Source organism: Dyella koreensis, assembly GCF_044904565.1.
Lineage (GTDB): Bacteria > Pseudomonadota > Gammaproteobacteria > Xanthomonadales > Rhodanobacteraceae > Dyella_D > Dyella_D koreensis.
This window is the reverse complement of sequence record NZ_JADIKD010000009.1, coordinates 167,538-281,375: the sequence shown is the minus strand read 5'-3', so window position 1 is coordinate 281,375 and position 113,838 is coordinate 167,538. Positions and strand designations below refer to the sequence as shown.

Genomic DNA, 113,838 nt, shown 5'->3' with positions numbered 1-113,838 from the left:
CTCGGAAGCGATGCGATCGATCTGGTTCGGCAGAAATTGTCTTTGCTGACCGCGGAGATCGACCGATGGGAGGCCGTCACGCGCTCGACGGATGGTTGACGAGGCAGGCCGAATTGCCGCCAAGCACCAGAGCAATGCCTGTCGCGGACCGCGATGCGCGCAGACTAGCGTGCGCCGGAGGGCGCCAGCCTTTTCAGTCCACTCGCCACGATGTCGCTGAAGACTTTGGGATCGCCATAGGCCCTTGCCGCCAACATGGCTCCATACACCATGGCCATGAACGACTCCGCCTCCTGGCGGGCGGATCCCTGCAATTGAAAGCGCCCCAGTTGCGCGCCTCGGGTCATCACGAGTTCCAGCCAATTGGACAAGTCGCGAAAGTGCGCGCGCACTTCGTGAGCAAGGTCCGCAGGCAGCGTTGGCAATTCGCTGGCGAGCATGCCCGCTACACAGAACGGCGCGGAGGCATCGGCAATGCACTTTTCCCAATATCCGGTGTACATGCGGAGCTGCTCATCGGGATCAAAGGCACTGCCGTCGAGCGCATGCGCCTGCTCCACGATAACCGCACGGGACTGTTCCACCACCGCCTTCGCCAGATCGGACTTGGCCGGGAAGTGGTGGTGGATGCTCGCCTTGCGTACCTGAACCTCTTCGGCGACATCGGCGTAGCTAAAGCCGTTGTATCCGCGGGTCTGGATGAGGTGGCGGGCCGAATCAATGAGTTTCTGTTGCGTTGTCATTGAGGCCATTCTACCACTAGGTAGACCACTCGAAGGCTCATGGCTTCCCATAAGACCTTCTTGACATAAGAATCTACCTACTAGTAGGTTGTCATCTCTTATCCACGGACACTCCCCATGAACTCGCTTCGTAACTTCTATTTCCTCCGCGCCGGCGCCGCCTTCGCCTGGGTTGCGCTCGCTTCCCTTTCAGCGTCGGCGCCGGCGCTCGTGGTGGGCGCGCTGCTCGTGATCTATCCCGCCTGGGATGCGCTCGCCAATGTGATCGACGCGCAGCGAAGCGGAGGGCTTCAGGTCAATCCCGGTCAGAAGTTCAACGCACTCACCAGCATCGTCACCGCGGCGTGCATGGCCGTCGCCTTTGCTCTGCGCGGCAACGCAGGCGGTGTGCTGGTGTTCGGCGTCTGGGCGCTCCTTGCAGGCCTGTTCCAGCTGGCAGTGGGCATTCGGCGCCGCAAGCTTGGCGGCCAGGCTTTCATGATGATCAGCGGTGCGCAGTCGGCCCTGGCGGGCGTTTTCTTCGCCGCCAAGTCTTTCGGAGCGGCGCCCACTATTGCCCAGCTAGCGCCCTACGCTGCGTTCGGCGGCCTGTACTTCCTGTTGTCCGCGCTCTGGCTGACTTTCAAGCGGAACCGCACGGATGTGGCTATCGGGTGATCGTGGCAATCCGGCGGCCATGTCCGTTCTTCGCTTGATGGCATGGGACGGGCTTGCCGGTTGATGGGCGATCTATGGAGAGGAGTCGCCCATGAGGTTCACGAGGCTGGCCTGTCCGCTTTGAATCGGAAGCAGACATTGGCGCCGTCGAACGCTGGCGCGCGAATGAGCGACTGCCTCCGCAAGACACTCTCAGGGCGAGTGTCTTCGGGGCTAAGGGGCCTGCTTACTTCGCGTTCCGCTTCTTTTCCTGCTTGGCTGCCTTCTTTTCCTTCATCGTTTTGGCCGGCTTTTTCTTTTCGCTTTTCTTTGAATCCATACCCTTGCTCATGTCACTTCCTCGGTCATGGTCATAGTCTGTCGAGTCGCGCCTTGGACGTCTCATTCCCAGGTTGCCGTGGCGGCATCTCGCGAGCGGTAGATCGCAGCCAAACTGCAAATCCGTAAAGCTCTACAGATAGGGATCTTCGCACCATCGCAAAGATCCCAGGTCAATCCTGACGAACTGTCAGGCTTTCACTGGCACTACGGCAGCCTGAACTTGCGAGTGGCGCGCAGCGGCCAGATGGATGTGAAGCGGGTGCCGCCTGCTACGCGGAAGGCGGCTGAAACGCCGTTCAGAACGCCCAATTCTTCCAGAACGTCTTTTGCGCGCCGAAAGGAATGTCGCGGGTCAGATGCGAGCATGAAAAGATTGATCTCCTTGGGGCTGACATCGTAGCCCTCCAGTTCGACGGCATTGCCCAATGCCGCCTTCAACTTGCCCTCCATCGCTGCGAGAAAGGCTTCATCGGCCAGAGACTTGCGCCAGAACTTGATGACAAGCTGATAATCCATCGGGTGATTGTAGGCCCAACTGCCCCATAGGGCGGCCCTAGCGGGTGCCATCCTCAGTTCGGATGGAACGTCAGATTCTCCATATGCGCATGTTGACCCCGCTACTGAGGTTACTGTGCACCACCAGTCCATTTTGGCCCGCTATAGGTCGACAGCAGTCGTCGCCAGATTGTCCGGCAGTCCAAAAGCAGCGCAAGACTTCGTCGATCAGCTTGACGCCCGCCTTGCAGTTACGCCACTTTCGCGGATCTGGATTGAGTCATGCGACTGCCACTATGCGACGCGAGATCGCCATCGTCGTTTTTCCGGGTTTTCAGCTGCTGGATGCCGCTGGCCCGGTCGCCGTATTCGAGATGGCGGAACGTTTCCGGCCGGACAGCTACGCGGTCAACATGCTCGCCCCTGGCGGCGGGGTTGTGCGCAGTTCGTCGGGTGTGTGCCTGACGGCTGCACCGATTGAGCAGAGGCGTTTCGATACGGTGATCGTATCGGGCGGCAACCTGGCGCAGGTCGAGGAGAATCAGGCGGACATTGTGGCCTGGCTCGGTGATGATGCGTGGCGCCGGGCGGCGGGCGTTTGCTCCGGGGCGTTCTTCCTGGCAGAAGCCGGGTTGCTCGATGGTCGGCGCGCTACCACCCATTGGGCCGCGGCCGAGCGCTTCCGGCTGCGCTATCCGGACGTGCGGCTCGATGCCGACCGAATGTTTGTCAGGGATGGCAATGTGTGGACCTCGGCAGGCATTTCGGCAGGGATCGATTTGGCGCTGGCGCTCGTCGAAGACGACCTTGGTCCCGGCATCGCGCGACGCACGGCTCAGCAGCTAGTCGTGCACCAACGACGGCACGGTGGTCAGTCGCAGTACTCCGCATTGGTGGAGCAGGGCGGCAAGACCGGGCGGTTCGGCGACCTGATCAACTGGATGCGCGCGCGCATTGCCGAACCGATGACGGTCGAGCGACTGGCTGAGCGCGCCGCGATGAGTCCCCGCAACTTTGCTCGTGCCTTTGTGGCCGAGATCGGTGCGACGCCGGCGAAGGTGGTGGAAGGCCTGCGGCTGGAGGCCGCCCGCATCGCGGTCGAGACCAGCCACCTCAACCTGGACCACATTGCCGCGTCGACGGGTTTTGGCGATTCGAGCCGCATGCGACGCGCCTTCGTCCGCGCCTTCGGCATGTCGCCCCAGTCGCTGCGCCGAAGCGTGGGCGCCTGATTGCAGTGAGTCGCACACAGGGGTGTGCGGCGCGAAGCACCGCATAGGCGCGGAGCCCCTTCGCGCTGGCCGTTTTTGTCCGGAAATTGTCCTTGCGGGTGCCGGCCGGACCGACCATAAAAGGGCGCCTTGGAGTACTTCGGCCGATCGGCATGTGCGTCGATTGGCTGGTTGATCCGGCATCGGCGAACCGTTGCAGCGAGCGTCATGGCATCCGCGGCTTGCCCAAGAGAACCATCACCGTCTTTCACATGAGGATTCGCATGCGCTCGATCCTGTTTGTTTCGGCATGGCTGCTGTGTCTGGGGGCCGCGCAGGGCGCGACATCGGCACCCACACTCGCACCCGCACCGGCCTCCACCACGCGACTCGACCACATCCTGCTCTGGGGACGCGGAATCGATCAGGTCACGTCGGTCATGGCGGTCAAGCTGGGCTTCCAGGTTCGGCCCGGGCGTGATCCCGGTGGCGTGGCCAACCGCTATATCCGGTTCTCGGACAGCAGCTTCATCGAACTGCTCGGCATCACCCGGCCCGACCCCACGTTCGATCCGGGTATGAAGGAAGACCAGCAGGCGCTGAAGGGCGGGCCAGGCGCGCGCGCCTTCGGTTTCCGTTCCTCATCGCTCGATGCGATCCATGGCTCGTTGCAGGCATTGCACTACGCGGTCACGCCGTTCTTCTCCGGCCCTGACAGCGCAAAGCCGGGCTGGCGCCTGTTCGCGTTCGACCATGCGCCGTTGTCGAGTAGCACTTTCTTCATCGACTACGCCGCCGACTACGCCCCCGACCAGTTCGACCCCGCCAATACCGGTGACTACCGCGCGACGCGCGAGCATCCCAACGGGGCGCGCGAGCTCTCGTCGATATGGCTGGTATCGGCCGATGCCGATGCCGATCGCCGGCAGCTCGAGAAGATGGGCTTCGGCCACGCGGTGCCGGTGAAGCTGCCCGCGGTCGGCGCGAAGGGATTCTGCGTGCCGGTCGGTCCGACCGCGCTGTTGGCGCTCCAGCCCGACGGCGCGGGCCTGGCCGAGCAGACCATGACGAGCGGCGGTCCGCGCATTCTGGGCGTGAGCTTCGGGGTCGCCGACATCGGGCGTGCGCAGCGCTGGGCCGAGCGCGGCTACGAGCGCAAGCTGGCGACTTACCGCGGCCCGTTTGGCGAATCCATTCTCGCGCCCACGCAGGATGATCTCGGCTTGTCTATCGAGTTCCACGCGATGCAGCGGAGCAGTTCGCCTTGTTCGGCGGCAAGTCTTTAGAGCACACCTGACCAAATCACCGGGTGTTTAGCCACCGACGGAGCGAATGAATCGCGCTGGATTTCCTCCGACCAGGCTATTCGGGGGAACATCTTTGGTGACTACCGAGCCTGCAGCAACAACCGAGTTCTCACCCACCGTCACGCCACCGATGATGGTTGCGCCGGCTGCTATCCAGACGTTTCGTTCAATCACGATGCGCTTTCCGATGGTGACGGACCGGCGCTGCGACGGGTCTAAAGGATGGCCCGTCGTGATGAGACTTACATTTGGCCCGACCATCACATCGTCCGCGATGTGGAGGCCACCAAGATCGTAGAAGGTGCAGTTCTGATTGATGAAAACATTTCGCCCTACGCGAATTTCGTCGCCGCCGGCGGTGTAGAAGGGCGGAATCAGCATGAAGCTCTTATCTACCGGCTGACCGATGAGCTCGCCGAACAAGGCGCGAATGTCGTCAGCATCGTTGAACGTCAAACGGTTGAGTGCGGCGGTGATCATTCCCGCTCGTTTGACATTGGCCACCATCTTCGCGGATTCCGGCGTTTTCCCTTGGACTATCTTGGTGCGATCGTCATTCGTCATTCGGTATTTCCGTATCCATGCCGACCACAGGTTTGGCTTGATTTCGCCATGTGTGCTTCGGGTCGGAAGCCTACATCGAACGCCTGGACTAAGCCGCGCCGCGAGCTGGCATCGTCTCTAAATAGGGCTCAATGTTCTTGAGCGCATTAGCAACAAAGGCCTCTTTCTCCCCAACGGGGGCGACGTAGTGAAGCGCGTCAGCTGCGGCTTCCAGTCCAACGCTCCGCGCAATGATCCAGCCGGCCAGGTAAGCAGACGCAAAACAGCCGCCCGCGGTAGCCACGTTGCCGCGGGCAAAGAACGGTTGATTGAGAACCTCTACACCGGCTTCTTCTACCCAGGGTTTGGTGGTGAGGTCCGTACACGCCGGGACATTACCCAATAGTCCAAGTTTGGCCAGGATCAGCGTACCCGAGCATTGAGATGCGATCAGTTGGCGATCTGGCTGCAGCTTGAGTCGACCCATCAATTCGGGATGACTGACGATCTGCCGTGTCTGGATTCCGCTGCCGACAATAACGGCGTCGGCTGAGGCGGCGTCCTCGAGGGTGGACTGAGCGCGTACTGTCACGCCATTCATGGACGTAACCTCGGGCTCCGGGCAGGAAATCGTGACTCGCCAGTCCGGCCTCTTGATCCGATTCAAGATGCCGTAGGCGATCAGTGAGTCGAGCTCGTTGAATCCCTGGAACGTAAGAATGGCGATGTGCATGGGCGACGATGTCCGTGAATGTGTTGCGACGTCTCGCGCATCTAGGCCGAGCACAAGAGGTTCAGAGTCATCTTGCGCACAGTGGCTTGCGTTGGAGTATCGAGGGTGCCGGAGGCGTCAACGTTGTACGCAGGACAGTCCGCGTTCTCTTCGCGATTGTCCTTGATGGCGCATTCGGCTCTGAGGTTGAAATCCACGTGGCCTTTGTCGCTTGACCTGACGACAGAGACATTCCGGCATGTCTCCAGCGCCCGTGCCAACACCATGTCGTTGTGCAGTACGAACGCAAGCAATCCATCGTCGGTTCTCAAGTCTTCGCTGGCGAAGCTGGCGGAAAAGGGCCAGAGGGCAGCGAGGAGAAACACCGGAACAATGGATGCCGTACGAACCCTTCCCTTCATTGTCATCTCCCGGAGCAAGCTTTTTTGGGGTCGCTGGCGAATAGCCAGCCGTGGATCTGGTTGATCGAACTTAGACCAAGCTTCTGCTGCGTGAGTGGCTTAACCAGGGCGAGAAAGTGTTCGTTTTGGTCCAGAAGCGGACATCCGTAATCCTTTCTCATTGCCAAGCTGAGTAGAGCAAGAATCCTGCAAGTGGAATGTAGAAAGCCAGCATCACACGTGCGACATAGAGGCCGATTCGCACGAACTGTCCGAAGTCGCGCCCTGGAAGATCGCCGTCAAAAAGCATTTCCAAGATCGCCATGGAAGTCTCCATGCCTATAGGCAGATTTCCGTTCTCGTCACCAGCCTCGAAGTAACGGGGTATCTGCCGACTAATCTTGGCCAACACGGCTCTAGCAAGGAAGTGGAAAATGAATACGTAGAGCACCATGACGAAGATGGCGCCTCTCATGCTAAATGGCCAAGAAAAGTCGGGCATTGATTACCTTTCAGTTAGCCGCGCAGCAAATATCCGCTACGGGTCGAAAGCAGGCGTAACCACGCTTGTGTTGCCAACGGAAAACCCCAAGTCCGCATACGCCGGTCCATCTACTGACGCTTTCTCAGCGGATCGAGCAGCGGCTTCAAGCCGTTGTGATCCAGCTCGAGGGCCAAGGCGAGCAGGTTGCCGAGATTGCCGGGCGGGAAGCCTTTGCGCGCATACCATGCCAGATAGGCGCCGGGCAGGTCGGCGATAAGGCGGCCCTGATACTTGCCATAGGGCATGGTCATGGTGACCAGCCATTGCAGGTCTTCAGGTTTCAAAGATCGCGCCTCCAGATTTGCCCCACCAGATCATGCCCAAAACTGTGGTGGCGTTCTTCTTTGACCAGCGCAAAGCCTGCGGCTTCGTAGATGCGGCGGGCTGAGGTGAGGATGTCGTTGGTCCATAGCAGCATGCTGGTGTAGCCGGCGGCTTTGGCGAAGGCCAGGCATTCATCGACGAGGCGTTTGCCGACACCGAGGCCGCGTGCTTTCGGATCGACGAGCAGGCAGCGCAGTTGTGCGGTGTTCGGGTGTTCCTCGTTGCGGACGACGAAGACGCAGCCGACGCGCTCGCCATCGACTTCGGCGATCCAGCAGCGCTCCGTGGCGGGATCGTGCTGGGTGGCGAACCGTGCGAACAGGGTGGCCACCAGGGCTTCGAAGTCCTGGTTCCAGCCGAATTCGTCGGTGTAGATTCGGGCGTGGCGTTCGATGGCCCAGCCAATGTCGCCGGCACGGTAGGTGCGAATGGTCAGCGTGCCGTCGCCTGCTTCGGGCGACAGCGTACGCTGGAGGTCCTGCATCAAGGCCAGGACGCGCGCGCGGCGCGGTGTCGACAGGCCCGAAAGATGTGCCGCGGCGACCGCGTGAGATTTCCGATCGAGGTCGCGGAAGGTCTTGCGTCCCTCGGCGGTGAGGGAGAGCACGATCTGGCGGCCGTCTTCGGGCGATGACTCGCGGCGGATGAGTCCCTGCGAAGCGAAGTTCTGCACGATGCGGCTCAGATAGCCGGCATCCAGACCCAGCACATCGCCGATCTCGCGCGCTGTCACCGTCTTGCGGGTACCCAGCTCGAACAGCACCCGCGCCTGCGTCAATGTAAACGGACTGGCGAGAAGCCCCTCGTCGAGAACCCCGATCTGGCGGGTGTAGAACCGGTTGAAGCCGCGAACGGTTTCGGCCTGAGCAGTCAGCAGATCATCGGTCATGGCGCACCTCGTGACGGCGAGGCGCCAGTTCACCCCATATAGTTGACCGAGTCAACTATATGGGGTGGCGAAAACAGAGGCTTGTCAGCCCTTCGCGGCGACGCGGAGTGCGGGCGGTGCGACGTGCGCGGCGAAGCCGACTTCGCCCGGCGTGATGTCGGCGCGCAGGGTGCATTCCGGGATGTCGTAGGCACCGGCGTTCTGCGGGTGAAACGGAATCGGCAGTGTCTTCCATAGGTCATCGAGGCGATGGCCCAGCGCATCGCAAATCGTCGAGAAGCGCGTCTCGTCGGTGCGGCCGGTGCGATAGACCACGTACGGCGGCAGCACATCGAAGCCAGGGTAGTAGAGGATGCCGTGCTGGATGGGAAACAGCAGGTCGTCGATGGGGCCGTTGATGCCGCGCGGGCTGTAGTGCGATTCCCAGCCGCCGGCGGTGACGATCAGCATGGCGCGTTTGCCGGCCAGCGTGCCTTCGCCGTAGCGATTGCCCCAGCGCGTGTCGGAGTGTTCGCCCACGCCATAGCCGAAGCCGTAGGCGTAAACGCGCTCCACCCAGCCTTTCAGGATCGCCGGCATCGAGAACCACCACATCGGAAACTGCAGGATGACGGCATCGGCCCAGCGCAGCTTGTCCTGTTCGCGCGCGATATCCGGGGTTTGCAGGCCGTTCTCGAAGGCGTGCTTGGAGTCGCGCTCCGGGTGGAAGGGTTCGCCGTCCTTTCGTTCCAGCGTGTCGTCGGCGTCGAGCGTGGCTTTCCACTGCATCGCGTACAGGTCGGAAACCTGCACGGTGTGACCGGCCGCTTCGAGGCGCTTGACGGTGAAATCCTTGAGCGCGCCGTTCAACGACTGGGGCTCGGGGTGGGCGTAGACGAGAAGTACATGCATGGCGGAACCCTCAGGCTTGGACGAGGGCAAACTAGGGTGCCGACAGGTATATTGGAAATGAATTTCCAATATTTCAGGTATAGCGATGAATAATCTTCGCCGGCTGGATCTGAATCTGCTGGTCACGCTGGATGTGCTGCTGTCGGAGCACAACGTGACCCGCGCAGCGCAGCGTCTGAACTTCTCGCAGCCTTCAGTAAGCGTCCATCTGGCCAAGCTGCGGGATATCTTCGGCGACCCGCTGTTGCTGCCGGGGCCGCGCGGCATGCGGCCGACGGCACGGGCCGAAGCATTGCGTGAACCTTTGCGGCTGGCGCTCGATGCGCTGGAAAGCGCAGTGTCGCCTGCAAGCCCTTTCGATCCCGCCAAGGCCAGCGATACCTGGCGCGTTGCCGCATCGGACTACGGTGAATCGACCATCGTGTTGCCTGTCTTGCGCGGGTTGCGTTCGGTGGCGCCCGACACCCGGCTGGCGGTGCTGGAACTCGCGCCACAGCGCATCGCACGACAGGCGGAGCAGGGCGAGATCGATCTCGCGTTTCACACCACCGATGGGGCGCCCTCCGGTATGCGGCGCCGACCCCTGTTTACGGAGCGGTATGTGCTGGTGGGACGCGCGGGCCATCCGCGCCTGAAAAGGCGGCCGACGCTCGCGCAGTTCTGCAAACTCGATCATGTGATCGTGTCGCCGGATGGCGGGGGCTTCGGAGGTGTCACTGACGAGGTACTCGCCCAGACGGGTCTGAAGCGGCGGGTGGTGCTTTCAGTGCCGCACTTCCTGTTTGTGAGGTCGGTGCTGGCGAATACCGATCTGGTGGCGATGCTGCCGGCGCGACTGGTCCGCGATGTCAGCGCGCTGCAGGTGGTGGAGCCCCCGGTGGAGGTGCCGGGTTACCAGATGGCGATGCTGTGGCATGAACGCTCCCATCGCGACCCGGCGCATCAGTGGCTGCGCGAGTACATTGCCGGCGCGGTGTGATTCGCGTGGTGTTGCCCAAGAGTGGCCTAGCGCCGGGCGCGTAAATGGCTCTTCCCGTCCCCGTCGAGGGGGCGCACTTTTTGCGCTGGCTTCCGATGGAAGGTGGGCGCATGGCTTTCTCCCGTTCGCTGGCGCGCCGTGGCGCGTTGATCGTTGTCTTCGCCGGCATCGGTGCCGGGTGTTTGCTGGCGGCGCCAACGCCCGCCATGCCGGCGGCCGATGCGGTGGCCAAGCCGGCGCCGGCCGTCGACCACGTGCATGACTTCGATGGTTTTTTCGGTGCCTGGCATTCGAAGCAGCGCCGTTTGAAGGAGCGGCTGGCGGGCAGCAAGGAGTGGGTGGAGTTCGAGGGGACACAGGTGGTCCGCCCGTTGCTCGATGGGCGCGGCAACATGACCGAGAACGTGTTCACCATGCCGGACGGCACCGTGCATCGCGGTGTCACGCTGCGTGCTTTTGATCCGGTATCGAAGCAATGGTCGATCTGGTGGCTGGATGGAAACGATCCCACCAAGATCGATGTGCCGGTGGTGGGCCGTTTCGAGAACGGCATAGGCACCTTCTATTCGGATGACAGCTTCAACGGAAAGCCGATCAAGGTCCGCTTCCAGTGGTCGCATATCACGCCCACCACGCTGCAGTGGGAACAGGCCTATTCGGCCGATGGCGGCAAGACCTGGGAGACGAACTGGATCGCTTATTTCTCCCGCACGAGTTGAGTCTGGCGGCGCTGCCTGGTGCCGATGCTCCCCCTCCTTATCCCCAAGGTGAAACCATGCAGACCGACAATCCCGATCGTCGCCGCGTCATCCAGTGGTCGCTCTCGGCGCTTCCGGCACTCATAACGCTGGGCAGTGTGGATCTGGCCTTTGCGGAAAGCGCGACCAAGTCATCGGCAGGCGGGCAGGGCCCGCAACATGACTTCGATTTCTTTCTCGGCGACTGGCATGTCAAACATCGCCGGCTGAAGCATTGGCTGGTGGGCAGCGACGAGTGGGAGGAGTTCGACGGCAGCACGAAGTGCCAGTCGCTGCTCGGCGGTATCGTCAATTTGAACGAGAGCGTGGTGAACCGCGCGGGCGGCACCTATCGCGGCATGGGGCTGCGCGCCTTCGATGCAAAGACCAACACCTGGGCCGATTGGTATCTCGACGGGCGCAATCCCACGAGCATCGATGCGCCGGGTCTGGGCCGCTTCATCGACGGTGTTGGCACGTTCCTCTCCGATGACACCTTCGACGGCAAGCCGGTCAAGCTGCGCGGCCTGTTCAAGCCGATCGACCATGCGACCTGCCAATGGGAGCAGGCGTACTCCGCCGACGGGGGCAAGACCTGGGAAACCAACTGGGTGATGCGCTACACGCGCATGGCTTGATCGGATCGGCTTCGACGACTCATGGCGGGAGCGACAGATGGCGGCTGACATGAAAATCCGTTGGCTCGGCGTGCTATGCGCGGCGAGCCTGATCCTGGGTGCCGGTGATGTCTTCGCGCAGACCGGTGCGGGCAAAGCAACCGCTCCCGCCCAACGCGACGGGCAACACGATTTCGATTTCCACATCGGCACCTGGAAGACCCACGTCAAACGGCTGCTTCATCCTTTGAGTGGCTCGCAGGCATGGGCCGAGTACGACGGTACCACCGTGGTGAGCAAAGTGTGGGATGGCCGCGCCAATCTGGTGGAGCTGGAGGCCGATGGCTCAGCCGGGCATCTCGAGCTGCTGTCGCTACGCCTGTACAACCCGCAGGCGCATCAGTGGAGCCTCAATGTTGCCAGCAGCAAGGGCGGCACTTTGGGCACGCCCACGATTGGCGAGTTCAAGAACGGGCGTGGCGAGTTTATCGATCAGGAAACTTTCAATGATCGCGCGATTCTCGTGCGCTTCGTGATTTCAGACATCACGGCGGACTCGTGCCATTTTGAGCAGGCGTTTTCCGATGACGGCGGCAAGACGTGGGAAGTGAACTGGGTCGCAACGGATGTGCGGGTAGGAGTGAAGTAAGCAAGGCTGGGGATCAGCGTATGTCCTTTAGCCTCTCCGCCAGCCAGTCGATGAATACACGCAAGCGCAATGGTTGCTGGCGCTGGCGAAGGTACAGCACGTTCAGCGGCAGCACGGGAGGCGGAAACGCCGGCAACAGCTCACGCAGATCGCCGCGGGCCAGCGCGGGGCCGATGCGATAGCGCGGGAACTGCGCAATGCCAAGGCCCGCCTCACAGCAGGCGAGGTAGGCGTCAGCGCCGTTGACCGTGACCTGCGACGGCATGATCACCTCGCGCAGCTTGCGCCCGACCCGGAATTCCAGCGGTGTGGAACGACGGGTGTTGGGTGAGGCCCAGTTCACCGCGACGTGTCCTTCCTGCAGTGCGGCCAGGGTTTCGGGCATGCCGTGCTTTTTTACATAGGCGGCGCTGGCCACGGTGATCTGTTCCAGCGTCGCGACGCGGCGCGCGACCATGCTCGAATCGCCTAGTTCGCCGGAGCGCAGCACGCAGTCCACGCCCTCCTGCACCAGATCCACAAAACGGTCGCTGGTGCCGATGTCCAGCTCGATCTGCGGGTAGCGCGCAAAGAAGGCGGGTAGCGCCGGCACCAGCAGATGCCGCGCCAGCGTGCCCGGTACATCTACACGAATGCGTCCTTTCGGCTGGATGGCCGCTTCGCGGAAATCCGCTTCGACCTCATCCAGGTCCGCCAGCAGGCGCACGCAATGGCCGTAATACATCTCGCCGTCGCGGGTGGGGCGGACGCTGCGGGTGGTCCGTTGCAGCAGGTGCGCGCCCAGCCGCGCCTCCAGCCGCTTGATGGTGTGGGTGAGGGTGGCGCGCGGCAGGCTGAGGTCGTCGGCGGCGCGGGTGAAGCTGCCGAGTTCAACGATGCGCGTGAACACCCGCATGGCTTGGAGCTGGTCCATGGATTGTTGGCCATTATGAAACAGATATGTCGATTATTGAGCATTTATCGACAGGCTGTGCAAGCGCAGCATAAGCGCACTTTCCCACCACCGGAGTCCATCTGATGCAAACGCGACTGCTCGGCAAACACGGTCCCAAGGTTTCCGCCCTCGGCCTGGGCTGCATGGGGATGAGCGAGTTCTACGGCGTGCGCGACGACGCCGAATCCATCGCCACCATCCACCACGCACTGGAACGCGGCTTCAATCTGCTGGATACGGCCGACGTCTACGGCCCGCACACCAATGAGGTCCTGGTCGGCAAAGCGATCCGCGATCGCCGCGACCAGGCTTTTGTCGCCACCAAGTTCGGCATCGTGCGCCGACAGGACGACCCGCAATTTCGTGGCGTCAACGGTAGCCCCGACTACGTGCGCACCTCCGTCGAAGGCAGCCTCCAGCGGCTGGGGATCGACCATATCGATCTGTATTACCAGCACCGCACGGATATCAAAGTGCCGATCGAGGAGACCGTCGGCGCCATGGCCGAACTGGTGGCCGCTGGCAAAGTGCGTTATCTCGGCCTGAGCGAAGTCTCCGCTGCCAACCTCGAACGCGCACATGCAGTGCATCCCATTGCCGCGGTGCAGAGCGAATTCTCGCTGTGGACACGCGATCCGGAAGAGAACGATGTGCTGGCAACCTGCCGTCGCCTAGGCATCGCCTTCGTCGCCTATTCCCCACTGGGACGCGGTTTCCTCACTGGTGCCATCACCACACCCGATGATTTCGAAGCCGACGACTACCGCCGCAGCAGCCCGCGCTTCCAGGGCGAAAACTTCGCCCGCAACCTGGTCCTGGTCGAGAAGGTCAAACAACTCGCCAACGACAAAGGCTGCACCGCTGCACAACTGGCGCTGGCCTGGGTGCTGGCACAAGGCGACGACATCATCGGCATTCCGGGCACCAAGCGCCGGGACCGTCTCGATGAAAACCTCGGCGCGCTGGATGTGAAGCTCAGTGCAGACGAACTCGCCGCCATCGACGCGATCTTCCCGGCAGATGCTGTAGCGGGGCCTCGTTATACGGAGGCGATGATGAAGTTTCTCAATAACGCTTGAGGTTGAGAGGGCGTCGCAAGGGCTTACCCCACCCCAACCCTCCCCTGCGAGCAGGGGAGGGGGCAGAAGAAAAAAAGGCGATGCGTAAGCGAGCCCGTAACGGGTCCCCTGTGGAGCGGTGAGGGTTGGACGAAAAGGCCCCGAAGGGGGCGTCGGCATGGATGCCGACGCCTTTTCGACAGGACATGGATGTCCTGTCGAAAAGCCCGGCCAACCCTCACGAACTCGGAGGGCGAAGCCCGGAGGGCGCGCAAGAGGGGTGCCTTTTCTTTTGGTTACTTTTCTTTGGGCAAGCAAAGAAAAGTAACTCGGCCTCCGGCAGGAGGACGAAACCCCGCCGCAGGCGGACCCGTGCGGGGCAACGCGACAACCGAGCGACAACGCCACTGGATCCCTGCCTACGCAGGGATGACGAAGTAGGAGAGTGTGTCGCCAGAACACGTTCCCCGCCGCGCATTCCACTAAAATGCCCGCATGACAACCCCCGAACACTCCCCCCTCGGCAAAACCACCATTTACGCCGACCGCTACGACCCCAGCCTCCTGTTCCCCATCCCCCGCAGCCTCAAGCGCGAGGAAATTGGCGTAAGCGAGCCGCTGCCATTCCATGGCGTCGATATCTGGAACGCCTATGAGCTGTCCTGGCTGGATGCGCGCGGCAAGCCGATAGTGGCACTGGCTGAGTTCCGCGTGCCGGCGACGTCGCCGAACATCATCGAGTCGAAGTCGTTCAAGCTCTACCTCAATGGTTTTGCGCAGGAACGCATCGCGAATGCGACGGCGTTGATCGATACGCTGAGCCGCGATCTCTCCGCCGCGGCGGGCGCCACCGTGGATGTGCTGCTCAGCGCGGCGAGCGCGCAGGGTCACAGCATCGCCGATCTGGATGGCGAGCTGATCGATATGCTGGAGATCGATATCGACGACTACGGCCCACCCAAGGCGGACTATCTGCGTACGGGCGCGCCGGGCGATGTGGTGGAGGAGACGCTCGTGTCGAATGTGCTGCGCTCCAACTGTCCGGTGACCGGGCAGCCGGACTGGGGCAGTGTGCAGATCCGCTATCGCGGCGCGCGCATCGATGCAGCGGGTTTGTTGCGTTATCTGGTGTCGTTCCGCAATCACAATGAGTTCCACGAGCAATGCGTGGAGCGCATCTATGTGGATGTGATGGCGCGCTGTGCGCCGCAGCAGTTGAGCGTCTACGCGCGCTACACGCGGCGTGGTGGATTGGATATCAATCCATTCCGCAGCAGCGTGGATGCGGTGCCGGACAATCCGCGCGGCGCGCGCCAGTAAGCTGAATTGATACGAACGCATTCGTAAAGGCGATGTCGTCGCCGGATATCTGGCTAACCATAACTTCATGCCAGGAGTCCTAGTTTCTGTGACTTGGGGGCGGCCGGTTTCCAGTTCCGGTCGCTAATGACTCATCGACCTAAAGGATGCCGCCATGAAATCTTCCATCCCCCACGTCGCCCTGTACGCCACCACGCTTGCCGGTCTGCTAATGCTCAGCGGCTGCGGCAAGCACGAAGAGACGCCGCCGGCCGCGAGTGCGCCTGCCGCACCGGCAAGCACCCCGGCCACCACACCGCCAGCGAATCCGGCACCGAGTAGTACCGCGCCCGCGCCGAGCAGCACGACCAATTCACCAGCGACGAAGCCGGCTACCAGCGGCACGTCGCCGACGACGGCGGTGCCCGCCAGCACGGAATTCCGTATCGCGGCGGTGACGATCGGCAACCAGGTTGCCGACGATCATCGCGTCAGCGAAGCCAGGAACCGATTCGCGCCGAGCGACAAGGCCATCTATGCCAGCGTAGCTACTCAGGGCAATACGAACGGTGTCACGCTCAACGCCACCTGGACGTATCTGGATGGCCAGGCGCGGCCGATCACCAGCACCAGCCAGTCGATCGCGACCGATGGTCCGGCGGTGACGACGTTCGAGGTGCGCAACCCGAGCCTGTGGCCGACCGGTAAATATCAGGTAGTGATTTCGCTTGACGGCAAGGCGGTGAGTACGCAGGGCTTCGAAGTGTCGAAGAGCTGAGCGGGGCGATAGAAACGCCGCGGGCCGGATCCGGCTTGCGGCGTTTTTTATGCGCGGAGTTTCAGGTTGGCGCGCGCCTGCCTTGTAGGAGCGCACCCTGTGCGCGAAAGCTCGGCGAGACGAGTTCTGGCGAGGTCAGGTCGCCCACAGGGTGGGCTCCTACGGTGCCAGTGCGGGTACGTGAGTAGGTGAGCCGTTGGAGTCGAGCGCGACCATCACGAAGCGGCCGGTGGTGCAGACGCGGCGGTCGCCGGTAAGCGGATCTTCGGCGGTCATTTCCACTTCGACGTGCATGGAGCTGCGGCCGACGCTGACAATGCGCGCCACCAGTTCCACCAGCTGACCTTTGCGCACGGGCACACGGAAATTCACTTCCTCCGAGCGCGCGGTGACGACGGTGCGACGGGCGTAGCGCGAAGCGACGATGAAGGCGGCCTTGTCCATCCACGCCAGCGCCTGGCCACCGAACAGCGTGCCGAGGTGGTTGGTATGGTCGGGGAAGACCATCTCCAGCAGGCGGGCTTCGGGCAAGGGGCTGGTGGGCTCGGTCATGGCGGGTCCTGGGGGTGTGAGCGGTTACGATGGCCGAAAACGCAAAAGGAGGATGCGATGCGTTATTGGCTTTTCATGGCGGCCGCCATTCTGACCGAAGTCGCCGGCACCTTGGCGATGAAATACGGCGCCCATCACGACACCCGCACCGCAGGGCTGGCGGTGATGTACGCGATGCTCGTGCTCTCCTACACCACACTTGCGCTGGCGGTGAAACGCATTCCGCTGGCGGTGGCCTATGGCGCGTGGGAGAGCCTGGGGCTGGTGCTGATCACGCTGTGCAGCGCGTGGTTGTTCGCCGAGTCGCTCAACCTGACCAAGGTGGTGGCGATCGCGGTGATCATCGCCGGCATCGTGCTGCTGGAGCACGGTACGGAGGAGGCGCCGCGCCGGCCGAGCGAGGGTGGGCATCATGCTGCCTGAGTTCGTGCCCATCCATTTGCTGTATCTCGCCATCGCCATTGCGCTGGAAGTAGTGGCGAATGTGTTGATGAAGTTGTCGCATGGGTTTGAGCGCAAGGGGCCGGCTGTTGCTGCGATCGCCTGTGCATTGGCGGCGTTTACGGCGTTGAGCTATGCGATCGAGGGTATTCAGTTGTCGGTGGCTTATGGGGTTTGGGGTGGGGTGGGGCTGATGGCTACGGCGGTGCTGGGAATGGTGATGTTTGGGGAGAGGTTGCGGGGGAGTGGGTGGTTGGGGTTGGGGTTGATCATGCTGGGTGTGATGTTGATGAAGTTTGCTTGACGCCTATCGTTCGTCATCACCCTCCCGGCCGTCATCCCTGCGTAGGCAGGGATCCAGTAGTGGTGTGCTTCGGTTGTCGCGTTATCGCGACCGGGCTCGCCTGCGGCGGGCTTCCGCCTCGCTGCCGCGAGTCGGGTCACTTTTCTTTGTTTGCCCAAAGAAAAGTAACCAAAAGAAAAGGCACCCCTCTTGCGCGCTCTCCGGGCTTCGCCCTCCGAGTTCGTGAGGGTTGGCCGGGCTTTTCGACAGGACATCCATGTCCTGTCGAAAAGGCGTCGGCATCCATGCCGCCGCCCCCTTCGGGGCCTGATCGTCCAACCCTCACCGCTCCACAGGGGACCCGTTACGGGCTCGCTTACGCATCGCCTAGTAAAGCTTCTGCCCCCTCCCCTGTTTACAGGGGAGGGTTGGGGAGGGGTGAGTACTTGCGATCGCCTTCCCCCTTCCCACCAGGGACTTCTGGCAGGGGTCGGCCCATGACCTCCGGACTACGATCCATGGGTTTGGATGTGTCGGCCACGGCGGGCCATCGCGGTAACGCCTTTCCTTGGGGAGTAGAAGCATGGGTTTGAAGATGGACGGGTCGCGCCTGTTGGGCGCGCTGGTGCTGAGTGCGTTGTCGGCTGGCGCGGTGGCGCAGACGACGACGCTTACGGCGGATGATTACGCCAAGGCCGAGCGCCTGATGGGTTACAACACGGTGCCGCTGGTCGATCATGCGGTACAGGGGGTGGCGTGGCTGGATGATGGCCATTTCGGCTATCGCGAGCATGACGCCGCCGGCGATCACTATCTGCGCATGGATGCTGCGGGCAAGGCTTCGCCGGCGTTTGACCAAGCCAAGTTCGCCGCGGCGTTGAGCAAGGTGTCGGGCAAGACGGTGGATGCGAAGAAGTTGGGTATTACTGACTTCAGCGATACCGCCGATGGTCGCCTCGATGTGAACCTGCGTGGCAAGCATTACCTGTGCGATCTGAAGGCGGAGGGTGTGTGTGTCGCCGGCAAGGGCGCCAAGGAGTCGTCGGCGAAGGGTGGCAACGAGCCGGGTGTGCTGTCGCCCGACAAGAAGACCGAAGCTTTTATCCGCAACTGGAATTTGTGGCTGCGCGATGCCGGTACGGGTGCGGAAACGCAGCTCACCACCGATGGTGTGGAAGATTTCGGTTACGCCACCGACAACGCCGGCTGGAAACATAGCGATGAGGCGATCCTGGTGTGGTCGCCGGATTCGAAGCAGATCGCTACCTTCCAGCAGGATCAGCGCAAGACGGGCGAGATGTATCTGGTCACGACGAATGTCGGCCATCCCAAGCTGGAGAAGTGGAAGTACCCGCTGGTGGGCGATGAGCATGTGACGATGATCGAGCGCGTGATCATCGATGTGCCGGCCAAGAAAGTGGTGCGCCTGAAGATGGCGCCCGACCAGCACCGCTCCACGCTGTGCGACGACGTGAGCTGTGGCCGCGATGGCGGCTGGGACGATGTGCAGTGGGCAGCCGATGGCAAGACGCTGGCTTTCGTGTCGTCCTCGCGCGATCACAAGCAGGCCTGGTTCCATATCGCCGACGCGGCGACCGGTACCGTGCGCACGGTGTTCGACGAGAAAGTGCCGACCTACTACGAGAGCGGCAACGGCAAGGTCAACTGGAGCTATCTGCCGGAGACCAACGAGGCGATCTGGTTCAGTGAGCGCAATAACTGGGGCAACCTCTACCTGTACGACCTGAAGACCGGCAAGCTCAAGCGCGCGATCACCACTGGCGAAGGCAATGTCACCGAAGTGCTGAAGGTCGACGCCAAGACGCGCACGCTGTGGTTCCGTGGCGTGGGACGCACCGATGGTGTGAACCCGTATTACCAGCAGTTCTGGAAGGTGAGCCTGGACGGCGGCAAGCCGACGCTGCTGACGCCGGAGGCTTCGGACCATGCCGTCGTGCTGTCGCCGGACGGACGTCTGTTTGTGGATACCTATTCGACGCCGATCGTGCCGCCGGTGACGGTGCTGCGCTCAGCGCTCGATGGCAGCAACGTGGCCGAGGTCGCCAAGGCGGACATCAGCCGCCTGCTCGCTTCCGGCTGGAAGGCGCCAGAGCCGTTCACGGTGAAGGGGCGCGATGGCAAGACCGATCTGTACGGCCTGATGTTCAAGCCGACGAACTTCGATCCGAGCAAGAAGTACCCGATCGTCGATTACGTGTATCCGGGTCCGCAGACCGGATCCGTCGGCACGCGCAGCTTTACGCCGGCGCGCGGCGATCATCAGGCACTGGCCGAGCTGGGTTTCATCGTGGTCGCCATCGATGGCATGGGTACGCCGTGGCGCTCCAAGGCGTTCCACGATGCGTATTTCGGCAACATCATCGACAACACGCTGCCTGACCAGGTCGCTGGCCTGAAGGAACTGGGCAAGCGTTACGCGTGGATCGATCTCGACCGCGTAGGCATGTGGGGTCATTCCGGTGGTGGCAACGCCACGGTGGGTGCGATGTTCATGTACCCGGACTTCTTCAAGGTCGGCATCGCCGAGAGCGGCAACCACGACAACCGCAACTACGAGGACGACTGGGCCGAGAAGTGGCAGGGCCTGCTGGTGAAGGACAAGGACGGCAACAGCAATTACGACAAGCAGGCCAACCAGGTCTATGCCGACAAGCTCAAGGGCCACTTGCTGCTCGCGCACGGCACCATGGACGACAACGTGCCGCCGTATCAGACCCTGCTGGTGGTGGATGCGCTGATCAAGGCCAACAAGGACTTCGATCTTTTGCTGATTCCCAATGCGCACCATGGCTACGCCACGGCCGGTTATTACATGACGCGCAAGCGCTGGGATTACTTCGTGCGCAACCTGATGGGCGCGACGCCGCCGAAGGAATATGCGTTGAAGCCGCCGAAGATGGATTGATGGGCGGACGGTAAAAGAAAACGGCGGCCATCATGGCCGCCGTTTTTGTTGGTGTCTGCGTAGCGTGTCAGTTCGCGCTGGCCGCTTGCGCCACGCCCTTGGCCAGGGCTTCGTCCATCAGCTTCCGCAGTTGTTCGTTGGCTTGCGTGGTGGCGCGTTCCTGGCGCTTGCTCAGCGCTTCCTGCTCGGCGCCCAGGGATGCCTGTTGTTTGCCGAGCACGGTTTGCTGGCGGCCCAGCGCTTCCTGCTGGTCGCCCAGCATTTTCTGTTGGGCTTCGAGCTCTGCCTGGGCGGAGGCCAGTTGCTTGCGTCCCTCCGCGATCTCGCTGGCCGGCTTGCCCTGGGCTTCGAGGGAGGCGAGCTCGGCTTCGCGGCTGGCAAGCATGGCCTGCTTGCTGGCCAACGAGCCCTGGCGCGCACCCAGCGCGCCCTGTTCGGCGCCGAGCTTGCCCTGCTGTCCACCGAGCTTGCCTTGCTCGCCGCCAAGTTTGCCTTGCTCGTGGCCGATGGCTTCCACTTCGGCGTAGGCGGCCTTGGCTCGCGCGACGTAAGCGGGATCGCGGACCACCCATGCTTTGTCGCCGCGGCGGAACCACAGAAAAGTGGATCGTTTGTCCTGCAGTTGCTGGATGGTGTGCAGGTCCTGCTCGGAGCCATTGATGGTGACCGAGTCGCCGTCGATCAACGCGAAGCCCTCGTTGGCGCCATGGGTATGGATGGAGATATGGCGGCCGGTAAGTCCCGCCGTATAGGCAGGCGGCGCCGGTGGCGCTGGCGGCGGAGAGGGTGGCGCAGGCGGTGCCGGCGGCGTAGGTGGCGTTGGCGGCACGTAGGTGCTCTGCCAGCCAGACGCGCTGGCGCTACCGAGAGGCATCAGGCAGAGCAGGGTGACGAGCGCCGCCGATATCCAGCGTGTGCGGGATGGCGAACGAAGAGGCTGGTAGCGCTGCGGCATGGCGAGGAATCTCCTGGGAAGAGTGGGTGGATCGCTTAGCGGCTGCCCGCGGGTTGTGCGACGCCTTGAGCCAGCGCTTCATTGAGCAACTTGTCCATTTGTTCGTCCACGCGAAGCGTCATCTCGCGCTGGCGCTTGGACATCTCCAGCTGTTGGCGTGACAGATCGGCTTGCTGCCGGTTGAGTTCGGCTTGTTCGCGATTGAGGTCGGCCTGCTGACTGGCGATATCCCTGAGCTGGCTGTCGATGCCGCTGAGGCGTCCATCGATCGCGGCGTTCTGCGCGTCGGTACTTGCTTCACCACTGACTTGCCGCGCGAGGCTCAGGCTTTGGCGCTCTTGGTTAATGGCCATGCGGCGCGATTCGAGTTCCACGTGCCGCGCGGCAAGCGCACCCAGCCGTGCGCCCAGTCCGCCCTGGCGACCCGCCAGTTCGCCTTGCCGGCCGGCCAGCTCACCCTGCTGGCGTGCCATATCTTTGGTCGGGGCGTAGGCGGCCTTGGCGCGCTGAATGAAGTCGCGATCGTGCACGACATAGGCGGCGTTTCCGCGTCGGAACCAGAGCATCGAATCCGATGACGAGCTACGAAGGCGTTTTGCGATCTTCAGATCCTCGGTATCGCCGTTCATGGTGATGCTGTCGTGATCGAACAGAGCGAAGCCGCGTTCGGCGCCGGTATACACATCGATGTCCATGTGGCGCGCGTCGCCGAGGTCCGCTGCATACGGTGCGGGCGGCATTGGCGGTGTGGGAGGCGTCGGCGGCGTGGGCGGTGTCGCAGGCGTAGCGGGCGTCGCCGGTGTGGCTGGCGTCGCGGGCACGGGCGGTACCGCGGGTATCGGATAGGGCTGCGGTGTCGGCGAGGCCGCGACCATCTCGCGTGGTGCGGGTGCCGGCTTGGGCGTGGCGACCGGAGAGGGGGTGGGCATGGGATGCGCCGCCACACCCATAGGTTTCGCACTGCGCGGCGGCGGGATATCCGGCATCGGCGGGGGCGGTGGCACTTCGTCAGTCGTCGACACGGTGCTGTCGGAGGTGCGCTTGGCTGGCGTCGCGTCCTGCGAGGTTTCACTCATGCCGGGATTGACGTTGCTGTTGTTGATCTCCATGCCGCGCGCGGTGACGCGATAGGGCAGCACGCCGGCCGCCGCCACCAGCGCCACCAGCAGCCAGCCGCGCACGCGCGGCGTGGTGTCGTTGACGGATTGCTGCAACATGAGCAGTCGCCTTTTCAGGTTCTGAAACGTGGGAGATGCACCGGCCAGGCCGGAAGGCACAGGGAAGGCCACACCGAGACGCAGCAACAGACGGCCGTAGTCCTGTGGTTCGGCGCGCGACTGCCGCAGTACCTGCGCATCGCAGGCGGCTTCGCGATGGAATGCGTATTCGCGCATCGCCCAGCCCACCAGCGGATGGAAGAAGAACACGCGCTGCGCGATCGCCGGCACCCAGCCGAGCCACAGATCGCCGCGACGCAGATGAGCCAGCTCGTGTGCAAGCGCCATCGCCGCTTCCGCCGGTGCCAGCGTGTGTTCGGCGGGCAGCAACACCAGCGGACGCCATAGTCCAGTCACCTGCGGCGAGACGATGGCATCCGATTGGCGCAGTTCCGGACAGCGGCGCAGGCCGAGCGCGTGTGCTTGCTGGGCGCAGAGGTCGTGCATCGTGTCGTCGTGGAGCGGCATCGAGCCGCGGATCACGGCGCGCGTCTCGCGCCATTGACGCAGGGCCAGCAGCAGTTGCGCCGCCATGCCGAGCAGCCACAGTGCCACCAGCGTTTCGCGCCAGGGCCACGGTGTGGATGCGGGCGCGATGGTATGCGTCTCGGTCACGATTGGCGCCGCGACCACCGGGGTCTCGATGGCCTGGATGATTTCGGTGCGGTCACGATGCGCTACGGCGACGTTGGCGACATCGGGCAAGGCCGATGGCGGCGCCAGCAATGGGAGTTCCAGCGGCTTGGCCAGCAACAAGCCAAGCAGCAGTTGCAATGCCACCAGCCACCACATCATGCAGCGCATGGCGGGCGACAGGCGCGGCACGCGGCGGCCGATCCACCACAGCGCCGCGATCAGAACGGCGGCCTGGATGGACGTCCAAACGAGGCGGGGGAAAACGGCGTCGGCAAAAGCGCTGAAGCTGTCCATGTCAGCCCTCCTTGCGTCGCGATTGAAGCTGGTTCACCAGTGCTTGCAGCTCGGCCAGCTCGTGGTCGCTGACTTCGGCCTTCTCCGACATCCATGCGACGAAGGGCGAGACCGAGCCGGACAAGGTGTTCTCCACGAATTGCCCCACCGCCTGCCGCATCGCTTCGCCCGGGCCGGTGGCGGTGCTGTAGCGATACATGCCGCTGGCCTGCCGGCGGCGCAGATAACCCTTGCTGCGCAGACGCTCCATCATGGTGAGCACGGTGGAGCGCGCCAGGCCGCGCGGTTCGCCGAAACCGCTGGCGACTTCGCCCACGGAGACGGGTTCGTGTTCGGCCAGGTAGTGGAGCAGGGCGAGTTCCTGGTCGCCAATGGAAGGCTTGGACATGATCGTGACGCCGGGTGACTACAGGTGTAGGCACGCTACGCCTTGACTACAGGTGTAGTCAATAGGTCGGGCGGCAGGGAGGCGATGTCACAAGGGCGTTACCCCTCCCCAACCCTCCCCTGCGAGCAGGGGAGGGAGCAAGTGTCGCAAGTCCTTAGCTCTTTGCCCCTCCCCCTGCTTGCGACGCGAAGCTAGTCCCGTGGGACAGGGGGAGGTTGGGAGGGGGTGAGTACTTGAGCCAACCTCTCAGCTTCTCGCATTACACCCAACGTAATGATGTAGCGAAATCGCGCCACTCCAAATTTTCGAGAGTAGAATCCGCCGCCGTCGTCACCTGCCTCGCGCACTGGAGTGCGCATATGAAGACTTTCGACGTTCGTCGTTCGCTTCTTTCCTCGCGCTGCGTGTCGCAGCCGATCTACGCGCCGCAGCGCCGGGCCATGCCCATCTAGCCAACGCCCTCCGGCGTAACGCCCATCGATTCCTTGAGTGCTTCGGCGTCAGCCGAACGCATCATCACGCCGTGCATTCGCGGCGATGTGGCGCACGCCGATAACCCTTCCCCGTCACCGCACTGGAGTGCCGTCATGAAGACGCTGTTTTCGCGCGCAGCCGACAGCCCATGGCTGTTGCTGCTCTGTCTGCTGTTCTACATCGGTTTTATCGGTCCGCTACTGATCTCCGCGACGAACACGCTTGCCGTGGTCGTCGGCCTGGTCCTGTTCGGCCTGCTTGCGGCGTGGAGCTATCGCTTCATGCGCCGCTTTCTCAGTCACAAGGAATGATCGAACCATGAAACGCCCGTTGATGATGTGTCTCGCGCTTTCGACCCTGATGCTCGCCGCCTGCGACAAGGTGCCGGCGGGCAATGTCGGCGTGAAGTTCCAGATGTACGGCGATGGCAAGGGCTCGCTGCAGGAACTGCCGCCCGGACGCTACTGGGTAGGCTGGGGCTATGAGATGTACACCTTCCCCACGTTCACCCAGACCTATACGTTCACGCGCTCGTCGAACGAAGGACGGCCGGTGGATGAGTCGTTGAGCTTTCAGACAGCGCAGGGTCTGATCGTGAATGCCGACGTCGGCATCACGTATCACATCGATCCGTCCAAGGTGACGCTGATCTTCCAGAAGTACCGCAAGGGCATCGACGAGATCACCGACATCTACCTGCGCAACATGATCCGCGACGCGCTGGTGAAGGAGGCCTCCGGCCTGGATATCGAATCGGTCTACGGCAAGGGCAAGGCTCGCCTGATCGACGCGGTGCAGAAAGACGTCGCCGATGAAGTGGCGCCGGTCGGCATTGTGTTGGAGAAGATTTATTGGGTGGGTGAGCTGCGTCTGCCTGACAACGTCGTGCAATCCATCAACGCGAAGATCCAGGCGACGCAGATGGCCGAGCAACGCCAGAACGAAGTCGCCCAGGCGCAGGCCGAGGCGCAGAAAGTGGAGGCTGAAGCGCAAGGCAAGGCGCAGGCACAACTGACCATCGCGCAGGCGGAAGCCAAGGCAATCTCGCTCAAAGGCGAGGCGTTGCGGCAAAACCCGAACGTGGTGCAGATGTCGGCGATCGAGAAATGGGACGGCCACCTGCCGACCTACAACGGCGGTGGCGCCCTGCCATTCGTGAACCTCACGGCGCACGAAGCGTCGAAGTAAAACCCGCGGCGGGGCGTACGCGCCCCGCCGTCATCAGAAGCTGATTCGCATGCATCGCAACTTCTTGTCGAACTGAACCGACGATCCCAACGAATGGCAGGGTGACCTTGATGTCATCCGCCGCAGGCATACATCCGACTTTGACGTGTCCAGGCCTGGCCGCCGGATATCGAATCCCACATCCCCACGAGGACGCACCCCATGAATCCCCAGGAACAACAACTGCTCGAAGATTTCCTGCAACGCCTCGCCGCCGTGCGCGGCGTTGCCAAAGACCCGCAGGCCGACGCACTGATTCAGCAGCGCCTCGCCAGCCAACCCGACGCGTTATATCTGCTGGTCCAGCGCAGCCTGTTGCAGCAACAGGCGCTGGATAACGCCAAGGCACAGATCGCCCAACTGCAGGCGCAGCTTGGCGGGCAGGGTGGTGGCAGTTTCCTCGGTGGCCAGGCAGGTGCGTGGAACCAACCGCAGTCAGCAACACCGCCACCCGCACAGGCACCGGGTTGGCGCGAGCGCTTGTTCGGTGGCGGCGCGCCAGCGCCGCAAGCACAACCGGCCGCCGCCCCGAGCTTTCTCGCCAGCGCCGCCACCACCGCCGCCGGCGTAGCCGGCGGCATGTTCTTGTTCAACGGCATTGAAAGCCTGATGGGTGGCCACCACGGCGGCGGCTTCTTCGGCGACAACCAGCCGAACGTGGTGGAAAACATCACCCAGAACAACTTCTACGACGACAGCGCGTCGCAGAACGACAGCGATCAGGATTTCGCGCAGACGGATAGCGATTTCAACGACGACATCGGCTTCGACGACAACAGCTGGGCGTGATGGACTGCGCGGCTTAGTTGTTGATCGATAGCCACGTTATCTCGAGCACCCAGACCCCACCCCAACCCTCCCCTGCGTGCAGGGGAGGGGGCAGAAGCTTTACTAGGCGATGCGTCAGCGAGCCCGTAACCGAGGCCCCTGTGGAGCGGTGAGGGTTGGACGATCAGGCCCCGAAGGGGGCGCAGGCAGGACGCCTGCGCCTTTTCGACACGACAGGGACGTCGTGTCGAAAAGCCCGGCCAACCCTCACGAACCCGCAGGCGAAGCCGGAGGGCGCGCAAGAGGGGTGCCTTTTCTTTTGGTTACTTTTCTTTGGGCAAGCAAAGAAAAGTGACCCGGCTCGCGGCAGCGAGACGGAAGCCCGCCGCAGGCGGACCAGTGCAAAACAACGCGACAACCGAGCGACAACACCACTGGATTCCGGCCTACGCCGGAATGACGAAATCGACACGCCGGTAAGACGAAGTAAGAAGGCGCAACTAGAACGACATATCAAAGGCGACCTCGCCCTCAACCCCCACCTGATACGCCGACACCCGCCTCTCAAAGAAGTTAGTCACTTCCTGCACATCCTGCAGATCCATAAAGTCGAACGGATTCTTCGCCCCATACTTCTTCGGCAGATCGAGCTGAGTCAGCCGCTGATCGGCGCAATACTCCAGATACTGGCGCATATCCTTCACCGACAGACCCGCCACGCCACCGGAAAGTACATCCTCCGCGAACTGCGTCTCGCAGGCGATGGCATCTTCCAGCATCTGCTCGATCTGCACGCGCATGGCGTCATCGAACAGCTCAGGCTCCTCCGCGCGCACGGTGTGCACCACTTCGAACGCAAAGCCCATGTGGCCGGACTCATCGCGAAACACCCAGTTGGTGCCCGAGGCCAAGCCATGCAGCAGGCCGCGCGAACGCAGGAAGTACACGTAGGCGAACGCCGCAAAAAAGAACAGGCCTTCAATGCATGCTGCGAAGCAGATCAGATTGAGCAGGAACTGCCGACGTTGCTCGCGCGTTTCCAATCGATGCAGATTCTGGATGGAGTCGATCCACTTGAAGCAGAACTCACCCTTCTGACGGATCGAGGGGATGTTCTGAATCGCGTCGAACGCTTTATGGCGCTCGGCGGGATCGGGAATGTAGGTGTCCAGCAGCGTCAGGTAGAACTGCACATGCAGCGCTTCCTCATACAACTGGCGCGACAGATACATGCGCGCTTCCGGCGAATTGATGTGCTGGTAAAGATTCAGCACCAGGTTGTTCGACACGATGGTGTCGCCGGTAGCGAAGAACGCCACCAGGCGGTGGATCAGATGGCGATCCGCATCCGACATCTTCGACTTGAGGTCGGTGACATCCAGCGAGAAGTCCACTTCCTCCACCGTCCAGGTGTTCTTGATGGCGTTGCGGTACATCTCGTAGAACTCGGGGTAGCGCATGGGGCGCAGGGTGAGTTCGAAGCCGGGGTCGAGGATGCGTTGGTTGCGTTCGGACTGAGTGGACACGGTGGTTCCCGATAGATGTTCTAGTAGGTATATCGACGGCTGGCGCCAGGGGCGCGCTAGGCCGCCGACCGGGAGGTCAGCCACTCGACCGCCTCAGCCGTCGAGTGGACGAAACGGACGGAAGCGTGCGTGGCATGCTCCCGGGCCAGCTCCGCAAAGCGTTCGCCGTAGGACGAGAAATCCTTGATCACCACGGCGACGGGGATGCGGTAGTTGGTGAACTTCTGAAACAGCTCGCCGGCCAGTCCGGTGCTGAGCAAGAAGAAATCCTTCGACACGTCGTCTTCCGTCACCACCAGTCCGTCCGAGCCAAAGCTGGCGCCCACGGCGTCGGCGATATCGCCGCGCGAGTGGATGGACAGCGCTTGTTCGGCAGCGATGATGATCGATCGCTCCAGTGTCATGAAGGGTTCTCCCGGATCCGGCCGGCGATGGGTTACTGGCAGGCTTCGCAGTACTCGGGGTTCTCGAGTGAGCAGAACACCGCAGCGTTGGCCTGATCCTGGTCGACCACGGGTGCTTCGACCTTCGCCGCCGGAGCGGACACCGTCGTCTTGGTGATCTTGGTGGCGGGACGCGAGCGCAAGTAATAGGTGGTCTTCACCCCCGACTTCCATGCATACATGTACATGGAGCTGAGTTGGCCGATGTTCGGGTTCTCCATGAACAGGTTCAGCGACTGGCTCTGGTCGATGTACGCACCGCGCGATGCGGCCAGATCGATCAAGGCCTTCTGCGGCAGCTCCCAGACGGTGCGATAGATCAGGCGCAGGCGCTCCGGAATCGCGACGATGCCCTGGATGGAGCCTTCGGCCAGCTTGATCTGGTCGCGGACTTCCGGTGTCCACAGGCCGAGTGTCTTCAGCTCGTCGACCAGATGGCGGTTCACTACCAGGAAGTCGCCCGACAGCGTTTCGCGTTTGAACAGGTTGCTGACCTGCGGCTCGATGCACTCATAGCAGCCGGCGATGGAGGCGATGGTCGCGGTCGGAGCGATGGCGATCAGCAGCGAGTTGCGCAGGCCGTGCTGCTTGATGCGCGCACGCAGGGCATCCCAGCGCGCGGTGTCGTGCGGCGCGGCTTGCTGCCAGTAATCGAACTGCAGTTCGCCATTGGCTGCGCGGCTCTCGTCGAAGCCCGGATGCGCGCCGGCCTGTTCGGCAAGTTCGTTCGACATCGACAGCGCGTTGAAATAGATCTCTTCGGCGATGCGCGTCGACAGCGCCAGTGCTTCGGCGGAGTCGAACGGCAGGCGCAGCTTGAAGAACACATCCTGCAGGCCCATCACGCCCAGGCCCACCGGGCGCCACTTGCGGTTGGCGGTGGCGGCGGTGTCGATCGGGTAGAAGTTGAGATCGATCACGCGGTCCAGCTGACGCACCGCGGTGCGCGCGGTGGCAGCGAGCTTCTCGAAATCGAACACGCCGTCGACGACATGGCGCGCAAGATTGATCGAGCCGAGGTTGCACACCGCCGTCTCACCCGCGTTGGTCACCTCGAGGATCTCGGTGCACAGGTTGGACAGGTGGATGACGTTCTCGGCCTTGGCCGTCTGGTTGCTGGTGGCGTTGCTGCGATCCTTGAAGGTCATCCAGCCGTTGCCGGTCTGCGCCAAGGTGCGCAGCATGCGGGCGTACAGCTCGCGGGCCTTGACCTTCTTCGCGGCGAGGCCACTGGTTTCGGCTTCGCGATAGGCGCGCTCGAAGGTCTCGCCCCAGCTGTCGACGAAGTGCGGCACGATCTTGGGATCGAACAGCGACCAGTCGCCATCGCTCTCCACGCGGCGCATGAATTCGTCGGGAATCCAGTTGGCCAGGTTGAGGTTGTGCGTGCGGCGCGCTTCGTCGCCGGTGTTGTCGCGCAGTTCGAGGAATTCCTCGATGTCGGCGTGCCACGGCTCCAGGTACACGCAGGCCGCGCCCTTGCGCTTGCCGCCCTGGTTCACCGCGGCGACCGAGGCGTCCAGCGTCTTCAGCCACGGCACCAGGCCGTTGGAATGGCCGTTGGTGCCCTTGATCAGCGAGCCGCGCGAACGCACGCGCGAATAGGCCAGGCCGATGCCGCCGGCGAACTTGCTGAGCTTGGCGACGTCGCCGTACTTCTCGTAGATCGACTCCAGCGAATCGGTGGGCGAGTCGAGCAGGAAGCAGGAGCTGAGCTGTTCGTGCGCGGTGCCGGCGTTGAACAGCGTGGGCGAGCTGGCGATGTATTCCAGCGACGACAGCAAACGGTACAGCTCCAGCGTCTCGCCGATCTCGTTGCCGCCCAGCGCGCAGGCGATGCGCATGAAGAAGTACTGCGGCGTCTCGATGACCTTGCGCTGCTGCGGATGGCGCAGCAGGTAGCGGTCGTACACGGTGCGCAGGCCGAAGTACTCGAAGCGGCGCGTAGCGTGGACGTCGATGGCGTCGTTGAGCTTGCGCGCGTTGGCGGCAACGAAATCGCGCAGGCGACCGTTGAGGATGCCCAGTTCCGAGCCGCGTGCGATCGACTGCGAGAAGCTCTGGATTTCCTGGCCGCTCACTTCCTTGTCGACGTACGCGCCAAGTAGGCGCGCGGCGAGCTGGCCGTATTCGGGTTCTTCGGCAGTGAGCGCGGCGGCAGTGCGGATGGACAGTTCGTCCAGCTCGCGCGTGGTGGCGCCGTCGTACAGGCCGCCGATGGTCTTCAGGGCCACGCGCAGCGGGTCGACCGCGTGCAGGCCTTCGCCGGCGCGGGTCACCGCGCGCACGATCTTGTTGACGTCGACCACTTCCTGGCCGCCATTGCGCTTGGTGACGCGCATCTGGCCGGGGTTGTGCGGGGGAGTGAGGGCAAACGGGGTTTCCGCGATCGCTTCCATCGCCGCGGGCGTGTGGGTGGCAGGGGCCGCCTCGGCGGCGGGGAAAGCGGATGCGTCCGCGCGGTCGTCAGTGCGCTCGCGCGAGTCGGTATCGATAGGTTGCATGGCGGCATCGCTCCAGGCCAGGGAAAACATTCATCAACTACCTGCTCCCGCGCGCAGGGGCTGAGACGATGGCGATTTGCGCGGACGGTCGATCGGCAGGGCAACGCGCCCTGCGCCACGACGCGCTTCCCCGCGGAAGCCGCCATCACTCACCGCGAAGCTCAGTTCGCGATGTGCCGGCAGGTCTTCGGACTCGCAGACATGGGCCTTGCGACCCGGCCTACTCGCTCCCGCTTCCCAGCCACAGTGGGCCAGTGCGATGGGGGCTTTCGTTTCTGCTTACCGCTGCGGGGCAGTTCCGGATTCGCACCGGATTCCCTATTAAGCCAATCCGACCGTGGGTCTGAGAGTGGCACCGACGGGGCACAACATATCGGGTGGGATGGGGTGGGTCAACCCAATAAGTTGTGCATAAGGCGGTGGATAAGTGGGGTGGGGCGGGATGGGGTGCGGGGTTGGCGGGGATTGGAAATTTTTTAGTGGGGGTTCGGAAGTGTGGGGGTGGCTTCCTCTTCCTCGTGGGGGGCGGGAGCGGCCCTTGAGCCATTCCCGCCTACTTCGTCATTCCAGCGAAGGCTGGAATCCAGTAGTGAAGTGCTTCGATTGTCGCGTCTGCGTGCCCTGGCTCGCCTGCCGCGGGCTTCCGACTCGCTGCCGCGAGCCGGGTCACTTTCTCTTTGCTGGCCCAACCCCCCGAGGGGGCCTAGAGAGAAAGTAACCAAAGAGAAATGGCCTGAGAGCAGGCGGCGCGCTCTGTAGCTACGTCTTTACCAGTGTCAGACGTTGGGGTGGTTTTCTACGGGGCCTGTCCTCCAGCCCGGAAGCTCGATCATGGGTTCGCTTCGCATCTAGTGCGTGATCGTGAAATCCACTTCGATCGAATACGGCGCGGGGCTGCTCGGTGGTGCTGGCAGTTTCCAGGTGGCGAAGCGGCTGAGGAGGCAGGTGGCGACGTCGGTGGTGGGGCGGACTTCGACGCGGGTGAGGTTGCCGTCGGGTTGTACGTCGGCGACGAGGGTGAAGGGGGCTTTGTTGGCTTTCGGCAGGGAGCTGATGCAGCCCTTGAGTGCGTCGGTGGTCGGGTTGCCGATTTGGTCCCACAGCTGCTTTTGGTAGGCCGGGCCGGTGGCGCTGGCTTCGGTCAACTTGGCTTGCGTGACGCGCGTTGTGAAGTCGTCGCTGGGGGTATCCGCCGCGGCGGCGGTTAGCAGGGCCAGGATCAGCAGGCTGGACATGGCGGGCTCCGGTCACGGGGAAGGGCGCCACGTTACCAGCATGTGGTGGGTTGACGTGATGCTTCTTGAGGAGGCGGACGTATGTCGCTACGCGTAGGTATATGGATGGCCGCGCTGTTGCTGATCGGTGCCTGGGCGGCGCATGCCTCGGAGCGGCTGACGGTGCCGCGTGCCGACGGCGCGCAGACACCGCTGCAGGTGTATGAGCCGGTCAGCGCAAACGGTTGTCCGCCATTGCTGCTGGTTTCTCACGGCGCGGGTGGTAGCGAAAGCGGCCTGCGTTATGTGGGCGAAGCGATGAGCAAGGACGGCTGGCGTGTGCTGGTGATGGGGCATCGCGAGAGTGGCCTGCCGGTGTTGAAGCAGGACATGCGCAGTGACGGATTCAAGGGTGGTCTCACCGCACTGGTTACCGACGCGCCGGCGTACAAGGCGCGCTTTATGGATGTCGATGCCGCGCTGGCGTGGTCGGAGCAGCGTTGCCATGCATCGTTCAAGGCACTGCTGGGGCACTCGATGGGCGCCATCACGGTGATGCTGGAAGCTGGGGCGCGCAACAAACTGGGGTTGCAGCCGAAAGGCGGTTTCGATGCCTACGTGGCGTTGTCGCAGGAAGGGCCGGGGCCGGTGTTTCCCGATGGCGCATGGGCGCCGATCCGCGCGCCGATGTTGTTGGTCACGGGCACGCGCGATCAAGGGCTGGGCGGCGACTATCGCTGGCGCATGCAGGCGTTTGATGGATTAAGTCCGGGGTGTCGCTGGCTCGCCGTGGTTGATGGCGCGAACCATATGAACTTCGGCGGCGGGCAGTTTGCGGCGGGTGTGCAGCAGAGCACGACGACGCTGGTGGCGGCGTATCTGGATGCCTTGCGGGGTGGTCATTGCGGCACGCCGCCTGTCTTGAGCGGCGTCACCGTGAAGCAGAAATAGTCGCTCCGTAACGAGCTGCTGCGGAATTCTCAATCGGCGCGGTGTTCCGACGCCAGGTATTCCTCGCTCTGCATTTCGATCAGGCGCGATTCGGTGCGGCCGAATTCCGCGCGCAGGCGCTCGCCGTCGTACAGATCGGTAATCGGTGCGGCGGCGGAGAGGATCAGCTTGACGTGACGGTCGTAGAACTCGTCCACCAGCAGCACGAAGCGGCGAGCAGCGTCGTCGGTGTAGATGCTGAATTGCGGCACATTGGAGACGATCACGGCCGGACCGGCCTTGGCGATGGCGATGTAGTCCGCCACCGCGCGCGGGCCTTCGCAGAGTGCATCGAATTCAAACCACAGAATATTGCCGGCCTGCTTGCGCACCGGGATCGGGCGATCGTTGACGATGATTTCGCCGTTCTCGATCACGTCGCCCTGCGCTTGCGTGGTGAAGATGCGCGACAGTGAACGCTCGGCCTCGGCGCTGGGCGGGGTGAAATACACCGGTGCCTGGGTCAGTGCGCGCAGGCGCCAGTCGCGCGAGGAGATCATTTCCACCACGCGGCAGTGCTTTTCGATCAGTGCGATGGCGGGCAGGAAGCGCGCGCGCTGCAGGCCGTCTTTATAGAGATTCGCCGGCTGTGTATTGGAGGTAGTGACCAGGCTCACGCCGCGCGCGAACAGCGCTTCAAGCAGGGTGCCGAGGATCATCGCGTCGCCGATGTCGTTGACCAGGAATTCGTCCAGGCACAGCACGCGGCAGCGCGCGGCGAGGCCATCAGCGACCTCGAGCAGGGGATCCTGTCGTTCGCCGAGCTCGCGCAGGCGCTCGTGCACCTCACCCATGAAGCGGTGGTAGTGCCGGCGCAGTGCGACGCCATGCGGGAGGCTGGCGACGAAGAGGTCCATCAGGAAGGTTTTGCCGCGGCCGACGCTGCCCCACAGATACAGGCCGGGCACGGCTTCACGCGCCTCGTTGCCGAGCAGGGATTTCAGCCGTCCAAACAGACCACCGCCGTTCGAGGCCGGTGTTGCGCACAGGGCGGCGTGCATGCGGTCGAACTCGGGCAGCACGGCGAGCTGGGCCGGGTCGGATTCCCAGCGGTGCGCGGCGACGCCTTCGTGATAGCGCGCGCTGGGCGCGATCGAAAGATCTTCACTCATGAGGGGTAATCGAAGTAATGGCTCAGCTGCGCGGCGGCGGCAGCCAGTCGCGCACGTCGTGCTTGATCGCGCCGCGCAGGTCCATCAGACGGCGATGGAAGAAATGGCCGGTCTCGGGCATGCGCACGAGCTTGGGCGGCTGCGCCAGGCTGTCGATCCAGTCGAACACGGTCTGCGGGTCCACGACTTCATCTTCCTCGCCCATCACCACCAGCCACGGGCAGGTGGGAATGGCGATGGCTTCGAACGACCAGCGGCCGGCGGGCGGCGCGATGCTGATCAGTACATCCGCTTTCAGCGCCACGGCGTTGCGCAGGGTGACGTAGCTGCCGAAGGAGAAACCGGCCAGCCACACCGCGTCGCCGGGGCGCACTTTGCGCACCCATGCGACCACGGCGGCGAGATCGTCGCTCTCACCGATACCGTTGTCGTAGCTGCCTGCCGACTCGCCGGTACCGCGGAAGTTGAAGCGCACCGTGTCCAGCCCGGATTCGCGCAGGCTGCGCTCGACCATGGTCACCACCTTGTTGTGCATGGTGCCGCCCTGCACGGGGTTGGGGTGGCAGATGACAGCCACGCCGCGACGCGCTTCGGCGCGTTCGGCCACGTCAGTCATCGCTTCGAGCTTGCCGGCGGGGCCGCTCAGCGCGAAGCTGGCCTCCTGCTCGGGAAAGGCGCTCGGGTCGTTGGGAAGCTCAGTGGGATTCATGCATAAGATGATAACCGCCGGAACGCATTGCCGCCCGCCAGTGGACTCGGAGGCGCTGTGAACCATCTTGCGCACGCCTTGTTGTCGGGCGATGACGACTGGCTGCGGCTAGGCGGGATGATGGGCGACTTCGTGCATGGGCAGCCGGATCCGGCACAACTGCCGGCGCGGGTGATCGATGGCATCCGCTTGCACCGGGCCATCGACGTGTTCACCGACAGCCATCCTGAAGTGCTCGCGGCCAAGGCGCTATTGCCGGTGCCGTATCGCCGCTACGGCGGCATCCTGATTGATATGTGGTTCGACCATGCGCTGGCGCGCGATTTCGAGCGCTGGGGCGGGCAATCGCTGGAGCGGTTCTCCAGCGAACTGCGCGGCATGTTGCATCGGCATGACGCAATGCTGCCGCCCTTGCTGAGGCGCTTCCGCGGCTACATGGATGCGCACGACCTGCCAGCTGGCTATGCGCAGATAGAAGAAATGGATCTTGCCTTCCAGGGCCTGTCCAGCCGGCTCAAGCGCGAAAATCCCGTGGATAGCGCTGTGCCGGTATTGCTGGCGCACGACGCGCCACTGCAGGCGCATTTCGACGCATTCTTTCCGCAGTTGCAGGATTTTGCGGCGGACTGGGTGGCTCAGCACAGAGCCGGCCCTGTAGCGTCGTAACGGTTTGGGCGAGTGTCGTGCTAGCATGTATAGCAATCGCTACACATGGTGCCGCCATGAAGACCGCCATCATTCCACCGCTACGCGTCGCTCCCGAATTCCGTGAGGAAGTGACGAGCGTGCTTAACGAAGGCGAGAGCTTGTCGGCTTTCACCGAGGCTTCGATCCGGGCCGAAGTTCGCCGCCGCACGCTGCATCGTGAGTTCATCGCGCGCGGTCTGGCTTCCTCCGAGAAGGCGCGCCGCACCGGTCGTTACGCCGATGCCAACGAGGTGATCGATAAGCTCGCCGCCAAGTTGAAGGCCAGCCGCCCACGGAAAGGCCGCGAATGAGTTATCGGGTCCGCTTCACGGAAGAAGCAGAAGACGACCTGGCTCGTTGCTTCGATGCGCTGCTGCTCAAGGACTGGTACGCCGCCGAGCGTGCTTTGGCGGCGATCACTAAAGCCATGGATGTACTGAGGGAATTTCCGTTTGCCTGTCGCAAGGCAGATGCCGCCAATCCCTTCCTGCGCGAGCTGGTGATCAGTTTCGGCGACTCAGGGTATGTCGCGTTGTTCGAGATTGCCGACGACACCACCATCAACATCGTGGCGGTACGTCATCAGCGCGAAGACGATTACCACTGAAACACGATCAGGCGGTGTCCCAGGTGTCCGCGCTTCATTCCAGCCCCCCAGGCGGGGAGAAGGGGCGAACGAAAAACGCCGCCCTATAGGCGGCGTTTTGCTCTAACTGAATTGAAGCGGTGCTTACTTGGCCTGATCGACGATCCAGTGCACCGCGTTCTTCACCTGCTCGTCGGTCAGCGACGGATTGCCGCCCTTGGCCGGCATGAAGTTGCCGTCCGGGCCCTTGTAGCCGTCGGTAGCGTGCTTGACCAGCGTGTCCAGGCCCTGCGCGATGCGCGTGGACCAGGCGCCCTTGTCACCCAGCTTCGGCGCACCGGCGACGCCGGCGGTGTGGCAGCTGTGGCACAGGTTGTCGTAGATGGTCTTACCGTCGGTGGAGCCACCGTAGGCGACCTGCGCGGCAGCGGCCTTGGCGGCGGCTTCGGCGGCGGCCTGCATGGCGGCGCGGCCGGTGTCGCCGGCGTAGACGGCGCTGGCCGGCGCGATGCGCTCGGCTACTTTCTGTGCCGCTTCCGGGTTCACTTCTTTGGGTTCGGCGTCGTAGATCATCCAGGCGCCGCCGATCAGCAGCAGCGTCAGCACACCCAGGCCAGCGATCAGCAACGAGAAGCTGCGCATGAAGCTCTGGTCGGATTTGGTCATGGAACCGCTCACGCAAGTACTCCAGTTCGGTGGATGAACCCGGGGCCTGGACGGGCCGGGTTCAGGCAATAAGCGGCGGATTATAGACGAAGCAGACGACAAGTATCAGGCGTCCGGCGACTCCGCACAGTGGCGTGGAGGGAACCGGCCCGCGGACCAGCGGTCCTTTGCTGCGAATGGCTGTAGAGGCGGTTTTTGCCCGATCGCGCGATAGTGGGCGGCCTCCCTGCCATCGGTCATGCGTTACCCCTGTCAACTGGCATTGTCTAATTTCGTTGATCTGCCCCTATCCTTTCATCCGTCGTACAAGTCTGGCGCGCATGCTGCGCCCGGTGGGGTCGGGTGGCCCGCCTTTGAATCCAGGAGTTTTTCATGTCGCGTTTTTGGAAGATCGCGCTGATCGTTATCGCCGTGATCGTGGTGGGAGCGGTCGGGTTTCGCCTGATGCACAAGCCGGGGGGCAATGCCGACGCGGCGGCCCAGGCCGGTGGCAAGGGGCAGGGCAAGGGTGGCGACGACAAGGACACCCCGCCGGTTCCAGTCACGGTCGAACCTGTGGTCAAGAAGGATGTGCCGGTCTATCTGACCGCACTTGGCACAGTGCAGGCACTTAATACGGTGACGGTGAACCCGCAGGTGTCCGGCCAGCTCATGACCCTGAATTTCACCGAAGGCCAGGAAGTGAAGAAGGGCGATGTGCTGGCGCAGATCGATCCGCGCACCTTCCAGGCCAACTATGAGCAGGCCGTGGCCAAGCGGCAGCAGGATCAGGCGCTGCTGGCCACCGCGCGCGCCAATCTCGAGCGCAGCCAGAATCTGGCGCCGCAGGGTTATATCTCCAAGCAGGACCTGGACACGCTGCGCAATACCGTGGCGCAGTACCAGGCCACAGTGGCGGCCGATGCCGCCGCAATCGATAGCTCCAAGGTGCAGCTGGGCTTCACCAAGGTGGTGTCGCCGGTCGACGGCGTCACCGGTATCCGAGGTGTGGATCCGGGCAACCTGGTCAGCACGACCAGCAGCATCGTCACGATCACCCAGATCCATCCGATCAATGTGATGTTCACCTTGCCGGAGCAGAACCTGGAGATGGTGCGCGGCGCAGCGCGCGGCGGCGATCCGCTGGAGGTCACTGCGCTCGACCGCGTTGACGCGCACCCCATCGCCAGTGGTGGTGTGCTGAGGGTGATCGACAACCAGATCGACACCACCACGGGCACGTTCCGTCTGCGCTCCGAGTTCAGCAACGACAAGAACGATCTGTGGCCGGGCCAGTTCGTCAACGTGCGGCTGAAGGTGCACACGGTCAGCGGCGGCCTGGTGATTCCGTCGCAGGCGGTGCAGCGCGGTCCGGACGGCGATTACGTCTATCAGGTGCAGGCCGACAGCACGGTCAAGATGCAGCCCGTGAAAGTGGCCGGCGAAGTCGGCGACAGCCACGTGATGATCGGCACAGGTCTCAATGTGAACGACCAGGTCGTCACCGAAGGCCAGTTCCGCCTGAAGCCGGGCAGCAAGGTCAAGGCGCTCAAGCCGGGTGAAGTGCCCGCCGCGCCCACGGCCGAGGAATTGCAGAAGGCCGGCAAGAAAGGCGGCCAGGGTGGCGGTCGCCGCGGTGGCAGTAACTAAGTCGAACGCCCGGGCAGCAGGCGCCTAACTGCGTCGCTGCCCGGTATCACGCGCAACGCATAGACGTGTCTGCGCTCTAGTACTCAACGGACGGCTTTGGAGCCTGTTTAGTGTCTTTGAATGGCCCGCGCCGGAATCTGTTTGCCCGCAGGGCAAGGAAGAACGAGTGAATGTATGTCGATACATGATCGAGTGATGACGCAGCCATGGGGGCAAACAGATCCGGCCCGGAGGGTTGCCATCGAATGGCCGCCAGGCGGCAGCGCGCGGCTTGGCCTGGCAGCCAGCCAGGCGCTGCGCCACACACTACCGCCTGCCAGCCATTCGATGGCAACGCGGGCTATTCAAAGACACTAAACAGGCTCCTAAGTACCCATGGGATTCTCGACGCTATTCATTCGCCGGCCGATCGCCACTTCGTTGTTGATGGTGGCGGTGCTGTTGCTCGGCATCCTGGGCTACCGCCAGCTGCCGGTGTCGGCGCTGCCGGAAATCGATGCGCCCAGCCTGGTGGTCACCACCCAGTATCCGGGTGCCAGCGCCTCGACCATGGCGGCGCTGATCACCACGCCGCTGGAGCGCAACTTCGGCCAGATCTCCGGCCTGTCGATGATGACCTCGGACTCGTCCGCAGGCCTTTCCACCATCGTGCTGCAGTTCGCGATGGACCGCGACATCGACATTGCCGCGCAGGATGTGCAAGCCGCGATCAGCCAGGCCAAGGGCACGCTGCCGAACAACCTGCCGTATCCGCCGGTGTACAACCGCGTGAATCCGGCCGACGCGCCGATCCTCACGCTCAAGCTCACCTCCGACACGCTGCCGCTGCGCGACATCAACAACATCGCCGACTCGATCCTGGCGCAGAAGCTGTCGCAGGTGCAGGGCGTGGGCCTGGTGTCGATCGCCGGCAACGTGCGCCCGGCCGTGCGCATCCAGGTGAATCCGGCGCAGCTGTCCAACCTCGGCCTGACCATGGAGGACGTGCGCAGCGCGCTCACCCAGGCCAACGTGAACGCGCCCAAGGGCACGCTCAACGGCAAGACCCAGAGTTACAGCATCGGCACCAACGATCAGCTGGTCGATGCGGCTGAGTACAAGAACACCATCATCAGCTACAAGAACGGCGCGCCGGTGCGTCTCTCTGACGTGTCGCGCGTGATCGACGGGGTCGAGAACGACCAGCTCGCCGCGTGGGCCAACGGCAAGCCGGCGGTGCTGCTCGACGTGCGCCGCCAGCCGGGCGCCAACATCGTGCAGACGGTGGAGCACATCCGCGGCATCCTGCCGGAGTTGCGCAGCGTGCTGCCGGCCGACGTGCATCTGGATGTGTTCGCCGACCGCACCATTACCATCCGCGCCTCGGTCGAGGACGTGCAGTTCACCCTGATCCTCACCATCTTCCTGGTGGTGGCGGTGATCTTCGTATTCCTGCGCCGCCTGTGGGCCACCATCATTCCGTCGGTGGCGGTGCCGCTGTCGCTGATGGGCACCTTCGGCGTGATGGCCTTCACCGGCATGTCGCTGGACAACCTTTCGCTGATGGCGCTCACCGTCGCCACCGGCTTCGTGGTGGACGATGCGATCGTGATGATCGAAAACATCGTGCGCTACATCGAGCAAGGCAAGGACGGCAAGGAAGCGGCCGAGATCGGCGCCAAGGAAATCGGCTTCACCGTGCTGTCGTTGACGGTGTCGCTGATCGCGGTGTTCCTGCCGCTGCTGCTGATGCCCGGCGTCACCGGCCGCCTGTTCCATGAGTTCGCGTGGGTGCTGACCATCGCCGTCGCGATCTCGATGCTGGTCTCGCTGACCCTGACGCCGATGATGTGCGCCTACCTGCTCAAGGCCGACGCCTTGCCGGAAGGCGACGACGCGCACGAGCGCCACGCCGCCGCCGGCAAGCGCACGGTGTGGTCGCGCACGGTGGATCTGTACGACCGCACGCTGGGCTGGGTGCTGAATCATCAGCGCATCACCATGATGGTCGCGGCGATCACCGTGGTGGTCACCATCTTCCTGTACATCGTGATTCCGAAGGGCCTGCTGCCCGAGCAGGACACCGGCCTGATCACCGGCGTGGTGCAGGCGGACCAGAACGTCGCCTTCCCGCAGATGGAACAGCGCACCCAGGCCGTTGCCGAGGCGCTGCGCAAGGACAAGGCGGTGACCGGTGTGGCGGCCTTCATCGGCGCCGGCTCGATCAACCCGACGTTGAACCAGGGCCAGCTCAGTATCGTGCTGAAGGATCGCGGCGAGCGCGGCGGCCTGGATGAAATTCTGCCGCGCCTGCAGCACGCGGTCGCCGATATTCCGGGCGTGGCGCTGTACCTCAAGCCGGTGCAGGACGTGACCCTGGACAGCCGTGTCGCCGCCACCGAATACCAGTACTCGCTGTCCACGGTGAGTTCCACCGAGCTCGCCGGCTACGCCACCCAGATGACTCAGGCGATGCGCCAGCGGCCCGAACTGGCCGACGTGGACAACAACCTCGCCGATAGCGGCAATGCGCTGAAGCTCACCATCGATCGCGAGAAGGCCAGCCGTTTCGGCGTGCCGGTGCAGACCATCGATGACACGTTGTACGACGCCTTCGGCCAGCGCCAGATCTCCACTATCTTCACCCAGCTCAACCAGTACCGCGTGGTGCTGGAAGTGGCGCCGGAATTCCGCACCAGCCAGGATCTGCTCAACAAGCTCACCGTGCGCGGCAACGGCAACGGCGCGCTGACCGGCAGCAATGCGACCAGCTTCGGCCAGCTCACCTCGAGCAACTCGGCGACACCGGCGGGTATCGGCAATACCGGCAACGTCGGCTTCCAGGTCGGCGGCGGTGGCACGATTCCGATCGCCTCGCTCGCCAGTGCGGAAATGACCAACGCGCCGCTGGTGGTCAGCCATCAGCAGCAGCTGCCGGCGGTGACGCTGTCGTTCAACGTGGCGCAGGGCTACTCGCTGTCGGATGCGGTCAGTGCCATCCACGAAGTCGAGAAACAGCTCAATTTCCCGGCGCAGGTGCGTGGCCAGTTCATCGGCAAGGCGGCGGAGTTCTCCTCCTCGCTGGGCGATGAAGTGCTGTTGCTGCTCGCCGCCATCGTGGTGATCTACATCGTGCTGGGCGTGCTGTACGAGAGCTACATCCACCCGCTCACGATCATCTCCACCCTGCCGCCGGCCGGTGTGGGTGCGTTGCTGGCGCTGATCCTGTGCGGCATGAGCCTGTCGGTGGACGGCATCGTGGGCATCGTGCTGCTGATCGGTATCGTGAAGAAGAACGCGATCATGATGATCGACTTCGCCATCGAGGCGCAGCGCACCGGCATGAACGCGGCCGACGCGATCCGCCGTGCCTGCCTGTTGCGCTTCCGCCCGATCATGATGACCACCGCGGCCGCCATGCTGGGTGCGTTGCCGCTGGCGCTGGGCAACGGCATTGGCGCCGAGCTGCGCCGTCCGCTGGGTGTCTCCATCGTGGGCGGCCTGCTGCTGTCGCAGCTGGTCACGCTGTACACCACGCCAGTGATCTATCTGTACATGGAGCGCTTCTCCGAATGGCTACGGGTGCGCCGCGAACGGCGTGCGCTGGAGCGCGCCGCTACCGGTAACGGCGCCGCGGCGTAATGCGACGACGACCGGGCAGCGCGCCGGGCGTGCGATATCCAGGGGGCGGGGCCGCAAGGTCCCGCCCCTTTCGGCGTCCTGAGATGGCCATTTGCGGGGCCATCGCCGGTATCGATCTGAATCAACCTCATCCCCTCTGGTGCGTTGAAGCAGTGATTCCCTGCTTCACGCTCCCTGCGCGCAGCCCAGGTTGCCAACGGACTACGCTTAGCTCATGAACATCTCCGGCCCGTTCATCCGCCGCCCGATCGGCACCTCGCTACTCGCCATGGGCGTGTTCGTGCTGGGCCTGATCTGCTACTCGCTGCTCGGCGTGGCGGCACTGCCGAACATGCAGTTCCCGGTGATCTTCGTGCAGGCCAGCCAGTCCGGCGCCAGCGCGCAGACCATGGCCTCCACCGTGGCCGCGCCGCTGGAGCGCCACCTTGGCCAGGTGCCGGGCATCGACACGCTGCGCTCGTCCAGCTCGCTGGGCCAGACCCAGGTGTTCATGATGTTCAACACCGGCCGCGACCTGGATGCCGCCGCGCGTGACGTGCAGGCCGCGATCAACGCGGCGCAGACCGATCTGCCCTCGGGCCTCAACAGTCCGCCGAGCTATCAGAAGGCCAACCCCAACGACGATCCGATCATCGCTTTCGCGCTTACTTCGGACACGCAGTCCAAGCGCGATCTGTTCGATGTCGCCGACTCCATCCTGGCGCAACGGTTGCGCCAGCTTGAAGGCGTGTCGTCGGTGGATATCCAGGGTGCCGCTACGCCGGCGATCCGCGTGGACGTGAACCTGCGTTCGCTCAGCGCGATGGGCCTGTCGCCCGATCAGCTGCGCAATGCGCTCACCGCGGCCAACGTCACCTCGCCGCAGGGTTTCCTCTCCGACGGCAAGACCACCACCACCGTCACCGCCAACGACTCGCTGCACACCGCCGAGGATTTCGCGCAACTGGTGATCGCCTCGCGTAATGGCACGCCGGTGCGCCTGTCCGATGTGGCCAAGGTGTACGACGGTACGCAGGACGCCTATCAGGCCGCCTGGTTCGACGGTAAGCCTGCGATCCTGATGTATGTGTACCGGCAGTCCAACGCCAACATCATCGCCACCGTCGACCGGGTGAAAGCCGAAGTGCCGGTGCTGCGCGGATACCTGCAGCCGGGTACCACGCTCACGCCTTACTTCGACGGCACGCCGACCATCCGCGCCTCGCTGCATGAAGTGCAGGCGACCTTGCTGATCAGTCTGCTGATGGTGATGCTCACCATGGCGCTGTTCCTGCGCCGCCTGGCGCCCACGCTGATCGCCACCGCCGCGGTGCCGCTGTCGCTGGCCGGTGCGGCGGTCGCCATGTACGTGCTCGGCTTCACCCTCAACAACCTCACCTTGCTGGCGCTGGTGATTTCGATCGGCTTCGTGGTGGACGACGCCATTGTGGTGATCGAAAACATCGTGCGCCATATCGATCAAGGCATGACGCGCATGGATGCCGCGCTGGCCGGCGCGCGCGAGATCGGTTTCACCATCGTCTCGATCACCGCCTCGCTGGTGGCGGTGTTCCTGCCGCTGCTATTCATGGGCGGTATCACCGGCATGTTCTTCAAGGAGTTCACGCTGACCCTGGTGGCGGCCATCGTGGTGTCGGCCCTGGTCTCGCTCACGCTTACCTCGTCGCTGTGCGGACATTTCCTGCAAGGGCACGAGAATGACAAACCGACCACACGCCTGGGGCATGCGCTTGAAGCCTTCCAGGCCGGCATGTTGAAGGTCTACACCAAGGCGCTGGATTTCTCGCTGCGCCACGTACTGGTCTTCGCGTTGTCGCCGCTCGCTTTGATCGTGGCCACGGTGTTCCTGTTTGGCACGGTGAAAACCAGCCTGTTCCCGCAGCAGGACACCGGTCTGATCCGCGGTCGTGCCACCTCCGGCGCCACCGTCTCTTTCCAGGATTCGGTGGCGCGCCAGCAGCGTCTGATCGACATGCTGCTGAAGGATCCGGATGTGGCGACCGTCGGTTCGCGCCTGGGCAGCAGCCGCCAGGGTGCGGCCGGCTCTTTCGACATCGAGCTGCGGACCCACGCGCAGGGTCGCAAAGGTGACACCTTCGCCGTGTTGTCGCGCCTGAGCGCCAAGGCGGCGCGCTATCCCGATCTCAACGTGCGCCTGCGCCCCATCCAGGATCTGCCCAGTTTCGGCGGCGGCGGTACCAGCCAGGGTGCGCAGTACCAGGTGTCATTGCAGGGCGACAGTTCGGACGAGCTGCAGGAATGGTTGCCCAAGCTGGTGACCGAGCTGAAGAAGAATCCCAAGCTTCGCGACGTCGGCAGCGATATCGACGATGCCGGCCTGCAACAGAACATCGTGATCGACCGCGACAAGGCGGCGCGCCTGGGCGTATCCATCGGCACGATTGACGGTGCCTTGTACGACTCGTTCGGGCAGCGCTCGGTGGGCGTGATCTATTCCGATCTCAACCAGTACCGCGTGGTGATCAACGCGCTGCCCAACCAGACCGCCACGCCCGAATCGATCAACCAGATCTACGTGCGCAACAACAGCGGGCAGATGGTGCCGCTGTCGTCCTTCGCGCGGCAGGAACCCGGGCTGGCACCCACTCAGGTGCAGCACCAGGATCAGTACACCACGATGAGCCTGAGCTTCAATCTCGCACCGGGCGTGACCATGGGCGAGGCGTTGCCGATCATCCAGAACACCGCGAGCAGTATGCGTCTGCCGGGCGACATCCGCATCAACCTGGGCGGCGATTTCCGGCGCTTCCAGCAGTCGCAGAGCGGCATGCTGTGGCTGCTGCTGGGTGCCATCGTCACTGTCTACATCGTGCTCGGCATGCTGTATGAAAGCCTGATCCACCCGGTCACCATTCTGTCCACCTTGCCGGCGGCGGGTGTGGGCGCGTTGCTGGCGCTGTGGCTGAGCGGCACCGAGCTTTCGATCATTGCGCAGATCGCGCTGGTGCTGCTGATCGGCATCGTCAAGAAGAACGCGATCATGATGATCGACTTCGCCCTGGTGGCGCAGCGCGAACATGGCAAGCCGCCGCTTGAAGCCGCGCGCGAGGCGTGCATCGTGCGCTTCCGCCCGATCATGATGACCACCATGGTGGCGATCCTCGCCGCGCTGCCCATCGCCATCGGCCTGGGCGAAGGCTCCGAGCTGCGCCGTCCGCTGGGTATTGCCATGATTGGTGGCCTGATCTTCTCGCAGAGCCTGACCCTGCTCAGCACGCCTGCTTTGTACGTGATCTTCTCCTGCCTCTCGGCGCGCTGGAGCAGCTGGCGCGCCCGTCATCGCACAGCGCGCCGCGTGCAGCCGGCGTTGCCCCGGGCCTGAACCCGCACCCTGGCGGCATCACAACTCGTTAACCATCGAGCCGGAACACTGATTATCCCTTTCGGGACGGAGGAGTGTTCGATGGGCAATGAAACGGGCAAGCCCGATTTCTCAAACGTACAGAGCGATGTCAAATCCACGGCGCCCGACGCGCCCAAGGCTGACTTCAGCAACGTGGAGAGCAAGGTCGTTTCGACCGCGCCAGATGCGCCAGAGCAGACCTACACGGTCCAGTCCGGCGACAACCTTTCCAAGATCGCCAAACAGTTCTACGGCAATGCCAACGACTGGCACCAGATTTTCGATGCCAATCGCGATCAGCTGGACAACCCCGACCGGATCAAGCCCGGTCAGGTGCTGAAAATTCCCGCCAAGGCCTGAGGAGGGCGACGCATGAAGCTCAACCGTATTCCGTACGTGATGGCATTCTCTTTGGTCGCGGCCCTGGCGCTCAGCGCCTGCGGCAAGAAGGAAGAAGCGGCCGCACCGCCTGCCGCCGCCACACCACCGGCAGCCCAGCCGGCTCCCGCCGCACCGGCGCCGGCCGCGGTCAGCGTGGCCTCGATCGACCTCGGCAGTGCGGTCGGCGCGGACCAGAAGGTCACCACGGCCACCACCAGCTTCGCCACCAAGGACACCATCCATGCGGCGGTCAGCACCACGGGCAGTGGCACTGCAACCATCGCGGTGAAATGGACCTACCAGGACGGCCAGACGGTGAAGGAGGACAGCAAGTCCATCGCACCGACCGGTCCGGCCACCACCGAGTTCGAGATCAGCAAGCCGGACGGCTGGCCGGTGGGCAATTACAAGGTGGACGTCTCCTTGAACGGACAGCCGGCGGGAAGCAAAGACTTCTCGGTGAAGTAAAGCCACGTGTTGGCGATGACAAAGGGCGCGGCAATGCCGCGCCCTTTGTCTATGTCCCCCGGCCCCGCCATTCACTGCATGGTGGTGCCCACCGCGTAGGCACCGGGCCCACGGGAAAGACATCCGGTACCGTGATCTGGCTGCCGGCACGGCCGGCGTAGAACACGATCAAGGTCGCGGCTTCATCGCCGGTATAGCCGCGATGCACCTGATCGACGAGCTCGGGCAGGACATCCCCGGCGATCAGTGAGCAAGTGGTCGGTCCATCCGCGGTGTGGTCGTGCTTCTCGACCATGAGCCGACCTTGCTGCACATAAGCCGCATTGATCACCGGGTGGTGATGCCATGCGAGCGTGCTATGCGGCGGTATCACGATACGCAGCACGGTGATCTCGGGCTGTCCCTGCGGGTAGGCCGGAAAGGCGGTGCCATCCCAGGACCTCGTGGTCTTGAGCAGAACTGTGCTTTCTGCGGCGCCAGCGGGCGCGACGCCAAGCGCGATCAAAAGAACGAGAGCGACGAATAAACAGGAGTGGTGGCGTACGGACATCATGACCTCCTTGCGTCGCGTCAGTGGGGTGCTGCTTGCCTGCGGATGATCGCGTATCGCGATTGCCCCCAAGTCGTTGGCGCAGCGTAGCGCGTAGAGGCGCGTTCTTGGCAGCGCTGGCGCGTCGTTCTTTGTGCGGCCGGCGATCTTCTTCTGGGGAAAGAGGCAGGCCGGAAGCACCGGCTTTCGTAGAAATCTGATTGAACGCACTGCGCCCTGACGACCAGGATCGCAGGGCCAAGGTGTGCTCTCCATGCGTAATCGAAGCCTTGGACCCGCACCTTTCTTATAGCCTCGTCCAAGGATTCGACGACATGGATCGTTTATTACGTGCACACATCGCCGCTTTTGCCGCACTTGCTACGCTCGCATTCAGTGCCGGAGCGCAGGCCGACGAACTGCAGGCCCGAGCCAATGCCCTGTTCAAGCCCATCCCGGCGCAGGCGCCGGCCTTGCCGGGAAATCAGGCGACAGCCGCACGTGTCGCGCTGGGCAAGGCGCTCTATTTCGACAGGCGGCTGTCGAAGAGCCAGCAGATCAGCTGCAACTCCTGCCACAGCATCGGCGCCGGCGGTGCGGACCAGCAACGCACATCTATTGGGCATCATTGGCAGCGTGGCGTGCGCAACTCGCCAACCACATTCAACTCGGCATTCAACTTCGTGCAGTTCTGGGACGGCCGTGCCAAGGATCTCACCGAACAGGCCGGCGGCCCGATGCAGAACCCGGTCGAAATGGCCAATACCCCGGCAGCGGTGGTAGCGACCCTGAAAAGCATCCCCGGCTATCTGCCACGCTTCAAGGCCGCGTTTCCGGGCGAGGCGGATCCGATTACTTTCGACAACACGACCAAGGCGATCGCCGTATTCGAAGCGACACTGACTACGCCGAACGCACCGTTCGACAAGTTCCTTCGCGGCGACGCGAACGCGCTCACCGCAGCGCAGAAGGAGGGGTTGCGCACGTTCATGGACAAGGGCTGCATCGCCTGCCATCGCGGCGTGAATGCCGGCGGCGAAATGTACGCCAAGTTCGGGCTGGTGAAGGCGCCGGGCAAGGAGATTCGCCCCGACGCGGACAAAGGCCGCCAGGCCGTCAGCAAGTCGCCCGACGATGCGTTCGTCTACAAGGTTCCGACCCTGCGCAACATCGTGTTGACCGCGCCGTACTTCCACAGCGGCAAAGTGCGCGATCTTGGCGAGGCAGTGCGGATCATGGGCGAGACCCAGCTCGGCCAGGCACTCAGCGATGCGGACGTGAGCAGCATCGTGATGTTCCTGGGTTCGTTGACCGGCGATCAGCCGAAGGTCAGTTACCCGGAACTGCCGCCTTCCGGCCCAGCGACGCCAGCTCCGGACTATCCGTAACAACGACTTGGCTGGCAATCACGAAGGGAGTGGCTCTGCCGCTCCTTTTTTTGTGCGTGTGCGGAACCCAGGCGGTACGGCAGGGTGGTGTCCGTACCATTCCGTACGTGTCGGCGGCCGGAGAATCAGGCAAGCGCTGCACGCTGGGCGGCCTTCTGCGCCGGCCCGCGCTTTCCCCTGTCACCCGAAAACGCGACAATGCATGGCTTTCGCGGACTCCGGCCACCCTTCCGGGCCAGCGAATCGGACGATCCGCGCATCACGAAGCCCCGTGGGCGCCGCATGGCTCCGGTCCCGGCCGAGTCGCCAGCGCCCCGCCCCGTTACCTGTCGTTGCAAGAGAGAGGTCACCGAACACCATGTCGAACGCTCCGAAGATCATCTACACCCTCACGGACGAAGCTCCCTTCCTCGCCACGCATTCGCTGCTGCCGATCGTGCAGGCTTTCACCAAGCCCGCGGGCATTGCGGTGGAGACGCGTGATATCTCTCTTGCCGGCCGCATCATCTCGCAGTTTTCGGACGTGATGAAAGACGAGCAGAAAATGGCCGACGATCTGGCCGAGCTCGGTCAGCTGGCGACCACGCCAGAAGCGAACATCATCAAGCTGCCCAACATCAGCGCCTCGATGCCGCAGCTCAAGGCCGCGATCAAGGAGCTGCAAGGGCAGGGTTATGCGCTGCCGGAGTATCCCGAGGCGCCGAGCGACGTGAGCGACTGGAACGTCCAGGCGCGCTACGACAAGGTCAAGGGCAGCGCGGTGAACCCGGTGCTGCGCGAAGGCAATTCCGACCGCCGCGCACCGCTTTCGGTGAAGAACTACGCGCGCAAGCACCCGCACAAGATGGGTGCATGGAGCGCCGATTCCAAAACGCACGTGGCACACATGGATGGCGGCGATTTCTATGGCAGCGAGAAGTCCGCGCTGGTGGAAAAAGCCACCGACGTGAAGATCGAGTGGTTCGGCAAGGACGGAAGCACCTTCGTGCTGAAGGAAAAGACCTCGATCTCGGCCGGTGAATTGATCGACGCCGCCGTGATGAGCAAGAAGGCGCTGGCCAGCTTCGTCGACGCGCAGATCGAGGACGCGAAGAAGCAGGGCGTGCTGTTCTCGCTGCATCTGAAGGCCACCATGATGAAGGTCTCCGACCCGATCATGTTCGGTGAGGTGGTCACCGAGTTCTACAAGGACGTGCTGGCCAAGCACGCCGACACGCTCAAGACCATCGGCTTCAATCCCAACAACGGTATCGGTGATCTGTACGCGCGCATCGCCGCGTTGCCGGCCGACAAGCAGGCCGAGATGGCCGCCGATGTGCAAGCCGAATACGCCAAGCGCCCCGCGCTGGCCATGGTGAACTCCGACAAGGGCATCACCAATCTGCATGTGCCCAGCGACGTGATCGTCGATGCGTCGATGCCGGCGATGATCCGCGACTCCGGCAAGATGTGGAACGCCGAAGGCAAGTTGCAGGACACCAAGGCGCTGATTCCGGATCGCAGCTATGCCGGCGTCTATCAAGTGGTGATCGAGGACTGCAAGGCGCATGGCGCCTTCGATCCCGCCACCATGGGCAGCGTGCCGAACGTCGGCCTGATGGCGCAGGCGGCCGAGGAATACGGCTCGCACAACAAGACCTTTCAGATCGCCGCCGACGGCGTGGTGCGCGTCACCGACAGCAACGGCACCATGCTGCTGGAGCACAACGTGGAAGCCGGCGACATCTGGCGCATGTGCCAGACCAAGGACGCGCCGATCCAGGATTGGGTGAAGCTGGCCGTGAGCCGCGCGCGCCTCAGCAACACGCCCGCCGTGTTCTGGCTGGACCCGGCCCGCGCCCACGACACGCAGGTCATCAAGAAGGTCGAGCGCTACCTGAAAGATCACGACACCAGCGGCCTGGATATCCGCATCCTGTCGCCGGTGGAAGCCACGCGTTTCTCGCTGGAGCGCATCCGCAAGGGCCAGGACACTATCTCGGTCACCGGCAATGTGCTGCGCGACTACCTCACCGACCTGTTCCCGATCATGGAACTCGGCACCAGCGCCAAGATGCTTTCCATCGTGCCGCTGATGGCCGGTGGCGGTCTGTTCGAGACGGGCGCCGGCGGTTCCGCGCCCAAGCATGTGCAGCAGTTCCTGGAAGAGGATTGCCTGCGCTGGGATTCGCTGGGTGAATTCCTGGCACTGGCCGCCTCACTCGAACACCTCAGCAATCGCTACAACAATGCTGCGGCCGGAGTGCTGGCCAAGACCCTGGATCAGGCCACTGGCAAATTCCTCGACAACAACAAGTCACCGGCACGCAAGGTCGGCGAACTCGACAACCGCGGCAGCCATTTCTACCTAGCCCTGTACTGGGCGCAGGCACTGGCCGCACAGGACGAGGACGCCGCGCTGAAGGCCAAGTTCGCACCGCTCGCCAAGTCGCTGACCGAGAACGAGGCGAAGATCGTCGCCGAGTTGAACGGTGCGCAGGGCAAGCCGGTGGATATCAAGGGCTACTACCGCCCGGATACCGCGCTGGTCACCAAAGCGATGCGGCCGAGTGCGACGTTCAATGCGGCGCTGGATGCGCTGGTGGCCGGATAAGAAGCCACTGTGGAAAGCACGAGAGAACGGGGCGCTTAAGCGCCCCGTTTCTTTTCAGCGCCTGATCACACCTCGGCCTTGAACGTCCTGCCGAGCGCCGAACCACGACCCATGTAGTGCCGGAACAGATAGAACAGCGGCCGGTAAGCTTGTGGGTCGATGTGCTGAGTACCCGGCACCACCACATCGGCATGTGCATGGACGCGAAGCACTTCTAGCTCGAATATTGCGTAGCCTTCAGCGCTGTCGCACCAGGCGTCCAGTGGGCGAAAGAACTCCAGGCGAACGCGCGCCTCCAGTTGCAGCGGACATTCGGCGATGCGTGGCGCGTTTACCGAAAGCGCAGGCGCCGTATGCAGGCCGCTCAATGCAAATTTGTCCGCTTCGTGCCGATAGCCGCGTTTCCAGGACGGCGGAGGATCGCGTCCGGTGGTCGGTGCAAGGCGTTCTACCGCTTCATGCATATCCTCGCCGGCAAGGTTGAGTACGCATGCTCTTTCGCGCCTTAGATTGGCGAGCCCCTGGCCGCCGCCGCTGAGACCGATCACCACGCGGTCCGCCAGTGCCCAGGCTGAGGACATCGGGGTGATGTTGGCGGAGCCGTCGGGGTTGCGTGTGGTGATAAGCACCACCGGTGTGCCGAAGTAGAGAATGGAAGGGTTAATGACGAGCGTGTCGGGTGCGCGATACATGTCCATGTCGACAGTGTCGTCCGCTGCATTGTCTTGATGTTTCGACCTGGAGCGAAACGTTCCTGCAGCGCGAGGATTAGACTGCGCCCATGAGAGACGCGACCTCATTGAATCGCTATCAGCTCGCCGAAGTCGGTGCCTTGCTGGCCGAGCCCGCGCGCGCTGCGATGCTGTTGGCGTTGTCGGATGGCACCTCACGCCCAGCCGGCGAATTGGCGCGGGCTGCAGGAGTCGGCGCGGCAACGGCGAGCGCGCATCTCAAGCGATTGCTGGAGGGTGGTTTGCTCGCGCTGCATGTGCAGGGGCGACATCGTTACTATCGGCTGGCTGACGATGATGTCGCGGCCATGCTCGAAGCCATGGCGATGCCGCGTATCAGTGGCGCAGCACTGCGTCCGGCAGGTGGCGACCCTGCGGTGCGACGCGCGCGTACTTGCTATCGCCATCTGGCCGGCCAACTGGGTGTGGCCTTCTGCGATGCCATGCTCGCGCGTGGGTATCTGCATGCGGCAAGCGAAGGTCTGCAATTGCTGCCTGCGGGAACCGAGGTTCTGGTGGAAGCGGGACTGGAGGTCGAGGGCGTCCATCAGCTGTCGCAGTTGCATGGCCGCGGTTGCCTGGACTGGACCGAGCGTCGCCTGCATGTCGGAGGCCCGCTTGGGGTGGCGATGACGGCGGCGATGCTGGATGCGGGCTGGCTGCGCCGCGCTTCGCAGGGCCGCGCTCTGGTGCCCAGCGCAGATGGGTTGCGCCGCCTTGCCGGGCTGGGTGTGCGGCTGGACGAAACCCCACCGCGCTGACGGCCCCGCCAACTCCCCCTCTCCGATCTGGAGAAGGGGAGTGCGCAGGTCATTGAGTTTTCTTGCGACCGAACAGCTTGGAGATTGCCGCGCCAATCGCGGCGATACCGATGATCACGAACTTCTTCAACGCGAACAGCAGCGCGCCAAGCTTGGCGAACAGGCCTGCCTTGGCAGCGATACCGCCGGCGACGAGCGCGCCAATACCGTAAGCAGCGAGCTTGTCGGTGCTGGCGTTGTAGTCGGTGTAGCGCTGGCCGGCATCGAACTCGGTCATCTCCAGCACCTTGGGCATGTCCGCACGCACCTGGGCCAGCTGGTCCATGGGCGCTACCGCATTCAACGACAGATAACCGCGGCGGCCAAGCACGCGGATGTCGTAGTTCAGCGAACCGGCTTCGCCGCCGCCGTCAGCCTTCTTGAAGCGGAGATTACGCGCCCAATACAGCTTGTGGCTGGCCGAGTCGTAGTGCGGCGGCTCGGCCCAGCCTGCCAGTTCGATGGCGGGATAACCTTGTTTGATGCGATCGGCGTTCTCGTCCTTGGTCGCCGCCTGCATGTCCTTGAGCATGTCGTCGTAATTGATCTTCGCGGCATCGGCATCGGAAACGTAGCCTTCGTCGACGAAGGTCACTACGACCGCCCAGACCTTGTCGTCCAGCAGCACGTGCATGTCGGTGCTGGGCAGGATCATGCCGAGGACGCTTTTGTCCGGCGGGTTGTTCCACAGTCCGGAGAGCACGCGTTGCGCGTCATCCGCGGGGAGAAAGCTGTAGCCCGGTTCGAGTTTGAGCGTGGCCTGCGCACCGGGAATGGTGACGGTGCCGGTCGCCGGATGCAGCGCGCTGAGAAAGGATTCCGCGCTGTTGGCCGTTTCGGTGGCCGCGGGTTCGTCGGCGGGTGCGGCGAAGGCCGGCGTGTTCCATGCGAAGGCCGCCAGCAGGCCGAGTGCTGGCCATAACTTGCTTGTCATAGTGAGTCCCTGAGTGTCGTCCGTGGATACGCGCCCTGTTGGACGGGGCGCGGACCGCCGTTCCCCCATTGGTGCGGCGGGTCAGGGGGCGTTTTAGCAGGAGGGATGGGGTTGCGCCAGTCCTGCACCGGCCGTTTCCATCACGCCACGGCGAGCAAGGGTTTTACGTCGCCGCTTGGCGCGCCGCGCTGCGCATCGGCCAGTATGCGCGGCAGGTGCTCCGCCACGTAGTCGATAAAGCTGCGCATGGCCGGCGTGTGTCCGTGCCGCGAGGGGTAGACGGCGTGCACATTGCCTGGCGGCAGGCTCCACGCGGGAAGCAGCGGCACCAGCTGGCCGCGCGCGATCGGTTCGCGGCAGAGGAAGCGCGGCATCTGTGCCACGCCCAGGCCGCCGGTCACCGCCTGATACAGCACCTGCAGATCGTCGCTGACAAGCGTGGGGTGATACTCGACGCGCTGCGCGTGGCCACTGGCATCGATCAGTGTCCAGAAGTGGCGGCCCTCGGCGGAGATCACGCCGACGCTTGGGATCTCGCGCAGGTCGATAGGCTGTTGCGGCGGGGCGATCCGGCGCAACAGCTCGGGGCTTGCGACCAGCATCTGCGGGTCCATGCCGAAACTGCGCAACACCAGGCTGGAATCCTGCACCGAAGCGCGCACGCGAAAAGCGATGTCGTAGCCATGCGCTACCACGTCGACCTGGTGGTGGCAGATATCCAGGTCGACCTGCACATCCGGATGCTGGCGCAGGAAACCCACCAGCACCGGTGCCAGCAGCAGTTGCGCGAACATCACCGGGCAGGCTACGTGGATGCGTCCGCGCGGGATCGCCTGCGCGTCGTCGATCACCCGCTGCGCGCGATCGGCGGCCGCAAGCATCAACCGGCATTGGTCGTAATAGCGGCGCCCGATTTCGGTGACGTGCGAACGCCGCGTGGTGCGCTGGATCAGGCGTACGCCGAGATTTTCTTCCAATCGCGCAATGCGAAAGCTCAACTGGGATTTGGCTACTCCCAGTGCGCGACTGGCCGCGGTGAAGCTGCCGTGCTCCACCACTTGGACGAAATAGTGAATGTCGTTGAGGTCCTGCATGCCCTGGGTCCCCATGGCGATACGCCGCTTTTTTCAGGCTACTCCAAGCTTTGAGCGGCTGAATGACGCGCCGCGACATATCGCGATTGTTCTCTGATCCTGGACATTCATTTTCAAAGACAGGGCTTATTCCGCTTCCGGCAAGGGTGAATACTCCGACGAGGTGCTGTGTCGATATCGGTTGCATGGTGAGTCGCCGGTGAGGGGCGACAGGGTCGATACGGACGCCGCTTCACGCTAGCCAAGGGGTTTCAAGCCATGCGTGCGAAGTCAATCTGGCTCAGTCCGCTCTCGTCGGCGGTCTTGCTGCTTGTTGCCCTATGCCTGGCGTGCTGGTCGCCGGTGATGTGGGCGCAGCAGACGGCGTCGAGCAGTTCGAGCGGCCTGAGCCAGAGCGATATCGCACGCATGCTGCCGGCTACCGACATGGGAGCGAACGACGCGCGCAATCGCGACCCGCATCTGCGGCCGGTAAGCGACAACCCGGCCACACCATTCGATGCGGCGGCGGTGCCGAAAAGCCCGCTGGCGCCAAACGCCGACGCCGTAGGCGCCAAGACCTGTATCGCCTGCCACGCGCTGGAGAATGTGCAGGCCTCGCATTCCCTGCACGTCGCTTCGTTCCGCGCCGGCGCGGCCCATACCGGACCGCAAGCGGCCTGCGAAAGCTGCCATGGCCCGGGCTCCGATCACGCCAAGAACCCCACCGCACCGGGTTCGATCATCGCTTTCACCCATGACGCCAAGACTTCCGCACAGACGCAGACCGCCGTTTGCCTGGGCTGCCATGCCGGCGGTGCGCGGCAGCACTGGCTGGGCTCGGTGCATGAGAACCGCGGTTTGTCCTGCACCGATTGCCACAACCCGATGGCGCGCCAATCGCCGGAGGGTGTGCTGGCCAAGCCTTCCATCAATGAAGTCTGCGCAAGCTGCCATCAGGACATCCGCGCCAAGTTCAACCGCCGCTCACATATGCCGCTGCCGGAAGGGCAGATGGCCTGCACTGATTGCCACAACCCGCACGGCACCATCACCAAGCCGCTGCTGAAGACCGACACGGTCAACGAGACTTGCTACACCTGCCACGCCGAGAAGCGCGGACCGTTCCTGTTCGAGCACGCGCCGGTGCGGCAGAACTGCCTCAACTGCCACGACGTGCACGGTTCCAATCAGCAGACCTTGCTGGTCGCGCCGATTCCCATGCTGTGCCAGCAGTGCCACACCATGACGCGGCACCCGAACGATCTGCAGACCACCAACGGACTGGGCACCGGGCTGGCGCCGGACGAACGGATCATGGGGCGCGGCTGCCTGACCTGCCACACCAATATCCATGGCTCCAACAACCCCTCCGGTCCCAAGTTCCACAAATGAGGGAGAGGGAACATGCGCAAGCTCCAGCTCCGACTGCTCTCCCTGATGCTGCTGGCCGCGATGCTCTCCAGTGTGGCGGCCGCACAGGTCGCCGATGGCAGCGACACCATGCGCGTGGGCGACATGCAGTACGGCAACGCACTCGATCCGCGCGGTTGGACACCGGTGATGGCGCCGGGGCAGGAGGGTTTCTCCTGGTTGCACAACGGCATGCTGCGGACGCCGACGGGCTCGCTCTATCCCTATCCGCGAGACGCCAGTGAAACACCGCTATCGGCAGGTAGCGACTGGACCTATTGGGGGCTGCTGCAACTGGGTTACATCCATATCAATGGCGACAAGAACGCCGAGTTCTTCCGCCAGTACAGCGACTGGAAGAATGGCTTCGCGCTCGGCTATTTCACGCTGAACTTTGACAACCGGCGCACCGGGCAATACGTGGAATTCCGCGGAAGCCGCATCAGCAGCGACGACCAGTACTATCGCCTGCGCGCCGGCAAGTACGGCAGCTACAAGCTGGAAGCGTTCTATCGCGACATGCCGCACACGGTGTCGACCAATGCCTATCCGGTCTGGAATGGTATCGGCAGCACCCATCTCACCTTGCCGGCTGCGTTGACGCCGGGTGGCAGTACGCCAGCGCAGATTGCGGCGGTTTCCGCGGCGGCGCCTCGCCGCACCATCGGGCTTACCCGCACGCGCACGGGTCTGTCGCTGGAAGGCGAGTTGTATCGCGGCTGGGTGGGCTCGGCCGCCATCACCAATGAGGAGCGCAACGGCACCCGTTTATGGGGCGGCCCGATGTTCTTCAATCTGGGTGGCCTGCCGGGTGGCATCAATGAAACGGTGCGCCCGATCGATTTCTCCACCACCGACATCAATCTCGGCCTGCGTAAGGTGGGCAAGGTCTGGCGTTTCGTCGGCACCTACAACGGCTCGTTCTTCCGCAGTCACAAGGATTATCTGGACTACCAGAGTCCGTTCCAGTTGCAGAACGTGCTTGGCCTGCCGCAGGTCGCCAACATCTATCAAGGCGAGTACTCGCTGGAACCGAACAACGACTATCACAACCTGCGCCTGGATCTGTCGCGGGAGTTGAAGTGGAACGGCCAATTCAACGTCGCCGCGGCCTGGGGCACCATGCGCCAGAACGATGCGTTGCGCGCGCCGGTGACCTGCACGGGCGTGGTCGGTATCGACATGCGACCGATCGGCGGACCCAACTACACCGTGCCCTGCGCCAACTGGAACACCACCGCGGCGCTATCGCAGAGGAACGCCAATGCGCGCATCGACACCGGCCTGTTCGACGCGCGGGTGAACTTTCACCCCAGTGCCAATTTCGGCTGGCATGCTGGCCTGCGTTGGTACAAGGAAGACAACAAGACCCGTTACCTCGCCTACAACCCGCTCACCGGCCAGTACGGCTACATCTCCGAAAACGGTTCGCAAGGCAGTGTGGTGCCGGGTGAGACGGGCATCTTCGATCCACGCAATCCGCTGTACTGGTCGTCCAACGTCACGGTGCGCAACGTGCCATATGGCTATACGGATACGCTGTTCGAACTGGGCGGCGACTGGCAGTTCGGCCGTCGCAACAGTCTTGGCGTTACCTACACTTTCGACCATAACGAGCCGAAATACCGCGAACGCAAGCGGGTGGACGAGCACCGCATCAAGATCGACTGGGTGATGCGCTCCATCGGCGACGCCACCATCCGCGCCAGCTACGAGTACGCGCAGCGTCGCGGCGGTCATTACAACTACGACCCTTACACGCAGTTCTTCTCCGAATCGCTACCGGGCTTCGTCGATCCCGCGACCGGCCTGCCGGCGCATACCGTGGCCGACATGCGCAAATACGACCTGTCGGACCGCAACGAGAGCAAGGCGCGTGTGATCGTGACCTATCCCTTCGGCGACGCCACCACGGTGTCCGCCACCTTCTACGGCAATCGCGACAACTACAGCACCCTGATCGGGCGGCAGAGCACGCAAAGTACCGGTACCACCTTGCAGTGGGACTGGCAGCCGGGTCCACGCACGACCGCCAGCGCGTATCTTGGCGTGGAAACCTCGCGCATGGGTATTTCCAACGTGGGTGACTCCGACGGCGCGGACAACGGCGCCGGACTCGGCACGCCGGGCCAGACCAACCCGAATCTCGGCGGGCCGCTGTATCCGTATGCCAACCAGTGGTGGGAGTTCGACCGCGAGCGCAACACCAACGCGGGCTTCACGCTGACCCACGACTTCGGCCGCGTGCGTGCGGACTTCAGCTACAACTACAGCGGATCGCTGGGCCATGTCGGCTACAACTACGCCACGCTAGGCGCGCTGGCCTATCGCGGACCCGGTGCGGCGGCTGCGGCCGGCGATGGTTTTCCCGACAACAAATACCGCAGCAACACGCTGGAGCTCGGCTTCAACGTCGACTTCACCCGCCGCTTCGGCATGCGCCTATTTGGCCGCCACGAAACCGGCAGCTTCAACGACTGGCATTACCTTGGTCTCGACCAGACCTTGGGCTATGACCACAAGATCTACACCGATAAAGGGCCGCAGCGGAATTACCGCGTGACCCTGCTCGGTGTCATGTTCAACGTGAAGCTATGAGGAGGGCGCCGGCATGAATCTCTCTCGTCCGTTCGCCCTGCTCGCTGCCGGTTGGTTGCTTGCAGGCTTCGTCACGGTCGACGTGCGTGCGCAGGATGCACCAGCCTCAGCGGCAACCACAGCGGCACATCCCGCGCCGATGCTCGATGTGCGTAAGCAGGCACCTGTGCGAGGCAATCCACAGGCCGGCGCCGGCAAGGCGGCGGTCTGCGGCGCATGTCATGGGCCGCAGGGTATCGCCATTGCGCCGAACTTCCCCCATCTCGCCGGTCAATCCACCACCTATCTCTATGTGCAGTTGAAGATGTTCAAGGAAGGGCAACGCAGCGATCCGGTCATGACCGGTCAGGCGGCACCGCTGAGCGAGGAGGACATGCGCGATCTCGCGGCCTACTACGCATCGCTTCCCGCCAAGCCCGCCGGCAAGGCCGATGCGGGTTCGCGCGGCGGCCAGCTCTATCTTGCCGGCGATACGGCGAAGGGGATTCCGCCATGCCAGGGCTGTCACGGACCGGTTGGGCAGGGGCCACGGCCGATCATGAGCAGCGCGCCGCAGCCCGCATGGCATACCTTTCCGCGCCTCGAAGGACAGTCCTCGATCTACGTCGGCAAAGTGCTGGGTGACTACAAAGGCGGCACGCGTGGCGGAAGCACCAACGGCAAGGTGATGCAAGGTGTCGTCGAAAACCTCGACGACGCGGATATCCAGGCGCTGTCCACCTACATCAATACCTTGTAGGAGCGCACCCTGTGCGCGAAACGGCCCGATAGGGCCGTGCTATCTGGCGCATGTTGAAGAGCGCAGCCCTATCGGGTCGTTTCGCGCACAGGGTGCGCTCCTACAGCGGACGCACGCGGAAGTTGCGTCCCTTGATCTTGCCCGCACGCAGACGTTCCAGCGCCTTGTTCGCCAGATCGCGCTTGATCGCTACATAGGCGCGTGTGGCAAACACGTCGATCTTGCCGATGGCATCGGCGTTCAAGCCCGCGTCGCCGGTGAGTGCGCCAAGAATATCGCCCGGACGCAGTTTGTCCTGCCGTCCGGCATCGATCACCAGCGTCTTCATCGGTGCCAGATGCAAGGTCTTGCCGCGCGGTGCGCCGACCTTGAGCGGATGCCAGGGCAGCGGCTTGCCGGTCATCGCTTCGATGTTCGCGGCCTTGGGCCGTTCGCGCGGTGTGCACAACGTGATCGCCAGGCCGGTTTGGCCAGCGCGCCCGGTGCGCCCGATGCGGTGCGTATGCGTATCCGGATCATGCGCGATGTCGTAGCTGATCACCTGCGGCAGTGCGGTGATGTCGAGGCCGCGCGCAGCCACATCAGTGGCGACCAGAATCGAGCAACTACGGTTGGCGAAACGCACCAGTACTTCATCGCGGTCGCGCTGCTCCATGTCGCCGTGCAGGGCGAGGGCGGAGAAGCCACGCTTGTCCAACTCTTCCGCCACGGCATCGACGTCGCGGCGCATATTGCAGAACACCAGTGCATGATCGGCGTGTTCTTTCACCAGCAACTGCGCGAGTGCATCGATCTTTTGCGCGGGATCGACTTCGTGGAAGCGCTGCTCGATCGTCACCTCGTCGTGCGGTGTCTCCACCGTCACTTCGACCGGATCCTTCTGCATGCGTTGGCTGATCGCGCGGATCTCGTCCGGATACGTCGCCGAAAACAGCAGCGTTTGATGATGCTTGGCGATGCGCCCGACGATGTCGTCGATGGCCTCGGAGAAACCCATGTCGAGCATGCGATCCGCTTCGTCCAGCACCAGCGTCTTGATGCCGCCGCCATGCAGGCTGCCGCGCTTCAGATGCTCCTGCACCCGGCCAGGCGTGCCCACCACGATATGCGGGTCATGCGTCAGCGACGCGAGCTGCGGCCCCAGCGGCATGCCGCCGCACAGCGTCAGTAACTTCACGTTCGGGATATTCGCGGCCAGCTTGCGGATTGCCTTGCTCACTTGATCCGCCAGCTCGCGCGTGGGGCAAAGCACCAGCGTCTGCAAACGGATGGTGTCGACATCCAGCGAATGCAACAGGCCCAGGCCAAACGCCGCCGTCTTGCCACTGCCCGTGCGCGCCTGTGCGATGACGTCGCGCCCTTCCAGGATCGGCGGCAGGCTCTCCGCCTGCACGGGCGTCATCTCGCTATAGCCCAGGGTTTCCAGGCTGGCGAGCAGGGCGGGTTTGAGGGGGAGGGTGGTGAAGGCGGTCATACGACATGATCGCATCTGCAGGGCGGGAAGTCTTGACGGGTGGGTATCTTCACGTTGCCAGAATCCGCGAATCCAGGTCTTGCTGTGCAGGGGCACGTGCAAAGGCATGCTCGGCAGCCATGCGCAGCATCGCCGGGCTGACGTGATGCCGATGCACGCGCTCGATCAGCGCGATGTACACATGGCCGAACAGGTTGGTGCAATGCACCCGCGTGCCGAGGGTGAGTTCGACATGTCGCCCGTCGACGATGCGCACACCAATGCAGGAACGGAAACGCAGATGCTTGTCGTCTGCCCCCAGGATCACCTGCGCATAACGGTCGCTCTCGTCGATCGTTTGCGCCAGCACAGGGAAGCGTTGGTCGAAGCGCTCGCAAGCGCGTGACGACAGCAGCGAGGACACGGGGCAGCCCAGCGGCGATGTGCGTAGTCCGAGAGGCTTGACCAGCGCGTTGCGCAGCGCCATCAGCCGGGACACGCTCGAAGGCGGATTGAGCAGGAAGCCGTCGAGCAGGGCGCTCAGCAGGCGAGTTGCCCCTTTTCCTGTCAGTGCAGGGTCGCTGAGTTCGAGCAGGAACATGTCTTCGTGGTGGTGGGCGCCGACGAGCTGATGGCGCAGCAGCGAATCGTCAGGTAGCTCCGCAAGCTGTTGCACGGGGAGCCCGGTGCCTGTCTTGGTGAGAAAGCCGCTCATCGGTCGCCACTGGCTCATGATGCTGCGCAGGCGGCCAAGCCCGCCGCGTATCCGTTTGCAAAGTGCGCTCTGCAAGGAATCGGGGCGCACGTCGAGCGCGAGCGAAACAGTGGGAACATCCGACGGTCGCGGTGCGGCTTTCGCCAGCCATGCCACGACGTGTTCGGGCAAGAGTTCGGTCAGCAGGGGGATGGAGGCCTCACCGGCCAGCACTTGTTGCCGGGTGGCCTCGGCCAGTTCGCCACCGAGTTCATTAGTGTGGCAGGAAAGAGCAAACAGCGCGGGATGGCGGCCTGTGGGATCGCACGGGACGAACTGGTGCCATGTCTTGCCGTTAAAGCGCACGGTGAAAAGGCAGTCGGGCGGAATGTTCACATGATGAAGCGCGCGGACGAATTGTGCCGGGTCATCGGCGAGTTCATCCGGTGTCGCGGTCGAGAAGCGCAGTTGCGCACCGCTGCTGCCCGAAACAGCTGTGAAAACGCGATGGCCGGCATGACGGTGGAAGGGATGCCCGTGTGGACCCACGGAGAACGTATAGAGCGCCGTCGCATCGCCTTTCGCAAAATCGGTACCGCCCAACTGAGTGGATGGTTCGTGGAGAGCATCGATGAACGCGGGATGTGCGCGTTGCCGTGCACAGGCACTGGCATACATCTGGTCGCCGACGCCGTGGCCGAGCTGGGCGATCAGGGTCACCTCAACCGGGATGCCACCCGACGCGGGCACGATGCGCGTGCTGGGAAATGTTGCGACGATCCTTGCCTTGCCCATGGCGCACCTCCCCTGCGGCGGCGCTATGGCATCGCCGGTTGGACTAACGATGATGTGTTCCCCTCAGCCCGGCTTGCGTGTAGCGAGCCGGCGGGATTCGCGTTTCAGCGGACCGGCCGTGGGGCAGATCTCGAAGGCGAAGCCGGTGAGCGTATTCACCAGGTTGTCCTTGTTGATCCGGTACACCACGTATTGTCCGCGCCGTTCGCTGCTCACCAGCCCCGCGCCTTCCAGCAACGACAAATGGCGCGAGATGGCCGGTGCGCTCATTTTGAAACGGCTGGCGATCTCGCCGGCGGTCAGCTCCTGGGCCGAGAGATAGGCCAGGATTTCGCGTCGTGGGCGGGAGGCAAGCGCTTCGAAGATCAGATCGACGGCCATCAGCTTTTAAGCAATTAAGATATTAGTTAAATATATAGACTTTGGTGTCCGCCAAGTCAAGCGGTCAACAAGGTTTCGCTCAATGAAGCGCCGTCACCACTGCGTGCGGTTCGGCAGCAGCCCCTTCAACTCGGCATCGGTCAGGTTGCGCCACTGCCCCGGTTTCAGATGGCCGAGCTTGACGTTGATGATGCGCACGCGGCGCAGCTGGGTGACGCGGTAGCCGAAGGCGGCGGCCATCAGGCGGATCTGGCGGTTGAGACCCTGGGTCAGCACGATGGCGAAGCCGAACTTGGCGATCTTGCGGGTGCGGCAGGGCTTGGTCATCTGGCCGTGGATACGTACGCCCTTGGCCATACCGGCGAGGAATTCGTCAGTGACGGGCTTGTTCACCGCCACCAGGTATTCCTTCTCGTGGTTGTTCTCGGCGCGCAGGATTTCGTTGACGATGTCGCCGTTGCTGGTGAGCAGGATCAGGCCTTCCGAATCCTTGTCCAGGCGGCCGATCGGAAACACGCGCTGCTGATGGTCGACGAAGTCGACGATGTTGCCGGAGACGGTCTGGTCAGTAGTGCAGGTGATGCCCACCGGCTTGTTCAGCGCGATATACACAGCGCGCTTCGCCGCCGGCGTCGCGGCGAGAACGCGCGCCTTGACGATCTCGCCGTCCACGCGCACTTCGTCGCCCTCCAGCGCCTTGGCGCCGGTGGTGACGACTTCGCCGTTAATGGTGACGCGCCCGGCGAGCAGCAGCTCGTCCGCCTCGCGGCGGGAGCAGATACCGGCTTCGCTGATGTATTTGTTGACGCGCATGGTTCAAGGTTTTTGTAGGAGCGCACCCTGTGCGCGAAAACGGGTAGTGCAGGGTCGCGCACAGGGTGCGCTCCTACAGGGGTTACGAGCGCAGTCCAACGCCGCGCTTGAGCAACTGCAACGCAACCGCGGACAACACGACAACGAACAGAAGCATCACCCCAAAGGCCACGCCGATCTGCACGTCGCTCACACCCAGCACGCCAAAGCGGAACGCATTGACCATGTACAGAATGGGATTGACCCGCGAAATGCTTTGCCATGGCTCCGACAGCATGTTCACCGAATAGAACACGCCACCTAGATAAGTGAGTGGAGTGAGCACGAAGGTGGGCACTAGTGCGATGTCGTCGAACTTCTTCGCGTACACCGCGTTGACGAAGCCTGCCAGCGAGAAAATCGTGGCGCCCAGCAGCACCGAGGCAAAGGTGATCAGCGGATGCACCACATTCAGATGGGTGAAGAACAGCGCGATGACCAACACCAGCGCGCCGACAGCCACGCCGCGCGCCACGGCGCCCGTCACGTAGCCCAGCAAGATCACCCAGTTCGGCATCGGCGACACCAGCATCTCCTCCACCGCGCGGCTGAACTTAGCGCCGAAGAACGAGCTGGAGATGTTGCCGTAGCTGTTGGTGATGATGCTCATCATCACCAGGCCCGGCACGATGTACTGCATGTAGGTGAAGCCGCCCTCGATGGTGCCGATGCGGCTGCCGATGAGCTTGCCGAAGATCACGAAGTACAAGGTCATCGTGATCGCGGGCGGAATCAGCGTCTGCGTCCAGATACGCGTGATGCGTGCGATCTCGCGGCGGACGATGGTCTGGAGTGCGACAAGGTTGGCGGAGGCGTTCATGCCGCTTTCTCCACGGCTTTCCCGTTGCGGCCCTGCTCGTTTCGGCCATTCTCCACGAGACGGACGAACAGCTCTTCCAGTCGGTTGGTCTTGTTGCGCATCGAAGTAACCGTAATGCCGTGCGCGGACAACGCCGTGAACAGCGAGTTGAGATCGTGGGCGCGGGACATTTCTGCTTCCAGCGTGTGATCGTCGACGCAACGCAAGGTGATGCCCGGCAGGCTGGGCAGTTCACCCGGTACGTTGCTCACATCGAACACGAAGGTTTCCACGTCCAGCGTGGAAAGCAGGCGCTTCATCGTGGTGTTCTCCACAATGGTGCCGCGATCGATGATCGCAATGTTGCGGCACAGCTGCTCGGCTTCTTCCAGGTAATGCGTGGTGAGGATCACCGTGGTGCCGGCGGCGTTGATGCCGCTGACGAACTGCCACATGGAGCGGCGGATCTCGATGTCCACGCCGGCGGTGGGCTCGTCGAGGATCAGCAGCTTCGGCTCGTTCATCATCGCGCGGGCGATCATCAGGCGGCGCTTCATGCCGCCGGAGAGCATGCGGGCCTGGTCCTGCGCCTTGTCCCACAGGCGTAGCTCCTTCAGGTACTTCTCGGCGCGCTCCACCGCAATCTTGCGCGGGATGCCGTAAAAGCCCGCCTCGTTCACGCAGATATCGAACGGCTTCTCGAACTGGTTGAAGTTGATCTCCTGCGGCACCAGGCCGATCAGCTGCATGGCCTTGCCACGCTGCTTGTTCACGGAGACACCGAACACCTGCGCGTCGCCGCTGGTGGCGTTGACCAGCGAGGAGAGGATGCCGATCAGGGTGGATTTGCCGGCGCCATTGGGGCCGAGCAAGGCAAAGAAGTCGCCGGGCTGCACGGTCAGGCTGATGCCCTTGAGGGCTTCAACGCCGTTTCCGTAGGTTTTGCGCAGGTTGTCGACGACCAGGGCGGGGGCGGAAGAAGAAGGCTGGGTGGGCATGGGCTGCACCGAGGGGGCTAGCCTCTTATTATAGCGGGCTAGCTCCTGCCGGCCGGTTCAGCCGGGCGCACTCACTGTTTCCCGGAATTTCCATGGCCGACCATTTCACGCTCCGTCTCGTTGACAGCCACATGCTGGCGCCCGCCGTACGCCATCTTGTATTCGAGCGTGCCGACGGCCAGCCGCTGGCCTTTGTGCCCGGGCAGTTTCTGCAGGTGCATTTCCATTACGACGATGGCACCGCCACCAAGCGCAGCTATTCGGTGGCGACGGTGGGCGATGGCAGTTCGCCGGTGCAGCGCATCGAAATCGCGGTGAGCTATGTGGAAGGCGGCGCCGCTACCAAGTTGCTGGGCAACCTGCAGCATGGCGAAACCATCGAAGCCAGCGGCCCATATGGCCGCTTCTGCCTGCAGGCGGGCGACACGCATCCGCGCTATCTGCTGCTGGCCACCGGCACCGGCGTTACGCCGTACCGCGCCATGCTGCCGCTGATCCGCGAACTGTTGGCGAAGGGCGATCGCGAAGTGGTGCTGCTGTACGGTGCGCGCAATGAAGGCGAGCTGCTCTATGGCGAGGAGTTTGAGGCCTTTGCTCAGGCGCATCCCGGTTTCACTTTCCACGGCTGCCTCAGCCGCGAAGCCCGCGCGATGCCGCGTCCCAGCGATCGCAGTGGCCATGTGCAGAACGCGCTGGCCGAGCTGGCACCGAGTGCCGAGCGCGATATCGCCTATCTCTGCGGCAACCCCAACATGGTCGATGCGGCCTTCACCGCGCTGAAGGAATACGGCCTGCCGGTGCCGCAAATCCGCCGCGAGAAGTACATCTCCTCACGCTGAACTCAGGGCTTTCCCCTAAGTTGCTGATCGGCCAAAGGATATAGGCCGTTTTTCATGTGATGCGCGTCACATTTTTATGTGATGCCAATCACATTTCGACCACATCCGCGGGAATTCGATTAAAGCCCGGCAAATCACTGCCGACAGAACCTGAAAGCGCCCATCCGTTGTGTGGGCGCAGGAGGGCGGTATGCGGGGCTTGATTCGCAAGACGCTGGCAGGATGCGCAGTCGCTTTGGCGATGGCGTCGTTTCCCGTGTGGGCCGATGGCGGCCTCATCACGTTTTCCGGTGCGATCGTGGAGCCGACGTGTTCCGTAGGTCTGCAACGCATCGATGCTGCCGAAGCTTCGGCCCATCCGTCACTACGCTACAGCTGCTCGGAGTCGGTCGGCGCTACCTCCAGACGGGCCACTCAGTCTTATGCCTTGTCCGTGAGCGCGACGAGTGAAACGCCACTAGCCTCAGATCCCTTAATCGTCTACTTCGCGAATTACTTGAATGCGCAGCCCAAGCTGGTGACGCAGACCTACGAGTGAGTGCTTATTGATAGGTAAGGGTGAAGGTCGCCGTGGCGCTGACGGTGCCTGCGGCGACTGGCGTGGCGGTCTGGTAATAGCGCGCGTAGTAGGTGAGGTTGTATGGACCATTCGGCGTGGTGCCGACCAAGGCCGGCGTACCGAAGGTCACGGGATTGAAAGTCTGGTCCGTCAACTGGACACCGATGTTATTGGCGCGGCCCGTACCGGTTGCCGGCGCAATGACACCTGTGGCGCCGCTTACCGATGTCGCTGTGTCGAACTGAATGTATAGCTGGCTTCCGGCCGAGCAGTTCAACGAAATGGGGACCACCGTGGCCCCGGCGACAGTACCCACACCGTTAAAGGCTGTATTGGACACCGTCGGCAGGGTGACATTGATCGTGCTGGTATTCACCGAGCACGCGGGATACATGAAGGTCACCGAGCTGGCGAGATTGAAATTCTCTACGCGCTTATTGTTGTCGTATTTCCAGTAGCCAAGCGTACCGGAGCTCAGCACAGCGCCGTTGGCGATCGTGCCGGTCTTCACCAACTCAAAGCCGGAAGTCACAGACATGTTGTAGGTGCCCGACGCGATGGAGCCACCGCCAAAGGCTGGCAAATAGCTCGATGAATCGGGATGAGTAACGCGATAGCCGAGCCCCGCCACACCGGTGGGAAAGATCGTCGACGACGTCGAAGGCTGGCTGCCTACGACATTGATGACGCCGGTGCGAGTGGTGCCGCTACAAGTGATCTGCGAAATGGTCGAAGGGGCGAATTGCGAAGAACTGGCCAGGGTGGCGCCAACGGGCAAATTGGGATCAATGGTGATCGTGCTGTTGGAGAAGGAGATATTCACGTCCGATGTACCGCCGCTGCTGAAGCTGCAGCTGGCGTTGGCCGAGAAGGGCAGCAAGCCGAGAGCAAGCAGCAACAGCAGGGCGATGACATGACAGATACGCATTAAGACGGGTTCCCCGTGGCAGCCGTGCAAGTGGCCTCGAGCTGTTGATAAGTGTCAGTCTTGCCCTCCGCGGGCGCCGACAAGCGGTACGGGAAAGAACACATCATCGGCTTGTCGTCCTCGGTCTTCCATTGCACGGTGAGTTGACCGCTGTCCTTGGCGCCACGCACCAGAATACGCCCGGCTTGTCCGACCACACCCAGGGCCTGGTTGTGTTCGTCGACCACTTCGGCGCCGAACGGCACGGCCTTGCCATCGCTCTGGTGCACGCGCACGATCACCGAGCGGCCGCTGCTGGTCTTGAACTTCACCAGCACGACCGCGCCGGCGTGCGGCGCCACCTGGGCGCTGGTGGTATCCAGTTGCACGGCCAGCGGCAGGCCCTTGGGATCGATCTGCACGGTGTTGAGGTTATAGGGCGTGAGGTAAGGCACCAGCGCGTAGCCCGAATGCCCAATGCGCACACCCGATGCATTGATGACGCGTGCACCCGCTGCATCGGGTGCTGCCACGATCGCCACGGTGTCGCCCATAGGCTGGCCGAAAGTGATGCCGCCTGCGTGCGCCACGACCGAGCCGGCTACGCTCAGCGAACCCTGCGAGTAGCCGTTGCCGCCGCCAAAGCTCGCATTGAGCTGTGCGTATGGGCTGCGGTAACCGCCATAAATCGTGCCGGCGTTGCCGTCGCTGCTGCTGTTGCCGCCACTGTCATGCGAAGCCGTGGCGCCGTAGCTGAACTGGTTGTCCACACCGGCCGTGCCGCTCAACGTAGCCTGTTCCAGCGTGTGGCCCGAGCCGTCGCGATTGATATTGGCGCCGAACATCGGCGCATGCAGGCTGTCGCCCAGCGGCAAGGTGAAGCTGGCGAAGAACTGGTTGGTGTAGCGACCGTAGCTGTCGCGCACGCGCGTCGCCGACAGGTTGTAGCTGAGGCGGCGGAACGTATTGTTGTAGCCGAGCTGGAACTGCACGTCGGTGCCGTTGCGGTTCCAGTACTCCACCGCCGAGCCGGTGGCGTAGATCGAACCGCCGTGCTCGCCCAGGCGCTGGCTCACGTTGATATCGAAGCGGCTGCGCTGGCGGTCGAGCTGGCTGGTGTAGGCGGTGAAGTTGTTGGAGTTGCCGCTTGTCAGTGCCTTGCGCTGATCCGGCGTCAATACGTTGTTCACGGTCACGCCATCGATAGTGCTGACCGTGGTGGGATCGACATAGCGATAACCGCGTGCCAGGTCGCGCGCCAACATCGCGTCGCGCAGACCCAGATAGCCGCTGGTGGAGTAGCGATACGTGGCCAGCGTGAACGAGGTATCGCTGCTCGGCAGAATCTTGCTGTAGCTCAAGCGCACGCTCTGCCCGTTCTGGGTGGACTGCCCCGGGATCTCGGTGCGTGCCGCAGTGATGTCCATGGCGAACGCGCCGTAGCGCGTATTAAGCGCGCTGCCCAGCAGCACCGCACCGTAACCCGACGAAGCTACCAGGCCGGCGTAACCGGTGACCAGATTGTTGAAGCCACGCTGGATCGTGGCCTGCGCCAGCGCCGGGTGGGAGTGCAGCGAGGCATCGTGCAGCTCGCCGGCGACCACCGAGAAACGCGTGACGCTCGGGCGCAGCAGCTGCGGCACCGAAGCGTAGGGCACGGAGAACATACGCACGCGACCATCGGCCTCGGTCACGCTGACATTGAGGTCGCCACCGTAACCGGTGGAATAGAGGTCGGAGATGGTGAATGGACCCGGCGCTACCGTGGTTTCGTACAGCACCACGCCGTTCTGGCGGATGGTGACCTTGGCATTGGTTTCGGCCACGCCGCGCACCGTCGGCGCATAGCCGCGCAGCGAGTCGGGCAGCATGCGGTCGTCGGTGGCGATCTGCACACCGCGCACCTTGACGCTGTCGAACATCTCGCCGCCGGTGTAGGAGTCGCCGATGGTCATCTGCGCGCGCAGCGAGGGCAGGTCGCGACGCAGATAGGTATCCAGGTTCTGCCAATGCCGGCGCGAAGGGCTGCCGGCCACACCGGACTGCATCAGCAGGGTGGAGTTATGGCGCAGCTGCCAGCCGCCAAGGTTCAGGCCCGCATTGAGGCCCAGGAACGACGAGGTCTGGCTGACGCCATGGCTGCTGCTGCGATAGCTGTTGAAGTTGTAATTCAGCAGGCCGGCATTGACGCCTCGGTCCCAGTTCTCCGGGCTGACGTAGCCGCGTGCGCGGGTGCCGAGCCAGGCCTGCGGAATGCTCACGTCGAGGCGCAGGTTGGGCTGGTCGAACGTCATCGTCGCCGCCGGAATCAGGTTGCCGATATCCAGGCAACCTTGTCCGTCGGCCAGCTTGGCCTGCTGCTCGGCAGAAAGTTTCTGCAGCGGCAGGCCAAGCTGGTCGAACATCGACTTGGTCAGGCAGGGAATGGCGTTGGCGTCCGGCGTGGGCGAAGCGAAGCGCACGTCGGTATGGCCCACCCACGAGCCGTTGAGAAAAATGTCGGTGCGGTAGACGCCCGGCACGATGACTGCGCCGCGCTCAAAGCGCGACAGGTCACCGGTATTGCGGCCCGCACCCGAAAGCAGGTTGCGGTCGAAGCTGGCATCCAGTGCGGCGGACGCATCGGCACCCGAGGGCGCAGAAGCACCAGGGGCGGCGGCATCAGCTGCAAACGAAGTTGCATTCCAGCCAGCGAGTGCGCCAGCGATCGCCATGCATAGCAACACCCGGCGACAAACGGCATGGCCGTTGACGCGAGCGCTGCCATGGCTGGCGCGCACGGCCTTCACGGCGCGATGGTGCCCGTGAAGGCGGCGGCCGCGCCGTAATCGTTGATGGCGGTGAAGTTGACCGTACTGCCCGTGGCCGGCTTCTGCGCGGCGTCATGCAACGCCAAGTGCAGATCAGACAGCGGCGCGGCCATGCCGAGCTCCGTAGTCACCGGCTTGCCGCCGATATTCACCGCGATCTCGGAGATGGTGACGTGGAACGGCGTGGGGTTATGCGCGACCAGCGCGTAACCCTTGCCTTCGGACACGACTTTCCAGGTCAGTGCAGCCGGTGCCTTGAGCGGGTCACCCTGCAGGCCGGCGGGGCGGTAGAACAGCTTCAGCCGCGAGCGCAGCGCGAGCTGCAGCAGGTTCTGGCCTTCGGCCTGCGGGCCGGTGGGCTTCGGCGGCACTTCCAGCACGTTGAGCCAGAACAGCGACTCGCGGTCGGCCGGCAATTGCTCGTGCGTGTAGACGATGCGCAGGCTCTGTTCCTTCTTCGCTTCCATGCGGAACAGCGGAGGCGTGATCAGAAACGGCACATCGACGGATTCGGGGGTGGAATGCACGTCGCCGCGATCGATCCAGGATTCGACCAGGACCGGGCGATCGTTGTCATTGGTGAGGCGAACGGTGACTTCACCGTCCTTCGCGGGAAACACCACACGGGTACCGCCGATCAGCACATTGGCCTGCGCCTGTGGAGCGCCAAGGCATAAGGCCAACAGGCCCGCGCCAAAAGCGCAGACAAACTTCCTCATGGGATTTCCTCGCTATGACCAGGGTCGCTGCAGATTGCAGCGGTGCGCCGGAACCAGTGCGGTTCCGGCGCTGACTTGCCACTTACTACTTCTTACGACTTGCCAAAAACTTCTCGTCTTACTGGTACAGCATCGTGAACTGCACGCTGGTCGACACGGTGCCGGCGCCAGCGGCGGCGGTCGCGAAGTACTGCGCGTAGTAGTTCAGGTTGCCAGCGCCGGTGGTCAGCGTGGTCTGCTGCGAAGCCTGGGTGGTGGAGGTGCCAGCCAGGTTGATGGTGCTGAAGTCGCTGTTGAGCAGCTGCACTTCGACGCCCGTGGCGGTGCCCGAAGCGTTCTTCAGGTTGCCATCGGCCATGATCGTCGGGCCCGGCTCGAAGAAAGTCTGGGCCTTGGTCAGCGAACCGCAGTTGGTCAGGTTCAGCGCGAAAGCGGTGCGGCCGGCAACGGCGCCAGCGGCGCTCAGCGAGGTGGTGGACACGGTCGGCAGCGCCACGTTGACGGTGGCGGGGCTGTTGGTGCCGTTGATTTTGCAGGTGGAGCTGTTGACGGTACCGGTGATGTTGATGGTGCCGTCAGCGGCGAAAGCCGAGTTCGGGGCCAGAGCGGCGAAACCGAGGGCGGCGATCAGGGCGGTGGCGGTAAGGGTCTTGGTCATGTGCCTTTGTCCTTCAAACGTCTTTGTTATGGATGGTTACAACGGGTGCGAAGCAGTCATCTGGACGCGGGCTCGTACTCTCTCCCCCTGCGTCTGGTCGGCTCTTTGAGGGCTGTGAATACTGTGGATGACGCCCCTCAGATCGCTTGGAGGGGGCCTAAGCAGAACTCGTGCCAAGCCGAAACAAACTGTGATAACCCTCACAGTTTGGTATGAGAACTATCTCACAGAATAATTTGACGATTTGTTAACGAGCGTCAAAATGTCGCCGCTGCCGCAACCGGGTCAGTAAGTGACTCTTTGGGTCCAAGCCCTTGCAAATGCTTAGGAAAAGTCCGACCCAAGTCATGCATGACGTCATGTTTTGTCAAGCATGCTTGACAACATGCCGCAGCACGCCTAGCCTGAGTGTCAAGCAAGCTTGACATGCGCTGATCACGGGCGCGTTTGGGGGAGATCTGGATGGAAAAGGTCATGGAAGGGCTGATCAGGCGGATGGAGGGCCGTCCGTCGTGGCAGCGCTGGGTGCTGGTGCTGGCGGTGCAATGCCTGTTCCTCGGTGGGTTCGTGTTGGCGGTCAGCAAGGTCGGCGTCGTGGTCCGGCTGCTGGCGGTTGCCCTGACTGTCGCAACCTTGCCCGTCATGGCCTACCTGGGGCGCACCTTGACCTGCGAGGGCGGTCCGATGCGCGGTGTGGATCGCCGCTATCTGCGCGAGTTCATCCCGGCCATGGTGGCCTACGTCGCGATCATGATTTTTGTATGGCCGCTGCTGCGACAGGTGGAGCAATCCTGGCTGCGCGCGCTGATTGCCGTGTCGCCATCCCTGCCGATCGCCCTGCTGATCCGGGCGATGGTGCGCTACGTGCTGGGCAGCGACGAGTTCATGCAGCGATTGCATCTGGAGGCGCTGGCGATTGCCGCCGGCGTGGTGGGCTTCGTCAGCATCGCCGTGGGATTCCTGGTCGCCGCGAAGGTGGTCGCACTGGACGGCAGCATGTTGCTGCTGGTTTATCCCGCGCTATGCGTGGTGTACGGCGTGGCCCTGGCCTGGTCCAAGCGCCGCTACCGCGCCTGATGGAAAGCTGCGCCTGATGGAAAACCGGGTTCGCGAATTGCGTGGCGAGCGTAGTTGGTCGCAGGCCGACCTGGCCGAGCGGCTGGACGTGTCGCGACAAACCATCAACGCCATCGAAACGGGCAAGTACGACCCGAGCCTGCCGCTGGCCTTCAAGATCGCGCGGCTGTTCGAGCTGCCGATCGAAGCGATCTTTAAACCGGGCGAAACCGAGTGAGGCGAACCCAAATGAGAGCGAGCGAAACATGAGCATCAAGGGACGAACCGCCGTGCGCATCGGAGCCGTTGTCATCGGGCTCGGCGCATTGGCATGGAATCACTTTCATGCGCGGCCGAATGCGGATGACGCCACCAAGGAAACGGTGGCCGAAAGCACGCCCGCCACCGCACCCAGGACACCAGTCAAGCTGGAAACCTGGAAGCTCGGCTCGCTCACGCTGACGCCGTGCGAACTGGGCCAGCCCAACAGCGGCCTCACCACCGCCGCGTGGTGCGCACCGTTCGAGGTGCCGGAGCATCGCGACGATCCGCAAAGCCGCAAGATCAAGCTCAAGTTCGGCGTGATCCGCAGCAGCGCGCAGTTGGCGAGCAAGGACATGGTGGTGTTGCTGGCCGGCGGCCCTGGTCAGGCAGCCACGGAAAATTGGCCGGCCGTGGCGGGCGCCTTGCAGCCGCTGCTGGCGCACCGGCATGTACTGCTGCTCGACCAGCGCGGCACGGGCGGTTCGAACCCGCTGACCTGCAAGTCGGAGGAAGCGCCAGCCGGCGGGCACGACGATGAAAGCCATTTCGACGCGAACAAGGTGCGCGACGAAGCGTCACACTGTCTGAAGCAGCTCGAGGGCAAGGCCGATCCGCGTTACTACACCACCACCGTGGCGGCGCAGGATCTGGAGGATCTGCGTCAGGCACTCGGTGCGCCGAGTTTCGACCTGGTGGGCATCTCCTACGGTACGCGCATGGCGCAGCAGTACCTGATGCGCCATGCGGACGCGGTGCGCAGCGTGATTCTCGACGGCGTGGTGCCGAATGGGCTGGTGCTGGGCGAGGACTTCGCGCAGAACCTGGATGCCGCGCTGAAGGCGCAATTCGCGCGTTGCACATCGGATGACGCGTGCAAGCAGCGTTTCGGCGATCCGTACCAGACCTTGTATCAACTGCGCGATGCGCTGCGTGCCAATCCGCACAAGGTCAGCTTCCGCGATCCGCAGAACTATCAGACCGTGCAGCGTGTGTTGAGTGAATACTCGCTGGCCAGCGTGGTGCGCATGTTCGCCTATTCGCCGATCACCGCCGCGTTGCTGCCAGTGTCGATCGACGCGGCGGCGCACGGCGATGTCGGTCCGCTGCTGGGGCAGGCGAAGCTGCTGTCGGGCGATCTCTCCGACACCATGAATGGTGGCATGCAGTCCTCGGTGATCTGCAGTGAGGATGCCGACCTGCTGTCACCGCGCCCGCAGGATGCCCACACCATTCTCGGTACACGCATGATCGACGCCTTGCAGGCGGTGTGTGCGGTATGGCCCAAGGGTACGCGTCCGGCGGATTTCCACGAGCCGCTCAAGAGCGACAAGCCGATCCTGCTGCTGTCCGGCGAGTACGACCCGGTCACACCGCCGCGCTATGGCGACGAGGTGCTCAAAGGCCTCGGCAATGCGCGGCATTTCGTGCTCAGGGGGCAGGGGCACAACGTGATCAATGCCGGCTGCGCGCCTGAACTGGTCAAGCATTTCGTGGAGGATCTCGCCCCCGCGAAGCTCGATGCGAAATGCCTGGATCGCCTGCACGCCACACCGCAGTTCATCGATTTCAACGGAGCCGCGCCATGATCGAGGTAAGGGGTTTGCACAAGGCGTTCGGTACGGTGAAGGCCGTGGATGGCGTCAGCTTCACGGCGCGCGACGGCGAAATCACCGGCCTGCTCGGTCCCAATGGCGCCGGCAAGACCACCACGCTGCGCATGCTCTACACGCTGATGGCGCCGGATCGCGGGCAAGTGCTGGTGGACGGTATCGACGCTGCCGCCGATGCGCTCGCCGTGCGACGCCAGCTTGGGGTGCTGCCGGATGCACGCGGCCTGTACAAGCGGCTGACCGCGCGCGAAAACATCGACTACTTCGCGCGTCTGCATGGCCTGCCGGAGAAGGAGTTGGCTGCGCGCCGCGAAGCGCTGATCAAGGCGCTGGAAATGGAAGACATCGGCGACCGTCGCACGGAAGGCTTCTCGCAGGGCCAGCGGGTGAAGACCGCCATTGCGCGCGCACTGATCCACGATCCGCGCAATGTGATTCTCGATGAGCCGACCAACGGACTCGACGTGATGGCGACGCGCGCCTTGCGCCAGTTCATGCAGAAGCTCAAGGCGGAGGGCCGTTGCGTGCTGTTCTCCAGCCACATCATGCAAGAGGTGGCCGCGTTGTGCGATCGCATCGTGGTGATCGCGCATGGCCGCGTGGTCGCCGACGAATCGCCGCAGGCGCTGCGTGAGCAGACCGGTGAGCACAATCTGGAGGATGCGTTTGTGAAAATCATCGGTAGCGAGGAGGGCCTGGCCGCATGAATGCCGTGACCGCCAAGGCCAGGCGCGCCAGCGCCTTTCTCACCGTGTTCCTCAAGGAAGTGAAAGAGAATCTGCGTGACCGTCGCACGCTGACCAGCGCACTGCTGACCGGCCCGCTGCTCGGCCCGCTGCTGTTCGTGATGCTGATCAACGTCGCGCTCAACCGTGAGTTCGAGAAGGCGGAGCAGCCGCTCAAGGTGCCAGTGATCGGTGCCGAGTACGCACCCAACCTGATCGACGCACTGAAAGCCGGTGGCGTGGTGCCGCAGCCGGCCATTGCCAATCCGGAACAGGCTGTGCGCAAGCAGGATGCCGACGTAGTGGTGCGCATCAGCGCGGACTACCCGAAGGCCTGGCGCAAAGGCGAGCCGGTGCAGGTGGAGGTGATCCACGATTCCTCGCAACGCGATACCGCAACGGCAGTGGAGCGCGTCAGCAAACTGGTGGAAGGCTATGCCCGCCAACAGGGCGCGATGCGGCTGGTGGCGCGTGGGCTGTCGCCCAGCACCGCGTGGCCTATCGCGGTGGCGCGGCGCGACCAGGCCACCGCGCAGGCGCGCGGCGTGCTGATGTTCGGCATGCTGCCGTATTTCTTCGTGATCACCATTTTCATGGGTGGCATGTATCTGGCGATCGACCTTACCGCGGGCGAGCGCGAGCGGCAGTCGCTGGAGCCACTGTTCGCCAACCCGGTGCCGCGCTGGAAAATCCTGGCTGGCAAGCTGGCGGCGATCTGCGCGTTCTCCTGCGTGAGTCTGATCATCACGCTCGCCGCATTCGCTGTGATCGGCCCCTTTCTGCCGACCGAGAAGCTCGGCATGGAATTGAACCTCGGTCTGCACTTTGGCGCGCATGTGTTCCTGCTGATGCTTCCGCTGGTGCTTCTGCTGGCTGGCCTGCAATCGTTGGTGGCGGCTTTTGCCAAGAGCTATCGCGAGGCGCAGACCTATCTGTCGCTGCTGCTGATCGTGCCGGCGTTGCCGAGCCTGTTGTTGTCGGTGCTGCCCATCAAGGCGCAAGGCTGGATGTATGCGGTGCCGCTGCTGGGCCAGAACCTCGGCGTGATGCGCCTGCTGCGCGGCGACGGCATTGAGTCGCAGCAGTTGTTGTTCTGCCTGGCTGGCACCCTGGCAGCCGCCATCGTCACCATGCTGATCACGGCGCAGTTGTACCGTTCCGAGCGGCTGGCCATCTCAACCTGACCGCGCTGCGCGATACCATGGGGTCTTCCGTTTGCGAGGAAGACCCCATGCGTCGCCATCTGCTTGCCTTGAGTCTCGTTGCCACCCTGGCCGGTTGCAGTTCGTCCCATCAGGAAACCGCCGCACCGGCTGGTGAGGCCAAGCCCGCTCCGGCCAGCACCGCCGCCGCGGAACCGCCGGCGGCCTCGACCGACGCCGAGTTGGCCAGGACGCGCATGGCCGATTACGCCTCCGTGAAACTCACGGCCGATCTGTCGGCCTTCGACGCGCAGCAGAAGCAGATGATCGCGGTGCTGATCCAGGCGGCCGATGTCACCAACAGTCTCTATTGGCAGCAGGCGTGGGGCGACAAGGCCGCGCTGATGCAGCGCATCCCCGACGAGGACACCCGCCGCTTCGCTGAGATCAACTACGGCCCCTGGGATCGCCTCGACAACGACAAACCCTTCGTCGCCGGCATCGGCGCGCGCCCGTCGGGCGTGCAGTTCTATCCGGCCGACATGAGCAAGGACGAATTCGAGAAGGCCGACCTCAAGGACAAGGCATCGCTCTACACCGTGCTGCGACGCGACGCGCAAGGCAAGCTGGTGACTGTGCCTTTCCACGAAGCGTACAAGGCCGATCTGGAAAAGGCTGCGGGCCTGCTGCGCGATGCCGCCAATCTCTCCGCCGACAAAGACTTTGCGCGCTACCTGAAGTTGCGCGCCGATGCGTTGTTGAGCGACGACTACCGTCCCAGCGATTTCGCCTGGATGGCCATGAAGAACAACCCGGTCGACATTGTGATCGGTCCGATCGAGACCTACGAAGATCAATTGTTCGGTTACAAGGCCAGCTACGAGAGCTACGTGCTGGTAAAGGATCAGGCGTGGAGCGCCAAGCTGGCGCGCTTCGTGAAGTATCTGCCGGAACTGCAGCGTGAGCTGCCGGTAGACGCCAAGTACAAGGCGGAGAAGCCGGGCTCGGATGCCGATCTCAACGCGTACTTCGCCGTGTACTACGCCGGCGATGCCAACGTCGGTGCGAAGACCATCGCCATCAATCTGCCCAATGACGAAGAAGTGCAGCTGAAGAAAGGCACGCGTCGCCTGCAGCTGGAAAACGTCATGCAGGCCAAGTTCGACAAGATCATGCTGCCGATCGCCAAAGAGCTGATCGCCGACGACCAGCAATCGCACCTCACCTTCGATGCGTTCTTCGAGAACACCATGTTCCATGAGGTGGCGCACGGCCTCGGCATCAAGCAGACGCTGACAGGCAAGGGCATGGTGCGTGGCGCGCTGAAGGATCAGGCGTCGAGCTTCGAGGAAGGCAAGGCCGACATCCTTGGCCTGTACATGGTCAGCAAGCTTGCGGAGAAGGGCGAGCTGGACAAAGCCAAGTTGATGGACAACTACGTCACCTTCCTCGCCGGCATCCTGCGCTCGGTGCGCTTCGGCGCCAGCGATGCGCATGCGAAGGCGAACATGGTGCGCTTCAATTTCTTCAAGCAGCAGGGCGCGTTTTCGCGCGATGCCACCACGGGGCGCTATCGCGTCGACTTCGACAAGATGACGGCGGCGATGAACGCGCTATCGGCGAAGTTGCTCACCGTCCAGGGCGACGGCGATTACGCTGCCGCCAAGCAGCTCACCGACAGTATGGGCAATGTCGATACCGAACTGGCCGGCGATCTGAAGCGGCTGCAGAGCGCGAAGATTCCGGTCGATATTACGTTCGAGCAAGGGCTCGACTCCCTGGGCTTAGCGAACCCGTAGGAGCGCACCCTGTGCGCGAAACGGCCCGACAGGGCCGCGCTTTCCAAAAGCCCTGCTAACGCAGGGCTTTCACTCGAGCCCTCCTGGCCCTCGCCCTTCGGGCGGCTTCGCCGTGCAAATCGGCAATCCTGCCGGTTTGTAGCCCACAAGGAGGGCTCCTACAGCGAGACGCTGTTCCAGTACGGGTAGTCGAGTATGTTGTCGACTAAGCCGGCTCGCAGGGGGTTGGCTATGATGTAACTGCGCCGCAGTGATGACACCTTCGTCGCGGCGCAGCGCATGGTCATGGAAGCCACGGGCCCATACTTGCCTGGGGAAGTCCGCACGAAGTCGCTTTGTTGTGACAGCCTTGAAGCGATTCATGACGAGCGAGATGTCATCGTTGGCGCCAAGCTGGACGAGGCCATGCCAATGGTCGGGCATGAATATCCAACAGAGAACCTGCGCATCGCCCCACGTGCCCATATTCAACATGCAGCGCGACGCAGGCAGTGCGAGCGAGTTCATGGGTAGCGAACAGAGGTTGCCGATCTGCCGTGGCGGTAGTGACTAAATAGATCTGCCCGGGAATTGAGCAACGACCGATTCGTAATGAGCGATGGCCAGGTGAGCATGTCATCTGGCCAGTCTGCTTCGTTGCTTGTCGTAGTGCTGTAGGAGCGCACCCTGTGCGCGACAGGCGCCCGGGAGTTTCGCTTCGTAGGATTTTCGCCCACAGGGTGGGCTCCTACAGGTGATTCTGGGGGCTATTTCGGCGCTACATCCCGCAGCTTCATCTCCACCACGCGACCATCGCTCAGGGTCAGCTTCAGCGGCGTCCCCTCCGGCTGCTCCATCCGGGCTTTGCGCGCCTCGCCCAGCCCCATCGACTTCGCCGCCTTGCCGTTGATCGCTGTGATCGCATCGTCTTCCTTCAGGCCTGCCTGCGCGGCGGGGCCGCCCGGCATGATCCAGCTGACCACGTAGCGATCCGGTTGATCCTGCGGTTTGCTGGCGCTGAAACCGGCCATGGCGTAGTGCCGTGTTGCGGGTTCGGCGCGAGGCATCAGCACCATGTGCTGGCGGCGGTAGTCGAAGTGCACGTTGTAGCGGGACAGGACATCCTGGCCTATGTTGCCGGCCTCGCTGGGGTTGCCGGTGGCGCCGGCGTCGGCGCGGGTGAGCATGGCGACGACGTTGTCGAGTTTGTCGCTGCCAAGCTTCATTGACTGGGTGTGCGCGAAGTGCGCCGTGAACTCGCCACCGACACCGCCGGTGGGCACGGGCGCGCCGTTCTCATAGCGGCCGGTGATACCCATGCGCCCGGCCCATTGCGGAAACATCAGGGTGAGGCCGGAGTTGCCGGTATCGATGCCGAAGACGCCGCGATGCCCGTCGATTTCCGCCTCGGTCAATGGCATGTCGTCGGTGAAGCGCAGCGGGAGCACGTTGCCTTGGCGCGCGGCCGGAGCCTGTCCATGGTCGTAGGGCTGCAGGACGAGCTGCCTGCGGTCGTAGTCGAACGTGACGGCGAAGCGCTGGAAGATTTCCAGGCCGAGAATGCCGGCGATCGGTTCGCGTCCTTCACCGCGCTCGCACATGGCATAGGGATACGGCATCACCAGGAAGGGCAGGTCGCGAATATCGGCGTCGCCCATGCCGAGGTGGTCCACATGCGTGTAGGCGGTGCTCATCGTGCCGGGACCGGAGCCCGCGCTGGCGCCCTGGCCCTGGGTGGCGAACCCGAGCTTCTTCGCGGCGTCAGCGGTGAGAATGGCGTGGCCGCCAGTATCAAGAATGAAAGGCAGGGGTCCCTTGCCGTTGATGCTCACGTCGACCAGCAGAAAACCGCCTTCGAGATGCATGGGCAAGGTCGCCTGGCTGGCGCCATTGGCCATGGTCACGTCGCTCACCTTGTTGGCTGGACGTTGCAACGCGGTGGTCGGAGGGGTGTCCAGCCACTGGTAGCGATCGACGATATCCGTGCCGGTGTTGGCCTCGCTGCCAGAGGCGGTGAGGCCGCCGATGGCGATGCGGAACGGCAGTTGCACGCCGTCTACGCTGCGGTAATCGCTGTACTTCTGCACGATGGTGAAGAAGGAGCTCTGCCAGGAGGCATGATCCAGGCGATGCGTGGCGGGGTCGATCCACAGCGTCACCGCGCGTCCGCCAGTGGGCGTGGCTTCCAGGCGCGCGTAGCGGCGGCCTTTGTCTTCGGCATCCGGCAGGCGGCGGTAATTCACCGCGTCCGATTTGGCCGACAGGAAGCCGAAGCGGCGCAGCCAGTTTTCGCTGGTCGCTACGGTGACAGCCTCATCCGAATCGTAAGGATGAGTGAGGCCGGTGATGTCCTGGTGCCATCGGCCCTGCGCGTCGAAGCCGTCGGCGCCGCTGAAGACGCTGTTACGCGCATGCGAAGCGTAGTAGCCGTTGCGCAGGTCGACGGTTTGCTCCCAACGGCCGCTGAGGCCGTCGACTTCTTCCTTGCCTTGCGCGACGAGCGCGCCATGCCGCTGCAGTGCGGCGGCACCGTGCGCCTGTTGGAGCTGGCGCAGCAGGTCATGGGTGTCGTCGGCGACGGCGAGCGTGGGCAGCAACAGGCTGCCGAGCAACAGCAGATGGGGGAGGGGGCGAAGCTTGAGCATGCGGGCGGTTCCTTGCGGTAGGCGAGCGCATGCTGCCCGAGCCTCACGTCACCGGTCTAGGACGCCTTTGATGCTTTAGGACGCACATTGCAGTTAGAGCCTGCTCGAAGCCTCCGCGTGGCCCTCGTTGAGTCGCAATGGCCGCCAGGTGGTGGGGCGTGGCGCAGCGCCTGACTTGCTGTCAGGCCAAGCCGCGCACTGCCGCCTGGCGGCCATTGCGACTCAACCCTTCGGGCCGGTCCTGTTTGCGTGCAGGGCGGCGTCATCGCTCGGTTGTGTACGGACGTACACGCCCTCGTTCTTCCTTGCCCTGCGCGCAAACAGGACCGGCGAGGGCTACGCGGAGGCTTTGAGCAGGCTCTTCTGCCGAAAGTCACGCGGCGTTTCGCCGGTCACGCGCTTGAACACGCGTGCGAAGTGGCTCTGATCGGTAAAGCCTGCTGCGATGGCGACATCGGCGATGGATGACTCTTCCTCCGCCAGTGTGCGGCAGGCCAGGCGGATGCGCAGCGCGCGGCGATAGTCGCCGACCGACATGCCCTGGGCCTGCTGGAACCGCCGTGCGAGATGCGCCGGATGCACGCCGGCGAGCGCACCCAGCTCCTGTAGCGAGAGATTCGCCAGTGGATCGTCCTGCAGCCGTTCGAGCACGCGTGTCAGCCACGCGGGCTGGTGCTCGTCCTTTCCATTGCGGCAGGCCAGCGCGATCAATTCGAAGATGGCCGACTGCAGGGCCAGCGGCGCGGCATCATCGGTGGCCGCCAGTTCGCGTTCGATGCGTGCCAGCAGACGTGGCGCTTCGGGCAGCGCGAGCGCGCGGTGGTCGCTGAGCAACCGCTGCATGCCTTCGCCGGTCGCGAATTCATGCGAAGGGAAGATGCTCAGGCAGCGCGCGCCCTGTGGCGAAAAGCGGTTGGCGTGGCGATGTCCTTCCGGGTGCACCAGCAGCAGGCCGGTTTCGCAGGCGGTGTCGCGCCCACTGGCCTGCTGCACATAGGCGCCATCCGCGACCAGGCAGAGATACGCCTCGTCATGCTCATGCAGCGGCAGGCTGTCATCGCCGGCATAGCGCGTGGTGGACACCAGCATGCCGCCGATCGAGCGGAGCTGTTGCGGTGATCCGTAGTTGGCGCGGCCGAGATGCTGCATGGCTGCAGTTTACGCAGTGTTGGCCAGCTTCCACGTGCCGTAGGTCAGGGATGCCTTGGTCAGTGTTGCCCTAAGTGCGCGGTGGCCCAGTCCGCTACCGCCTGCGGATGTTCCAGGTGCAGATGGTGTCCGCCGTCGAGATGGCTCACCGCTATATCGTCGACACAGGCCGCGCGCAGTTCCATGGGATGGCTGGGCAGATACGAGGTTGCCGGTCGTGCCAGCAGCAAGGCCGTTGGCGCGCGGATACCGCGCAGCAACGCGTGGATCTGGCTTTCGGCGATGCGCAGCGGTGAGGTGCGGGTCAGGCGTGGGTCGCTGCGCCAGCACCAGCCGTCGGCGACCTCCAGCAAGCCGCGCTCCACGATGGGCCGCGCCAGTTCGGCGCGCAGGCCGCCGGCGATGGCGCGCGCGGCGATGGCTTGCTCGATGTCGCGGAATACACGCAGCCCCTTGTTGTTGGCCGGGGTGGTGATGCCATCGCGGAAACGTTGCAGGGTATGCGAACCGTCGTCACCGAGCGGACCCAGTCCCTCGATCAGCAGCAATGCCGCGATGCGTTCTGGCGCGGCGGCCGCCAGCATCGCGGCGATGCCGGCGCCAAGCGAATGGCCGAGCAGGTCGAACTGCTGCAGGCCGAGCGCATTGGCGGCGGCGAGTGCGGTGCGCACGTAATCGACGAAGTGATAGTGCGTGCCCGCCGGCAGGTGATCGGAATGACCATGGCCGGGGAGTTCGAGTGCGATCACGCGCCTGCGATCGGCCAGCAGTGGCGCCAATCGCGCAAAGCTGCCGGCATTGTCCAGCCAGCCGTGCAGGGCCAGTAGCGGCGGTGCGTCGTCCGCGCCCCAGACCTGTGCGCGCAGGGTGAGCTGCGGCAGTTCGATGGAGCGTTCGATGGCGCCGTTCATGCGCCGGCTTCCGGCCAGCCCTGCATATGGCGCAGTGCTAGCGCGGCAAGACTGGCGACCTGGCCGTCGCTGTCGTTGAGCGCCGGGATGTAGCGCAGCTCCTGTCCGCCCGCCTCGACAAAGAAATCGCGGTTCTGCATGGCGATTTCTTCCAGCGTTTCCAGGCAGTCGACGGCAAAGCCGGGGCAGGCGACGTCGAGCCGCTTCACGCCCTGTGCCGCAAGTTCGCGCACGGTGGCGTCGGTATAGGGATGCAGCCAGCGTTCGCGGCCCACGCGCGACTGGAAGCTCAACAGCAGTTGCGATTCGTCCAGTTCCAGCCGCTCGCGCAGCCGTCGCGCGGTGGTCTGGCATTGCTGGAAGTAGGGGTCACCCGCTTGTACGTAGCGTTCCGGGATGCCGTGGAAGGACAGCAGCAACTTGTTCCCGCGGCCGTTCACCGCCCACCAGCGCTCGATGCTTTGCGCCAGCGCTTCGATATGGCCTGGATCGTCGTGGTAGTCGTTGACCACGCGCAGTTCCGGCGGCCAGCGCAGGGTTTTGAAACTGTCCGCCACGGCGTCGATCACCGAGCCGGTGGAGGTGGCGGAATATTGTGGATACAGCGGCAGTATTAATAAGCGGCGGACGCCGTCGCGCTGCAGCTGCTCGATCTGATGCGCCACCGACGGCTCGCCATAGCGCATGGCCAGGGCAACGCGGATCGGGCCGAGTGCGCGTTGGTCCAGTTCGGTCTGCAGCCTTGCGGCCAGTGCTTCGCTGCCGACGCGTAGCGGGGAACCTTGCGGGGTCCAGATGCGTCCATATGCATGCGCGGAACGCGGCGGGCGTATGCGCAGGATCACGCCATGCAGGATCAGCCACCACAACCAGCGCGGATACTCGATGACGCGAGGGTCGCCGAGGAACTCCGCCAGATAGGGACGCAGTGCTTTTGCGGTCGGCGCCTCGGGTGTACCTAGGTTCACCAGCAACACGCCAGCCTTAACGGCACGGTCATCGGAAACGCCGGCCAGGCCGGTATAGTGGCTGCTGCGTGGCATGGTGACCGTCGTGGCGGGAAGCGCCGTGAAGTCTGCCACAAGCCGTCCGGGGCGCTGCATGACCCGCTGTCGCAGCCTGCCTCATCGAACCCGGTTACAGGAGTCATCCATGATCAAAGCATCACTGCACCGTCTGTTGCTCGCCGCCCTGGTTCTGCTGTTGCCGGCCATGTCGGTCCATGCCGAGGATCCGCCGCTGATGCGCGCGCAGAACTCCGTGCGTGTGCTGAAGGAAATCATGGAGGCGCCGGACAAATCGATTCCGGTCGATCTGCTGAAGGAAGCCCACGCGATCGCGGTGATTCCGGACATGATCAAGGCCGGTTTCATCTTTGGCGGCCGTCGCGGCGAAGGCCTGATTTCGGTGAAGGGACCGGACGGTACCTGGTCCAATCCCAGCTTCGTGACCCTGACCGGCGGCAGCGTGGGCTTCCAGGCCGGCGTCTCGTCGACCGATGTGATCCTGGTGTTCCGCACCCAGCGCGGCGTGGATTCCATCGTCAACGGCAAATTCACCCTGGGTGCCGATGCCGCGGCGGCGGCGGGGCCGGTCGGCCGCACCGCCACGGCGTCGACGGACAGCCAGTTCAAGGCCGAGATCTACTCGTACTCGCGCTCGCGCGGCCTGTTCGCCGGCGTGGCGTTGGACGGCTCGGCCCTGCGCATCGATTACGACGCCAATGAGGAGATCTACGGGAAGGGCATTACCCCCCGGCGCATCTTCGAGGGTGGCGTGAACAAGGTTCCGGGACCGGTGGTCGATTTCCGCGACCGCCTGGAGGAGTACACTCAGCGATGAGTCGGAAAGGCCGGCGCACGGTGTGCGAACGTTTTCCGGTCAATTTCCGCTTTTGAGGCAACCCCATGAGCATTACCCATCTCATTCTTCTGTTGGTTGTTGTGGTGCTGATCTTCGGCACCAAGAAGCTGCGCAACATCGGTGGCGACCTCGGTGGCGCCGTGCGCGATTTCAAGAAAGGCCTGGATGGCGGTAGTAGCGACGACAAGCCCAAGGATGAAGATCGCCTGCGGGCCGATCCGCCGGCCGCCGGCAGCAACACCACGCAGAACCAGCACGACACCACCGAAACCAAGTAAGCGGCGCGCAGGCGATGATCGAGATCAGCTTCGGCAAGCTGGTATTGCTCGCGCTCATCGCGCTGATCGTGCTCGGCCCGGAAAAACTGCCGGGCGCCGCGCGTACCGCCGGCGCCCTGTTGCGCCGCGTGCGCACCGGCTGGGACAGCGTGCGGGCCGAGGTGGAGCGTGAGCTTCAGGTAGAAGAGATCAAGCGGCAGGCACGCGAGGCCGCCGCCCATGCCGAGGCGGCGCAGTCCGAGCTGGACGCCACCTTGCGCCAGATTCGCGAAACCGGTTCCGATGTCATGCAGGCCAAGCCTGCCGACAAGCCCGCAGAAGCGCCGGACGAAGCCACCGCAGCCACCGCCCCCGCCACGCCACCCAGGGAAACACCGCATGGCGGCGCCTGAGCAAGATGAGTCCGAAGGTCTGGAACAAGGCCTGTTCTCGCACCTGATCGAACTGCGCTCACGCCTGCTCAAGGCCGTGGTGACCGTGGTGCTGGTCTTGCTGGCGCTGGCGCCGTTCGCCAATCGTCTCTATGCCGAGCTGGCCGCACCGTTGGTGGCGCGTCTGCCGGAAGGCGCGCACCTGATCGCCACCGAAGTGGCCAGCCCGTTCGTGACGCCGCTGAAGCTGGCGTTCTACGCGTCGCTGTTCATCAGCATGCCGATGATCCTTTATCAGCTGTGGGCCTTCGTCAGCCCCGGCCTGTACAAGCACGAGAAACGCCTGGCGCGGCCACTGCTGGCGGCGGCGCTGGTGCTGTTCTACACCGGCTGCGCGTTCGCCTATTTCCTGGTGCTGCCGGCCGCGTTCCGTTTCCTCACTGCGGTGACGCCGCAGGGTGTGGAGATGATGACCGACATCACGCATTACCTCGATTTCGTGATGCTGATGTTCTTCGCCTTCGGTCTGTGCTTCGAGGTGCCGGTGGCGGTGGTGATCCTTGCCGCGATCGGCGTGGTCAATCTCGAACAGCTGCGCGGCAGTCGCCGCTACGCCATCGTCGGCGCGTTCGCCATTGCGGCCTTCATCACGCCGCCGGACATCACCTCGATGGTGATGCTGGCGATTCCGATGTGCTTCCTCTATGAATTGGGTGTGCTGGCGGTGCGCTGGCTGGTGAAGCCGGCACCCGCATCCGCTAGCGATTGAGATCCATGTCCATCCATCCGCGTGCCGCAGAACTGATCGCCACCCTTCAGCTGCAGCCGCATGTGGAGGGCGGGCATTATCGGCGCTTCCATACATCTACCGCTCCCGATGGCGTCCGCCCGCCGCTCAGTGCGATCCACTTCCTGCTCGCCGATGGCGAGATCAGCGACTGGCATGTGGTCGATGCGGACGAGGCATGGCATTACGTGGAGGGCGCGCCCGTCGAGCTGCTGGTGTACTACGCGGCCGAAGGTCGCCTGGAGCGTCGCCGCCTGGGATCGCTCGCCGATGGCGCCACACCCGCACACGTGGTGCCGGCGCATGCATGGCAGGCGGCGCGGCCGCTGGGTGACTACAGCCTCGTGACCTGCGTCGTGGCGCCCGCTTTCGAGTTCGCCGGATTCCGCCTGCTCGACGATAGCGATGCATTCGCGGCGCGACTGCGCCCGCTGCTCACCGAAGCCTCCACGTAGGAGCGCACCCTGTGCGCGAAAGCCCTGCGTTAGCAGGGCCGCTTTTGCCACATGAAGAGAAAAGATCGGCCCTGCTAACGCAGGGCTTTCGCGCACAGGGTGCGCTCCTACAGTTCCAACTGGGCGCCGAACATCACACTGCGGCCGGGCGCCGGTTCGTAAAAACGCCCGTTGGATTCGTTGACGATGACCGAGCCGATGACGTGGCGGTCGAAGAGATTGTCGACGCGCGCACTGAGGTGGAGGCGGGTCGCGCCCAGATCGATGCCGTAGCCAAGATCGATACCGGTCAACAGATACCCGGGCGCGCGTGCGCTATCGCGGTCATCTACGGAAACAGCGCCAACGCCTTGCCATTCCGCGCCCATACGCCAGCCCAGTGCGCTGCCACGTTCGATGCGCAACGAGCCATAGTTTTCAGGCACGCCGGGAATACGTGAGCCGGCGGGTACGGTGACGGCCGGGCTGCCCGTAAGGAAGCTGCTTAGAAAGCGGGCCTGTACATGCGTTGCGCCAAGCACTACCCGCCAGCTGTCGCCGAGGTCGCCGCGCAGCGACGCCTCGATACCCTGCCGCCGGCTGCGGCCGATGTTGCGGTAGCTGGCGCGACCGCCCGAGTTGTCGGCAACGGCCAGTTCGTTGCGGCTATCGGCGCGGAACAGAGCTGTGTCGAGTTCCCAGCGGCTGGCGGGTCGCCATTTCGCACCGAGCTCGCTCTGCCGGCTGCGTGAAGGACGCAGATTGAAGGCAAGGCCGGCGCCACCATCGGCACGGTAGCCGAGCTCGGCGAATGTGGGCGTTTCAAAACCTTCGCCATAGCTGGCGTAGAAGCGCAGTTTGTCTCCGGGGCGGTACTGCAGACCCAGCACGGGTGTGGTGGCGCCGTAGCTGACCTGCCCGCTGTCGTCGGGATTACCGGGCGCGATGTAGTGGTCGCGCGAGCGGAAATGCACTTCGCTATGCCGCACCCCGGCGAGCAGCGACCACTGCGTGGCGAAGTGCCAGTAAAGCTGGGCATAAGGGTCGAGGTTCCACACGCGGTCATCTTCATCGCGGCGCAGGCGGCCGGTGACGCCGAGTACATGGCCGGCGAAGTTCTCGTAGCCGCGGCGATGCTGGTCCTGGTCGTCGTAACTGAGCCCGAGCACCAGCTCCAGGGGACGGCCGGCGAAAGCGGCACGGCGCGTCCAGCGCGCATCGAGGCCACCGTAGTCGGTGTCCAGATCGACCACGCCACCGGCATTGAGCGGATTGCGTTGCGCGGCCACCGGCACGGACAGCACCTGCTGCACGCCGCGTTGGCCGTAGTAGGCCATCACACGCCATTGCGTCTGGGCGTCCGGTGCGAACTCATAGACCGCGCCGCCCTGGGTTTGGTGCACGCTTTTGCGCGTATCGAACTGATACGCCACGGCGGGTGCCTGCCGCGGATCGGCTGCGGCCTGGGTACGGGTCAGTCCGAGCGGATCCTGCGCCTGTGGCAGCGCGAGGGTGTTGAACACCAGGGTGAGGTGCCCCGCCTTGCCGAGGTCGAAACCGAGCCGCGCGTTGCCGGATTCGCGCCTGGCGCGGCTGTGATCGCGATAGCCCGCGGTCTGGAAATGCGACACGGCGAGGTTATAGTCGAACGGGCCATCGGCGCCGCGCGTGGACAGGCCAAGGCGCATGCTCGCGTTGCTGCCGGCGAACAGGCCCGTCTTCGTTTGCGCGGGCGTGCTTCCCTCCGCACTCCACAGCTGCACCACGCCGCCGGAGGCATTGCCGTACAGCGCGGAGAACGGCCCGCGCAGCACCTCTACCCGTTCCGCCGCGTCCAGGCTGAAATGCGAAAGCTGTCCCTGGCCGTCCGGCATGGTCGCGGGAATGCCGTCGGCATACAGCCGCACGCCACGCACGCCGAAGGTGGAGCGCGCCCCGAAACCGCGCAGCGACAACTGTTCGTCCTGCGCATAGTTCTGCCGGTCGCGGGCCAGGACGCCGGGCACGCCGATCAGTGCCTCGGAGAGATTCACACCGGGCTTGCCGCTATCCGCCGGTGACACGGTAACCACGCTGAGTGAAGCAGGGAGGTCGAACGGAGGAATATCGAGCCGTGCGGCGTTGACCCGCACGGTCGGCAGGGTGGTATCGGCTGCCCAGCTGGAGACAGCGAACAGCATGCATGCCACCGCAATCGTCGCGCCCCTGGCCGCTTTCATCCGCCGTCCCTTAGATGACTGAGCCTTGGATGGTAGCGGAGACTTTGCGCAAGCTCTTAGGGATAATCAGCCGATGCCAACACACCTGCATTCCGCCCGTCGTTGCATCCGCGGCCTGATCGGTGCCGCGATCCTCCTTGTGGGTTTCGCCGCCATGCCGGCGATGGCACAGGATGCCAAGACCAAGGCGGAGCAGGCCGAGGCGCAGAAGAAACTCGCCGACGTGCGCAGCAAGATGGAAGCGCTGGCGAAGGAGCAGGCGGAGACCGCCGCCAAGCGCGACAGCGCCAGCGCCGAGCTGTCCAAGCAGGCCAATGCCGTCGCCGGCGCCGCGCGCGCGGTGCGGCAGACCGACAGCGACCTGGCCGCCAAGCAGCGCGAGCTGGACAAGCTCCAGCAGCAACGCGCCGAACTGCAGAAGAACCTGGACGGCCAGCGCGCCGCCATCGCCGACCTGTTGCGCGCCACTTACACCCTGGGGCGGGGTTCGGACCTGCGACTGTTGCTGGGTGACGAAGACGTGGCGCGGGTCGCCCGCGCGCTGGCCTATTCGAAGTACTTCCAGGAAGACCGCGTACAGCGCGTGCAGAAACTGATGGGTGATCTCGCCCATCTGCAGGATCTTGAAGCGCAGATCACCACCGAACAGCAGGCGCTGCAAGCCACCAAGTCGCAACGCGAGCAGCGGGCCAAGGCGCTGGAGCAGCAGCGCGCGAGCCAGGCCAAGCTGGTGGCGCAGACCGACGCGCAATACAAGGACCAGGCCGAGCGCCTGGCCGCGCTGAAACAGAACGCGCAATCGCTCAACAGCCTGGTCGACAAGCTGCAGAAGGCCATCGACGAGGCGGCCAAAGCCGCCGCCCGCGCCGCTAAGGCCAACCCCACCGAGCCGACGGTGCCGGCCGGCAAGGGCAGCGCAAATATTCGCGGCAACCTGCCGTGGCCGGCCAACGGCGTGGTCAACACCTACGGCAACGGCGTGCTGATCAAGGCCAACGGCGGTAGCGAAGTGCGCGCCGTGGCGCGCGGCCGCGTGGTGTACGCCGCCTTCCTGCGCGGCTACGGCATGTTGCTGATCCTCAACCACGGCAGCGGCTGGATGAGCATGTACGGCAACAACGAAAGCCTGTTGCACGGCGTCGGCGACCAGGTCGAGGCGGGGCAGGCGGTAGGCACCGCGGCGGCGCCCACTGGCGTCAATACCGGCGTCTATTTCGAGCTGCGCCAGAACAACAAGCCGGTCGACCCGCGCAGCTGGCTCAGCCGCCAACGTTGACGTCACACATCCGGCACCGCAGGCTAAGGACGCTCCGAGCCATTCTACGCAGCCGTCACCGGCTCTGCCCGCCCGCAGATGCGTGGTGCGTTGGCGTAGGCAGACTGGCCGTCTTTCAAGCCAGCGTGCCGCGGAGCTGTGGGCGGGCAGAGCCGGCCCTCACAGTATTAGATTTGAATGATAGGGTGATGTGTGGGAGGTCCGCAGGGTGCGGCCCACGTCTAGGCAAGGCAGCCAGCCTTGCCGTCACCGCGCGCCACACCCTGCGGACCTCCCACACATCATGACGGCTGCGTAGAATGGCTCGGAGCGTCCTGTCATTGAATTCCGGCGCGCCATGGTGGTCCAACCGCGACGCGCCCCTTCGCTTTTCCGGAGTACGTTCATGCGGTTTCCCACCCTGAGTCTGATCGCCCTGCTGCTGGCGGCGCCCATGCTGCAGGCCCAGACGGCCCCCGCCGCCAACGCGGCCAAACCCGCCGCGCCGGCCAAGGCCGCGTCCAGCGAAACGCCCGATGCGGTCGATCTCGACGACATCCGCAACTTCAGCCGCGTCTACGAGGTGGTGCGCCAGGCCTACGTGGAGAAGGTGGACAACAAGACCCTGATGAAGGCCGCCATCAGCGGCATGCTTACCGGCCTCGATCCGCACAGCGAATACCTCGACAAGGAGGGCCTCGCCGAATTGAGCGAGGACACCACCGGCCAGTACGGCGGCCTTGGCATCGAAGTGCTGCAGGTCGACGGCAGCCTGCGCATCATCGCGCCGATCGACGACACCCCGGCCTCGCGCGCGGGCATCAAGCCCGGCGACACCATCATCAAGGTCGACGGCAAGACGGTGGAGCCGGAGAACATCGACGAGATGTTCAAGAAGCTGCGCGGCGATCCGGGCAGCAAGATCGTGCTCACCATCCTGCATGAAAAGAGCGACAAGCCGATCGACATGCCCCTGGTGCGCGAGCGCATCTCCGTCACCAGCGTGAAAGTGCGCGAGCTGGAACCCGGTTACGCCTATATCCGCATCAGCCAGTTCCAGGACGATACCGCGGGCGACCTGGACAAGAAGCTCAGCGAACTGATCAAGAAGAATGGCCAGCAGCGTGGCGCCATTCTCGACCTGCGTTCCAATCCCGGCGGCCTGCTCACCGCCGCCGTCGGTGTGAGCGATGATTTCCTCGACAGCGGCACCATCGTTACCACCAAGGGCCGCTTGCAGGACGCCAATCTCAACTTCTCCGCACACCCCGGCGACCTGCTCAATGGCGCGCCGATGGTTGTGCTGGTCGACAACGGCACGGCGTCCGCCGCGGAGATCGTCTCCGGTGCGCTGAAAGACAACCACCGCGCGCTGATCGTCGGCCGTCGCACCTTCGGCAAGGGTGTGGTGCAGACCGTGCTGCCGCTGGACGCCGAGCATGCGGTGAAGATCACCACCGCGCGTTACTACACGCCCAGTGGTACGTCGATCCAGGCGGAAGGCATCAAGCCGGATATCGCGCTGGCGGATCTGGCGGTGAACAAGGTAGACAGCTCGGCCACCCTGATCGCTTCGGAAGCGGATCTGCGCAATCACCTTGCCAATGAGGATGGCGGCAAGGGCAAGGACATCGATAACGATGGCAGCGCGGAGAACGCGAAGCTGGCGACGCAGGATTATGCGTTGTCGCAGGCGTTGAATGTGTTGAAGGGGTTGGCGTTGAATCGCGGTGGGGTTGTTTCGCCTGGCGCGGCTGGCGCTACCAAGCACTGACGCGTTGCTTCCTCTCCTTCTGGGAGAGGGTTCGGCCCTTGCGCCATTCCCACCTACTTCGTCACCCCTGCGCAGGCAGGGGTCCAGTGATGGTGTGCTCCGATTTTTGTGTCTGCGTGCCCTGGCCGCTTATGCAGCGGGCATTTCGGACGCCTGCCGGCGCCCGAGTTACTTTCTCTTTGCTGGCCCACGCACCCGCAGGAGCGGGTGCGAACAGCGCAGCTGGCCCGAAGGGCGGAGGGCATGGATGCCCGGAGTCAAGAGAAAGTAACCAAAGAGAAATGGCCTAAAGAGCAGGCGATGTGCTTTGTAGCTACGCTTTTTCCAGTGCCAGACGTCGGAATCGTTCTATTGACGGCTGATTGGAAGCGCCAAGCTTTTGCTCCCTCCCCTGCTCGCAGGGGAGGGCTGGGGAGGGGTGAGTACTTGAGACATCACTACTACTGCATGCAGTAGTTCGAGGCTCACCCGCATAGCACTCACTGCACCATCGCAGCCTTCGCTTCACCCATCGGTGCGGTCAGCCCGGCTGCCGTCAGTTCGGCTTCAGCGGCTTCCATGTCTTTCTGCAGGGCCGGATTGGCGAGGAATGCCTGTGCCAGTGCTTGACCGAATACGCGTCCTGCAAAGATGTCCTGCGGTGTGTGCACGCCGCGCACTACACGGCGCCAGCCTACGTCACGCGCGTAGCCGGCCAGGGCGTCGGTGCGCTGGGGCAAGAGTTTGCCGAGCAGGACGGCGAAGACGGTGGCGCGGGTGCTGTGGCCGCTGGGGTAGGCGTAGCTTTTCTTCTTGAGGTTCTTTTCGTCGGCCTCGGGATCCTTGTGGCAGGAGTCGAGGGGGCAGGGGCGGTCGCGTTGCCAATGGTTCTTGGCTTCCTTGACGGCCTTGGCGGTTTCTTTCTGCACTTCGGTGAATAGCGCAGCGGTGTGCGGCAGTTTGGTGGCGTCGAAGCCGGGGCCGAGGACGCGTGCGAAAGCGAAGGCGTCGAACTCCTCCTCCTTCTTGGCGAGCGTGGCTTCGTCCTTGCCGCGGGCAGCGGCGTAGGCGCGGTCGGTCACGGCACGGTCGGCGCGGTCTTCGGCGGAGCCGGGGACGGAGGGCGGGGCGATGACGGTTTGCAGTTCGTGCAGCTTGGCGTCGTCGAGGTAGCGCGGCGTGTCGTCGGCATGGGCCGCTGCGGAGACGAGCAGGGTCAGGCCAAGCAGGGCGCTTTTGAGGCGCAGGGACGAAGTCTTCATGGATGCGGTCCTGTCGAGGTCAGAGGGCCAGGGAGACGGAGGCGAACCAGCTGCGGCCCGGGATCACGAGGTAGTACGGCGTGGTGCCCTTGATCGCGTCGATCACCTGCTTGTGTTCGTCGAACAGGTTGTCGACCTGCAGGCGGATCTTGTAGCTCTTGATAAACGAGCCGCTGACGTTCTGGCCGTAGCCGAGGCTGAGCGCGGACTGCCACCAGCCGGTGGTGTGGCCGGTGGCCTTCACCGACGAGGCGATGTCCGGGCTGAAATCGCTGTTGTAGACGCGCTGGCCACCGATGTACTTCTCGGTAAGCGAGCCGAAGAAGCCGCCGATGTCGTAGAGGAAGCCGAGGGCCGCGGTGCCCGACGGCACGGTGGGCATGCGCAGGTTGGAGTTCTTGAACTTGGCGTCGATCAGCGAGCCGTTGGCGTACAGGCTCACACCCTCGCCCATGTAGTACGTCGCTTCGGCTTCGGCGCCGCGCATGGTGGCGCCCTTGGCCATGGCGTAGATCGGGTCGTGGGTGACCGGATCGACCGCGGTCAGTGGGAAGTTCTGGTAGTCGATGTAGAACACGTCGGCATCGGCGTTGAAGCGGTCGGTCTTGTAGACCGTGCCGAACTGGTAGTTCATCGTCTTCTGCGGCGCGACCTTGTTCTCGCCCGGATTCGGCACGTAGAACTGGTTGAGGTTGGGCGTGAGGAAACCCTGCGCGGCCTGGCCGTACACGCTCCACTCGCTGGTGAGCATGTAGTTGGCGGTGAGCGAGCCGAGCGGCTTGTGCCAGGTCTGCTGGTAGTAGAGCGGCAGCTTGGTGGTCTGGTTGATCGGCGCGTCGATATAGCGGGTGGCGCGGTCGTACTTGATGCCCGGCGTCAGGGTGAGCTGGTCGGTCACGCGCCAGGCGTATTCCGCGTAGAGCTGTGTGGTGCGCAGGCGATCGATCATCGTGTACTTGTACGCGCTGCTATCGGGCTTGCCCTTCTTCACGTCGTGGATGCCGCCGAGACCGTAGTCCAGCGCCACGCTGTAACGGGTGTTGTCGATGTACTCGTACCAGGCGCCCAGGCGCAGCTGACCGTGCTCGTCGGTACGCGTGGTTTCCAGCGTGTCGCCCCACGCACGGTAATTGTTGATCTTGTTGTAGCCGCCCATGTTGGTCTTGGACGCGCCGGTGCCCACGTACGGGCTTTCATGGCTGTCGTTGTTATAGGCGTAGGTGTAGAGCTTGTTGTCCAGCTGCCAGGTGTCGCTCAGCGCGCTGCTTACGCCGATGTATTCCAGGTCGGTCTGCTTGGTCTGGTAGTTGTAGCAATAGCAGTCGGTGCTGGTGCGGTCGCGGTTGAGGCCGAAGTTGCGGCCCAGCGTGTCGATCTGCTGCTGGGTCAGGTCGGTCTTGTCCGGGTTGTTGAAGCGAATGTAGTTGTAGTTGCTGAGGAAGGTGACCTCCGTGCTGCTGCCCACCGGCTGCACATACTTGATGTAGCCGGTCTTGCGGCTCATCGGCGAGTTGGTGCGGAAGGTGTCGGTATCGTTGTACTGCGCGCTGGCGATCAGCTTGCCGCCGCCGAGGCTGTCGATACGGCCGCTGTTGAGCTCGAGATGGGTCAGCGTGGTGTCGTAGCTGCCATAGCTGACGGTGGGGATGAACGAGAAATCATCGCGCGCATCCTTGGAGCGCAGCGCCACCGTGCCGCCGAAGGTGGCCTGGCCGATCTGGCTGGCGCCGCCGGGGCCGCGGTCCACCGTGACCTGGCCGATCATCTTGGCCGGGAAATAGCTGCTGGTGTGGTGGCTGAAGTCGTTGGTGTCGCCGAACGGGATGCCGTCATAGGTGACGTTGTACTGGTTGTCGTTGAAGCCGCGGATGGTCATCTGCTTGGCTTCGCCCAGGCCAGGGCCGCTGACGCCGATGGTCGAGACGCCCGGCGCGATGCCGGCGATGGCGGCGTAGTCGGCGGTGGGCGCGACATGGTTACTGATGTAATCAAGTCCGATCACCGACTGCGGCTGGGTGATGGTCAGATCGGCCTGGGTCGGCGCCTGGGTGATGGCGGAAGTCGCCGTGTTGGCGTGCACTTCCACTTCTTCAAGCTGCTTGGCCTGGGGGGTGGTGGTCACCTGCGGGTCGGTGGCCGCGGCAGCGCCGGCGATGCAGAAACTGGCGGCGAACAGCAGCTGTACGGGCAGGCGGCGCAAACGAATGCCGGCGGCCAGCGCGCTCAGTGCAGGAAGGTCCATCTTGCCGCTGCGGGAGCGGAGCTTGCTGTTCGGAGTGTGCATGTCGGGCGCCGGTGTGTTGAGAAGGAGTTAAAGCGCGCCATGCTGGTCGGGTTTCTTGACGGTTCCGTGGCACTTGTGTGACGGTGGCGAAGAAACTGGTATGGCCGTATGGCCGCCCAAATGAAATACCGCAACTTTCTGCGCGACGGCACGCGAGACTTAGTGGTTGCTTAGATTGCGCGGGCGTCGGTTCGCCGGCGTCGCGAATGGGGCGCGACAACTGGTATGGCCTGCCAGGCGCGCCTTCTGAAAGACACCCGTCATTTGGCCGTCCGAATGGCTTTGACGCGGCGCACCAACTGTGTTCTAGTCGAACCACACCCACGCATGTGGCAGTGGTGCCTCAGGCGCCGCTGGGCTTGCGTGTCCCGCAAATCCGTCGGCCGGGGAGGCAAGATGGCTCAAGCAGGAACACCGGCGCTGTACGACGCCGCGTTTGAACATGACAGTTGCGGCTTTGGTCTGGTAGCGCAGATCGACGGCCGTCCCAGCAGTTGGGTTGTGGACACCGCCTTTGCGGCGCTCGCCAAACTTTCGCACCGCGGCGGCGTGAACGCCGACGGCGTGAGCGGCGACGGCTGCGGCGTACTCATTCACAAACCGCAGGCCTGGCTTGCCGCGATGGCTGCCGAGGCAGGACTGTCACTGAGCAAACGTTTTGCGGCTGGACTGGTGTTTCTCGATCCGGTCGGCGGCGAGCTTGCGGTCGCCACGCTGGAAGCTTTCCTGCGCGAAGAAGGCCTGCACGTGGCCGGCTGGCGCGACGTCGCGGTGAATCCCGAGGCTTGCGGCCCGCTGGCCGCCGCCGCGCGTCCGCGCGTGCGTCAGGTGTTCGTGGATGCGGCCGAGGGCGGCAGCGACGACGATTTCGAGCGCGCCCTGTTCCGTGCCCGCCGTCGCACCGAAACCGCGCTGGCCGACGAAGAACACTTCTATGTGGTGACCTTGTCGGCCCAGGTGATCGGCTACAAGGCGATGGCCGCACCGGGGCAGCTGCGCAGCGTCTACCCGGACCTGCAGCATCCGGCGCTGGTGGCGGACGCGGTGGTGTTCCACCAGCGTTTCTCCACCAACACCACACCGCAATGGAGGTTGGCCCAACCCTTCCGGCTGCTGGCGCACAACGGCGAGATCAATACCATCCGCGCCAACCGGCGCTGGATGCAGGCGCGCGAAACCATCCTGCGTTCGCCGCTGGTGGAGCTGTCGGACCTCGGCCCGCTGGTGCGCCAGACCGGTTCCGATTCGGAAAGCCTCGATAATGCACTGGAAGTACTGACGGCCGGCGGCCTCGACCTGATCGCTGCCATGCGCGTACTGGTGCCACCGGCATTCGCCGCGCGCGAAGGCATCGACGAAGACCTCGCCGCGTTCTACGAGTACTACGCACTGCACAGCGAACCCTGGGATGGCCCCGCCGGCCTGGTGATGTGCGACGGCCATTACGCCGCGTGCACGCTCGACCGCAACGGCCTGCGCCCCGCACGCTGGGCACTGTCGGACGACAACCATCTGATCGTCGCCTCCGAAGCCGGCCTGTGGGACGTGCCTTCCGCGCGCGTCATTGCCAAGGGGCGTCTGGCCCCGGGCGAGATGATCGCCGTGGATTTCACCAACCAGCGCCTGCTGCGCGATGCTGACATCGACGACATCAACCGCCGCCGCGCGCCGTATCGCGACTGGCTGCGCGCCGGTGTCAGCTATCTGGAATCGGATCTGATCGATCCGACCCTGGCGGCGGAACCGCTGCCGGCGGATCAGCTGCGCTGCTATCAGAAGCTCTACGGCCTCTCGCGCGAAGAACGCGAGTCCGTGCTGAAGGCGTTGGCCGAACTGGAGATGGAAGCCACCGGTTCGATGGGCGACGACACACCCATCGCGGCGATGTCGCGCCAGGTGCGCCCGCTGTTTGACCGTTTCCGCCAGGCCTTTGCGCAGGTTACGAATCCCCCGATCGATCCCTTACGCGAAAAGCTGGTGATGTCGCTGGTGACGCAGATCGGCGCGGAAGGCAATGTGTTCGACCTGCGCGCGGAAAACGCGAAGCAGATCCTGATCAACTCGCCGATCCTGTCGCAGCGCAAGTTGCGTCAGTTGCTGGCGATGCCGCAGTTCGTCAGCACGCCGCGCTTCGATCTGATGTACGCGCCGGAGGAAGGGCTGGAGTCCGCGCTGCGCCGACTGTGCCGCGAAGTGGCGCAGGCCGTGCGTGAAGGTTGTGCGCTGGTGTTTCTCAGCGACCGCTATCCTGAGCGTGGCCTGCTGCCGATCCATTCGCTGCTGGCCACCGGCGCGGTGCATGCGCACCTGATCGACGAAGGCCTGCGATGTCAATGCAACATCATCGTGGAGACCGCGACGCCGCGCGATCCGCATCAATTCGCCTGCCTGATCGGTTTCGGTGCCACCGCGATCTATCCATGGCTGGCTTACCAGAGCCTGTTCGAGCTGGGACGCGAAGGGCATATCGCCGATGATCGCTTCGAGATTGGTCGTAGCTACCGGCGCGGTATCCGCAAGGGTCTGCTGAAGATCCTGTCGAAGATGGGTATTTCCACTGTCGCCGGTTATCGCGGCGCGCAGCTGTTTGAGATCGTGGGGCTGGCGCCGGATGTCGTGGCGTTGTGCTTCCCCGGTACGCCTTCGCGCATCGGTGGCGCTGGTTTCGCCGAGCTGGAGCACGATCAGCGTCTGCTCGCTGCCGAAGCCTGGAACGAGGCTCAACCATTGCGCGCGGGTGGCCTCTATAAGTATGTGCACGGCGGCGAGTACCACATGTACAACCCCGACGTGATCGCCAGCCTGCAGAAGGCGGTGCGCACCGGGAACGCGGCGGACTATCGCGCCTACGCCGATTTCGTCGACCACCGCCCACCTTCCGCGTTGCGCGACTTGCTGCAGCCGCGTGAGGCGGAGCAATCGCTGCCGCTGGATCAGGTGGAGTCGGTCGAAAGCATCCTCAGGCGCTTCGATTCCGCCGGTATGTCGCTGGGCGCGCTGTCGCCCGAAGCGCACGAAGCGCTCGCCATCGGCATGAACCGTCTGGGTGCGCGCAGCAATTCCGGCGAAGGTGGTGAAGATCCCGCGCGCTACGGCACCGAGAAGACTTCCAAGATCAAGCAGGTTGCATCGGGCCGCTTCGGCGTCACGCCGGCCTATCTGGTCAATGCCGAAGTGCTGCAGATCAAGATCGCCCAGGGCGCCAAGCCCGGCGAAGGTGGTCAGCTGCCGGGCCATAAGGTGGATGCCACCATTGCGCGGCTGCGCTATGCCAAGCCGGGTATCGGCCTGATCTCGCCGCCGCCACATCACGACATCTACTCCATCGAAGACCTGGCCGAGCTGATCCACGACCTGAAGGAGGTCAATCCGCAGGCACTGGTGTCCGTGAAGCTGGTGAGCCATGCAGGCGTCGGCACCGTGGCGGCCGGTGTGGTGAAAGCGGGTGCGGATCTGATCACCGTGAGCGGCCACGATGGTGGCACCGGTGCGAGTCCGCTCACCTCGATCAAGTATGCGGGCACGCCGTGGGAGCTCGGCCTGGCCGAAACGCAGCAGACCCTGCGCCGCAACGATCTGCGCGGACGCGTGCGTCTGCAGACCGACGGTGGCCTGAAGACCGGTCTCGATGTGATCAAGGCCGCCATGCTCGGCGCGGAGAGTTTCGGTTTCGGCACCGGTCCGATGGTGGCGCTGGGCTGCAAATACCTGCGCATCTGCCATCTCAACAACTGCGCCACCGGCGTGGCGACCCAGCATGCGGTGCTGCGCAAAGAGCATTTCATCGGCCTGCCCGAGATGGTGATGCATTACTTCCGTTTCATCGCGGAAGACGTGCGTGCGCATCTCGCCCGCCTTGGCGTGCGCAGCCTGGCCGAGATCATCGGCCGCACCGATCTGCTGGCGCAGGTCGAAGGTTCCACCCCGGTGCAGCATAAGTTGGACCTGCGTCCGCTGATCGACGGTTCCGGCCTGAGTGCGAGCGTGGATTCCGCCTGCACCCTGCCGCGCAATCCGATGCGCGACGAGGCGGCGCTGGCGATGCGTATCGAAAGCGATACGCGCGAAGCGGTGGCGGCGGGCAGCGGCGGTGTTTTCAGCTATCCCATCGTCAATACCGACCGCGCGATCGGTGCACGCCTTTCCGGCGACGTGGCGCGCCGCCATGGCGATCACGGCATGGATGCAAAGCCCATCGTGCTGCGTCTGGAAGGAGCTGCCGGTCAGAGTCTCGGTGCATGGAATGCCGGCGGGGTGCATATCGACCTCACCGGTGAAGCTAACGACGGCGTCGGCAAGGGCATGGCCGGCGGCCGCATAGTAGTGCGCCCGCCGCTGGATTCGCCATTCGCTACCCAAGACGCCGCGATCATCGGCAACACCTGTCTGTATGGCGCAACCAATGGCGAGCTGTTTGCCGCGGGCCGCGCGGGCGAGCGCTTCGCTGTGCGCAACTCCGGCGCGCTGGCCGTGGTGGAAGGCGCGGGCGATCACTGCTGTGAATACATGACGGGCGGCGTGGTCGCGGTGCTGGGCAAGGTCGGCCTGAACTTCGGCGCCGGCATGACGGGCGGCTTCGCCTATGTGCTCGACCTCGAGCGCGATTTCGTCGATTGCTACAACCACGAGCTGGTCGACATCCTGCGTATCTCTCCGGAAGGCATGGAGCATTACATGCAGCACCTGCGCGGCCTGGTGGCGCGTCACGTCGAACTCACCGGCAGCGATTGGGGGCGGCAGATCCTGCGCGACTTCCGCGGCCTGCAATACAAGTTCTGGCTGGTGAAGCCGAAGGCGGCCAGCCTGAGTGCGCTGGCCGAGGAATTGAGGAGTGCGGCGTGATGGTGCTGGCGCTAGGGAACCGGGGATGGGGAACGGGGAACGGATGGTTCGTTGAGAGCCTTGGGCGTTTGTTCCATCCGGTGTCGATCAAGCGAAAACGCTCGATCGCCGTGGACTTTCCTAACGAACTCCGTTCCCCGTTCCCCATTCCCGGTTCCCCGTCCCATGACTGACAAGGCCTTCCAGTTTCTCAACGTCGAACGACAAACCCCGCGCACGGTGCCGGTGGCGATCCGCGTGCTGGGTTATGGCGAGATCGCCGGTGACTTCGGTACGACACAGGCCGGTACGCAAGCGGAACGCTGCATCGATTGCGGCAACCCGTACTGCGAGCATGCCTGCCCGGTACACAACTACATTCCCAACTGGCTGAAGCTGGTGCAGGACGGCCGCATCATGGAAGCGGCCACCCTGATGCACGAGACCAACCCGCTGCCGGAAATCTGCGGCCGTGTATGTCCGCAGGATCGACTGTGCGAGGGCGCCTGTACGTTGGAGCAGACGGCGTTCGGCGCGGTCACCATCGGCAGCATCGAGCGCTGGGTCACCGATGAGGCCTTGCGCCAGGGGTGGCGTCCCGATCTTTCCGCGGTGCGCGAAACAGGCAAGCGCGTAGCGATCATCGGTGCGGGCCCGGCGGGTCTCGCCTGCGCGGATCGCCTGCGCCGCGCCGGTATCGCAGCCGACGTCTACGACCGCCAGGAAGAGATCGGCGGCCTGCTGACCTTCGGCATTCCGCCGTTCAAGCTGGACAAGGGCGTGGTGCGTACGCGCCGCGATGTGCTCGAAGGCATGGGCGTGCGCTTCCTGCTTGGTCATGAAGTCGGGCGCGATGTTGAATTCGGCCAGTTGCTTGACGATTACGACGCGGTCTTCGTTGGTACCGGCGCCTACACCTATGTCGATGCACAGCTGCCGGGCCGCGAGCTGCATGGCGTGCACGATGCCTTGCCGTTCCTGATCGCCAACACCGAGCGTTTGCTGCGCGACGAGTCGGTGCCGCATGCCTTCGACTTCCGCGGCAAGCGCGTAGTGGTGCTCGGCGGTGGCGATACCGGCATGGACTGCAACCGCACGGCGATCCGCCTCGGTGCGAGCTCCGTTACCTGCGTGTATCGCCGTGATGAGGCGAACATGCCGGGCTCCGCACGCGAGGTGAAATACAGTCGCGAGGAAGGCGTGGAATTTCTGTTCCAGCGCCAGCCACTGGAGATCCTTGGTGATGCCGAGGGCAAGGTGCGCGCGGTGCGTGTCGTCGAGACCGCGTTGGTCGATAGTGGCGATGGCCGTGCGCGCCCGCAGAATGTCGAAGGCACCGAGTACGAGATCGAGGCCGACGTGGTGATCCAGTCCTTCGGCTTCCTGCCGAGTCCGCCGGACTGGCTGCGTTCGCACGGCGTGGCGCTGGAGCGTTCCGGCAAAGTCGCCACCGGCGTTGACGGTGCCTTGCCGCACCAGACCAGTCATCCGCGCATCTTCGCGGGTGGCGACAACGTGCGTGGCGCCGATCTGGTCGTGCGCGCGGTGTACGACGGCCGCGAGGCTGCAGGCTCCATCGCCAGCCTCTTGCTGGCTTAATCCGGGCGCTGCTTTCCCACTCGCGGAAAGCGGCGCCTCGTCGATTTCGGGTGCTGCGTGTAAAGAGTACGTAGAGGCGCCTTCGCTGCGCGTCACCTCTCGGCTGTCCTCATTAAGCGTGGAATGCGGCGCGATCTTGTGCTGCTCGACATTTTCTTGCGCTGACAGTCGGCGCGCTGGCAGACGCTTTATCCACACGCTTAGTGAAAACAGGGCACATATAACCCGGTTTTTCACGCATAAATCACATGCGCAAGTAATGGCTGTTGGATTTAGATCGTTATAAGAAGTGTATTTTCAATCGGATTATCGATAACCGCCTTTCTGGCAGAAGGAGCAGGGAAAAACGCTTCCGTGGTAATCGCAAAATGTTTCGATCATCAATGACTTATGACTAAAGTCATGGAACTTGTGAAGCCAACCTTAAAGTGGAAGACTCCACTCCGCCAGCATTCAGCGAGCGCTGTTAATCGCGCGCCCCCACACATCGCTGACGATTAACTGGCGTATTGCAGGCCCTTTACAAAGAGAGGCTATCCCCATGAAGCGCAACAAGCTTGCCTTGACTCTGGCTGGATTAATGCTTGCTCCCGCCAGCGCGGTATTCGCTCAAAGCACGGCCCCTGCACAAACGTCCAATCCGCCGCCGCAAGACCAGGCGAAACAATTGCAGACCATTACGGTGACAGGTTCGGCGATTCCCCGCATTGACGTGGAGACGCCTTCGCCAGTGACCGTGATTACCGCCACGCAGATTTCGCGCAGCGGTCTCACCACGCTGTCTGATGTAGTGCGCTCGATCTCCGCCGACAACAGCGGTTCGATCCCGAACGCTTTCGCCAACGGTTTTGCGGCAGGCTCATCCGGCGTCGCGCTGCGTGGCCTGACGGTGAACTCCACCCTGGTACTGGTCGATGGCCATCGCCTCGCCAGTTATCCGGTGGCGGATGACGGTGAGCGTTCGTTCGTCGACCTGAACTCCATTCCGCTGGCTGCGGTCGAGCGCATCGAGGTACTGAAGGACGGTGCTTCGTCGCTGTACGGCGCCGACGCGATCGCCGGTGTGGTCAACATCATCATGCGACCGAGCTTCAAAGGCGTCATGGGCACGGTCGATCTCGGTACCTCGCAGCACGGCGGCGGCTTCACGCGCAAAGCCACCTTGCTGGCCGGCGGTGGCGATCTGGACAAGGATCGCTACAACGCCTACATGAGCGTGCAGTACCAGAAGGACAATTCGATCAGGACGAGTCAGCGCGGCTTCCCGTTCAATACGGGCGACCTCAGCTCGCTCGGCGGCCCGGGTCTGGGTGGCCCTGCGGCGCGCAATGGCGGTCCGAATGGCGCGATCAGGCCGAATACCCCTGGTTCGTTGTGGCAGCCATTGATGCCTTGCACCACAGGCCCTCAGATCACCGATGACACCGGCAGCTACTGTCGCTTCGATGGCGTGAACAAGTTCGGCACGCTGCAGCCGGCGATGGAGCAGGGCGGTGTGTCGGGACGCTTCACCGTCAAATTGAACGACACCACCAAGGCCTACATGGACGCCAGCTTCATGGAGGCGAAGACCTGGGCACCGGGTGGTCCGAGGCCGATCCAGACCAGTACGCCGAACAACACCAACAACATCACGCTGCCGGTGGGCAATCCGTCGAACCCGTTCGCGGTGCCGGCGCGCATCAGCTACAACTTCGGCGATATCCCCTCGGGCTTCAACTACAACAATCACGCCGCACGCATCATTGGCGATGTCTCCGGTCAGGTTGCCGACTGGAACTATGAAGCCGCTCTGGTGCTCAACCACAGCTGGTTGAACACCACGCAGTACGGCTTCATCAGTTACACCGCGCTGCTCGACGCGGTCGCGAAGGGCTCGTACAACTTCGCTAATCCCGGAAGCAACTCGTCGGCAGTACGCTCTGCGTTGGCCCCGGGCTACAGCAAGACCTCCACCTCCGACATGGATACGTTGGACCTGAGTGCCAGCCGCACCCTGTGGGATATGGCCGGTGGCCCGATGGGCATCGCCCTGGGTGCGCAGTTCCGCCACGAAGCGCAGAACGATCCCACACTTAACCCGAACTTCGAATTCCAGGGCCTGGGCAATGCGCAGACCAAGGGCAGCCGCGAAGTAAGCGGTGCCTACGTCGAATTCGACATGCCGCTGCTGCAGCAGTTGGAAGTGGATGCATCGGGCCGTTTCGACCATTACACCGACGCGGGCAACAACTTCTCGCCCAAGGTCGGCTTCAAGTACAAGCCATTCGACTGGGTCGCGCTGCGCGGCACCTACTCGAAGGGTTTCCGCGCGCCGGCTTTCGCCGAGAACGGTTCGAGCTCGACGCAGGGCTTCGTGACCTACACGCCACCGCCGGCGTTCCAGGCACTGCACAACGGCAGCCCCTACGTGACCATTCCGTATGCCTTGTCGGAATTCACCACGGCGAACAAGAACATCAAGCCGGAGAAATCCAAGAGCTTCACCTTTGGTGTGGTGTTCCAGCCGACCAGCTGGCTCAACGCTTCGTTCGACTACTACAACATCAAGAAGTCGAACCTGATCGTTCAGGCTGACACGGCGGCGGCGCTGGCCAACTACTACGCGGGTCTCCCGCAGCCTCCCGGCGTAACCGTGACACCGGACCTGCCCGATCCCGATCATCCGAATGCGCAGCCGCGTCCGTCGGAACTCATCGGCTCGTACCTCAATGCGCAGCAGTTGAAGACCACGGGTATGGATGTGGACCTGCAGGCCCACTTCGATTTCAACAACAACATCCACTACATCACGGAGCTGACCGGCACCCAGATCTTCCAGTGGAGTCTGACTTTGGCCGACGGCACCAAGCAGTCGTATGTGGGTACCCAGGGACCGTACAACCTGTCCTCGGGCGCAGGTACGCCGCGTAGCCGCGGTTCGTGGGCGAATACGTTGGAGTACGGTCCGCTCACCGTCACTGGCACCCTGTACTACACCAGTGGCTACCGCGAAATCGCCGCGGACGTGGGCGTGAATGGTCTGTTCGATGGCGACTGTCTGACCACCACACCTGCCGGCACCAACTTCCCGGCGAGCTGTAAGGTCGGCGCGTTCTACGATTTCGACCTGACCGGCAGCTACATGATCAACGACAACTTCACCGTTACCGCGTCGGTCATGAATCTGTTTGACCGCAAAGCGCCGTTCGATCCGGCCAACTATGCGGGTGCCGGTGCGAACTACAACCCGACCTGGTCGCAGGCCGGTGTGGTGGGTCGCTTCTACAATCTGGGTGTGAAAGTGAAGTTCTGAGCTTGATACTCCATCGCCCGCCGTAAGCATCGCGACGGGCGATGGCCTGGATCCAGGCAAACGAACTGATCTGCATGGGACGGCGCGCCGAGTAATCGGCGCGCCGTTTTGCATTGGCCTTAGGCCGGCTTGGCAAGCATGCCGCCCAAGATCACGGCGGCTCACTCGATCCTGCGTTGAATCGCTTGTGGTGCGGCTCTTTTCTCGCCATCGTTGTAGCTCGACCGCCGGCTTGCCGGCTCTATGGACGAGTTTCAGGGGAAAACTGCATGCGTATGGGCCTGGCTGCCAACTATCTTCACCATAGCCATGATGAGGCGGCGCTGTTCCGCTGGCTGCGCGCGTGTGGACAAGGCATACGCGAACTGGGTATCAGCCTGCATGCGGTGGGGCGCACTTACGACGCCATCGTCAGCACTGATCTGCTCGCTGGATATGCCGGCCTTGTGCGCTATCCCTATGGGCGCGAGGGTGGCCTGATGAAACTGGTGGCGGAAGTGGTGGGACTGCCGGAATCCGGCCGTGTGCTGGACGGTGCCATCTATCTGATCAACCCGGTCAATCCGTCTTCGACGTTTCCCGAGGCGGTAGCACTCAAGCGCCAATGCGTGATCCATCAGAAGCCGTTTATTTCCACGGTGGCGTCGGCCTGCGACTGGGTGGAACTGGAGCGCATCCACGCCGGCTTCGCCCCCGATCCGAATGCCGACGGTTTCCACGCGCTGGAAACGCAAACGCTGGCACTGATCGCGCATGACGCGATGAAACCGCAGATGCTGGCGTATGCGGCGGAGTATTTCGATTTGCTCTCGCGCTTTGCGCATCGCGTCGCCACTGGCACCACGGGCCAGCGCTTGAACGAGCTGGCCTGGAGTCGCGGCTGGCCGGCGGAACAGAGCTGGGTGCATCGCTATCAGAGCGGCCCGATGGGCGGCGATGCGCAGATCGCGGACCTGGTGCTGGAGCGGCGCTGCCAGCGCGTCCTGTTCTTTGAAGACCCGCACGTGGCGCGGCAACACGAGGCGGATATCCAGCTATTGGAGCGCGCCGTCACCACCGTGACCGACGACGCGGTGTGCACCACCAGCCCGGTAGTGGCGAAACGCTGGGCACAAGCGGCCATCCGGCGCGCGGCGAGCCGGCCATGTTGAGCAGGAGTCGCGCATGTGCCTGATCGCCTTCGCCTGGCAGACGCATCCGCGCTGGCGCCTGGTGCTGGTGGGCAATCGCGATGAATTCCACGCGCGGCAGAGTGCGCCGCTGGCCCGCTGGAGCGATGCACCGCTGATCGGTGGGCGCGATCTGGAAGCCGGTGGCACCTGGCTGGGCGCGACAGATGACGGGCGTTGCTGCGTGGTGACCAATGTGCGCGATCCGCGCGATCCGCAACAGGGCGTATCACGAGGACTGTTGACGACTGACTATCTGCGTAGCGACATGGGTGCGGCCATGCATGCAAAGTCGCTGCTGCAAACCGCGGCGGACTATCGGCCGTTCAATCTGCTGACCTTTGACGCCAGCGACGCGTTCTATCTCGGCAACCGTCCGGCACCGAAAGCGCAGATGGTCACGCCCGGTGTGCATGGATTGTCCAACGCCGATTTCAATACGCCGTGGCCGAAAACGCGCGCCTTGATCGGGCACTTGCAAGCGTGGCTGGCGTCGACGTTGGACGATGGCGATTTCGCACTGCTGTTCACAGCGCTGGCCGACGAGCATCGCGCGCCGGACGAAGCCCTGCCGGATACCGGCGTGGGCCTGGAGCGCGAACGCTGGCTGTCGTCAGCGTTTATCCGCGGCGAACATTACGGCACGCGTGCGAGTACGGTGGTGGCGATGGGTCACGATGGCCGGGGCGTGATGATCGAGCGGCGCTTTGGGCCGAACGGGCGGTTTGAGGGGGAGACGGCTTTGGGTTTTGGCGGAGCGTAGATCAGGCGCCTGGGAAGCTTCCATCCACGTAATACCAGCGCCCCGCTTCGCGCACGAAGCGGCTGATCTCATGCATGCGCTGCGCCTTGCCGCCGCCATAGCGCAGCCGCGCCACGAACTCGACCACGGCATGATCGCCCTCGCTTTCATGGTGCTGCACCGTCAGCCCCAGCCAGGTGGGCGCGGGTTGCTGCGAGCCGAGCTTCAGCGTGGTGGGCCGGGTGCTGGCGTGCCAGGTGGCGAGAAGGTAGTCCTCACGCTTGAGCACGTAAGCGCTGTAGCGCGAGCGCATCAACTGCTCTGCCGTTGCCGCCGTCGCGCCCTCGTGTAGCAGCCCGCAGCAACGCGCATAACCGTCGGTGTTGCCGCAGGGGCAGGGAGTGAGCGTGTCGATGGCTTGCATCAGCGGCACAGGGTACGCAGGGCGTGAGAAGTTCTCGCCATCATGCCACCGCTACGCAGGCTTGGCACCCGATGTCAGCGCCGCTGCCAGATCCGGCAGCGATTATTGGCCGGCATGGCGATGTCCGCGATCAGATCGAACCCGGATTTTGTAGCCAGGGCATCGACCTCTGCCGCGTCGCGGATGCCCATGTGTGCGCCGCGCGCTTTCAGCCATTCATCGAAGGCGGCATTGCTGTCGCTGGTGTAGCGGCCGTCGTAGTTGAAGGGACCATAGATCGCCAGCTGGGCGTCGCCGGTGGTGATCCGCGGCAGGTGTGCGAACAGCGCCTCCACTTCGTCCCAGGCCATGATGTGCAGCGTGTTGGCGCTGAATACGGCGTCGTAACGTTGCGCTGGCCAGTGACCACCGACGTCGAGCTCCAGGGGCTCTGGTGTGTTGGGCAACGCCGCTTCCTCCAGCCACAGGCGAATGCCGGGGAGATTCTCGGCGCGATCGGAACACTGCCAGCTCAGCTGCGGCATCGCTCCGGCAAAGTACACCGCATGCTGTCCCGTACCGCTGCCGATTTCCAACACGCGCTGCCGGTCGGCGAAATGCTGGCGAAGCACCGCAAGGATCGGATCGCGATTGCGCTCGCAGGAGGGGGAGTTGGGTTTCTCCACACCGCTCAGGCGGGTTTGCCGCGCAGCACGCGTGCCGGAAGCATCAGCAAGGCGCCCAGAAAGGAGAACACGGCGGTGACGGTGATGCCGAGCAGACGCAGCGGCAGCGAGATCAGCCACACGATGGGGTAGAGCACCAGCGCCAGCAACGCCAGTGGCCAGCAGAACACCAGCAGTAACAGCCAGAGCAGAAAGGCGGCCATGATCGGGTCCTCGCGGGTCTCGGATACCGGTGACTTTAGCGCGCGCCGGCATCGCGCTGTAGATGACTCCCGTCACCCCTTGTTTTCGCTCTCGTTACCCCATGGGTTTCACGCCGATCAGCCAGGCATGCAGCGCGAAGGCAAACACCGCCCAGCCCACCAGGCCGGCCAGCACGGTGATGGCATCGCCCCTCACCGTACCCGCCGGATAGACCGTGCCGGCCAGGCGATCGCGCCGGCGCGAGACCACAAAATCCAGCACGGCCCACAGCAGGAAGGCGCCGAACAGCACCACGTCATGCAGCATGCCGGTGGCCAGCAGATGGCCGAAAGCCCAGGTCTTCACGCCGGCCAGCATCGGATGGCCCAGGCGTGCCTTGAAGTGGTTGTTCGGCACGTAGGCGGCGGCGATCAGGATGAATGCGATCAGGGTGAACAGCGCATTCAAATGACGCAGCCACATCGGCGGCACGTACAGCAGCACCGGTTGCAGCCGCGCCTGCCCGAAGCCGTAGATCAGCAGCACGAAGCCAACGATGGAAATGACGGAGTAGAGGCCCTTCCACTTCTTTTCGCCGAGCCGCGCAAGCAGCTGTTCGCGCCAGTCGTTGGCGAAGATGCGGATGGAATGTATGCCGAGAAAGAGGACCAGGCCTAGGATCAGCAGCCACATGACGGATCGCCTCCGGGGTAGGTGGCCGGAGTATAGGCGGCTTGGTCGGACGGCGTGCGGTCAGCCGGGGAAATCGATGCCCACTATTTGCCTGGGGGTTCGACAGATACGGCGAATATGACGGTGCTGTCTCTTAGCTCCAGTTCCACGCCCGGCGAAGGCGTCAGCAGCGCGTCTCCTGCGTGCAATACGCCATCAACAGTAACGGCTTCGCCACGGGCGCAGTAAATCAGCACGACGTCCGCGCCAGGCGCGTAACGTCCGGGGGCGTGCCATGCATCGATCCGGCCAACGGCCTGTCCGCGTCGCAGCATCAGATTGAAGTCACGCGTGGCGCCGTTGATCAGCGACACCGCGACGGAAGCCTCGCCCGGAAACGCAAACGGCACATACGGGCGATCCAGTCGATGCGTGTGCGCCCCATCGAGTGTCATGCTGAAACCCGCGCCGTCGAGCAGGGCGATATGCCGGTCGACGCCAGGGAATGCGGAGAACGGTGCGGCGCTGTCCACTTCGGCCACGCTGATGCGCCACAGAAAGCTCGCCATATCCGCGCCCGGCGGGAACACCGCGATCTCGCGCGTGCGGCCCATGCCGTTCTTCCACGGTTGCGGGGGACAATCCTGCGCGCGAATGATGCGCGGACTCATGCGGCGCGCTCGATCACGCGCGCGAACGGTGGCAGGGCATTGAGCATGCGTTCGCCATAGCGCTTGAGTACCACGCGGCGATCCAGCAACACGATGCGGCCATGGTCGGTTTCGGTACGGATCAGGCGGCCGCAATACTGCGTGAGCAGGCGCGTCGCTTCGGGCACGGTCACTTCGATGAACGGATTGCGGCCGCGCGATTCCAGCCACTCTGCATAGGTGGCGCCGACGGGATCGGTGGGTACGGCGAACGGCAGCTGGGTGATCACCACCGTCTCGCACAACTTGCCGGGCAGATCGAGGCCTTCGCCGAACGAGGCGAGGCCGAACAGTGTGCTGCCCTTGCCGGCCTCGATGTCGGCGATATGTTCGTTGACCAATTGAGCCTTGCCCAATGAGCCTTGCGCGCGCACTTTGCGCACGTATTCGATCGGCAGCTTCTGCAGCACCCGATCCAGCTTGGCGCGCGAGGTAAACAGCACCAGATTGCCGGCATCCCAGTCGAGGTTCGCGGCCAGCCAGTCGGTGATTTCCTGCACATGCGCTTCGCGCGCATCGGGCAGTGCTTTCAATGCAGGGACTTCCAGCCGTGCCTGGACGGCGAGATTGAAGGGCGAGGGCAGGCTCAGCGTTACGGCTTCGTCGGGCAGCCCAACCGCATCGGCGAAACCGCGGAAATTGCCGCCCGCACTGAGTGTGGCCGAGGTCATCACCACCGCACTCGCGTTGCCCCACAGCACGCTGCGCAACAGTGCGCCGGCGGAGACGGAGGAGGCGTGGCAAACCAGCTGCTGATCCGCGGTGAGCGTGACCCAGCGGGCCAACGGCGGTGCGCCATCACGATCCTCGCTGGACCACGCGCGCCAGGTGCGCAGCTGGCGATCGATACGTTCCAGCGCCATGCCGAGTTCGCGCGACAGCGCCTCGTTGGTGGGTCCGCCTTCCGTCATCTCCAGCACGGCGCGGCGCACTGCGCCAATCCAGCGTTCCATCTCGCCAGTGAATACGTAGAGGGCGCGCGCATGCTCCACCCACGATTCCGGCAATTGGCCGAGTGAGCCGCGGTACATCGGCTCGTCATCATCGGGGGAGGGCAGCCAGGCGAGGCGGATGTCCTTCTCCAGTTCCTCCAGTGCGTCGCTCAGTTCCTGCAGCTTCTGGTCACTGGCATCCAGGGTGAGCTTGCCGATCACCTCCTTGTCGGTGAGCGAATACGCGGCATGAATCTGTCGGCCCAACCGGCTGAGCTGGCGCACCGCCACGCTCATATGCACATCGGAAGCACCACGATCGATCGCCTTGGACGGCACGTGATGGCCTTCGTCGAAGATGTAGAGCACCTCGTCCGGCTTGGGCAGGATCACGCCGCCGAAACCGTCTTCCTCGCGCGGCATGGTGAGATCGGCCAGCACCAGATCCTGGTTGGCCACGATGATCTCCGCGTCGCCCACCGCGCGCCGTGCGGCGAAGAACGGGCAGGCCATGAACTGGCCGCATTTGCGTCCGGTACAACCGCCCGCGCTGGTGGTGATCATCGCGCGCAGCATGTCGCCGGGCGTTTCGGGCGCGTTGTCGATGTCGCCATCCCATTCGGCGCGGTCGAACGCACCGGCGAGCTTGGACAGCACTTGTTTGTCGCGCTCCGCCGGCGGCTTGGACCACAGCGCCAGGTCGGCATCGAAACCAAGGCCCATCTGCCCGGCGTCCTGCACGCTGTTGCGCGCCATCGCCAGGTTGCGCGGACATAGATAGCGGCCGCGGCCCTTGGCAAGCGCCACCTTGGCCTCGCGTCCGTTGAGCTTGAGGTAGAGCGGAATATCGCGCTGTACCAGCTGTTCCTGCAGCGCGACCGTCGCGGTGGCGATCAGCAGCTTTTTCTTTTGCGCGCGTGCCACTTCCACGCCGGCAATGAGATACGCCATCGATTTGCCGGTGCCGGTAGGCGCTTCGATCACCGCGGCGCCACCTTCCTGCGCCAGGGCCTTGGCGACTTCCGCGATCATCTTTCCTTGCGACGCGCGCGCGCGAAAGCCAGGCAGGCCTTCCTTCAGGCGCGCATAAGCGGCGCGGATCGATTCCTTGGTGTCGTCGGTAAGCATCGGGCCGGCGGGGAGCGTATCGGAGGGGCGCCCGGTCGCCTGGAAGGCGAGGGCGCGGTCCGGCCATTGTAAGCGGCCGGGCGGCATCGCGCCCGGCCGGCGGAAAATCCAGCTCCGATCAGCCTTCCGCGGCGATCTTGCGCAGCGTCTGCTCGAACACGTCCGGCGGCTGGCCGCCCTGGATCAGGTAACGGCCATTGACGATGACCGACGGCACCGCGCTGATGCCTTGCGCCTGGAAGAAGCGCTCCTGCTCGCGCACTTCATCCGCGAAACGACCTTCCGCCAGTACCGCCAGCGCTTCGCCGCGATCAAGGCCGACCTGCCCGGCCACATCGGCCAGCACCTCATGATCGCTCACGTCTCGCCCATCGGTGAAATAGGCGCCGAGCAGTGCATGCTTCAGCGCCGCCTGCTTGCCCTGCAGCTCCGCCCAATGCAGCAGACGATGCGCATCGAAGGTGTTGTAGATGCGGCCTCGCTTATCCATGTTGAACGTGAAACCCACCGCTTCGCCGCGCTGACGGATCGCCTCGCGGTTCTGCGCCATCTGTTCCGGCGTGCTGCCGTACTTGCGCGCCAGATGCTCGGCGACGCTTTCACCCTCCGGTGCCATCTGCGGGTTCAGCTCGAACGGTTGGAAGTGCATCTCCACCGCGACATCGTCACCGAGTTGGCGCAACGCCTGCTCCAGGGAGTTGAGGCCCACGGCGCACCAGGGGCAGACGACGTCGGAGACGAAGTCGATTTTAAGTTTGGAAGATGTCATGACAATCTCCGAGGAGAGGGGGCAGAAGGCCATGAAATGGGGGCGGCCTGATGCCCATCAATACCCGCACCTATCCGCTGCGTCAGCCAAAAAAAATGCCGCCGGAAGTCCGGCGGCATTTCACGGAAATCGCCTTCAGGCAACTGCCGTTGAAGGCTAGTGACTCACAACGAGAAGTCGTACTGGGCCATCAAGCGGAAGTAGCGCGGCGTCTGATAACTGGTGGGTATGTCATAGGTCGTGGAGTAGTAGGTTGTTGGAGTGGCTCCGGGCTGGCGCTCCCCCACTTCGCTCACGGTGATCGGTTTTGTGTTGTTGAAGATGTTGATCATGTCGAGCTTCAAGGTCAGTCCCTTAGCCCAGTTCGGGGTAAAGACGACATTGGGACTCATGGTCCACGTCCATGGCGTACGGCCGCGGCTACCGCGTGGAGCCACTTCACCCTCGCACCAGAAGTACGCCGAGTTGTAACTCGGAATGCCATCCGAGATGGATGCGCCAGGGCCACCGCCAAAGCAGTTCTTCGGACGCCCGGACTGGACCAGCACATTCAGGCCCACCGACCATTCGGGCGAAAACTTGTAGGCGCCATAAGCCTTGAAGCTATGGCGACGGTCATTGGGCAGATAGCCATTGGAGCCGATGCCGAGTTCAGGGTAATCAAAATCCTGGGTGGTACCTGTATCGGTCTGGCCGTTGTCGGATTTCACCAGGCCCTCGGTGTTTCCGTAGTTCCTCGACCAGGTATAGGACACATTGGCGTACCAACGGCTGTTGCCCTTTTCCGCGGTAAGCACAATGCCTTGATAGCTGCGCTTGGCTTTGGTGCCGAATTGATCGGCTGGGATAGTGACGGGGCGGAGTTGGCCGCTTCCGTCCAGATCGAGTTGGAGCGTCAGCGGCTTGCCCGGGTTGTAGATGAAGCAGCCCGGGGTGTTCGGTGGCGGCGTAAACTCGTCGCCATTGGCATCCATGTCCAGTCCGAGCGATTGCCCGTAGCGGTAGAAAGGACGCCAGTCGCAGGTATCGTCGATGGCATTGTTGAGCTTGCGATAGATGGCCTTGGCGCCGACGACCCAGCCGTCGAGAAGATCGTTATCACTGTTGATCTTGTGCTGCACGCCGAGGATGTACTCATCCTGTGAGTACGGGCGCAGGTTGCGGTCTGCCACCGAGCGAGGATCCGGTGTTGCCCCGCTCTCGCCATTCACGATCACTGGATCGCCGATTTTGTCGCCAAGAACGGGCGCGCCGGTTACCGGATCGACACCTGTGTAGGTCCAGTCCTGAATGGTGTAGTAGGACGATGTGGCTGCGCGCAGGGCGACGTTGGCGGCGACAGGCAGCGAATAACGGCCTGCGGTGCCAAAGATCTTGGTGCCGGAATCGCCGAGGACATCCCAGGAGAAACCCAGGCGCGGCTGCCAGATATTGGTTTGCTTCACGAAGCTTTGGCCTGCGCCGTTCTTGTTGTCGAACGAATCGTTGCGAATGCCGACATACGCGAGGAAGCGATCGCTGATCTGCCAAT

103 protein-coding genes and 1 riboswitch (2 of these 104 running past the window's edge) are annotated in these 113,838 nt (G+C 63.7%); of the genes, 52 read left to right on the top strand and 51 right to left on the bottom strand.

Going from position 1 to position 113,838, the window contains the following annotated elements; all coding sequences use genetic code 11:
• On the top strand, positions 1-99 hold the end of the coding sequence (locus ISS97_RS08705) for an oxidoreductase (RefSeq protein ID WP_379985220.1). Its footprint begins 735 nt before the window's first position; only the last 99 of its 834 coding nucleotides appear in the window; its start codon lies beyond the left edge, outside the window; its stop codon occupies positions 97-99.
• 65 nt (positions 100-164) lie between these two features.
• Here ISS97_RS08705 and ISS97_RS08700 read toward each other — a convergent pair whose 3' ends face one another.
• Complete coding sequence (locus ISS97_RS08700; RefSeq protein WP_379985221.1) at positions 165-794, bottom strand: TetR/AcrR family transcriptional regulator; 630 nt, start codon at positions 792-794, stop codon at positions 165-167.
• Positions 795-860: 66 nt separating this feature from the next.
• On the opposite strand from ISS97_RS08700, the gene ISS97_RS08695 reads away from it, so the two are divergent.
• Positions 861-1,400 (top strand): hypothetical protein, encoded by a 540-nt coding sequence (locus ISS97_RS08695; RefSeq protein ID WP_379985222.1) that lies wholly within the window; start codon positions 861-863, stop codon positions 1,398-1,400.
• Between the two features lie 525 nt (positions 1,401-1,925).
• On the opposite strand, the gene ISS97_RS08690 is transcribed toward ISS97_RS08695, so the two are convergent.
• Positions 1,926-2,237 carry a hypothetical protein gene (locus ISS97_RS08690; protein ID WP_379985224.1) on the bottom strand — a complete coding sequence of 104 codons (312 nt, stop codon included), beginning with the start codon at positions 2,235-2,237 and terminating at the stop codon, positions 1,926-1,928.
• Positions 2,238-2,512: 275 nt separating this feature from the next.
• On the opposite strand from ISS97_RS08690, the gene ISS97_RS08685 reads away from it, so the two are divergent.
• A complete protein-coding gene (locus ISS97_RS08685; protein ID WP_379985225.1) occupies positions 2,513-3,448 on the top strand; it encodes a GlxA family transcriptional regulator in 936 nt (311 codons plus the stop codon).
• A gap of 263 nt (positions 3,449-3,711) precedes the next feature.
• A complete protein-coding gene (locus ISS97_RS08680) occupies positions 3,712-4,713 on the top strand; it encodes a VOC family protein (protein ID WP_379985226.1) in 1,002 nt (333 codons plus the stop codon).
• 27 nt (positions 4,714-4,740) lie between these two features.
• Here ISS97_RS08680 and ISS97_RS08675 read toward each other — a convergent pair whose 3' ends face one another.
• From ISS97_RS08675 to ISS97_RS08645, 7 genes are all read right to left on the bottom strand, one after another.
• Complete coding sequence (locus ISS97_RS08675; RefSeq protein WP_379985227.1) at positions 4,741-5,298, bottom strand: sugar O-acetyltransferase; 558 nt, start codon at positions 5,296-5,298, stop codon at positions 4,741-4,743.
• Between the two features lie 88 nt (positions 5,299-5,386).
• Positions 5,387-6,010, bottom strand: coding sequence for a DJ-1/PfpI family protein (locus ISS97_RS08670; protein WP_379985228.1), 624 nt, complete (start codon positions 6,008-6,010; stop codon positions 5,387-5,389).
• Between the two features lie 41 nt (positions 6,011-6,051).
• Positions 6,052-6,411 carry a hypothetical protein gene (locus ISS97_RS08665; protein WP_379985229.1) on the bottom strand — a complete coding sequence of 120 codons (360 nt, stop codon included), beginning with the start codon at positions 6,409-6,411 and terminating at the stop codon, positions 6,052-6,054.
• 157 nt (positions 6,412-6,568) lie between these two features.
• Positions 6,569-6,865 (bottom strand): hypothetical protein, encoded by a 297-nt coding sequence (locus tag ISS97_RS08660; RefSeq protein WP_379985230.1) that lies wholly within the window; start codon positions 6,863-6,865, stop codon positions 6,569-6,571.
• Positions 6,866-7,002: 137 nt separating this feature from the next.
• Positions 7,003-7,218, bottom strand: coding sequence for a DUF3820 family protein (locus tag ISS97_RS08655; RefSeq protein WP_379985231.1), 216 nt, complete (start codon positions 7,216-7,218; stop codon positions 7,003-7,005).
• Positions 7,215-8,147 carry a bifunctional helix-turn-helix transcriptional regulator/GNAT family N-acetyltransferase gene (locus tag ISS97_RS08650; RefSeq protein ID WP_404580074.1) on the bottom strand — a complete coding sequence of 311 codons (933 nt, stop codon included), beginning with the start codon at positions 8,145-8,147 and terminating at the stop codon, positions 7,215-7,217. Before ISS97_RS08650 ends, ISS97_RS08655 begins: the two co-directional genes overlap by 4 nt.
• An 84-nt stretch (positions 8,148-8,231) precedes the next feature.
• Positions 8,232-9,038 carry an NAD(P)H-dependent oxidoreductase gene (locus tag ISS97_RS08645; protein WP_379985234.1) on the bottom strand — a complete coding sequence of 269 codons (807 nt, stop codon included), beginning with the start codon at positions 9,036-9,038 and terminating at the stop codon, positions 8,232-8,234.
• Positions 9,039-9,123: 85 nt separating this feature from the next.
• On the opposite strand from ISS97_RS08645, the gene ISS97_RS08640 reads away from it, so the two are divergent.
• From ISS97_RS08640 to ISS97_RS08625, 4 genes are all read left to right on the top strand, one after another.
• Entirely contained in the window at positions 9,124-10,017 is an 894-nt protein-coding gene (locus ISS97_RS08640; RefSeq protein WP_379985235.1) for a LysR family transcriptional regulator, read from the top strand.
• Between the two features lie 110 nt (positions 10,018-10,127).
• Positions 10,128-10,736 carry a hypothetical protein gene (locus ISS97_RS08635; protein ID WP_379985236.1) on the top strand — a complete coding sequence of 203 codons (609 nt, stop codon included), beginning with the start codon at positions 10,128-10,130 and terminating at the stop codon, positions 10,734-10,736.
• Between the two features lie 56 nt (positions 10,737-10,792).
• Complete coding sequence (locus ISS97_RS08630; RefSeq protein ID WP_379985237.1) at positions 10,793-11,392, top strand: hypothetical protein; 600 nt, start codon at positions 10,793-10,795, stop codon at positions 11,390-11,392.
• A gap of 49 nt (positions 11,393-11,441) precedes the next feature.
• Positions 11,442-12,020, top strand: coding sequence for a hypothetical protein (locus tag ISS97_RS08625; protein ID WP_379985238.1), 579 nt, complete (start codon positions 11,442-11,444; stop codon positions 12,018-12,020).
• Positions 12,021-12,033: 13 nt separating this feature from the next.
• Here the strand turns inward: ISS97_RS08625 and ISS97_RS08620 are convergent, their stop codons facing one another.
• The gene (locus tag ISS97_RS08620; RefSeq protein ID WP_379985239.1) at positions 12,034-12,933 is read right to left on the bottom strand and encodes a LysR family transcriptional regulator; all 900 of its coding nucleotides are present in this window, start codon (positions 12,931-12,933) and stop codon (positions 12,034-12,036) included.
• A gap of 104 nt (positions 12,934-13,037) precedes the next feature.
• Between ISS97_RS08620 and ISS97_RS08615 the strand changes: the two genes are divergently transcribed.
• The 3 genes from ISS97_RS08615 (at position 13,038) to ISS97_RS08605 (ending at position 16,089) form a co-directional block, all read left to right on the top strand.
• The gene (locus ISS97_RS08615) at positions 13,038-14,033 is read left to right on the top strand and encodes an aldo/keto reductase (protein ID WP_379985240.1); all 996 of its coding nucleotides are present in this window, start codon (positions 13,038-13,040) and stop codon (positions 14,031-14,033) included.
• A 474-nt stretch (positions 14,034-14,507) separates the two neighbouring features.
• Entirely contained in the window at positions 14,508-15,332 is an 825-nt protein-coding gene (queF, locus tag ISS97_RS08610) for an NADPH-dependent 7-cyano-7-deazaguanine reductase QueF (protein ID WP_379985241.1), read from the top strand.
• A 154-nt stretch (positions 15,333-15,486) separates the two neighbouring features.
• Complete coding sequence (locus ISS97_RS08605; RefSeq protein ID WP_379985242.1) at positions 15,487-16,089, top strand: hypothetical protein; 603 nt, start codon at positions 15,487-15,489, stop codon at positions 16,087-16,089.
• A 159-nt stretch (positions 16,090-16,248) separates the two neighbouring features.
• On the opposite strand, the gene ISS97_RS08600 is transcribed toward ISS97_RS08605, so the two are convergent.
• A complete protein-coding gene (locus ISS97_RS08600; protein ID WP_379985243.1) occupies positions 16,249-16,641 on the bottom strand; it encodes an acyl-CoA thioesterase in 393 nt (130 codons plus the stop codon).
• Between the two features lie 57 nt (positions 16,642-16,698).
• On the opposite strand from ISS97_RS08600, the gene ISS97_RS08595 reads away from it, so the two are divergent.
• From ISS97_RS08595 to ISS97_RS08585, 3 genes are all read left to right on the top strand, one after another.
• Positions 16,699-17,064, top strand: a complete 366-nt coding sequence (locus tag ISS97_RS08595; protein ID WP_379985244.1) for an SMR family transporter — start codon at positions 16,699-16,701, stop codon at positions 17,062-17,064.
• Positions 17,054-17,386, top strand: a complete 333-nt coding sequence (gene mdtI, locus ISS97_RS08590) for a multidrug/spermidine efflux SMR transporter subunit MdtI (protein WP_379985246.1) — start codon at positions 17,054-17,056, stop codon at positions 17,384-17,386. Before ISS97_RS08595 ends, mdtI begins: the two co-directional genes overlap by 11 nt.
• Before the next feature lie 562 nt (positions 17,387-17,948).
• A complete protein-coding gene (locus tag ISS97_RS08585; RefSeq protein ID WP_379985247.1) occupies positions 17,949-20,291 on the top strand; it encodes a S9 family peptidase in 2,343 nt (780 codons plus the stop codon).
• 67 nt (positions 20,292-20,358) lie between these two features.
• On the opposite strand, the gene ISS97_RS08580 is transcribed toward ISS97_RS08585, so the two are convergent.
• From ISS97_RS08580 to ISS97_RS08570, 3 genes are read right to left on the bottom strand one after another with little or no spacing between them, the layout of a single operon-like run.
• Positions 20,359-21,246, bottom strand: coding sequence for a hypothetical protein (locus ISS97_RS08580; protein WP_379985248.1), 888 nt, complete (start codon positions 21,244-21,246; stop codon positions 20,359-20,361).
• A 35-nt stretch (positions 21,247-21,281) separates the two neighbouring features.
• Complete coding sequence (locus tag ISS97_RS08575) at positions 21,282-23,393, bottom strand: M56 family metallopeptidase (protein WP_379985249.1); 2,112 nt, start codon at positions 23,391-23,393, stop codon at positions 21,282-21,284.
• 1 nt (position 23,394) lies between these two features.
• Positions 23,395-23,781 carry a BlaI/MecI/CopY family transcriptional regulator gene (locus ISS97_RS08570; protein ID WP_379985250.1) on the bottom strand — a complete coding sequence of 129 codons (387 nt, stop codon included), beginning with the start codon at positions 23,779-23,781 and terminating at the stop codon, positions 23,395-23,397.
• A gap of 587 nt (positions 23,782-24,368) precedes the next feature.
• Here ISS97_RS08570 and ISS97_RS08565 point away from each other — a divergent pair.
• From ISS97_RS08565 to ISS97_RS08555, 3 genes are all read left to right on the top strand, one after another.
• Positions 24,369-24,566, top strand: coding sequence for a hypothetical protein (locus tag ISS97_RS08565; protein WP_379985251.1), 198 nt, complete (start codon positions 24,369-24,371; stop codon positions 24,564-24,566).
• A gap of 7 nt (positions 24,567-24,573) precedes the next feature.
• Positions 24,574-25,443: a prohibitin family protein gene (locus ISS97_RS08560; RefSeq protein ID WP_379985252.1), complete on the top strand. Its 870-nt coding sequence runs from the start codon at positions 24,574-24,576 to the stop codon at positions 25,441-25,443.
• Positions 25,444-25,644: 201 nt separating this feature from the next.
• Positions 25,645-26,271 (top strand): DUF2076 domain-containing protein, encoded by a 627-nt coding sequence (locus tag ISS97_RS08555; RefSeq protein ID WP_379985253.1) that lies wholly within the window; start codon positions 25,645-25,647, stop codon positions 26,269-26,271.
• A 479-nt stretch (positions 26,272-26,750) separates the two neighbouring features.
• Here ISS97_RS08555 and ISS97_RS08550 read toward each other — a convergent pair whose 3' ends face one another.
• The 4 genes from ISS97_RS08550 to ISS97_RS08535 form a co-directional block, all read right to left on the bottom strand.
• Positions 26,751-27,776, bottom strand: coding sequence for a ribonucleotide-diphosphate reductase subunit beta (locus ISS97_RS08550; RefSeq protein ID WP_379985254.1), 1,026 nt, complete (start codon positions 27,774-27,776; stop codon positions 26,751-26,753).
• A 56-nt stretch (positions 27,777-27,832) separates the two neighbouring features.
• Positions 27,833-28,180: a DUF4180 domain-containing protein gene (locus tag ISS97_RS08545; protein ID WP_379985255.1), complete on the bottom strand. Its 348-nt coding sequence runs from the start codon at positions 28,178-28,180 to the stop codon at positions 27,833-27,835.
• Positions 28,181-28,212: 32 nt separating this feature from the next.
• Positions 28,213-30,618, bottom strand: coding sequence for a ribonucleoside-diphosphate reductase subunit alpha (locus tag ISS97_RS08540; RefSeq protein ID WP_379985531.1), 2,406 nt, complete (start codon positions 30,616-30,618; stop codon positions 28,213-28,215).
• Positions 30,619-30,884: 266 nt separating this feature from the next.
• A riboswitch (cobalamin riboswitch) is annotated at positions 30,885-31,098 on the bottom strand.
• A gap of 473 nt (positions 31,099-31,571) precedes the next feature.
• Positions 31,572-31,958 (bottom strand): peptidase C13, encoded by a 387-nt coding sequence (locus tag ISS97_RS08535; RefSeq protein ID WP_379985256.1) that lies wholly within the window; start codon positions 31,956-31,958, stop codon positions 31,572-31,574.
• Positions 31,959-32,039: 81 nt separating this feature from the next.
• Between ISS97_RS08535 and ISS97_RS08530 the strand changes: the two genes are divergently transcribed.
• On the top strand, positions 32,040-32,888 hold the full coding sequence (locus tag ISS97_RS08530) for an alpha/beta hydrolase (RefSeq protein WP_379985257.1): 849 nt from the start codon (positions 32,040-32,042) through the stop codon (positions 32,886-32,888).
• A 29-nt stretch (positions 32,889-32,917) separates the two neighbouring features.
• Here ISS97_RS08530 and zapE read toward each other — a convergent pair whose 3' ends face one another.
• Positions 32,918-34,039, bottom strand: a complete 1,122-nt coding sequence (gene zapE / locus ISS97_RS08525; protein ID WP_379985258.1) for a cell division protein ZapE — start codon at positions 34,037-34,039, stop codon at positions 32,918-32,920.
• Positions 34,040-34,061: 22 nt separating this feature from the next.
• A complete protein-coding gene (locus tag ISS97_RS08520; protein WP_379985259.1) occupies positions 34,062-34,748 on the bottom strand; it encodes an alpha/beta hydrolase in 687 nt (228 codons plus the stop codon).
• A 57-nt stretch (positions 34,749-34,805) separates the two neighbouring features.
• Between ISS97_RS08520 and ISS97_RS08515 the strand changes: the two genes are divergently transcribed.
• From ISS97_RS08515 to ISS97_RS08505, 3 genes are read left to right on the top strand one after another with little or no spacing between them, the layout of a single operon-like run.
• Positions 34,806-35,414, top strand: coding sequence for an acyl carrier protein phosphodiesterase (locus ISS97_RS08515; protein WP_379985260.1), 609 nt, complete (start codon positions 34,806-34,808; stop codon positions 35,412-35,414).
• A 56-nt stretch (positions 35,415-35,470) separates the two neighbouring features.
• Positions 35,471-35,746, top strand: a complete 276-nt coding sequence (locus ISS97_RS08510) for a YlcI/YnfO family protein (protein WP_379985261.1) — start codon at positions 35,471-35,473, stop codon at positions 35,744-35,746.
• Positions 35,743-36,042 (top strand): type II toxin-antitoxin system RelE/ParE family toxin, encoded by a 300-nt coding sequence (locus tag ISS97_RS08505; protein ID WP_379985262.1) that lies wholly within the window; start codon positions 35,743-35,745, stop codon positions 36,040-36,042. Before ISS97_RS08510 ends, ISS97_RS08505 begins: the two co-directional genes overlap by 4 nt.
• Before the next feature lie 123 nt (positions 36,043-36,165).
• On the opposite strand, the gene ISS97_RS08500 is transcribed toward ISS97_RS08505, so the two are convergent.
• Entirely contained in the window at positions 36,166-36,687 is a 522-nt protein-coding gene (locus ISS97_RS08500) for a c-type cytochrome (protein WP_379985264.1), read from the bottom strand.
• A gap of 372 nt (positions 36,688-37,059) precedes the next feature.
• On the opposite strand from ISS97_RS08500, the gene ISS97_RS08495 reads away from it, so the two are divergent.
• From ISS97_RS08495 to ISS97_RS08475, 5 genes are all read left to right on the top strand, one after another.
• A complete protein-coding gene (locus ISS97_RS08495; protein ID WP_379985265.1) occupies positions 37,060-38,316 on the top strand; it encodes an efflux RND transporter periplasmic adaptor subunit in 1,257 nt (418 codons plus the stop codon).
• A 375-nt stretch (positions 38,317-38,691) separates the two neighbouring features.
• Positions 38,692-41,937, top strand: a complete 3,246-nt coding sequence (locus tag ISS97_RS08490) for an efflux RND transporter permease subunit (protein WP_379985267.1) — start codon at positions 38,692-38,694, stop codon at positions 41,935-41,937.
• A 214-nt stretch (positions 41,938-42,151) separates the two neighbouring features.
• On the top strand, positions 42,152-45,280 hold the full coding sequence (locus ISS97_RS08485) for an efflux RND transporter permease subunit (protein WP_379985268.1): 3,129 nt from the start codon (positions 42,152-42,154) through the stop codon (positions 45,278-45,280).
• A gap of 81 nt (positions 45,281-45,361) precedes the next feature.
• A complete protein-coding gene (locus ISS97_RS08480; RefSeq protein WP_379985269.1) occupies positions 45,362-45,661 on the top strand; it encodes a LysM peptidoglycan-binding domain-containing protein in 300 nt (99 codons plus the stop codon).
• A 12-nt stretch (positions 45,662-45,673) separates the two neighbouring features.
• Entirely contained in the window at positions 45,674-46,150 is a 477-nt protein-coding gene (locus ISS97_RS08475; RefSeq protein ID WP_379985270.1) for a hypothetical protein, read from the top strand.
• Between the two features lie 49 nt (positions 46,151-46,199).
• On the opposite strand, the gene ISS97_RS08470 is transcribed toward ISS97_RS08475, so the two are convergent.
• On the bottom strand, positions 46,200-46,700 hold the full coding sequence (locus tag ISS97_RS08470) for a cupin domain-containing protein (protein ID WP_379985271.1): 501 nt from the start codon (positions 46,698-46,700) through the stop codon (positions 46,200-46,202).
• Between the two features lie 314 nt (positions 46,701-47,014).
• Between ISS97_RS08470 and ISS97_RS08465 the strand changes: the two genes are divergently transcribed.
• Positions 47,015-48,067 (top strand): cytochrome-c peroxidase, encoded by a 1,053-nt coding sequence (locus ISS97_RS08465; protein ID WP_379985272.1) that lies wholly within the window; start codon positions 47,015-47,017, stop codon positions 48,065-48,067.
• Between the two features lie 358 nt (positions 48,068-48,425).
• Positions 48,426-50,660 carry an NADP-dependent isocitrate dehydrogenase gene (locus ISS97_RS08460; protein WP_379985273.1) on the top strand — a complete coding sequence of 745 codons (2,235 nt, stop codon included), beginning with the start codon at positions 48,426-48,428 and terminating at the stop codon, positions 50,658-50,660.
• A gap of 65 nt (positions 50,661-50,725) precedes the next feature.
• Here ISS97_RS08460 and ISS97_RS08455 read toward each other — a convergent pair whose 3' ends face one another.
• Complete coding sequence (locus ISS97_RS08455) at positions 50,726-51,358, bottom strand: flavin reductase family protein (protein WP_379985274.1); 633 nt, start codon at positions 51,356-51,358, stop codon at positions 50,726-50,728.
• An 83-nt stretch (positions 51,359-51,441) separates the two neighbouring features.
• On the opposite strand from ISS97_RS08455, the gene ISS97_RS08450 reads away from it, so the two are divergent.
• Entirely contained in the window at positions 51,442-52,152 is a 711-nt protein-coding gene (locus ISS97_RS08450; protein ID WP_379985275.1) for an ArsR/SmtB family transcription factor, read from the top strand.
• A gap of 49 nt (positions 52,153-52,201) precedes the next feature.
• On the opposite strand, the gene ISS97_RS08445 is transcribed toward ISS97_RS08450, so the two are convergent.
• Positions 52,202-53,125 carry a DUF2167 domain-containing protein gene (locus tag ISS97_RS08445; protein ID WP_379985276.1) on the bottom strand — a complete coding sequence of 308 codons (924 nt, stop codon included), beginning with the start codon at positions 53,123-53,125 and terminating at the stop codon, positions 52,202-52,204.
• A gap of 140 nt (positions 53,126-53,265) precedes the next feature.
• On the bottom strand, positions 53,266-54,234 hold the full coding sequence (locus tag ISS97_RS08440) for a LysR substrate-binding domain-containing protein (protein ID WP_379985277.1): 969 nt from the start codon (positions 54,232-54,234) through the stop codon (positions 53,266-53,268).
• Positions 54,235-54,477: 243 nt separating this feature from the next.
• Between ISS97_RS08440 and ISS97_RS08435 the strand changes: the two genes are divergently transcribed.
• The 3 genes from ISS97_RS08435 to ISS97_RS08425 are packed head-to-tail and all read left to right on the top strand — an operon-like array spanning position 54,478 to position 58,948.
• Positions 54,478-55,593: a DmsE family decaheme c-type cytochrome gene (locus tag ISS97_RS08435; protein ID WP_379985278.1), complete on the top strand. Its 1,116-nt coding sequence runs from the start codon at positions 54,478-54,480 to the stop codon at positions 55,591-55,593.
• A gap of 12 nt (positions 55,594-55,605) precedes the next feature.
• Positions 55,606-58,209 (top strand): MtrB/PioB family outer membrane beta-barrel protein, encoded by a 2,604-nt coding sequence (locus ISS97_RS08430; RefSeq protein WP_379985279.1) that lies wholly within the window; start codon positions 55,606-55,608, stop codon positions 58,207-58,209.
• Between the two features lie 13 nt (positions 58,210-58,222).
• A complete protein-coding gene (locus ISS97_RS08425) occupies positions 58,223-58,948 on the top strand; it encodes a c-type cytochrome (RefSeq protein ID WP_379985280.1) in 726 nt (241 codons plus the stop codon).
• Between the two features lie 100 nt (positions 58,949-59,048).
• Here the strand turns inward: ISS97_RS08425 and dbpA are convergent, their stop codons facing one another.
• From dbpA to ISS97_RS08395, 6 genes are all read right to left on the bottom strand, one after another.
• Positions 59,049-60,422, bottom strand: coding sequence for an ATP-dependent RNA helicase DbpA (dbpA, locus tag ISS97_RS08420; RefSeq protein WP_379985281.1), 1,374 nt, complete (start codon positions 60,420-60,422; stop codon positions 59,049-59,051).
• 49 nt (positions 60,423-60,471) lie between these two features.
• Entirely contained in the window at positions 60,472-61,890 is a 1,419-nt protein-coding gene (locus ISS97_RS08415; RefSeq protein WP_379985282.1) for a DUF2867 domain-containing protein, read from the bottom strand.
• A 63-nt stretch (positions 61,891-61,953) separates the two neighbouring features.
• Positions 61,954-62,271 (bottom strand): metalloregulator ArsR/SmtB family transcription factor, encoded by a 318-nt coding sequence (locus ISS97_RS08410; protein ID WP_379985283.1) that lies wholly within the window; start codon positions 62,269-62,271, stop codon positions 61,954-61,956.
• Positions 62,272-62,364: 93 nt separating this feature from the next.
• Positions 62,365-63,084: a pseudouridine synthase gene (locus tag ISS97_RS08405; RefSeq protein WP_379985284.1), complete on the bottom strand. Its 720-nt coding sequence runs from the start codon at positions 63,082-63,084 to the stop codon at positions 62,365-62,367.
• An 82-nt stretch (positions 63,085-63,166) separates the two neighbouring features.
• The gene (locus ISS97_RS08400; protein ID WP_379985285.1) at positions 63,167-63,943 is read right to left on the bottom strand and encodes an ABC transporter permease; all 777 of its coding nucleotides are present in this window, start codon (positions 63,941-63,943) and stop codon (positions 63,167-63,169) included.
• Entirely contained in the window at positions 63,940-64,920 is a 981-nt protein-coding gene (locus ISS97_RS08395; protein ID WP_379985286.1) for an ABC transporter ATP-binding protein, read from the bottom strand. Before ISS97_RS08395 ends, ISS97_RS08400 begins: the two co-directional genes overlap by 4 nt.
• A gap of 92 nt (positions 64,921-65,012) precedes the next feature.
• Between ISS97_RS08395 and ISS97_RS08390 the strand changes: the two genes are divergently transcribed.
• Both ISS97_RS08390 and ISS97_RS08385 read left to right on the top strand, forming a co-directional pair.
• Positions 65,013-65,759 carry a ferredoxin--NADP reductase gene (locus ISS97_RS08390; RefSeq protein ID WP_379985288.1) on the top strand — a complete coding sequence of 249 codons (747 nt, stop codon included), beginning with the start codon at positions 65,013-65,015 and terminating at the stop codon, positions 65,757-65,759.
• Positions 65,760-65,949: 190 nt separating this feature from the next.
• Positions 65,950-66,297, top strand: coding sequence for a hypothetical protein (locus ISS97_RS08385; protein ID WP_379985289.1), 348 nt, complete (start codon positions 65,950-65,952; stop codon positions 66,295-66,297).
• A gap of 4 nt (positions 66,298-66,301) precedes the next feature.
• Here ISS97_RS08385 and ISS97_RS08380 read toward each other — a convergent pair whose 3' ends face one another.
• The 4 genes from ISS97_RS08380 to ISS97_RS08365 form a co-directional block, all read right to left on the bottom strand.
• Entirely contained in the window at positions 66,302-67,246 is a 945-nt protein-coding gene (locus ISS97_RS08380; RefSeq protein WP_379985290.1) for a fimbrial protein, read from the bottom strand.
• Entirely contained in the window at positions 67,246-70,014 is a 2,769-nt protein-coding gene (locus ISS97_RS08375) for a fimbria/pilus outer membrane usher protein (protein WP_379985291.1), read from the bottom strand. The genes ISS97_RS08380 and ISS97_RS08375 overlap by 1 nt, the downstream gene beginning before the upstream one ends.
• Complete coding sequence (locus ISS97_RS08370) at positions 70,011-70,754, bottom strand: fimbrial biogenesis chaperone (protein WP_379985292.1); 744 nt, start codon at positions 70,752-70,754, stop codon at positions 70,011-70,013. Before ISS97_RS08370 ends, ISS97_RS08375 begins: the two co-directional genes overlap by 4 nt.
• Positions 70,755-70,872: 118 nt before the next feature.
• Positions 70,873-71,412 (bottom strand): fimbrial protein, encoded by a 540-nt coding sequence (locus ISS97_RS08365; protein ID WP_379985293.1) that lies wholly within the window; start codon positions 71,410-71,412, stop codon positions 70,873-70,875.
• A 474-nt stretch (positions 71,413-71,886) separates the two neighbouring features.
• On the opposite strand from ISS97_RS08365, the gene ISS97_RS08360 reads away from it, so the two are divergent.
• Genes ISS97_RS08360 through ISS97_RS08335 form a run of 6 tightly spaced genes read left to right on the top strand, consistent with a single transcriptional unit; the run spans position 71,887 to position 78,008 of the window.
• Positions 71,887-72,489, top strand: a complete 603-nt coding sequence (locus ISS97_RS08360) for a hypothetical protein (protein ID WP_379985294.1) — start codon at positions 71,887-71,889, stop codon at positions 72,487-72,489.
• A 16-nt stretch (positions 72,490-72,505) separates the two neighbouring features.
• On the top strand, positions 72,506-72,706 hold the full coding sequence (locus tag ISS97_RS08355; RefSeq protein ID WP_379985295.1) for a helix-turn-helix transcriptional regulator: 201 nt from the start codon (positions 72,506-72,508) through the stop codon (positions 72,704-72,706).
• A gap of 28 nt (positions 72,707-72,734) precedes the next feature.
• Positions 72,735-74,318, top strand: a complete 1,584-nt coding sequence (locus ISS97_RS08350) for an alpha/beta hydrolase (protein WP_379985296.1) — start codon at positions 72,735-72,737, stop codon at positions 74,316-74,318.
• A complete protein-coding gene (locus ISS97_RS08345) occupies positions 74,315-75,049 on the top strand; it encodes an ABC transporter ATP-binding protein (protein WP_379985297.1) in 735 nt (244 codons plus the stop codon). Before ISS97_RS08350 ends, ISS97_RS08345 begins: the two co-directional genes overlap by 4 nt.
• A complete protein-coding gene (locus ISS97_RS08340; RefSeq protein WP_379985298.1) occupies positions 75,046-76,251 on the top strand; it encodes an ABC transporter permease in 1,206 nt (401 codons plus the stop codon). The genes ISS97_RS08345 and ISS97_RS08340 overlap by 4 nt, the downstream gene beginning before the upstream one ends.
• A gap of 47 nt (positions 76,252-76,298) precedes the next feature.
• Positions 76,299-78,008 carry a dipeptidyl-peptidase 3 family protein gene (locus tag ISS97_RS08335; protein ID WP_379985299.1) on the top strand — a complete coding sequence of 570 codons (1,710 nt, stop codon included), beginning with the start codon at positions 76,299-76,301 and terminating at the stop codon, positions 78,006-78,008.
• Between the two features lie 69 nt (positions 78,009-78,077).
• Here the strand turns inward: ISS97_RS08335 and ISS97_RS08330 are convergent, their stop codons facing one another.
• The 5 genes from ISS97_RS08330 to hemH form a co-directional block, all read right to left on the bottom strand.
• Positions 78,078-78,473: a transposase gene (locus ISS97_RS08330; RefSeq protein WP_404580091.1), complete on the bottom strand. Its 396-nt coding sequence runs from the start codon at positions 78,471-78,473 to the stop codon at positions 78,078-78,080.
• 281 nt (positions 78,474-78,754) lie between these two features.
• Positions 78,755-80,632, bottom strand: coding sequence for an aspartyl protease family protein (locus ISS97_RS08325; protein ID WP_379985301.1), 1,878 nt, complete (start codon positions 80,630-80,632; stop codon positions 78,755-78,757).
• Positions 80,633-80,968: 336 nt separating this feature from the next.
• Positions 80,969-81,781 (bottom strand): helix-turn-helix transcriptional regulator, encoded by an 813-nt coding sequence (locus tag ISS97_RS08320; protein WP_379985302.1) that lies wholly within the window; start codon positions 81,779-81,781, stop codon positions 80,969-80,971.
• Positions 81,782-81,840: 59 nt separating this feature from the next.
• Positions 81,841-82,692 carry an alpha/beta fold hydrolase gene (locus ISS97_RS08315; protein WP_379985303.1) on the bottom strand — a complete coding sequence of 284 codons (852 nt, stop codon included), beginning with the start codon at positions 82,690-82,692 and terminating at the stop codon, positions 81,841-81,843.
• Positions 82,689-83,735, bottom strand: a complete 1,047-nt coding sequence (hemH, locus tag ISS97_RS08310; protein WP_379985532.1) for a ferrochelatase — start codon at positions 83,733-83,735, stop codon at positions 82,689-82,691. Before hemH ends, ISS97_RS08315 begins: the two co-directional genes overlap by 4 nt.
• Before the next feature lie 109 nt (positions 83,736-83,844).
• Here hemH and ISS97_RS08305 point away from each other — a divergent pair, with 109 nt between their 5' ends.
• The 5 genes from ISS97_RS08305 (at position 83,845) to ISS97_RS08285 (ending at position 86,446) form a co-directional block, all read left to right on the top strand.
• Positions 83,845-84,534, top strand: coding sequence for a lipid-binding SYLF domain-containing protein (locus ISS97_RS08305; protein WP_379985304.1), 690 nt, complete (start codon positions 83,845-83,847; stop codon positions 84,532-84,534).
• A 65-nt stretch (positions 84,535-84,599) separates the two neighbouring features.
• Complete coding sequence (tatA, locus tag ISS97_RS08300; RefSeq protein WP_379985305.1) at positions 84,600-84,833, top strand: twin-arginine translocase TatA/TatE family subunit; 234 nt, start codon at positions 84,600-84,602, stop codon at positions 84,831-84,833.
• Between the two features lie 14 nt (positions 84,834-84,847).
• Complete coding sequence (gene tatB, locus ISS97_RS08295) at positions 84,848-85,225, top strand: Sec-independent protein translocase protein TatB (protein WP_379985306.1); 378 nt, start codon at positions 84,848-84,850, stop codon at positions 85,223-85,225.
• Entirely contained in the window at positions 85,212-85,973 is a 762-nt protein-coding gene (gene tatC, locus ISS97_RS08290) for a twin-arginine translocase subunit TatC (protein ID WP_379985307.1), read from the top strand. Before tatB ends, tatC begins: the two co-directional genes overlap by 14 nt.
• Positions 85,974-85,984: 11 nt before the next feature.
• Positions 85,985-86,446, top strand: a complete 462-nt coding sequence (locus ISS97_RS08285) for a cupin domain-containing protein (RefSeq protein WP_379985533.1) — start codon at positions 85,985-85,987, stop codon at positions 86,444-86,446.
• A gap of 107 nt (positions 86,447-86,553) precedes the next feature.
• On the opposite strand, the gene ISS97_RS08280 is transcribed toward ISS97_RS08285, so the two are convergent.
• On the bottom strand, positions 86,554-88,644 hold the full coding sequence (locus ISS97_RS08280) for a TonB-dependent receptor domain-containing protein (protein ID WP_379985308.1): 2,091 nt from the start codon (positions 88,642-88,644) through the stop codon (positions 86,554-86,556).
• A 73-nt stretch (positions 88,645-88,717) separates the two neighbouring features.
• On the opposite strand from ISS97_RS08280, the gene ISS97_RS08275 reads away from it, so the two are divergent.
• Both ISS97_RS08275 and ISS97_RS08270 read left to right on the top strand, forming a co-directional pair.
• Positions 88,718-89,920: a murein hydrolase activator EnvC family protein gene (locus tag ISS97_RS08275; RefSeq protein ID WP_379985309.1), complete on the top strand. Its 1,203-nt coding sequence runs from the start codon at positions 88,718-88,720 to the stop codon at positions 89,918-89,920.
• Positions 89,921-90,305: 385 nt separating this feature from the next.
• Positions 90,306-91,673: a S41 family peptidase gene (locus ISS97_RS08270; RefSeq protein WP_379985310.1), complete on the top strand. Its 1,368-nt coding sequence runs from the start codon at positions 90,306-90,308 to the stop codon at positions 91,671-91,673.
• Between the two features lie 479 nt (positions 91,674-92,152).
• Here the strand turns inward: ISS97_RS08270 and ISS97_RS08265 are convergent, their stop codons facing one another.
• Both ISS97_RS08265 and ISS97_RS08260 read right to left on the bottom strand, forming a co-directional pair.
• Positions 92,153-92,914, bottom strand: a complete 762-nt coding sequence (locus ISS97_RS08265) for a phosphatase PAP2 family protein (protein ID WP_379985312.1) — start codon at positions 92,912-92,914, stop codon at positions 92,153-92,155.
• Between the two features lie 19 nt (positions 92,915-92,933).
• Entirely contained in the window at positions 92,934-95,198 is a 2,265-nt protein-coding gene (locus ISS97_RS08260; RefSeq protein ID WP_379985313.1) for a TonB-dependent receptor, read from the bottom strand.
• A gap of 396 nt (positions 95,199-95,594) precedes the next feature.
• On the opposite strand from ISS97_RS08260, the gene gltB reads away from it, so the two are divergent.
• The 5 genes from gltB (at position 95,595) to ISS97_RS08235 (ending at position 106,845) form a co-directional block, all read left to right on the top strand.
• On the top strand, positions 95,595-100,040 hold the full coding sequence (gene gltB / locus ISS97_RS08255) for a glutamate synthase large subunit (RefSeq protein ID WP_379985314.1): 4,446 nt from the start codon (positions 95,595-95,597) through the stop codon (positions 100,038-100,040).
• 165 nt (positions 100,041-100,205) lie between these two features.
• Positions 100,206-101,618 (top strand): FAD-dependent oxidoreductase, encoded by a 1,413-nt coding sequence (locus ISS97_RS08250; RefSeq protein ID WP_379985315.1) that lies wholly within the window; start codon positions 100,206-100,208, stop codon positions 101,616-101,618.
• Between the two features lie 541 nt (positions 101,619-102,159).
• Entirely contained in the window at positions 102,160-104,913 is a 2,754-nt protein-coding gene (locus tag ISS97_RS08245; RefSeq protein WP_379985316.1) for a TonB-dependent receptor, read from the top strand.
• Positions 104,914-105,182: 269 nt separating this feature from the next.
• On the top strand, positions 105,183-106,064 hold the full coding sequence (locus tag ISS97_RS08240) for a methylglyoxal synthase (protein WP_379985317.1): 882 nt from the start codon (positions 105,183-105,185) through the stop codon (positions 106,062-106,064).
• Positions 106,065-106,077: 13 nt separating this feature from the next.
• Positions 106,078-106,845: an NRDE family protein gene (locus ISS97_RS08235; RefSeq protein WP_379985318.1), complete on the top strand. Its 768-nt coding sequence runs from the start codon at positions 106,078-106,080 to the stop codon at positions 106,843-106,845.
• 1 nt (position 106,846) lies between these two features.
• Here the strand turns inward: ISS97_RS08235 and ISS97_RS08230 are convergent, their stop codons facing one another.
• The 8 genes from ISS97_RS08230 to ISS97_RS08195 form a co-directional block, all read right to left on the bottom strand.
• A complete protein-coding gene (locus ISS97_RS08230; RefSeq protein WP_379985319.1) occupies positions 106,847-107,248 on the bottom strand; it encodes a YchJ family protein in 402 nt (133 codons plus the stop codon).
• Positions 107,249-107,322: 74 nt separating this feature from the next.
• Complete coding sequence (locus tag ISS97_RS08225; RefSeq protein ID WP_379985320.1) at positions 107,323-107,913, bottom strand: DUF938 domain-containing protein; 591 nt, start codon at positions 107,911-107,913, stop codon at positions 107,323-107,325.
• Positions 107,914-107,918: 5 nt separating this feature from the next.
• The gene (locus tag ISS97_RS08220) at positions 107,919-108,116 is read right to left on the bottom strand and encodes a hypothetical protein (RefSeq protein WP_379985321.1); all 198 of its coding nucleotides are present in this window, start codon (positions 108,114-108,116) and stop codon (positions 107,919-107,921) included.
• 94 nt (positions 108,117-108,210) lie between these two features.
• Positions 108,211-108,789, bottom strand: coding sequence for an NnrU family protein (locus ISS97_RS08215; RefSeq protein WP_379985322.1), 579 nt, complete (start codon positions 108,787-108,789; stop codon positions 108,211-108,213).
• 83 nt (positions 108,790-108,872) lie between these two features.
• On the bottom strand, positions 108,873-109,439 hold the full coding sequence (locus ISS97_RS08210) for a HutD/Ves family protein (RefSeq protein WP_379985323.1): 567 nt from the start codon (positions 109,437-109,439) through the stop codon (positions 108,873-108,875).
• Positions 109,436-111,538, bottom strand: coding sequence for an ATP-dependent DNA helicase DinG (gene dinG, locus ISS97_RS08205; protein ID WP_379985324.1), 2,103 nt, complete (start codon positions 111,536-111,538; stop codon positions 109,436-109,438). Before dinG ends, ISS97_RS08210 begins: the two co-directional genes overlap by 4 nt.
• Before the next feature lie 118 nt (positions 111,539-111,656).
• The gene (locus tag ISS97_RS08200; RefSeq protein ID WP_379985326.1) at positions 111,657-112,307 is read right to left on the bottom strand and encodes a DsbA family oxidoreductase; all 651 of its coding nucleotides are present in this window, start codon (positions 112,305-112,307) and stop codon (positions 111,657-111,659) included.
• 164 nt (positions 112,308-112,471) lie between these two features.
• A protein-coding gene (locus ISS97_RS08195) for a TonB-dependent receptor (protein ID WP_379985327.1) crosses the window boundary here: on the bottom strand, positions 112,472-113,838 show its final stretch. Its footprint extends 1,696 nt past the window's final position; only the last 1,367 of its 3,063 coding nucleotides appear in the window; the start codon falls outside the window, past its right edge; it ends in the stop codon at positions 112,472-112,474.

Bases quoted from the DNA above. Each gene is read 5' to 3' on its own strand.
- ISS97_RS08220 (WP_379985321.1), bottom strand. From the start codon at position 108,116: ATGGCCGCCTTTCTGCTCTGGCTGTTACTGCTGGTGTTCTGCTGGCCA.
- ISS97_RS08380 (WP_379985290.1), bottom strand. From the start codon at position 67,246: ATGCGTATCTGTCATGTCATCGCCCTGCTGTTGCTGCTTGCTCTCGGC.
- ISS97_RS08575 (WP_379985249.1), bottom strand. From the start codon at position 23,393: ATGGACAGCTTCAGCGCTTTTGCCGACGCCGTTTTCCCCCGCCTCGTT.
- ISS97_RS08535 (WP_379985256.1), bottom strand. From the start codon at position 31,958: ATGTCCAGCCTGCTGATCCTGGCCCTGCTAACCGCCGCCGCGGCGGAT.
- ISS97_RS08480 (WP_379985269.1), top strand. From the start codon at position 45,362: ATGGGCAATGAAACGGGCAAGCCCGATTTCTCAAACGTACAGAGCGAT.
- ISS97_RS08675 (WP_379985227.1), bottom strand. From the start codon at position 5,298: ATGACGAATGACGATCGCACCAAGATAGTCCAAGGGAAAACGCCGGAA.
- ISS97_RS08280 (WP_379985308.1), bottom strand. From the start codon at position 88,644: ATGAAAGCGGCCAGGGGCGCGACGATTGCGGTGGCATGCATGCTGTTC.
- ISS97_RS08355 (WP_379985295.1), top strand. From the start codon at position 72,506: ATGGAAAACCGGGTTCGCGAATTGCGTGGCGAGCGTAGTTGGTCGCAG.
- ISS97_RS08580 (WP_379985248.1), bottom strand. From the start codon at position 21,246: ATGCCGCAGCGCTACCAGCCTCTTCGTTCGCCATCCCGCACACGCTGG.
- ISS97_RS08485 (WP_379985268.1), top strand. From the start codon at position 42,152: ATGAACATCTCCGGCCCGTTCATCCGCCGCCCGATCGGCACCTCGCTA.
- ISS97_RS08415 (WP_379985282.1), bottom strand. From the start codon at position 61,890: ATGGGCAAGGCAAGGATCGTCGCAACATTTCCCAGCACGCGCATCGTG.
- ISS97_RS08385 (WP_379985289.1), top strand. From the start codon at position 65,950: ATGCGGGGCTTGATTCGCAAGACGCTGGCAGGATGCGCAGTCGCTTTG.
- ISS97_RS08270 (WP_379985310.1), top strand. From the start codon at position 90,306: ATGCGGTTTCCCACCCTGAGTCTGATCGCCCTGCTGCTGGCGGCGCCC.
- ISS97_RS08650 (WP_404580074.1), bottom strand. From the start codon at position 8,147: ATGACCGATGATCTGCTGACTGCTCAGGCCGAAACCGTTCGCGGCTTC.
- ISS97_RS08540 (WP_379985531.1), bottom strand. From the start codon at position 30,618: ATGGAAGCGATCGCGGAAACCCCGTTTGCCCTCACTCCCCCGCACAAC.
- ISS97_RS08440 (WP_379985277.1), bottom strand. From the start codon at position 54,234: ATGGGGACCCAGGGCATGCAGGACCTCAACGACATTCACTATTTCGTC.
- ISS97_RS08545 (WP_379985255.1), bottom strand. From the start codon at position 28,180: ATGACACTGGAGCGATCGATCATCATCGCTGCCGAACAAGCGCTGTCC.
- zapE (WP_379985258.1), bottom strand. From the start codon at position 34,039: ATGAGTGAAGATCTTTCGATCGCGCCCAGCGCGCGCTATCACGAAGGC.
- ISS97_RS08695 (WP_379985222.1), top strand. From the start codon at position 861: ATGAACTCGCTTCGTAACTTCTATTTCCTCCGCGCCGGCGCCGCCTTC.
- tatB (WP_379985306.1), top strand. From the start codon at position 84,848: ATGATCGAGATCAGCTTCGGCAAGCTGGTATTGCTCGCGCTCATCGCG.
- ISS97_RS08635 (WP_379985236.1), top strand. From the start codon at position 10,128: ATGGCTTTCTCCCGTTCGCTGGCGCGCCGTGGCGCGTTGATCGTTGTC.
- ISS97_RS08600 (WP_379985243.1), bottom strand. From the start codon at position 16,641: ATGACCGAGCCCACCAGCCCCTTGCCCGAAGCCCGCCTGCTGGAGATG.
- ISS97_RS08365 (WP_379985293.1), bottom strand. From the start codon at position 71,412: ATGACCAAGACCCTTACCGCCACCGCCCTGATCGCCGCCCTCGGTTTC.
- ISS97_RS08240 (WP_379985317.1), top strand. From the start codon at position 105,183: ATGCGTATGGGCCTGGCTGCCAACTATCTTCACCATAGCCATGATGAG.
- dbpA (WP_379985281.1), bottom strand. From the start codon at position 60,422: ATGACCGCCTTCACCACCCTCCCCCTCAAACCCGCCCTGCTCGCCAGC.
- ISS97_RS08520 (WP_379985259.1), bottom strand. From the start codon at position 34,748: ATGAATCCCACTGAGCTTCCCAACGACCCGAGCGCCTTTCCCGAGCAG.
- ISS97_RS08345 (WP_379985297.1), top strand. From the start codon at position 74,315: ATGATCGAGGTAAGGGGTTTGCACAAGGCGTTCGGTACGGTGAAGGCC.
- ISS97_RS08470 (WP_379985271.1), bottom strand. From the start codon at position 46,700: ATGTCCGTACGCCACCACTCCTGTTTATTCGTCGCTCTCGTTCTTTTG.
- ISS97_RS08685 (WP_379985225.1), top strand. From the start codon at position 2,513: ATGCGACGCGAGATCGCCATCGTCGTTTTTCCGGGTTTTCAGCTGCTG.
- ISS97_RS08475 (WP_379985270.1), top strand. From the start codon at position 45,674: ATGAAGCTCAACCGTATTCCGTACGTGATGGCATTCTCTTTGGTCGCG.
- ISS97_RS08455 (WP_379985274.1), bottom strand. From the start codon at position 51,358: ATGGACATGTATCGCGCACCCGACACGCTCGTCATTAACCCTTCCATT.
- ISS97_RS08645 (WP_379985234.1), bottom strand. From the start codon at position 9,038: ATGCATGTACTTCTCGTCTACGCCCACCCCGAGCCCCAGTCGTTGAAC.
- ISS97_RS08430 (WP_379985279.1), top strand. From the start codon at position 55,606: ATGCGCAAGCTCCAGCTCCGACTGCTCTCCCTGATGCTGCTGGCCGCG.
- ISS97_RS08495 (WP_379985265.1), top strand. From the start codon at position 37,060: ATGTCGCGTTTTTGGAAGATCGCGCTGATCGTTATCGCCGTGATCGTG.
- ISS97_RS08335 (WP_379985299.1), top strand. From the start codon at position 76,299: ATGCGTCGCCATCTGCTTGCCTTGAGTCTCGTTGCCACCCTGGCCGGT.
- ISS97_RS08670 (WP_379985228.1), bottom strand. From the start codon at position 6,010: ATGCACATCGCCATTCTTACGTTCCAGGGATTCAACGAGCTCGACTCA.
- ISS97_RS08245 (WP_379985316.1), top strand. From the start codon at position 102,160: ATGAAGCGCAACAAGCTTGCCTTGACTCTGGCTGGATTAATGCTTGCT.
- ISS97_RS08370 (WP_379985292.1), bottom strand. From the start codon at position 70,754: ATGAGGAAGTTTGTCTGCGCTTTTGGCGCGGGCCTGTTGGCCTTATGC.
- ISS97_RS08435 (WP_379985278.1), top strand. From the start codon at position 54,478: ATGCGTGCGAAGTCAATCTGGCTCAGTCCGCTCTCGTCGGCGGTCTTG.
- tatC (WP_379985307.1), top strand. From the start codon at position 85,212: ATGGCGGCGCCTGAGCAAGATGAGTCCGAAGGTCTGGAACAAGGCCTG.
- ISS97_RS08660 (WP_379985230.1), bottom strand. From the start codon at position 6,865: ATGAGAGGCGCCATCTTCGTCATGGTGCTCTACGTATTCATTTTCCAC.
- ISS97_RS08530 (WP_379985257.1), top strand. From the start codon at position 32,040: ATGTCGCTACGCGTAGGTATATGGATGGCCGCGCTGTTGCTGATCGGT.
- ISS97_RS08235 (WP_379985318.1), top strand. From the start codon at position 106,078: ATGTGCCTGATCGCCTTCGCCTGGCAGACGCATCCGCGCTGGCGCCTG.
- ISS97_RS08340 (WP_379985298.1), top strand. From the start codon at position 75,046: ATGAATGCCGTGACCGCCAAGGCCAGGCGCGCCAGCGCCTTTCTCACC.
- ISS97_RS08450 (WP_379985275.1), top strand. From the start codon at position 51,442: ATGAGAGACGCGACCTCATTGAATCGCTATCAGCTCGCCGAAGTCGGT.
- queF (WP_379985241.1), top strand. From the start codon at position 14,508: ATGACAACCCCCGAACACTCCCCCCTCGGCAAAACCACCATTTACGCC.
- ISS97_RS08625 (WP_379985238.1), top strand. From the start codon at position 11,442: ATGAAAATCCGTTGGCTCGGCGTGCTATGCGCGGCGAGCCTGATCCTG.
- ISS97_RS08690 (WP_379985224.1), bottom strand. From the start codon at position 2,237: ATGGATTATCAGCTTGTCATCAAGTTCTGGCGCAAGTCTCTGGCCGAT.
- ISS97_RS08555 (WP_379985253.1), top strand. From the start codon at position 25,645: ATGAATCCCCAGGAACAACAACTGCTCGAAGATTTCCTGCAACGCCTC.
- ISS97_RS08460 (WP_379985273.1), top strand. From the start codon at position 48,426: ATGTCGAACGCTCCGAAGATCATCTACACCCTCACGGACGAAGCTCCC.
- ISS97_RS08615 (WP_379985240.1), top strand. From the start codon at position 13,038: ATGCAAACGCGACTGCTCGGCAAACACGGTCCCAAGGTTTCCGCCCTC.
- ISS97_RS08595 (WP_379985244.1), top strand. From the start codon at position 16,699: ATGCGTTATTGGCTTTTCATGGCGGCCGCCATTCTGACCGAAGTCGCC.
- ISS97_RS08265 (WP_379985312.1), bottom strand. From the start codon at position 92,914: ATGAAGACTTCGTCCCTGCGCCTCAAAAGCGCCCTGCTTGGCCTGACC.
- ISS97_RS08500 (WP_379985264.1), bottom strand. From the start codon at position 36,687: ATGACCAAATCCGACCAGAGCTTCATGCGCAGCTTCTCGTTGCTGATC.
- ISS97_RS08605 (WP_379985242.1), top strand. From the start codon at position 15,487: ATGAAATCTTCCATCCCCCACGTCGCCCTGTACGCCACCACGCTTGCC.
- ISS97_RS08585 (WP_379985247.1), top strand. From the start codon at position 17,949: ATGGGTTTGAAGATGGACGGGTCGCGCCTGTTGGGCGCGCTGGTGCTG.
- ISS97_RS08320 (WP_379985302.1), bottom strand. From the start codon at position 81,781: ATGCAGCATCTCGGCCGCGCCAACTACGGATCACCGCAACAGCTCCGC.
- ISS97_RS08465 (WP_379985272.1), top strand. From the start codon at position 47,015: ATGGATCGTTTATTACGTGCACACATCGCCGCTTTTGCCGCACTTGCT.
- ISS97_RS08630 (WP_379985237.1), top strand. From the start codon at position 10,793: ATGCAGACCGACAATCCCGATCGTCGCCGCGTCATCCAGTGGTCGCTC.
- ISS97_RS08305 (WP_379985304.1), top strand. From the start codon at position 83,845: ATGATCAAAGCATCACTGCACCGTCTGTTGCTCGCCGCCCTGGTTCTG.
- ISS97_RS08200 (WP_379985326.1), bottom strand. From the start codon at position 112,307: ATGACATCTTCCAAACTTAAAATCGACTTCGTCTCCGACGTCGTCTGC.
- ISS97_RS08680 (WP_379985226.1), top strand. From the start codon at position 3,712: ATGCGCTCGATCCTGTTTGTTTCGGCATGGCTGCTGTGTCTGGGGGCC.
- ISS97_RS08250 (WP_379985315.1), top strand. From the start codon at position 100,206: ATGACTGACAAGGCCTTCCAGTTTCTCAACGTCGAACGACAAACCCCG.
- ISS97_RS08665 (WP_379985229.1), bottom strand. From the start codon at position 6,411: ATGAAGGGAAGGGTTCGTACGGCATCCATTGTTCCGGTGTTTCTCCTC.
- ISS97_RS08490 (WP_379985267.1), top strand. From the start codon at position 38,692: ATGGGATTCTCGACGCTATTCATTCGCCGGCCGATCGCCACTTCGTTG.
- ISS97_RS08405 (WP_379985284.1), bottom strand. From the start codon at position 63,084: ATGCGCGTCAACAAATACATCAGCGAAGCCGGTATCTGCTCCCGCCGC.
- ISS97_RS08565 (WP_379985251.1), top strand. From the start codon at position 24,369: ATGAAGACGCTGTTTTCGCGCGCAGCCGACAGCCCATGGCTGTTGCTG.
- hemH (WP_379985532.1), bottom strand. From the start codon at position 83,735: ATGCCACGCAGCAGCCACTATACCGGCCTGGCCGGCGTTTCCGATGAC.
- ISS97_RS08425 (WP_379985280.1), top strand. From the start codon at position 58,223: ATGAATCTCTCTCGTCCGTTCGCCCTGCTCGCTGCCGGTTGGTTGCTT.
- ISS97_RS08640 (WP_379985235.1), top strand. From the start codon at position 9,124: ATGAATAATCTTCGCCGGCTGGATCTGAATCTGCTGGTCACGCTGGAT.
- ISS97_RS08445 (WP_379985276.1), bottom strand. From the start codon at position 53,125: ATGACAAGCAAGTTATGGCCAGCACTCGGCCTGCTGGCGGCCTTCGCA.
- ISS97_RS08620 (WP_379985239.1), bottom strand. From the start codon at position 12,933: ATGGACCAGCTCCAAGCCATGCGGGTGTTCACGCGCATCGTTGAACTC.
- ISS97_RS08400 (WP_379985285.1), bottom strand. From the start codon at position 63,943: ATGAACGCCTCCGCCAACCTTGTCGCACTCCAGACCATCGTCCGCCGC.
- ISS97_RS08275 (WP_379985309.1), top strand. From the start codon at position 88,718: ATGCCAACACACCTGCATTCCGCCCGTCGTTGCATCCGCGGCCTGATC.
- ISS97_RS08230 (WP_379985319.1), bottom strand. From the start codon at position 107,248: ATGCAAGCCATCGACACGCTCACTCCCTGCCCCTGCGGCAACACCGAC.
- ISS97_RS08325 (WP_379985301.1), bottom strand. From the start codon at position 80,632: ATGCTCAAGCTTCGCCCCCTCCCCCATCTGCTGTTGCTCGGCAGCCTG.
- ISS97_RS08210 (WP_379985323.1), bottom strand. From the start codon at position 109,439: ATGAGTCCGCGCATCATTCGCGCGCAGGATTGTCCCCCGCAACCGTGG.
- ISS97_RS08390 (WP_379985288.1), top strand. From the start codon at position 65,013: ATGGCCGACCATTTCACGCTCCGTCTCGTTGACAGCCACATGCTGGCG.
- ISS97_RS08260 (WP_379985313.1), bottom strand. From the start codon at position 95,198: ATGCACACTCCGAACAGCAAGCTCCGCTCCCGCAGCGGCAAGATGGAC.
- ISS97_RS08350 (WP_379985296.1), top strand. From the start codon at position 72,735: ATGAGCATCAAGGGACGAACCGCCGTGCGCATCGGAGCCGTTGTCATC.
- ISS97_RS08700 (WP_379985221.1), bottom strand. From the start codon at position 794: ATGGGAAGCCATGAGCCTTCGAGTGGTCTACCTAGTGGTAGAATGGCC.
- ISS97_RS08570 (WP_379985250.1), bottom strand. From the start codon at position 23,781: ATGTCCAAGCCTTCCATTGGCGACCAGGAACTCGCCCTGCTCCACTAC.
- ISS97_RS08560 (WP_379985252.1), top strand. From the start codon at position 24,574: ATGAAACGCCCGTTGATGATGTGTCTCGCGCTTTCGACCCTGATGCTC.
- ISS97_RS08395 (WP_379985286.1), bottom strand. From the start codon at position 64,920: ATGCCCACCCAGCCTTCTTCTTCCGCCCCCGCCCTGGTCGTCGACAAC.
- tatA (WP_379985305.1), top strand. From the start codon at position 84,600: ATGAGCATTACCCATCTCATTCTTCTGTTGGTTGTTGTGGTGCTGATC.
- ISS97_RS08505 (WP_379985262.1), top strand. From the start codon at position 35,743: ATGAGTTATCGGGTCCGCTTCACGGAAGAAGCAGAAGACGACCTGGCT.
- ISS97_RS08360 (WP_379985294.1), top strand. From the start codon at position 71,887: ATGGAAGGGCTGATCAGGCGGATGGAGGGCCGTCCGTCGTGGCAGCGC.
- mdtI (WP_379985246.1), top strand. From the start codon at position 17,054: ATGCTGCCTGAGTTCGTGCCCATCCATTTGCTGTATCTCGCCATCGCC.
- gltB (WP_379985314.1), top strand. From the start codon at position 95,595: ATGGCTCAAGCAGGAACACCGGCGCTGTACGACGCCGCGTTTGAACAT.
- ISS97_RS08330 (WP_404580091.1), bottom strand. From the start codon at position 78,473: ATGGGCACGTGGGGCGATGCGCAGGTTCTCTGTTGGATATTCATGCCC.
- ISS97_RS08510 (WP_379985261.1), top strand. From the start codon at position 35,471: ATGAAGACCGCCATCATTCCACCGCTACGCGTCGCTCCCGAATTCCGT.
- ISS97_RS08410 (WP_379985283.1), bottom strand. From the start codon at position 62,271: ATGGCCGTCGATCTGATCTTCGAAGCGCTTGCCTCCCGCCCACGACGC.
- ISS97_RS08215 (WP_379985322.1), bottom strand. From the start codon at position 108,789: ATGTGGCTGCTGATCCTAGGCCTGGTCCTCTTTCTCGGCATACATTCC.
- dinG (WP_379985324.1), bottom strand. From the start codon at position 111,538: ATGCTTACCGACGACACCAAGGAATCGATCCGCGCCGCTTATGCGCGC.
- ISS97_RS08315 (WP_379985303.1), bottom strand. From the start codon at position 82,692: ATGAACGGCGCCATCGAACGCTCCATCGAACTGCCGCAGCTCACCCTG.